96 protein-coding genes and 1 pseudogene (1 of these 97 running past the window's edge) are annotated in these 114386 nt (G+C 65.2%); 52 read left to right on the forward strand and 45 right to left on the reverse strand.

Going from position 1 to position 114386, the window contains the following annotated elements:
• The 5 genes and pseudogenes from ASG75_RS11670 to tpx all read left to right on the forward strand — a co-directional run.
• A pseudogene (locus ASG75_RS11670) lies at positions 1–221 on the forward strand (cytochrome c); the annotation flags it as partial.
• A gap of 1 nt (position 222) precedes the next feature.
• Positions 223–987: a formylglycine-generating enzyme family protein gene (locus ASG75_RS11675; protein WP_056389407.1), complete on the forward strand. Its 765-nt coding sequence runs from the start codon at positions 223–225 to the stop codon at positions 985–987.
• A gap of 10 nt (positions 988–997) precedes the next feature.
• Entirely contained in the window at positions 998–1570 is a 573-nt protein-coding gene (locus tag ASG75_RS11680; protein ID WP_056389410.1) for an SCO family protein, read from the forward strand.
• An 87-nt stretch (positions 1571–1657) separates the two neighbouring features.
• Positions 1658–2095: a hypothetical protein gene (locus tag ASG75_RS11685; protein ID WP_056389413.1), complete on the forward strand. Its 438-nt coding sequence runs from the start codon at positions 1658–1660 to the stop codon at positions 2093–2095.
• A gap of 26 nt (positions 2096–2121) precedes the next feature.
• Positions 2122–2622 carry a thiol peroxidase gene (gene tpx / locus ASG75_RS11690; RefSeq protein WP_056389416.1) on the forward strand — a complete coding sequence of 167 codons (501 nt, stop codon included), beginning with the start codon at positions 2122–2124 and terminating at the stop codon, positions 2620–2622.
• A gap of 58 nt (positions 2623–2680) precedes the next feature.
• Here the strand turns inward: tpx and ASG75_RS11695 are convergent, their stop codons facing one another.
• Complete coding sequence (locus tag ASG75_RS11695) at positions 2681–3088, reverse strand: group III truncated hemoglobin (protein ID WP_056389421.1); 408 nt, start codon at positions 3086–3088, stop codon at positions 2681–2683.
• 102 nt (positions 3089–3190) lie between these two features.
• Positions 3191–3637, reverse strand: coding sequence for an azurin (gene azu, locus ASG75_RS11700; RefSeq protein ID WP_056390614.1), 447 nt, complete (start codon positions 3635–3637; stop codon positions 3191–3193).
• A gap of 147 nt (positions 3638–3784) precedes the next feature.
• Here azu and fdxA point away from each other — a divergent pair, with 147 nt between their 5' ends.
• Positions 3785–4108: a ferredoxin FdxA gene (fdxA, locus tag ASG75_RS11705; RefSeq protein ID WP_056389424.1), complete on the forward strand. Its 324-nt coding sequence runs from the start codon at positions 3785–3787 to the stop codon at positions 4106–4108.
• A 52-nt stretch (positions 4109–4160) separates the two neighbouring features.
• On the opposite strand, the gene gap is transcribed toward fdxA, so the two are convergent.
• Entirely contained in the window at positions 4161–5162 is a 1002-nt protein-coding gene (gene gap, locus ASG75_RS11710; RefSeq protein WP_056389427.1) for a type I glyceraldehyde-3-phosphate dehydrogenase, read from the reverse strand.
• 165 nt (positions 5163–5327) lie between these two features.
• On the opposite strand from gap, the gene ASG75_RS11715 reads away from it, so the two are divergent.
• From ASG75_RS11715 to ASG75_RS11730, 4 genes are all read left to right on the forward strand, one after another.
• The gene (locus tag ASG75_RS11715) at positions 5328–6146 is read left to right on the forward strand and encodes a S1/P1 nuclease (protein ID WP_056390615.1); all 819 of its coding nucleotides are present in this window, start codon (positions 5328–5330) and stop codon (positions 6144–6146) included.
• Positions 6147–6241: 95 nt separating this feature from the next.
• Positions 6242–7711: a pyruvate kinase gene (gene pyk, locus ASG75_RS11720; RefSeq protein ID WP_056389430.1), complete on the forward strand. Its 1470-nt coding sequence runs from the start codon at positions 6242–6244 to the stop codon at positions 7709–7711.
• Positions 7712–7809: 98 nt separating this feature from the next.
• On the forward strand, positions 7810–8250 hold the full coding sequence (locus ASG75_RS11725) for an energy transducer TonB (RefSeq protein WP_056389431.1): 441 nt from the start codon (positions 7810–7812) through the stop codon (positions 8248–8250).
• Positions 8251–8387: 137 nt separating this feature from the next.
• Complete coding sequence (locus ASG75_RS11730) at positions 8388–9392, forward strand: class I fructose-bisphosphate aldolase (RefSeq protein ID WP_056389434.1); 1005 nt, start codon at positions 8388–8390, stop codon at positions 9390–9392.
• Between the two features lie 116 nt (positions 9393–9508).
• Here the strand turns inward: ASG75_RS11730 and ASG75_RS11735 are convergent, their stop codons facing one another.
• Positions 9509–10108, reverse strand: a complete 600-nt coding sequence (locus ASG75_RS11735) for a porin family protein (RefSeq protein WP_056389437.1) — start codon at positions 10106–10108, stop codon at positions 9509–9511.
• 205 nt (positions 10109–10313) lie between these two features.
• Complete coding sequence (locus tag ASG75_RS11740) at positions 10314–10967, reverse strand: outer membrane beta-barrel protein (protein WP_056389440.1); 654 nt, start codon at positions 10965–10967, stop codon at positions 10314–10316.
• 227 nt (positions 10968–11194) lie between these two features.
• Here ASG75_RS11740 and tkt point away from each other — a divergent pair, with 227 nt between their 5' ends.
• The gene (gene tkt / locus ASG75_RS11745; protein ID WP_056389443.1) at positions 11195–13204 is read left to right on the forward strand and encodes a transketolase; all 2010 of its coding nucleotides are present in this window, start codon (positions 11195–11197) and stop codon (positions 13202–13204) included.
• Between the two features lie 65 nt (positions 13205–13269).
• Here tkt and ASG75_RS11750 read toward each other — a convergent pair whose 3' ends face one another.
• Together ASG75_RS11750 and ASG75_RS11755 are read right to left on the reverse strand one after the other, a co-directional pair.
• On the reverse strand, positions 13270–13908 hold the full coding sequence (locus ASG75_RS11750) for an HAD hydrolase-like protein (protein WP_056389446.1): 639 nt from the start codon (positions 13906–13908) through the stop codon (positions 13270–13272).
• Positions 13908–15092, reverse strand: coding sequence for a phosphoglycerate kinase (locus ASG75_RS11755; RefSeq protein WP_056389449.1), 1185 nt, complete (start codon positions 15090–15092; stop codon positions 13908–13910). Before ASG75_RS11755 ends, ASG75_RS11750 begins: the two co-directional genes overlap by 1 nt.
• A gap of 171 nt (positions 15093–15263) precedes the next feature.
• Between ASG75_RS11755 and maiA the strand changes: the two genes are divergently transcribed.
• Positions 15264–15926 carry a maleylacetoacetate isomerase gene (maiA, locus tag ASG75_RS11760; RefSeq protein WP_056389452.1) on the forward strand — a complete coding sequence of 221 codons (663 nt, stop codon included), beginning with the start codon at positions 15264–15266 and terminating at the stop codon, positions 15924–15926.
• Positions 15927–16002: 76 nt separating this feature from the next.
• On the opposite strand, the gene ASG75_RS11765 is transcribed toward maiA, so the two are convergent.
• Positions 16003–17115, reverse strand: coding sequence for a PilT/PilU family type 4a pilus ATPase (locus ASG75_RS11765; protein ID WP_056389455.1), 1113 nt, complete (start codon positions 17113–17115; stop codon positions 16003–16005).
• A gap of 135 nt (positions 17116–17250) precedes the next feature.
• Here ASG75_RS11765 and ASG75_RS11770 point away from each other — a divergent pair, with 135 nt between their 5' ends.
• The 5 genes from ASG75_RS11770 to glmS all read left to right on the forward strand — a co-directional run bounded on the left by ASG75_RS11770 (position 17251) and on the right by glmS (position 22480).
• The gene (locus ASG75_RS11770) at positions 17251–17760 is read left to right on the forward strand and encodes a DUF4398 domain-containing protein (protein ID WP_235580218.1); all 510 of its coding nucleotides are present in this window, start codon (positions 17251–17253) and stop codon (positions 17758–17760) included.
• On the forward strand, positions 17757–18398 hold the full coding sequence (locus ASG75_RS11775) for a hypothetical protein (protein ID WP_056389461.1): 642 nt from the start codon (positions 17757–17759) through the stop codon (positions 18396–18398). The genes ASG75_RS11770 and ASG75_RS11775 overlap by 4 nt, the downstream gene beginning before the upstream one ends.
• Positions 18399–18762: 364 nt before the next feature.
• Positions 18763–18990, forward strand: a complete 228-nt coding sequence (locus ASG75_RS11780) for a YdcH family protein (RefSeq protein WP_027492953.1) — start codon at positions 18763–18765, stop codon at positions 18988–18990.
• Positions 18991–19151: 161 nt separating this feature from the next.
• Positions 19152–20522, forward strand: a complete 1371-nt coding sequence (locus tag ASG75_RS11785; protein ID WP_056389464.1) for a pyridoxal-phosphate dependent enzyme — start codon at positions 19152–19154, stop codon at positions 20520–20522.
• A gap of 128 nt (positions 20523–20650) precedes the next feature.
• Positions 20651–22480: a glutamine--fructose-6-phosphate transaminase (isomerizing) gene (glmS, locus tag ASG75_RS11790; protein ID WP_056389467.1), complete on the forward strand. Its 1830-nt coding sequence runs from the start codon at positions 20651–20653 to the stop codon at positions 22478–22480.
• Between the two features lie 86 nt (positions 22481–22566).
• On the opposite strand, the gene ASG75_RS11795 is transcribed toward glmS, so the two are convergent.
• Genes ASG75_RS11795 through rfbB form a run of 5 tightly spaced genes read right to left on the reverse strand, consistent with a single transcriptional unit; the run spans position 22567 to position 27446 of the window.
• Positions 22567–23979, reverse strand: a complete 1413-nt coding sequence (locus ASG75_RS11795) for a mannose-1-phosphate guanylyltransferase/mannose-6-phosphate isomerase (protein WP_056389469.1) — start codon at positions 23977–23979, stop codon at positions 22567–22569.
• Between the two features lie 14 nt (positions 23980–23993).
• Positions 23994–24929, reverse strand: coding sequence for a dTDP-4-dehydrorhamnose reductase (rfbD, locus tag ASG75_RS11800; protein ID WP_056389472.1), 936 nt, complete (start codon positions 24927–24929; stop codon positions 23994–23996).
• Positions 24926–25483 carry a dTDP-4-dehydrorhamnose 3,5-epimerase gene (rfbC, locus tag ASG75_RS11805; RefSeq protein ID WP_056389474.1) on the reverse strand — a complete coding sequence of 186 codons (558 nt, stop codon included), beginning with the start codon at positions 25481–25483 and terminating at the stop codon, positions 24926–24928. Before rfbC ends, rfbD begins: the two co-directional genes overlap by 4 nt.
• Positions 25480–26370 (reverse strand): glucose-1-phosphate thymidylyltransferase RfbA, encoded by an 891-nt coding sequence (gene rfbA, locus ASG75_RS11810; RefSeq protein WP_056389476.1) that lies wholly within the window; start codon positions 26368–26370, stop codon positions 25480–25482. Before rfbA ends, rfbC begins: the two co-directional genes overlap by 4 nt.
• A 26-nt stretch (positions 26371–26396) precedes the next feature.
• Positions 26397–27446: a dTDP-glucose 4,6-dehydratase gene (rfbB, locus tag ASG75_RS11815; protein ID WP_056389479.1), complete on the reverse strand. Its 1050-nt coding sequence runs from the start codon at positions 27444–27446 to the stop codon at positions 26397–26399.
• A gap of 245 nt (positions 27447–27691) precedes the next feature.
• Between rfbB and ASG75_RS11820 the strand changes: the two genes are divergently transcribed.
• The 5 genes from ASG75_RS11820 to ASG75_RS11840 all read left to right on the forward strand — a co-directional run bounded on the left by ASG75_RS11820 (position 27692) and on the right by ASG75_RS11840 (position 35454).
• Positions 27692–29044 (forward strand): glycosyltransferase family 4 protein, encoded by a 1353-nt coding sequence (locus ASG75_RS11820; RefSeq protein WP_082547589.1) that lies wholly within the window; start codon positions 27692–27694, stop codon positions 29042–29044.
• 53 nt (positions 29045–29097) lie between these two features.
• Complete coding sequence (locus ASG75_RS11825) at positions 29098–29628, forward strand: hypothetical protein (protein ID WP_157616962.1); 531 nt, start codon at positions 29098–29100, stop codon at positions 29626–29628.
• A gap of 55 nt (positions 29629–29683) precedes the next feature.
• A complete protein-coding gene (locus ASG75_RS11830) occupies positions 29684–33409 on the forward strand; it encodes a glycosyltransferase (protein WP_056389491.1) in 3726 nt (1241 codons plus the stop codon).
• 100 nt (positions 33410–33509) lie between these two features.
• On the forward strand, positions 33510–34544 hold the full coding sequence (gene gmd, locus ASG75_RS11835; RefSeq protein WP_056389493.1) for a GDP-mannose 4,6-dehydratase: 1035 nt from the start codon (positions 33510–33512) through the stop codon (positions 34542–34544).
• Complete coding sequence (locus ASG75_RS11840; protein WP_056389496.1) at positions 34528–35454, forward strand: NAD-dependent epimerase/dehydratase family protein; 927 nt, start codon at positions 34528–34530, stop codon at positions 35452–35454. The genes gmd and ASG75_RS11840 overlap by 17 nt, the downstream gene beginning before the upstream one ends.
• Here the strand turns inward: ASG75_RS11840 and ASG75_RS11845 are convergent.
• The 6 genes from ASG75_RS11845 to ASG75_RS11870 all read right to left on the reverse strand — a co-directional run bounded on the left by ASG75_RS11845 (position 35402) and on the right by ASG75_RS11870 (position 42476).
• Positions 35402–36664 (reverse strand): ABC transporter ATP-binding protein, encoded by a 1263-nt coding sequence (locus ASG75_RS11845; RefSeq protein ID WP_056389501.1) that lies wholly within the window; start codon positions 36662–36664, stop codon positions 35402–35404. The genes ASG75_RS11840 and ASG75_RS11845 overlap by 53 nt on opposite strands.
• The gene (locus ASG75_RS11850) at positions 36664–37461 is read right to left on the reverse strand and encodes an ABC transporter permease (protein ID WP_056389504.1); all 798 of its coding nucleotides are present in this window, start codon (positions 37459–37461) and stop codon (positions 36664–36666) included. The genes ASG75_RS11845 and ASG75_RS11850 overlap by 1 nt, the downstream gene beginning before the upstream one ends.
• 64 nt (positions 37462–37525) lie before the next feature.
• Complete coding sequence (locus ASG75_RS11855) at positions 37526–38395, reverse strand: class I SAM-dependent methyltransferase (RefSeq protein WP_082547591.1); 870 nt, start codon at positions 38393–38395, stop codon at positions 37526–37528.
• 91 nt (positions 38396–38486) lie between these two features.
• Positions 38487–39710, reverse strand: coding sequence for an acyltransferase (locus ASG75_RS11860; protein WP_056389507.1), 1224 nt, complete (start codon positions 39708–39710; stop codon positions 38487–38489).
• A complete protein-coding gene (locus ASG75_RS11865) occupies positions 39694–41004 on the reverse strand; it encodes a glycosyltransferase (RefSeq protein WP_056389509.1) in 1311 nt (436 codons plus the stop codon). The genes ASG75_RS11860 and ASG75_RS11865 overlap by 17 nt, the downstream gene beginning before the upstream one ends.
• Complete coding sequence (locus ASG75_RS11870) at positions 41001–42476, reverse strand: glycosyltransferase (RefSeq protein ID WP_157616963.1); 1476 nt, start codon at positions 42474–42476, stop codon at positions 41001–41003. Before ASG75_RS11870 ends, ASG75_RS11865 begins: the two co-directional genes overlap by 4 nt.
• Before the next feature lie 228 nt (positions 42477–42704).
• Here ASG75_RS11870 and ASG75_RS11875 point away from each other — a divergent pair, with 228 nt between their 5' ends.
• The 12 genes from ASG75_RS11875 (at position 42705) to ASG75_RS11930 (ending at position 56648) form a co-directional block, all read left to right on the forward strand.
• On the forward strand, positions 42705–43871 hold the full coding sequence (locus ASG75_RS11875) for a PLP-dependent aspartate aminotransferase family protein (RefSeq protein ID WP_056389515.1): 1167 nt from the start codon (positions 42705–42707) through the stop codon (positions 43869–43871).
• 127 nt (positions 43872–43998) lie between these two features.
• Positions 43999–44823, forward strand: coding sequence for an ABC transporter permease (locus ASG75_RS11880; protein ID WP_056389518.1), 825 nt, complete (start codon positions 43999–44001; stop codon positions 44821–44823).
• Entirely contained in the window at positions 44813–46222 is a 1410-nt protein-coding gene (locus ASG75_RS11885) for an ABC transporter ATP-binding protein (RefSeq protein ID WP_056389520.1), read from the forward strand. The genes ASG75_RS11880 and ASG75_RS11885 overlap by 11 nt, the downstream gene beginning before the upstream one ends.
• 3 nt (positions 46223–46225) lie before the next feature.
• The gene (locus ASG75_RS16025; protein ID WP_082547593.1) at positions 46226–50155 is read left to right on the forward strand and encodes a glycosyltransferase; all 3930 of its coding nucleotides are present in this window, start codon (positions 46226–46228) and stop codon (positions 50153–50155) included.
• On the forward strand, positions 50152–51180 hold the full coding sequence (locus tag ASG75_RS11895; protein WP_056389523.1) for a dehydrogenase: 1029 nt from the start codon (positions 50152–50154) through the stop codon (positions 51178–51180). Before ASG75_RS16025 ends, ASG75_RS11895 begins: the two co-directional genes overlap by 4 nt.
• On the forward strand, positions 51165–51764 hold the full coding sequence (locus tag ASG75_RS11900) for a D-sedoheptulose 7-phosphate isomerase (RefSeq protein ID WP_056389526.1): 600 nt from the start codon (positions 51165–51167) through the stop codon (positions 51762–51764). The genes ASG75_RS11895 and ASG75_RS11900 overlap by 16 nt, the downstream gene beginning before the upstream one ends.
• Positions 51751–52464 carry a nucleotidyltransferase family protein gene (locus ASG75_RS11905; protein WP_056389529.1) on the forward strand — a complete coding sequence of 238 codons (714 nt, stop codon included), beginning with the start codon at positions 51751–51753 and terminating at the stop codon, positions 52462–52464. Before ASG75_RS11900 ends, ASG75_RS11905 begins: the two co-directional genes overlap by 14 nt.
• Positions 52464–53066, forward strand: coding sequence for an HAD family hydrolase (locus ASG75_RS11910; RefSeq protein ID WP_082547594.1), 603 nt, complete (start codon positions 52464–52466; stop codon positions 53064–53066). Before ASG75_RS11905 ends, ASG75_RS11910 begins: the two co-directional genes overlap by 1 nt.
• Positions 53067–53070: 4 nt before the next feature.
• Entirely contained in the window at positions 53071–53520 is a 450-nt protein-coding gene (locus tag ASG75_RS16355; RefSeq protein ID WP_157616964.1) for a hypothetical protein, read from the forward strand.
• A gap of 447 nt (positions 53521–53967) precedes the next feature.
• Positions 53968–54399: a hypothetical protein gene (locus tag ASG75_RS11920; protein ID WP_157616965.1), complete on the forward strand. Its 432-nt coding sequence runs from the start codon at positions 53968–53970 to the stop codon at positions 54397–54399.
• A 68-nt stretch (positions 54400–54467) separates the two neighbouring features.
• On the forward strand, positions 54468–55556 hold the full coding sequence (locus ASG75_RS11925) for an acyltransferase (RefSeq protein ID WP_162253108.1): 1089 nt from the start codon (positions 54468–54470) through the stop codon (positions 55554–55556).
• Positions 55557–55778: 222 nt separating this feature from the next.
• Positions 55779–56648 carry a methyltransferase domain-containing protein gene (locus ASG75_RS11930; RefSeq protein WP_157616966.1) on the forward strand — a complete coding sequence of 290 codons (870 nt, stop codon included), beginning with the start codon at positions 55779–55781 and terminating at the stop codon, positions 56646–56648.
• A gap of 109 nt (positions 56649–56757) precedes the next feature.
• Here the strand turns inward: ASG75_RS11930 and ASG75_RS11935 are convergent, their stop codons facing one another.
• From ASG75_RS11935 to ASG75_RS11985, 11 genes are all read right to left on the reverse strand, one after another.
• Positions 56758–58827: a hypothetical protein gene (locus tag ASG75_RS11935; RefSeq protein ID WP_157616967.1), complete on the reverse strand. Its 2070-nt coding sequence runs from the start codon at positions 58825–58827 to the stop codon at positions 56758–56760.
• Positions 58760–59734 (reverse strand): glycosyltransferase family 2 protein, encoded by a 975-nt coding sequence (locus tag ASG75_RS11940; RefSeq protein ID WP_056389546.1) that lies wholly within the window; start codon positions 59732–59734, stop codon positions 58760–58762. Before ASG75_RS11940 ends, ASG75_RS11935 begins: the two co-directional genes overlap by 68 nt.
• Positions 59735–59940: 206 nt before the next feature.
• The gene (locus ASG75_RS11945; protein ID WP_056389548.1) at positions 59941–60894 is read right to left on the reverse strand and encodes a lysylphosphatidylglycerol synthase domain-containing protein; all 954 of its coding nucleotides are present in this window, start codon (positions 60892–60894) and stop codon (positions 59941–59943) included.
• A 240-nt stretch (positions 60895–61134) separates the two neighbouring features.
• Complete coding sequence (locus tag ASG75_RS11950; RefSeq protein ID WP_056389551.1) at positions 61135–62061, reverse strand: NAD-dependent epimerase/dehydratase family protein; 927 nt, start codon at positions 62059–62061, stop codon at positions 61135–61137.
• The gene (locus tag ASG75_RS11955) at positions 62054–63175 is read right to left on the reverse strand and encodes a glycosyltransferase family 4 protein (RefSeq protein WP_056389555.1); all 1122 of its coding nucleotides are present in this window, start codon (positions 63173–63175) and stop codon (positions 62054–62056) included. The genes ASG75_RS11950 and ASG75_RS11955 overlap by 8 nt, the downstream gene beginning before the upstream one ends.
• A 224-nt stretch (positions 63176–63399) precedes the next feature.
• A complete protein-coding gene (locus ASG75_RS11960; protein ID WP_082547596.1) occupies positions 63400–64269 on the reverse strand; it encodes a class I SAM-dependent methyltransferase in 870 nt (289 codons plus the stop codon).
• Positions 64270–64413: 144 nt separating this feature from the next.
• Entirely contained in the window at positions 64414–65358 is a 945-nt protein-coding gene (locus tag ASG75_RS11965; protein WP_056389560.1) for an FAD-binding protein, read from the reverse strand.
• A gap of 160 nt (positions 65359–65518) precedes the next feature.
• On the reverse strand, positions 65519–66265 hold the full coding sequence (locus tag ASG75_RS11970) for an electron transfer flavoprotein subunit beta/FixA family protein (protein WP_056389563.1): 747 nt from the start codon (positions 66263–66265) through the stop codon (positions 65519–65521).
• Between the two features lie 108 nt (positions 66266–66373).
• Positions 66374–68434 carry a glycoside hydrolase family 99-like domain-containing protein gene (locus ASG75_RS11975; protein ID WP_056389567.1) on the reverse strand — a complete coding sequence of 687 codons (2061 nt, stop codon included), beginning with the start codon at positions 68432–68434 and terminating at the stop codon, positions 66374–66376.
• 50 nt (positions 68435–68484) lie between these two features.
• Positions 68485–70464: a glycosyltransferase gene (locus ASG75_RS11980; RefSeq protein ID WP_056389570.1), complete on the reverse strand. Its 1980-nt coding sequence runs from the start codon at positions 70462–70464 to the stop codon at positions 68485–68487.
• 121 nt (positions 70465–70585) lie between these two features.
• Entirely contained in the window at positions 70586–72184 is a 1599-nt protein-coding gene (locus ASG75_RS11985; RefSeq protein ID WP_056389573.1) for an electron transfer flavoprotein-ubiquinone oxidoreductase, read from the reverse strand.
• A 368-nt stretch (positions 72185–72552) separates the two neighbouring features.
• Here ASG75_RS11985 and ASG75_RS11990 point away from each other — a divergent pair, with 368 nt between their 5' ends.
• The 8 genes from ASG75_RS11990 (at position 72553) to gcvH (ending at position 82321) form a co-directional block, all read left to right on the forward strand.
• Positions 72553–74739, forward strand: coding sequence for a hypothetical protein (locus tag ASG75_RS11990; RefSeq protein ID WP_157616968.1), 2187 nt, complete (start codon positions 72553–72555; stop codon positions 74737–74739).
• On the forward strand, positions 74736–75119 hold the full coding sequence (locus ASG75_RS11995; RefSeq protein WP_056389579.1) for a GtrA family protein: 384 nt from the start codon (positions 74736–74738) through the stop codon (positions 75117–75119). The genes ASG75_RS11990 and ASG75_RS11995 overlap by 4 nt, the downstream gene beginning before the upstream one ends.
• Positions 75120–76103 (forward strand): glycosyltransferase family 2 protein, encoded by a 984-nt coding sequence (locus ASG75_RS12000; RefSeq protein ID WP_056389582.1) that lies wholly within the window; start codon positions 75120–75122, stop codon positions 76101–76103.
• Positions 76104–76386: 283 nt separating this feature from the next.
• Entirely contained in the window at positions 76387–77775 is a 1389-nt protein-coding gene (locus tag ASG75_RS12005; RefSeq protein ID WP_056389584.1) for an amidase, read from the forward strand.
• Positions 77776–77847: 72 nt separating this feature from the next.
• Positions 77848–78765, forward strand: coding sequence for a sulfate adenylyltransferase subunit CysD (gene cysD, locus ASG75_RS12010; protein WP_056389588.1), 918 nt, complete (start codon positions 77848–77850; stop codon positions 78763–78765).
• A complete protein-coding gene (cysC, locus tag ASG75_RS12015) occupies positions 78765–80630 on the forward strand; it encodes an adenylyl-sulfate kinase (protein WP_056389591.1) in 1866 nt (621 codons plus the stop codon). Before cysD ends, cysC begins: the two co-directional genes overlap by 1 nt.
• Positions 80631–80718: 88 nt before the next feature.
• Positions 80719–81819, forward strand: a complete 1101-nt coding sequence (gene gcvT / locus ASG75_RS12020) for a glycine cleavage system aminomethyltransferase GcvT (RefSeq protein WP_056389593.1) — start codon at positions 80719–80721, stop codon at positions 81817–81819.
• Between the two features lie 106 nt (positions 81820–81925).
• Entirely contained in the window at positions 81926–82321 is a 396-nt protein-coding gene (gene gcvH / locus ASG75_RS12025; protein WP_056389596.1) for a glycine cleavage system protein GcvH, read from the forward strand.
• Between the two features lies 1 nt (position 82322).
• Here the strand turns inward: gcvH and ASG75_RS16475 are convergent, their stop codons facing one another.
• Positions 82323–82598, reverse strand: coding sequence for a hypothetical protein (locus ASG75_RS16475; RefSeq protein ID WP_162253109.1), 276 nt, complete (start codon positions 82596–82598; stop codon positions 82323–82325).
• Positions 82599–83024: 426 nt separating this feature from the next.
• Between ASG75_RS16475 and metJ the strand changes: the two genes are divergently transcribed.
• Together metJ and ASG75_RS12035 are read left to right on the forward strand one after the other, a co-directional pair.
• Positions 83025–83561: a met regulon transcriptional regulator MetJ gene (gene metJ / locus ASG75_RS16740; protein WP_082547597.1), complete on the forward strand. Its 537-nt coding sequence runs from the start codon at positions 83025–83027 to the stop codon at positions 83559–83561.
• A 405-nt stretch (positions 83562–83966) separates the two neighbouring features.
• Complete coding sequence (locus ASG75_RS12035) at positions 83967–85004, forward strand: energy transducer TonB (protein ID WP_056389601.1); 1038 nt, start codon at positions 83967–83969, stop codon at positions 85002–85004.
• Between the two features lie 93 nt (positions 85005–85097).
• Here the strand turns inward: ASG75_RS12035 and ASG75_RS12040 are convergent, their stop codons facing one another.
• The gene (locus tag ASG75_RS12040) at positions 85098–86408 is read right to left on the reverse strand and encodes a serine hydrolase domain-containing protein (RefSeq protein ID WP_056389603.1); all 1311 of its coding nucleotides are present in this window, start codon (positions 86406–86408) and stop codon (positions 85098–85100) included.
• Positions 86409–86463: 55 nt separating this feature from the next.
• Between ASG75_RS12040 and ASG75_RS12045 the strand changes: the two genes are divergently transcribed.
• Together ASG75_RS12045 and ASG75_RS12050 are read left to right on the forward strand one after the other, a co-directional pair.
• On the forward strand, positions 86464–87051 hold the full coding sequence (locus tag ASG75_RS12045; RefSeq protein WP_056389608.1) for a LemA family protein: 588 nt from the start codon (positions 86464–86466) through the stop codon (positions 87049–87051).
• Positions 87052–87098: 47 nt separating this feature from the next.
• Positions 87099–89000 carry a M48 family metallopeptidase gene (locus ASG75_RS12050; RefSeq protein ID WP_056389613.1) on the forward strand — a complete coding sequence of 634 codons (1902 nt, stop codon included), beginning with the start codon at positions 87099–87101 and terminating at the stop codon, positions 88998–89000.
• 36 nt (positions 89001–89036) lie between these two features.
• Here the strand turns inward: ASG75_RS12050 and ASG75_RS12055 are convergent, their stop codons facing one another.
• Positions 89037–90656, reverse strand: a complete 1620-nt coding sequence (locus tag ASG75_RS12055) for a choline dehydrogenase (protein ID WP_056389615.1) — start codon at positions 90654–90656, stop codon at positions 89037–89039.
• An 87-nt stretch (positions 90657–90743) separates the two neighbouring features.
• On the opposite strand from ASG75_RS12055, the gene ASG75_RS12060 reads away from it, so the two are divergent.
• Positions 90744–92006, forward strand: coding sequence for an MFS transporter (locus ASG75_RS12060; RefSeq protein WP_056390620.1), 1263 nt, complete (start codon positions 90744–90746; stop codon positions 92004–92006).
• Positions 92007–92038: 32 nt separating this feature from the next.
• Here the strand turns inward: ASG75_RS12060 and ASG75_RS12065 are convergent, their stop codons facing one another.
• Positions 92039–92467 carry a CBS domain-containing protein gene (locus ASG75_RS12065; protein ID WP_056389618.1) on the reverse strand — a complete coding sequence of 143 codons (429 nt, stop codon included), beginning with the start codon at positions 92465–92467 and terminating at the stop codon, positions 92039–92041.
• Positions 92468–92564: 97 nt separating this feature from the next.
• The gene (mtgA, locus tag ASG75_RS12070) at positions 92565–93305 is read right to left on the reverse strand and encodes a monofunctional biosynthetic peptidoglycan transglycosylase (protein WP_056389623.1); all 741 of its coding nucleotides are present in this window, start codon (positions 93303–93305) and stop codon (positions 92565–92567) included.
• A 98-nt stretch (positions 93306–93403) separates the two neighbouring features.
• Between mtgA and ASG75_RS12075 the strand changes: the two genes are divergently transcribed.
• On the forward strand, positions 93404–94303 hold the full coding sequence (locus tag ASG75_RS12075; RefSeq protein WP_056389626.1) for an Hsp33 family molecular chaperone HslO: 900 nt from the start codon (positions 93404–93406) through the stop codon (positions 94301–94303).
• Positions 94304–94318: 15 nt separating this feature from the next.
• Here ASG75_RS12075 and ASG75_RS12080 read toward each other — a convergent pair whose 3' ends face one another.
• On the reverse strand, positions 94319–97219 hold the full coding sequence (locus ASG75_RS12080) for an EAL domain-containing protein (RefSeq protein ID WP_056389629.1): 2901 nt from the start codon (positions 97217–97219) through the stop codon (positions 94319–94321).
• Positions 97220–97460: 241 nt separating this feature from the next.
• On the opposite strand from ASG75_RS12080, the gene ASG75_RS12085 reads away from it, so the two are divergent.
• Positions 97461–98369, forward strand: coding sequence for a hypothetical protein (locus tag ASG75_RS12085; protein ID WP_056389634.1), 909 nt, complete (start codon positions 97461–97463; stop codon positions 98367–98369).
• Positions 98370–98454: 85 nt separating this feature from the next.
• On the opposite strand, the gene ASG75_RS12090 is transcribed toward ASG75_RS12085, so the two are convergent.
• From ASG75_RS12090 to ASG75_RS12110, 5 genes are all read right to left on the reverse strand, one after another.
• Positions 98455–99357, reverse strand: coding sequence for a DUF4097 family beta strand repeat-containing protein (locus ASG75_RS12090; RefSeq protein WP_056389637.1), 903 nt, complete (start codon positions 99355–99357; stop codon positions 98455–98457).
• Between the two features lie 17 nt (positions 99358–99374).
• The gene (locus tag ASG75_RS12095; protein ID WP_056389640.1) at positions 99375–99830 is read right to left on the reverse strand and encodes a hypothetical protein; all 456 of its coding nucleotides are present in this window, start codon (positions 99828–99830) and stop codon (positions 99375–99377) included.
• A complete protein-coding gene (locus ASG75_RS12100) occupies positions 99827–100372 on the reverse strand; it encodes a sigma-70 family RNA polymerase sigma factor (protein ID WP_056389643.1) in 546 nt (181 codons plus the stop codon). The genes ASG75_RS12095 and ASG75_RS12100 overlap by 4 nt, the downstream gene beginning before the upstream one ends.
• A 139-nt stretch (positions 100373–100511) precedes the next feature.
• On the reverse strand, positions 100512–102296 hold the full coding sequence (locus ASG75_RS12105) for a phosphoenolpyruvate carboxykinase (GTP) (RefSeq protein ID WP_056389646.1): 1785 nt from the start codon (positions 102294–102296) through the stop codon (positions 100512–100514).
• A gap of 126 nt (positions 102297–102422) precedes the next feature.
• Positions 102423–103001, reverse strand: coding sequence for a TetR/AcrR family transcriptional regulator (locus tag ASG75_RS12110; protein ID WP_056389649.1), 579 nt, complete (start codon positions 102999–103001; stop codon positions 102423–102425).
• Between the two features lie 139 nt (positions 103002–103140).
• On the opposite strand from ASG75_RS12110, the gene ASG75_RS12115 reads away from it, so the two are divergent.
• The 3 genes from ASG75_RS12115 to ASG75_RS12125 are packed head-to-tail and all read left to right on the forward strand — an operon-like array spanning position 103141 to position 107048.
• Positions 103141–104061 (forward strand): alpha/beta hydrolase, encoded by a 921-nt coding sequence (locus ASG75_RS12115; protein WP_056389651.1) that lies wholly within the window; start codon positions 103141–103143, stop codon positions 104059–104061.
• A 9-nt stretch (positions 104062–104070) separates the two neighbouring features.
• Positions 104071–106521, forward strand: a complete 2451-nt coding sequence (locus ASG75_RS12120; RefSeq protein ID WP_056389653.1) for an acyl-CoA dehydrogenase — start codon at positions 104071–104073, stop codon at positions 106519–106521.
• A 53-nt stretch (positions 106522–106574) separates the two neighbouring features.
• Positions 106575–107048: a hotdog fold domain-containing protein gene (locus tag ASG75_RS12125; RefSeq protein WP_056389656.1), complete on the forward strand. Its 474-nt coding sequence runs from the start codon at positions 106575–106577 to the stop codon at positions 107046–107048.
• A gap of 19 nt (positions 107049–107067) precedes the next feature.
• On the opposite strand, the gene ASG75_RS12130 is transcribed toward ASG75_RS12125, so the two are convergent.
• The 4 genes from ASG75_RS12130 to ASG75_RS12145 form a co-directional block, all read right to left on the reverse strand.
• Entirely contained in the window at positions 107068–108060 is a 993-nt protein-coding gene (locus ASG75_RS12130; protein WP_056390623.1) for a diguanylate cyclase, read from the reverse strand.
• Positions 108061–108304: 244 nt separating this feature from the next.
• The gene (locus tag ASG75_RS12135) at positions 108305–111943 is read right to left on the reverse strand and encodes a response regulator (RefSeq protein WP_056389660.1); all 3639 of its coding nucleotides are present in this window, start codon (positions 111941–111943) and stop codon (positions 108305–108307) included.
• Positions 111944–112056: 113 nt separating this feature from the next.
• Positions 112057–112983, reverse strand: coding sequence for a type II CAAX endopeptidase family protein (locus tag ASG75_RS12140; protein WP_056389663.1), 927 nt, complete (start codon positions 112981–112983; stop codon positions 112057–112059).
• Between the two features lie 51 nt (positions 112984–113034).
• Positions 113035–114386: the 3' portion of a peptide chain release factor 3 gene (locus tag ASG75_RS12145; RefSeq protein ID WP_056389665.1), read on the reverse strand. 250 nt of this gene lie beyond the right edge of the window; only the last 1352 of its 1602 coding nucleotides appear in the window; its start codon lies off the right edge, out of view; the stop codon is at positions 113035–113037.

Consider the following 114386-nt stretch of genomic DNA (forward strand, 5'->3'; position numbering starts at 1 on the left):
CGATGACCATCGTGACGCACGGGCTGACCGGCAAGATCACGGTGAACGGCCACGAGTACGACTCGGTGATGCCGCCGATGGCGCAGCTGACCGACGACGAGGTGGCCAACATCCTGACCTACGTGCTGAACAGCTGGGACAACCCGGGCGGGCAGATCAGCAAGGAAGAAGTGGCCAAGGCTCGTGCCGAAGCGGCGCCGGCCCCGGCAGCGGAGCACTGAGATGCGTACGCGACTGGCATGGGTCTGGCTCGGCCTGATGCTGGCACTACCGGCAGCGGCGGCGGATTACGTCGCCCTGCCGGGCGGGACCTTCACCAGCGTGTTGCCGGCCGATGGCAAGGTGGCCGCGGCGCAGGTCGCGCCATTCCGCCTGCGCACCGAGCCGGTCACCAATGCCGAGTTCCAGGCGTTCGTGAAGACCCATCCGCAATGGCGGCGCGACCAGGTCGCGAAGATCCTTGCCGACGAACGCTACCTCAGCCACTGGGCCGACGCAGGGACACTGGGCGATGCAGCGTTGCCCGAGCAGCCGGTCACACGGATCAGCTGGTTCGCCGCGCAGGCGTACTGCGAGAGCGAGCAGGCGCGCCTGCCGAGCTGGTACGAGTGGGAATACGCGGCCGCGGCCGATGCCACCCGCCGCGATGCGCGTGCCGATCCGGCCTGGCGCGAAAGCATCCTGGGCTGGTACTCGCGCCCGTCCAGCAAGGCGCTGCCGGACATCGGCGGCGCGCCGAACGCCTACGGCGTGCGTGACCTCAACAACCTGGTGTGGGAATGGGTCGACGACTTCAATGCGCTGATGGTCGCCAGCGACAGCCGCGAGCAGGGCGATCCGGACCTGCTGAAGTTCTGCGGCGCCGGCGCGATCAGCCTGCAGGAAAAGGAAAACTACGCGGTGCTGATGCGTATCGCGATGCTGTCCGCGCTGAAGGCCGCCGACACCACCAACAACATGGGCTTCCGCTGCGCGAAGCCCGAATGAGGAATGCGTCATGAAACGCCTGTTGTTCCTGTTTGCGATGTTCCTGCTGCTCGGCAGCGCGCGGGCGGCCACGCCGCTGCCCGGCGACTCGGTGTACAACCTGCCGCTGCAACTGACCGACCAGGACGGCCGCCAGCAGACGCTGGCCGAGCGGCGCGGCCGCCCGCAACTGGTGACCATGTTCTACACCTCGTGCCAGATGGTCTGCCCGATGATCATCGACAGCCTGCGACTGACCCGCAACGCGCTGGATCCGGCCACGCGCGCGCAGATCGACCTGCTCGCGGTGAGCTTCGACCCGGCGAAGGACGACGTGGCCACGCTGAAGAGCTACGCGCAGAAGCGCAAGCTGGACCCGCGCATCTGGACCCTGGCACGGGCCGAGCCGACGCAGGTACGCCAGCTGTCCGGCGTGCTGGGCCTGCAGTACCGGCAACTGCCCGACGGCGAGTTCAATCACAGCAGCGAACTGATCCTGCTCGATGCCGACGGCCGCATCGCCGCCCGCACCACGAGGATCGGCAAACTCGACCCCGAGTTCGTGGAAGCGATCCGCAAGGTGGTCGCGCAGCCGCGCGGCTGAGGCGACCGCCTCCCGCGGCTTGATCCATATCAGCGCGGCAAGCGCCGGCCGCGCGCAGACTTCCGGAAAGGCTTCGGGAGAATCTGCATGGGTGCCTGGTATCCGTGGATCGTGCTGGTGCACCTGGCGTGCGCCATCGTGTTCGTGGGCGCGGTGACGTTCGAGGTGCTGGTGGTCGAGTCGCTGCACAAGCATTTCGACGCAGCCACCCTGCAGCGCATCGAGCAGGCGATCATGGCGCGGGTGCGCCGGTTCATGCCGGTGGTGGTGATCCTGCTGTTCGTCAGCGGCGGCGTGTTGTTCGATATCCGCTGCGACGGCATCAGCTGCGTCGGTTCGCGCTTCGGCAACCTGCTGCTGCTGAAGGTGCTGCTGGCGTTCGGCGTGCTCGGCGTGTTCGTCAACGCGATGTGGGCGATGCGCAGCGGAAAGATGGACGTCTGCCGGTTCCGGCATACCCATCGCGTCGTGCTGGGCCTGATGGTGGGCATCGTCTTCCTGGCCAAGACCATGTTCTACTTGTAGCCATCCATCCACACACGAGGTGCACGATGTCCCATGTCACGTTCAAAGGCCAGCCGATCAGCGTCGACGGCCAGTTTCCCGCGCTGGGTTCGACCGCGCCGGCATTCAGCCTGGTCGGCGGCGACCTGTCCGACGTGGCGCTGTCCGGCTACGCCGGCAAGCGCAAGGTGCTGAACATCTTCCCCAGCGTCGACACCGGCGTATGTGCCGCCTCGGTGCGCCGCTTCAACGAACTGGCCGGCAAGCTCGACAACACCGTGGTGCTGTGCATCTCGGCCGACTTGCCGTTCGCGCAGGCGCGCTTCTGCGGCGCCGAGGGGCTGGACCGGGTGACCAACCTGTCGCTGATGCGCGGCCACCAGTTCCTCAACGACTATGGTGTGGCGATCGCCAGCGGCCCGCTGGCCGGTCTGGCTGCACGCGCGGTGCTGGTGCTGGACGGGCACGACAAGGTGATCCACGCCGAGCTGGTCAGCGAGATCGGTCACGAGCCGAACTACGACGCGGCGTTGAAGGCGCTGGGCTGATTGCCCTCGCCCTGATTCCGTGGGGCGGGCACTGCCCACCCTACGGCGTATGTCCACTTCAGCGATTGATACCGACGATCGGCACGCCGAACGGCTGCGCCTGCGGGTGCAGGCCGAGGCCCAGCTTGAGGCTGCGGCCGATGCGTTCGGCGTATTCCAGCATCAGTGTGGCGCCGGCTTCGTCCAGTTCTTCGGCACAGGTTTCGCGCCACAGTGCGAGCCAGCGGTCGAAGTGTTCGGCGCGGATCGGATGCGGCCGGTGCGCGCCCATCGGGTTGCCGCGATAACTGCCTGCACGCAACGCCACCGAGGCCCAGAACGAGGTCAGCAGGCGCTTGTGTTCGTCCCAGTCGTGCACGGCCGCGTTGAAGATCGGGCCGATCTGCGGCTCGCGCCGCACCTTTTCGTAGAAATGATCGACCAGCCTGGCGATGGCCGGTTCGTCCAGGGGCGACGGTGGGTTCATGCGGGACATTGTGGATCCGTGCGCGGAACGATGTGCAAGTTTACTGGCAACAAAAAACGCATCCGGCCGCGAGCAGCCGGATGCGTCGCTGGTCCGGGAGGCTTACTTGCCCAGGCTCAGCGTACCCTTCATCAGCGCGGCATGGCCCGGGAAGGTGCAGAAGTAGGCGTACTGTTCGCCGGCCTTGAGCTTGGCCACGTCGATCGTGGCGGTGTCGGATTCGCCGCCGCCGATCAGCTTGGTGTGCGCGATGATGCGGGCGTCGCCCGGCTTCTCGTAGCTGTTGGCGGCGCCGGCCTTCATGCCGTCGGCGATCACGCCGGACTCGTCGGCGCTGTGCGACAGCACCCAGTTGTGGCCCATCGCGGTGACCGGCAGCTTGCCGGTGTGCTTCAGGGTGACCTTGAAGGTCTTGCAGGTCTTCGGCACGGTGATGGTTTTCTGGTTGAACTGCATGGCGTCGCTGCCCTCGATGGTGGTCGCGCATTCGGCGGCCATCAGCGGGGTGGAGAGCAGGCCGAGCAGGGCAATGGCAATCAGTTTGCGCATCATGATGTGTTGCTCCTTGGGGAAGTGGTGGGGCTCAGGTAAATTCTGCGGTGGCGGCGCGCGGCGGGCACTGATCTGGATCATGGCCGCGGCACCGGCTGTCATTGACACTGTAGCCATCGCCGACGAGTGTCGGAAGGAGGCACGATGACGCACGTCGTCACCGAAAACTGCATCAACTGCAAGCACACCGATTGCGTCGAGGTGTGTCCGGTGGACTGCTTCCACGAAGGTCCCAACTTCCTGGTGATCGACCCGGATGAATGCATCGACTGCACGCTGTGCGTGGAGGAGTGCCCGGTCGGCGCGATCTTTCCCGAGCTCGACGTGCCGGCGGGGCAGGAAATCTTTCTTTCGATCAATGCCGAGCTGGCGCGCGAGTGGCCGGTGCTGACCAGCAAGATCCCGTCGATGGACGATGCCGCGAAGTGGGACGGCGTGCCGGACAAGCTGCCGTTGCTGAAACGGTAGGCACAAAAAAGCCCGCAGACGCGGGCTTTTTTATTTCATGCGGTTCGGCAGCTTACTTCGCCACCACCCGCACCATCTCCAGGCACTTGTTCGAGTAGCCCCACTCGTTGTCGTACCAACTGACCAGCTTGATGAAGGTACCGTCCAGCGCGATGCCGGCGTCGGCGTCGAAGATCGAGGTGCGCGCGTCGCCGCGGAAGTCGGTGGCCACCACCTTCTCCTCGGTGTAGCCGAGGATGCCCTTCAGCGCGCCTTCGCTCTGCGCCTTCATCTCCGCGCAGATTTCCGCGTAGGTGGCGTTCTTTTCCAGCTCGACGGTGAGGTCGACCACGGACACGTCCGAGGTCGGCACGCGGAAGCTCATGCCGGTGAGCTTCTTGTTGAGCTCGGGGATCACCACGCCGACGGCCTTGGCGGCGCCGGTGGACGAGGGAATGATGTTCTCCAGGATGCCGCGGCCGCCGCGCCAGTCCTTGTTGCTCGGGCCGTCGACGGTCTTCTGCGTCGCGGTGGCGGCGTGCACGGTGGTCATCAGGCCGCGCTTGATGCCCCACTTGTCGTTGAGCACCTTGGCCACCGGCGCCAGGCAGTTGGTGGTGCAGCTGGCATTGGAGACGATCGCCTCGCCCTTGTAGGTCTTGTCGTTGACGCCGTAGACGAACATCGGCGTGTCGTCCTTCGACGGCGCCGACAGGATCACCTTCTTCGCGCCCGCATCCAGGTGCTTCTGCGCGGTTTCCTTGGTCAGAAACAGGCCGGTGGATTCGATCACCACGTCGGCGTTCACCTCGTTCCACTTCAGGTTGGCCGGGTCGCGTTCCTGGGTCAGGCGGATGCGCTTGCCGTTGACCACCAGGTGGCCGCCGTCGACCTGCACGTCGCCCTCGAAGCGGCCGTGCACGGAGTCGTGCTTCAGCATATAGGCAAGGTAGTCCGGCTCCAGCAGGTCGTTGATCGCCACGATCTCGATGTCGTTGCTGAAATTCTGCACGGCTGCACGCAGCACGTTGCGACCGATGCGGCCAAAGCCGTTGATGCCGACCTTGATGGTCATGAGGGAACGTCCTCCTGAGGGCGATTGGGAATGTTGCGATGATGGATGGCAGTCGCGGGCTGCGGTGCCGGTGTTTCAATCGTGAAATCTTACAATGAAAGCACCCGGATGGCCCGCGCCCGATTGTCGCTGTGGCAGACTGCGGGTTTTGCGTTGGCAGCCGCCATGTCCATTTCAAGCCGCTCATTTGCCTTCGCGGCCGTCATGCTCGCGCTCGCGCCATCGGCCCAGGCCTGGGGGCCGCTCGGCCACAGCGTGGTCGCCGAGCTGGCGCAACGGCACCTGGATCCGGCTGCCGAGGCCGAGCTGGAGCGCCTGCTGGCGCCGGAGCACACGCAGCGGCTGGCCGACGTGGCCAACTGGCCCGACCAGATCCAGAACGATCCGGCGCGCGCGGCATTGTGGAAACAGACGCGCGGCCGGCACTACGTCAATTTCCGCGGCGGCAGCGCTTGCGACTACGTGCCGCCGCGCGACTGCCGCGACGGGCGTTGCGTGGTGGCCGGCCTGCAGTATTACGTCGGCGTGCTCGGCGATCGCGGCAAGCCGGACAGCGCACGCCGCGAGGCGCTGAAGTTCGTGGTGCATTTCGTCGGCGACATCCACCAGCCGCTGCATGCCGGCTACCGCGACGACAAGGGCGGCAATACGTACCAGGTGCAGTTCGACGGCAGGGGCAGCAACCTGCACAAGGTGTGGGATTCGGGGCTGCTGTCCAGCCGCGGGCTCGACTGGCAGGCCTATGCGCAGGCGCTGGATTCGGCGGTGCCGGTGAACCTGCCGGCGCCGGTCGCGCCGCTGGACAACCCTTACGCGCAATGGGCGGAGGAGTCCTGCCGGATCACCGCCGAACCCGGCTTCTATCCGGCCGGCCACGAGATCGACCCGGCCTACGTCAGGGCCGAGCTGCCGCTGGCCGAGCTGCGCCTGCGCCAGGCCGGCCGGCGCTTGGCCGCGGTGCTCAACCTCGCGCTGGCGCGATAGCGCCGGAGGCGCTGTCTGCGCGCCAGCGCACATCGACAGCATGCATACGAATGCAGGGTGGTGGCGCGCCGCGCGGCATCTGTTAGCCTCGACACATGAACGAGAATCCTCTGCGCCGCACCAAGATCGTCGCCACCCTGGGCCCCGCCACCGACGTGCCGGGCATGCTCGAACGGATCATCGCCGAAGGCGTCAACGTGGTCCGCCTGAACCTCTCGCACGGTCTGCCGGATGATCACCGCGCGCGCGCCAATGCGGTGCGCGCGGCGTCGGCAGCCGCTGGGTGTGAAGTCGGCATCCTGGCCGACCTGCAGGGGCCGAAGATCCGCATCGAGACCTTCGCGAACGGGCCGGTGGAACTGGTCGACGGCGCGTCGTTCGTGCTCGATTGTCGCCCCGACGTGCCGCCCGGCGATGCCACTCGTGTTGGCGTCAGCTATTACGGCTTGCCGGGCGACGTGCACGCCGGCGACGTGCTGCTGCTGGACGACGGACTGGTCGCGCTGAGCGTGCAGGAAGTGGCTGGTACCGAGGTGCGTTGCCAGGTGCTGATCGGCGGCAAGCTGTCCAATCGCAAGGGACTCAACCGGCAGGGCGGCGGGCTTTCGGTGACGGCGCTGTCGGACAAGGACAAGGCCGACATCAAACTGGCCGCCGAGATCGGCGCCGACTTCCTCGCGGTGTCGTTCGTGCGCTCGGCCGAGGACATGCACCAGGCGCGCCGGCTGCTGCACGAAGCCGGCGGCAACGCGGCGCTGGTGGCGAAGATCGAGCGCGCCGACGCGATTCCGGTGCTGGGCGAAATCATCGACGCCTCCGACGTGGTGATGGTGGCGCGCGGCGACCTCGGGGTGGAGATCGGCGACGCCGAGCTGCCCGGCCTGCAGAAGAAGATCATCCGCGAATCGGTGCAGCGCAACCGCGCGGTGATCACCGCCACGCAGATGCTGCAGTCGATGGTGCGCTCGCCGATCCCGACCCGGGCCGAAGTGCTCGACGTGGCGAACGCCGTGATCGACGGCACCGACGCGGTGATGCTGTCGGAGGAAACCGCGGCCGGCGCGCACCCGGACAAGGCGGTAGCGGCAATGCGCCGGATCTGCCTCGGCGCCGAGCGCCAGTTCGAGCCGAAGGAAGACCTGACCGCCGGTGGCCACATGCTCGATCGCACCGATCAGGCGATCGCCCTGGCGGCCATGATGCTGGCCGGCCAGCTCAACGTGCGCGCGATCGTGGCATTGACCGAATCCGGCGCCACCGCGCAGTGGTTGTCGCGCTACGGCAGTGCCGTGCCCATCTTTGCGCTGTCGCCCATGGCCGATGCGCGCCGGCGCATGCTGCTGTTGCGTGACGTGCAGCCGGTAGCGTTTTCCCACGAGGGGCTGACCTCGGTGGCTACCGCGCGCTCCGCCGTGCAGCAACTGTTCGCCCAGGGCCACCTGCAGGAAGGCGACCGCGTGGTACTTACCCAGGGCGACCACGTCGGCCAGGGCGGCGGCACCAACACCTTGAAGCTGCTCTCGGTCGGCACCGACGGCATGGTCGAAAGCCTGCGCGACCTGTGAGGCTGACGCGTGGCTGTCTGGTCGGCTGCGCGTTGACTAGCGCTGAACGACGGCGCGGCTACACTTCGTCTCAGCCACATCCGGCACAGGAGAACGCCATGAAATCCATGTTCCGCCCGCTGCGTCAGGGTCTGCTGCTGGCACTGGCGCTGGGCTTCGTCACGCCGGTGCTGGCGCAGGTGCGCAAGATCGACCAGCAGGACCTGTACCGCTACTGGATCCTGCTCAATACGCGGGTGCAGATGGATGTGCCCAACAGCGGGCTGAACCTGGACAAGCCCGGCTGCGCGGCGGTGACCTATACGGTGGGCTCCGACGGCGTGCCGATGAACGTGCAGGTGGTCAAGGTGGCGCCGAAGAGCGACCTGGGCCCGGTGGCGCGCAGCGCGGTCTCCAATTTCCGCTACGGCCCGTCGTTGACCAACCGCATCGGCGAGCCGGTTGCCACCTATTACGTGGTGCCGTTCAATGCGCCCAAGGATCCGGTCCAGCGCCAGCAACTGCTGGACCAGTGCAAGCTGCCCGGCTACGCCCCCTGAAATCGGCCGGCCGGCCGCGGACTGGCACGTGCGACCGCCAATCTGGCCTATAATTGACGTTTTGAACCGTGCCGCTTCGGCCCCGAGGCGGCTTCAACCATGTGCTGGCGGGCAAGCCCCTGCACCACGGAGTCGTCATGAGTATTGAAGATCTCGAAAGCATCGCCCTGGCGATGGTCGCGCCCGGCAAAGGCATCATCGCCATCGACGAATCGACCAACACCATCAAGAAGCGCTTCGAGGCGGTCGGCATCGAGAACACCGAGGAAAACCGCCGCGCCTACCGTGAGCTGCTGCTGACCACGCCGGGCCTGAACGAGCACATCTCCGGCGCGATCCTGTACGACGAGACGATCCGCCAGTCGACCCGGGACGGCGTGCCGTTCACCACGCTCATGAAGAAGGCCGGCATCATCCCCGGTATCAAGGTCGACAAGGGGCCGCAGCCGCTGGCCGGCTTCCCCGGCGACGTGGTCACCGAAGGCCTCGACGGCCTGCGCGAGCGCCTGCAGGAATACGCGAAGCTGGGCGCCCAGTTCGCCAAGTGGCGCGCGGTGATCAACATCTCCGAAGAGAACCCCAGCTCCACCGCGATCGAGGCGAACTGCCATGTGCTGGCCCGCTACGCCGCGCTGTGCCAGGAAGCCGGCCTGGTGCCGATGGTCGAGCCCGAAGTGATCATGGACGGCGACCACAGCATCGAAGTCAGCTACGAAGTGCACGAAGCCGTGCTGCGCAGCCTGTTCAACGCGCTGTACGAGCAGAACGTGATGCTGGAAGGCACCATCCTGAAGATCAGCATGGTCATCCCGGGCAAGGATTCGGACGAGCAGGTCGACGTCGAGGAAGTCGCCGAAGCCACCGTGCGCGTGCTGAAGTCCACCGTGCCGGCTTCGCTGCCGGGCATCGTGTTCCTCTCCGGCGGGCAGACCGACGAGCAGTCCACCGCCCACCTCAATGCGATGAACCGCATGGGTCCGCACCCGTGGCCGCTGTCGTTCTCCTACGGTCGCGCCATGCAGCAGGCGGCGTTGAAGCTGTGGTCGAAGGACATGAAGGCGAACTACGCCGATGCGCAGAAGACCGTGCACGCCCGCGCGCGCGACAATGGCCTGGCCGCGCTGGGGCAGTGGAACGGCTGAGGGTTGAGTTCCAGCGATCATCCATGATCGCGAGAATCAAACGGGCAGCCATCCATGGCTGCACTCCTCAAAAAAACGGGCACCGTGAGGTGCCCGTTTCGTTTGCATAACGTGAATCAGAAGCGGTATTCCGCGCTGACCGAGACCATGTCGGTGCTCAGGTTCACCCGATCCTTCTTCGCGTCGTAGTAGTCGTAGTTCAGGCCGACGCTGACGTTGTTGCTGAAGTCGTAGCCCACACCGGCGCCGGCGTACCAGCTGGTGTCATCCAGGCCCTTGCGGACCGGGTTGGCGTCGTTGCTGAGGCCGTGGCCCTTCCAGCCGTAGACGCCGGTGCGTGCGCTGACGTACCAGTTCGGGCTGACGTTGAAGTGGCCGTTCACGCCGGCGGTCCAGCCGTGCAGCTGCGACTTGCCGTCTTCAACGACCGGCTGGCTGTTGAAGATGTTCTTCGCGTGGATATTGCCCAGGTCGTTGTAGCCCACCTCGGCGCCCAGCGCGACGGCCGGGCTCAGCGCCCAGCGGTAGCCGCCGTTGATGCCGTAGCCGGTGTCGTTGTCGTTGTACGCGCCATGGTTGATCGAAGTCCGGCCGACATTGCCATTGATGAACCAACCGTCGTTGTGGGTCGGCGCGCTCTGCGCGAACACGGCGGGAACGGCCAGCAGGCCGGCGGAAGCGAGGGCGAGGGCGAGCAAGGTGTTTTTCATTTTCATGGAAGTTTCTCCGGTTGTTGTCATGGCAGTCGGCCCAGTGGGGGAGTGGCCGCTGCTGGCGGTGCGCCTTTCAAGTCGATTGGCGACACCCGAGCCTTAGATGGGTTGTGGTCCGAAAGATTCAATACCAATCAGTTCAGTATTAAGCCAGCGTTAATCCGGACGAGACGGCGAGGAAACCCGCGCCATCTCGCCGCATCCGGGGTCAGAAGCGGTATTCGGCCGTCAGCGACGCCGTATCGGTGGACAGGCTGATGCCGTCCCTCTTGGCGTGGTAGTAGTCGTACGCCAGGCCCACGCCGAAGTGGCTGTTGATGTCGTAGCCCACGCCGGCACCGGCGTAGTAGTCGACCTTGTCCAGATCGTGCCGGTTGATGTCCTGGTTGGCGTAGCCGTGGCCCTTCCAGCCATACACGCCGGTGCGCCCGCTGACATACAGGCCTTGCCAGACATTGATCTTGCCGTTCACGCCGGCGGTCCAGCCGCGCAGCGCGTTGCGCTGATCCTTCAGGTTGACCGGGTTGTCGTTGAACGCATTCTTCAGCTTGAAGTTGCCGAGGTCGTTGTAGCCGACATCCACGCCGAGCCCGAGATCCTCACCGACCTTCCAGCGGTAGCCGCCGGTGATGGCGTAGGTCGTCGGATGGTCGTTGTACGGGCCCTTGTTCACATGGGCCTGACCCACGCTGCCGTCGATGAACCAGTTGCCGCTGCCGATGGCCTGGCCCGGCTGGTAATTGCCGGTGGTCGGGGCGGTGCTGTCGCTGATCGCCGGAGCGGACGTGCTGTCCTGCGCCAGGGCGGGCAGGGTGCACAAGGCGGCGGATGCGATGGCGAGGGCAATGAGCGTCTTTTTCATGGGGAACTCCTCTTCTATTGAACCGGGCCGCGGATCGTGGGGACGACGCGCGCGGTCGGGCAGCACCTGGGGATGGCTCTGCGGGGCGTATTACTAGCGGGACGATGCTGAAGCTCGCTGAACCGGATGGGCTGGTGTTAAGCGGTTATTAATCCCGGCGCCGCGAGCGACAGCGAGTGGGCATATCGGCGACAATGGGCGCTTTTGCACCCTCCGGAGACTGCCCGATGACCACCCGCCGCGAACTCGCCAATGCCGTGCGAGCCCTTGCCATGGACGCCGTGGAAGCGGCCAAATCCGGTCATCCGGGCATGCCGATGGGCATGGCCGACATCGCCGAGGTGCTGTGGAACGACTTCCTGCACTTCAATCCCGCCAACCCGAAGTGGTTCAACCGTGACCGCTTCGTGCTGTCCAACGGCCACGGTTCGATGCTGCAGTACGCGCTGCTGCACCTGACCGGCTTCGACCTGCCGATGGACCAGCTGAAGCGCTTCCGCCAGTTGCATTCGAAGACCGCCGGCCACCCGGAAGCCAGCGAAACGCCGGGAGTGGAGACCACTACCGGTCCGCTTGGCCAGGGCCTGGCGAATGCGGTCGGCTTCGCGCTGGCGGAGAAGGTACTGGCGGCGCATTTCAACCGTCCGGGTCACGACGTGGTCGATCACCGCACCTACGTCTTCCTCGGCGACGGCTGCCTGATGGAGGGCATCTCGCACGAAGTCGCCTCGCTGGCCGGCACCTGGCAGCTGGGCAAGCTGGTCGCGATCTACGACGACAACGGCATCTCGATCGACGGCGAAGTGCACGGCTGGTTCACCGACGACACGCCGGCGCGCTTCGAGGCATACGGCTGGAACGTGATCCGCGGTGTGGACGGGCATGACGCCGAGGCCGTGAAGAAGGCGATCGCCGCGGCCACCGCGCAGAACGACAAGCCCACCCTGATCTGCGCCAAGACCATCATCGGCTTTGGCGCGCCGAACAAGCAGGGCAAGGAAGAAAGCCACGGTGCGGCGCTGGGCAAGGACGAGATTGCCGCCGCACGCGAACAACTCGGTTGGCACCACGCGCCGTTCGAGATTCCCGCCGACATCTACGCCGGCTGGGATCACAAGAAAGCCGGCAGTGCCGCCGAGCAAGCCTGGAACGGCGCGTTCGCGAAGTACGCCGCCGCGCATCCGGAACTGGCCTCCGAATTCAAGCGCCGTCTCGCTGGCGAGCTGCCCGCCGACTGGGCCGCGAAGTCGCATGCGTACATCGCCAAGCTGCAGGCCGAAGGCCCGGAAGTGGCCTCGCGCAAGGCCTCGCAGATGACGCTGGACGCGTTCGGCCCGCTGCTGCCGGAGCTGATCGGCGGTTCGGCCGATCTGGCCGGCTCCAATCTCACCAAGTGGAAGGGCAGCCTCGACGCCGCCACCGGCAACAGCGCGGACGGCAAGGGCAACTACGTCTACTACGGCGTGCGCGAGTTCGGCATGACCGCGATCGCGAATGGTCTCGCGCTGCACGGCGGCTTCATCCCGTACGACGCCACCTTCCTGGTGTTCTCCGACTACGCGCGCAACGCGGTGCGCATGAGCGCGCTGATCCCGGCGCACGCGATCCACGTCTACACGCACGACTCGATCGGCCTGGGCGAGGATGGCCCGACTCATCAGCCGGTCGAGCACATGGCTTCCTTGCGCTACATCCCGAACAACCACCTGTGGCGCCCGTGCGATGCGGTGGAATCGGCGGCGTCGTGGAAGGCGGCGATCGAGCGCAAGGGCGCGCCGTCCTGCCTGATCTTCTCGCGGCAGAATCTCAAGCACCAGCAGCGCAGCGCGCAGCAGGTGGCCGATATCCTGCGCGGCGGCTACGTGCTGTCCGATCCGCTGGACACGAAGTTCCAGGCGATCCTGATCGCCACCGGCTCGGAAGTGGAGCTGGCGATGGAAGCCGCGCGCGCGCTGGCCCAGCAAGGCATCGCGGTGCGCGTGGTGTCGATGCCGTGCACCGAGGTGTTCGACGCGCAGCCGCTGGAATACCGCGAAGGCGTGCTGCCCGGTTGGTGCCGTGCCCGCGTGGCGGTGGAAGCGGCGACCGCCGACTTCTGGTGCAAGTACGTGGGTCTGGACGGCGAAGTGGTCGGCATGACCACGTTCGGTGCGTCCGCGCCGGCACCGCAGCTGTTCGAGCACTTTGGCTTCACTGTCGCCCATGTGATCGATGCGGTGAAGCGCGTCGTGCGCTGAGCGCGGGTTGCTTCAGCCACAAAAAAAGCCGCGGTACGCCGCGGCTTTTTTGTGCACCGGCAAGCTCAGGCGAGCAGCAGCCGGGCCAGGTCGTCCGGCGTCGCCGCGATCGCGCTGGCGCCGGCCTGCTCCAGTTCCTCGCGGCCGCCGAAACCCCACAGCACGCCGAAGCCGCGCACCCGGTTGGCGACCGCGCCGTCGATGTCGAAGTGGCGGTCGCCGATCATCACCGTGTTGGCCGGGTCGGCACCGAAGTCCGTCAGCGCCTCGGCAATCATCGTGGCCTTCTCGCTATGCGCGCTGTCCGGGTGCGGGCCATACAGGCGCAGGAACGCGTCACCGAACGGCAGGTGGGCGATGATCGGCGCGGCGTGGCGGTGCGGCTTGCTGGTGACCACGGCGAGCTGATGGCCGGCGCCGCGCAGCCGCTCGATCAACAACTCGATGCCCGGATAGATCTCGTGCTCGCGCCAGCCGAGCGTGTTGAAGCGCTCGTGGTAGTACGCCACCGCCGCCTCGATGCGTTCGGCGTCGTTGTCCAGCAGCGGCGCGAAGCTGTGCCGCAGCGGCGGTCCGATCCAGCGGCGCAGTTCCGCATGCGCCGGCGCCGGCACGTCCAGCCGCGCCAGCGCATGCTTCACGCAGGCGGTGATGCCGTGCTCGGAATCGATCAGGGTACCGTCGAGGTCAAACAGGCAGAGCATTACTTGGCGGCTCGCGCCTTCAACGCGGTGACCGCCGGCAGTTCCTTGCCTTCGAGGAATTCGAGGAAGGCGCCGCCGCCGGTGGAGATGTACGACACCTGGTCGGCGATGCCGTACTTGTCGACCGCGGCCAGGGTGTCGCCGCCGCCGGCGATCGAGAACGCATTCGACGCGGCGATCGCCCGCGCCAGCGTCTCGGTGCCCTTGCCGAACGCGTCGAACTCGAACACGCCGACCGGGCCGTTCCACACCACGGTGCCGGCCTTGGCGATCAGCGCGGCGTACATTTCCGCGGTTTGTGGGCCGATGTCGAGGATCATCTCGTCCTCACCGACCTGGTCGACCGGCTTCACCGTGGCCGGGGCCTGCGCCGAGAACGCCGGCGCCACCACCACGTCGACCGGCATCGGCACCTCGGCACCGCGGCGCCTGGCGTCGGCCAGCACCTTTTTCGCGGCGTCGATCAGGTCCGGTTCGACCAGCGAGTTGCCCACCGGATGGCCCATCGCGGCGATGAAGGTGTTGGCGATACCGCCACCCACGATCAGCTGGTCGACCTTGCCGATCAGGTTGTCCAGCAGGGTCAGTTTGGTCGACACCTTGGAGCCGGCCACGATCGCCAGCAGCGGATGTGCCGGGTGCTCCAGCGCCTTGCCCAGTGCGTCGAGTTCGGCGCTCAGCAGCGGGCCGGCTGCGGCGATCGGGGCGTACTTGATCACGCCATGGGTGGAGGCCTGGGCGCGGTGCGCGGTGCCGAACGCGTCCATCACGAAGATGTCGCACAGCGCGGCGTATTTTTTCGCCAGCGTGTCGTCGTCCTTGCCTTCGCCGACGTTCATGCGGCAGTTTTCCAGCAATACCACTTCGCCTGCGGCCACCTCCACGCCGTTGACCAGATAGTCGGCCACCAGCCGCACCGGCTGGTCCAGCTTGCTGCTCAGCCACAGCGCCACCGGCGCCAGCGAGGATTCGGCGTCGAACTGGCCTTCCTTCGGCCGGCCCAGGTGCGACATCACCATCACTTTCGCGCCGGCGTCGCGGGCGGCCCGGATCGTGGGCAGGGCGGCGTCGAGGCGCTGGGTCGAGGTGATCCGGCCGCGGTCGTCGATCGGCACGTTCAGGTCTTCGCGGATCAGCACGCGCTGGTCGCGCAAATCGAGGTCGTTCATGCGGATGACTGACACGGCGGGACTCCGGTAGTAGGTCGGGAACGGCCCGGGTGGGCGATAACCGCCTATTGTCCGATCCGCCGGGTGCCGATGCAAACGCTATGGGCCGGGGGTGCGCGTTGCGGCGCGCCATGTGCCTGGCTCACACTGTGGCAAACTGCGGTTATCCGTCAGGGGGGATGGCTCATGGCTAACGGGTTGGTGCTCTACGGCTACTGGCGTTCCAGTGCCGCGTATCGCGTACGCATCGCGCTGAATCTGAAGGGGCTCGAGTACGAGACGCGGCCGGTGCACCTGGTGCGTGACGGCGGCGAGCAGCATGCGCCGGACTATCGCGTGCTCAATCCGCAGGAACTGGTGCCGTGCCTGTGCGACGGCGACCGGGTGATCACCCAGTCGCTGGCGATCATGGAATACCTCGACGAGATGCACCCGGAACTGGAGATGGCCCTGCTGCCGGTCGATGCGCGCGGGCGCGCCCAGGTGCGCGCGCTGGCGATGGCGGTGACTTGCGATATTCATCCGCTGGGCAACCTGCGCGTCCTGCAGCAGCTCGAGGCGCAGTTCGGCGCCAGCGAAGAACAGCGCGCGGAGTGGTCGCGGCACTGGATCGGCGCCGGCTTCAAGGCGATCGAGGTGATGCTGGGAGACAACGTGGCGACTGGCCGTTATTGCCACGGCGAAACGCCGGGCATGGCCGATGCCTGCCTGATACCGCAGGTCTACAACGCGCTGCGCTGCAAACTGCCGATGGACGATTACCCGACCATCTCGCGTATCTACCGGTCCTGCAACGAGCTGGAAGCGTTCCAGCGTGCGGCGCCGGAAGCGCAGCCGGATGCGCCTTGAGCGGGGAATAGGGAATCGGAAATGGGCAGAAGCGACGAGCGCGCTCTGGCTCTAGACGATTCCCTGTCCCCGGCTCTCAAAACCCCATGCCGTACGGGTCGTTGCCGACCAGTTCCTCGTCGTTGGAGCCGCCTTCGGCGAGGCGGATCTTCAGCGCCAGGCCGTCGCGCGAGTCGGACTTGTTGAGCACTTCTTCCAGCTCCACGCGGCCGTCCTTGTACAGCCGGTACAACGATTGGTCGAAGGTCTGCATGCCTTCCTGCAGGCTGCGGTCCATCGCTTCCTTGATCTCGTGGACCTGGCCGCGGCGGATCATGTCGCGGATCAGCGGGGTGTTCAGTAGCACCTCGGCGGCCGGGATGCGGCGACCGTCCTTGCCCATTACCAGGCGCTGGCTGATCACCGCGCGCAGGTTCAGCGCCAGGTTCATCAGCACGTTCTTGTGCGCCGATTCGGGGAAGAAGTTGAGGATGCGCTCCAGCGTCTGGTCGGCGTTGTTCGAATGCAGCGTGGCCAGGCACAGGTGGCCGGTCTCGGAGAACGAGATCGCCGCCTCCATGGTGTCGGTGTCGCGGATCTCGCCGATCATGATCACGTCCGGCGCCTCGCGCATCGCGTTCTTCAGCGCCTCGTGGTAGCTGTGCGTGTCCAGCCCCACCTCGCGCTGGTTGACGATGGATTTCTTGTGCCGGTGCAGGTACTCGATCGGGTCCTCGATGGTGAGGATGTGCCCGGGCGAATTGGTGTTGCGCTGGTCGAGCATCGCCGCCAGCGTGGTCGACTTGCCCGAACCGGTGGCGCCGACCACCAGGATCAGACCGCGCGGCTCCATGATCAGGTCGCGGAAGATGCCGGGCAGCTGCAGCTGGTCGATGCTGGGGATCTCGCTCTTGATCGCGCGGATCACCATGCCCACTTCGCCGCGCTGCTTGAACACGTTGATGCGGAAACGGCCGGCTTCCTTCACCGCCAGCGCCATGTTCAGCTCCAGGTCGCGTTCGAACTGCGGTACCTGGCCCTCGTCCATCAGCGAATAGGCGATCTTCTTGACCATGCCGCTGGGCAGGCCGGTATTGCCCAGTGGATACAGCTTGCCCTCGACCTTGATATTCACCGGGGCGCCGGTGGACAGGAACATGTCCGACGCGCCCTTGTCTACCATAAGCTTGAGGAAGTAACCGATGTCCACGAATGACCCCTGTTTGCGAAATGCGCGTTGCAATGATGGATTATGCCCGCCCACAATACGCTGCGACACACCATGAGGAATGTGATGTACATCTTTTCCCCGCCGGCCGGGTCCCCGCGCCGTATCCGCACCGCCATGGCCGTCCTGGTACTGACCCTGGCACTGGCCGGTTGCGCCTCGGTGCCGCCGCCGAATGACTCGATGAATCAGGCGCAGAACCGGCTGCAGATGGCCCGCGATGCAGGCGCGGCGGATTACGCGCCGGTCGACCTGGGCTTTGCGCAGGACAAGTTCCAGCTGGCGCAGGCGGCCATGGCCGAGCGCAAGTACGCCGACGCGGCGAACCTGGCCGAGGAATCGCGGGCCGACGCCGAGCTGGCCCAGGCCAAGGCCCGGTTGGGCGCGGCGCGGGCGCAGATCCAGAGCAAGGTGCAGGAAAACACCCGCCTGCGCCAGCAGGGCGAACAGGCTGCAGGCGCCGGGCAGACGCAAGACGCGGCTCCGGCTCCGGCCAGCGCACCGCCGACCGGGGACATGCCGGCGCCGTCGTCGTCGACCCTGTCCGCGCCGCCGGCCGATGGCTTCCAGACCGTACCCGACGCCGTCCAGCAACCCGCTGCGAATTCCCAGGGAGGCCAGCCATGAAGCGCTCCACTGCCACTCTTGCCGCGATCATGCTGGCGCTGGCCAGCCTCGGTTCGGCGCACGCCCGGCAGGATGACATCGACATCAGCCGGCTGACCGGCAGCCTCAACCAGCTTGCCGACGACCCCGGCATGGGCAATTACGCGCAGGCCGAACAGGCGCGCGCCCGCGACGCGATCAACCGGCTGGCCCAGGCCAGCTCGCGCGAGCGGCCGCACGTGCTGTACCTGGCCGAGCGCCGGGTCGACCTGGCCAAGACCGCCGCGCAACTGCAGGACGCCCAGATCAAGCTGACCCAGCTCGACCGCGAGCACGATCAGATCCTGCTCGACAACAGCCGGCGCGATGCGGAACTCGCGCGGCGCGAGCTGGAACGCCAGCGCCTGCAGTACCAGCTGGCGCAGGAAGAGTCCGCCCGGCTGCAGGCGCAGGGGTTGGAATATTCGCAGGCCGCCGACCAGGCGCGTGCCGAAGCCGAGCGCGCGAAAAAACTGGCGGCAGCGCAGAGCAAGGTAGCCAGGGCCGCCCGGCGCCAGGCCGAGCTGGCCGCGCAGGCGGCCAAGGCAATGCGTTCGCAGATGGAAGACACCGACAAGCCTGCCGAGGCGGCCCCGGACACCTCGAAAAAGCACCCTTGACGCAACCCCCGGCGGGGCGCTGCGGCGCCCCGTCGACGCCCGCGTCCTGTGCCTGAAGGCGGCTCGCCCGGGTTTCGGTTAGGTAAGTGTAAAAGACTGTTTTGACAGCTATTTCGCGGAAGCCTCCAGGTTTCGCGGAGGGGCCTCGCAAGGCTTGCAGCCCCCTGACCGGGGGAGTAGGGTCGAAGTCCCACGAGGCATCCAGGCCGCGTGGGCTACTGACCCGAATCATGCGCTTATCCCACGTTTCCATGCGTCACCCGCTTCCCGGTATGCCGGCGCGGGTCGTGGGTGCGTGCATGCATTCAACGTCTGCGGATGCTTCCTGTCGCATCCGTACGTCAACTAGCGAGGAGGTCGGATCATGTTTGAAAACCAGCAGCGTGATGATGTCGAGGCATTGATGAAGGCCGACGCCGAATTCCGGCGGCTCTACCAGCACCATCGGGAACTCGACAGCAAGGTGCACGACGCCGACATCGGCGTGCTGCCCATCGACGATGTCACTCTTGCCAGCATGAAAAAGGAAAAACTGCTGGCCAAGGCGCGACTCGAACGCATGTGGACGGATCGGGCGCACCTCATCCACTGACACTGCGGTTTCACGCAAGCGCGGCCCCGGGCCCTTCCCAGCGTATCGGGAAGGATGCCGGGGCCGCCGCGTCTGCGGCGTGCGGCCAGGCCACTCGGTTATCATGGCGATCCTGCAGCGGCGGCGTCGCCCGAAGCTGCTTTCCCAGTGACGGAGTCCCCATGACGGTCCACCAGAGTGTCCTTGAGCTGATCGGACGTACCCCGATGGTGCGCGCGCAGCGCCTCGACACCGGGCCGTGCGGGCTGTTCCTCAAGCTGGAGAGCGCCAACCCCGGCGGCTCGATCAAGGACCGCATCGGCCTGTCGATGATCGAGGGCGCCGAGAAGGACGGTCGCATCCGCCCGGGCGACATTCTGGTCGAGGGCACCGCCGGCAACACCGGCCTGGGCCTGGCCCTGGTCGCGCAGCAGAAAGGCTACCGCCTGATCCTGGTGGTGCCGGACAAGATGAGCCGCGAGAAGATCTTCAACCTCAAGGCGATGGGCGCGGAAGTGGTGCTGACCCGCTCCGACGTGGCCAAGGGCCACCCCGAGTACTACCAGGACATGGCCGAGCGGATCGCCCGCGAAACCCCCGGCGCCTACTTCATCAACCAGTTCGGCAACCCCGACAACCCGGCCGCGCACATCGCCAGCACCGGGCCGGAAATCCTCGAACAGATGGACGGCCAGGTCGACGCGATCGTGGTCGGCTGCGGCTCGTCCGGCACGCTCAGCGGCCTGTCGAAGTTCTTCGCCGAGCACTCGCCGCAGACCGAACTCGTCCTGGCCGACCCGGTCGGTTCCATCCTGGCGCAGTACATCAACGAAGGTACGCTCTCGACCAAGTCCGCCAGCTGGATGGTCGAAGGCATCGGCGAGGATTTCCTGCCCAGCATCAGCGACTTCACCCGGGTGAAGAAGGCCTATGCGATTCCCGACAAGGAGAGCTTCCTCACCGCGCGCGAACTGCTGGCGAAGGAAGGCATCCTGGGCGGCTCGTCCACCGGCACCCTGGTCGCCGCGGCGCTGCGCTACTGCCGCGAGCAGACCACGCCGAAGCGCGTGGTGACCCTGGTCTGCGACACCGGCAACAAGTACCTGTCCAAGCTGTACAACGACTACTGGATGCTCGACAACGGCTTCATCGAGCGCGAGCAGCACGGCGACCTGCGCGACCTGCTGCTGCGCCCGTTCGCCCAGCGCGACACCGTGGTGGTCGGCCCGAACGAACTGCTGATCACCGCCTACAACCGCATGAAGCTGTACGACGTGTCGCAGCTGCCGGTGATGGATGGCCGCAAGCTGGTCGGCATCGTCGACGAGTCCGACGTGCTGATCCACGTGCACGCCGACGGCGCGCGCTTCCGCGACCCGGTGTCGACCGCGATGATGACCAACCTGCAGATGCTCGACGTGCGCTCGCCGGTCGAATCGCTGCTGCCGGTGTTCGAGCGCGGCCACGTGGCGATCGTGGTCGACGGCGACGATTTCCTCGGTCTGATCACCCGCATCGATCTGCTGAACTGGTTGCGCCGCAAGGTGGATTGAACGATCCGGTGCCGTGCGTGTCGATGTGGCGGCCGGCCCGCGAAAGCTTGTGTCAATGAAGTCCGGCCAGAATCGCTTGCCCGCGGCGGAGCCCGAGGCTCCGCCACCCATCAAAGGAAGCTGCCCCGATGTGCGGAATTGTTGCTGCCGTTGCCCAGCGTGATGTCGCTCCGCTGCTGATTGCCGGCCTGAAGGCTCTCGAATACCGGGGCTACGACTCGTCCGGTGTGGCCGTGCTCGACCGCGGCGCGATTCGCCGCGTGCGCGCCAAGGGCAAGGTGCGCGAGATGGAGGCGCTGTACCTGGCCGCGCCGCTGCCCGGTGGCACCGGCATCGCGCATACTCGCTGGGCCACCCACGGCGTGCCGAACGAGGCGAATGCGCATCCGCACATCGCCGGCCGGGTCTCGATCGTGCACAACGGCATCATCGAGAACTACGTCAGCCTGCGCGCCGAACTGCAGGCAGGCGGCCATGTGTTCACCTCGGAAACCGACACCGAGGTGATGGCCGCGCTGATCGACCGACGCATCGATCAAGGCCTGAACCTGCGCGAGGCGGTGCTGGCCACCGTGCGCGAACTGGAGGGCGCCTATGCGATCGCGGTGCTCAGCAGCGACGAGCCCGACCGCGTGGTCGGTGCGCGCCGCGGTGCGCCGCTGCTGGTCGGCGTGGGCATCGGCGAGAACTTCCTCGGCTCCGACGCGCAGGCGCTGATCCAGGTCACCAACAAGATGGTCTATCTCGACGAGGACGACGTGGTCGAGATCACCCGCGACAGCGTGCGGGTGTTCGGCCTCGACGGCACGCCGGTCGAGCGCGCCGTGCACGAGAGCGAGCTGTCCACCGACGCGGTCGAGCGCGGCGAGTACCGCCATTACATGCAGAAGGAAATCTTCGAGCAGCCGCGCGCGGTGGCCGACACGCTGGAGGCACGCATCGGCCCGCACGGCGTGCTGCCGAACATCTTCGGCATCGACAGCGACGCGCTGCTGCGCGCCACCCGCGGCCTGCACATCATCGCCTGCGGCACCAGCTATCACGCCGGTCTGGTCGCGAAATACTGGATCGAGGAATATGCGCGGCTGCCGGTCAGCGTGGAAGTGGCCAGCGAGTATCGCTACCGCGAGACGGTGGTGCCGGCCGACACTCTGTTCGTGGCGATCTCGCAGTCCGGCGAAACCGCAGACACCCTGGCTGCACTGCGCGAGTCGCGCCGCCGCGGCTACCTGGGCACGCTGGTCATCTGCAATTCGCCCGAGTCCTCGCTGGTACGCGAGGCGGACCTGAAGTTGATGACTCGCGCCGGCCCCGAGATCGGCGTGGCTTCGACCAAGGCCTTCACCACCCAGCTGGCCGGCCTGGCCCTGCTGGCGCTGGAACTGGCTCGCCGCAACGGGCTCGATGACGACCGTTACGCCGCGCTATGCGCCGAGCTGCAGCGCCTGCCGCGCGCGATCGAGGGCGCGCTGCAGCTGGAACCGGCGATCATCGAACTGGCCGGCGAGTTCATCCAGCGCCAGCATGCGCTGTTCCTCGGCCGCGGCGCGCAGTATCCGGTGGCGCTGGAAGGCGCGCTGAAGCTCAAGGAAATTTCCTACATCCACGCCGAGGCGTACCCGGCCGGCGAACTCAAGCACGGCCCGCTGGCCCTGGTCGACGAGAGCATGCCGGTGGTCGCGGTGGCGCCGAACGGCCCGCTGCTGGACAAGCTGAAGTCCAACCTGCAGGAAGTGCGTGCCCGCGGCGGCCGCCTGATCGTGTTCGCCGACGGCGCCGCCGGCATGGGCGACATGGCCAGCCACGGCGTCATGTTGCGGGTGGAATCCGGCGGCAACTTCATCGCCCCCGCCGTGTTCACCGTGCCGCTGCAACTGCTCGCCTACCACGTCGCCGTGCTGCGCGGCACCGACGTCGACCAGCCGCGCAACCTGGCAAAATCCGTGACGGTGGAGTAGCGCGAAAAACGAGGGAAGAGGAATGAGAGACGGGTGGAAGCTTCGCTGCCTTTCTCTCGTTTCTCACTAATTCACTCGCTCCTTTCTCAGGCTCTTCCGTAGACGTCGTCGTAGCGCACGATGTCGTCTTCGCCGAGGTAGCTGCCGGACTGCACTTCGATCAGTTCCAGCGGCAGCTTGCCGGGGTTGCGCAGGCGGTGCTTGCTGCCGAGCGGAATGTAGGTGCTCTGGTTTTCGCCGAGCAGGAACACCTTGTCGTCGCAGGTGACCTCGGCGGTGCCGGAGACCACGATCCAGTGCTCGGCGCGGTGGTGGTGCTTCTGCAGGCTCAAGGATGCGCCGGGCTTGACCACGATGCGCTTGACCTGGAACCGTTCGCCTTCCTCCAGCGAGTCGTAGCTGCCCCACGGCCGGTACACTACGCGGTGCAGCGAGTGCTCGCTGCGGCCGGCGGCCTTCAGCTGCTCGACGATCTTCTTCACGTCCTGCGCGGCGTCGCGGTGCGCCACCAGGGTGGCGTCCGGCGTGGTCACCACGATCAGGTCGTCGACGCCGACGGTGGCGAGCAGGTGGCGCTCGTGCGAGCGCAGCAGCGAGTTGCGCGTGTCCACCGCCAGGGTATCGCCCTCGCGCAGGTTGCCGTCGGCGTCCTTGTCGCCGGTCAGCCACAGCGCCGACCACGAGCCGATGTCGCTCCATGCGCAGCTGACCGGGATCACCGCGGCGCGCTGGGTCTTCTCCATCACCGCGTAGTCGATCGACTTGTCCGGCACCAGCGCGAATGCGTCGTGGTCGATGCGCACGAAGTCGAGATCGGTCGAGGCCTTCGCGTGCGCTTCGCGCACGGCGGCGAGCATCGCCGGCGCGTGTGCGGCCAGTTCCTCCAGGTAGCGTGAAGCCTTGAACAGGAACATGCCGGAGTTCCAGTCGTAGCCGCCGTCAGCGAGGTACGCCTCGGCGGTGGCCAGGTCGGGCTTCTCGACGAACTGCTCCACGCGGAAACCGTGACCGTCGATCGCCCCGGCGCGGCGGATGTAACCGAAGCCGGTCTCCGGGCGATCCGGGCGGATGCCGAACGTCACCAGCCAGCCCTGCGCGGCCAGCGGCAGCGCCTGCTGCGCTGCTGCGACAAAGGCGGCGGTGTCGCCGATCAGGTGATCGGCCGGCAGCACCAGCAGCACGGCGTCGGCATCGCGCTGCAGCGCCTGCAGTGCGCCCAGCGCGATCGCCGGCGCGGTATTGCGCGCCAGCGGCTCCAGCACGATGGTGGCGTCTTCGATGCCTGCTTCCAGCAACTGGTCGGCGGCGAGGAAACGATGGTCTTCGCTGGCCACCACGATCGGCGCGGCGACGCGCGGCAGCTGCCGGGTGCGCGCAATGGTCTGCTGGAACAGCGTGCCCTTGCCGGCCAGCGCGAGGAACTGCTTGGGCAGGTTCTTGCGCGATACCGGCCACAGCCGGGTGCCGCTGCCGCCGCTGAGGATGAGGGGAATCAACATGGCCAGGTCCTTGTTCAGTGCTCGGATGCGGCAAGCCGGCGTATCACGTCGTGCAGGCCGTGCTGCCAGTCGGGCGGCGGGAAATCGAAATGCTGCCGGAAACCGCCATTGTCCAGCAACGACCAGGCCGGGCGCATGGCCGGCGTGGGGAATTCGGCACTGCTGATCGGGACTACCCGCGGCGGGCGGGCAAGCATGCCAAGTGCCGCGGCTTCATCGAAGATCGCGCTGGCGAAGCCGTGCCAGGTGGTGGCCCCGCCGGCGACCAGGTGATGCGTGCCGATCAGTGCACGACGCTGCGCGCTGCCGGACTGCAGCCAGCGGTCGAGGGCGGCGAGGGTGCCGTCCACGATCAACCCGGTGTCGGTGGGTGCGCCGTGCTGGTCGACCACCACGCGCAGCTCGTCGCGCTCGGCGCCCAGGCGCAGCATGGTGCGCAGGAAGTTGTGGCCGTGCGCGGCGTAGACCCACGCGGTACGCAACGTCAGCTGATCGGCGCCGCTGTCGCGCAGCGCCTGTTCGCCGGCCAGCTTGCTGCGGCCGTAGGCGCCGAGCGGGCCAGTCGGCGCGTCGACGGCGTACGGCTGCGACTGCTTGCCATCGAACACGTAGTCGGTGGAGTAGTGGATCACCAGCGCGCCGTGCGCCGCCGCCCAGCGGCCGAGCGCGCCGACCGCTTCGCCGTTGACGCGGGTGGCCAGCGCCTCTTCCTGTTCGGCACGGTCGACTGCGGTGTACGCGGCGGCATTGACGATCACGTCCGGTTGCACGCGGTCGAGCAGGGCGGGCAGCGATTCGGGGATCGACAGGTCGGCGACCTCGCCATGGCCGCCGTGCGTCAGCGCGCCGTCGCGAGTGGCGACGGTCAGTTCACCGCGGGCAGCCAGGCCTCCGTGCTCAAGAAACGTGCGGCCGAGCTGGCCGTTGGTGCCGAGCAGCAGGGCTCTCACGGTGCGTGGACCGGCAGCCGCTCGGGCGGAACGTCCTCAAGCAGCGGCGTCTTGCCGTCCTTGTCCGACAGCAGCGGCTCGCTCAGCGGCCAGTCGATGCCGAGCGCGGCGTCGTTCCAGCGGATGCCGGCGTCGGCCTTCGGGTCGTACAGCGCGGTGCACTGGTAGGTGAAGGTGGCGAACTCCGACAGCACGCAAAAACCGTGCGCGAAACCTTCCGGTATCCAGAAGTGGCGATGGTTGTCGGCGGTCAGCATCACGCCGACCGACTGCCCGAACGTGGGCGAGCCGCGACGGATATCCACCGCCACATCGTAGACCTCGCCTTCGAGCACGCTGACCAGCTTGCCCTGCGGGTTGGGCCACTGGTAGTGCAGGCCGCGCAGCACGCCGCGCGCCGAGCGCGAGACGTTGGATTGCACGAAGCGATGGTCGACGCCGGCTGCGCGGTACTTCGCCTCGTTGTAGCTTTCGTAGAAGAAGCCACGGGCGTCGCCGAACACCTGCGGTTCCAGGATCAGCGCGCCGGGCAGCGCGGTTTCGATCACTTTCATCGCACGTGGCCTTGCCGGGTCAGCTGCTGCAGATACTGGCCGTAGCCGGTCTTGGCCAGCGGCGCGGCCAGCGCCAACAACTGTTCGGTGTCGATCCAGCCGTTGACGTAGGCGATTTCTTCCGGGCAGCACACCTTGAGGCCCTGCCGGTTCTCGATCGTCTCGATGTAGTTGCCCGCTTCCATCAGCGACTCGTGGGTGCCGGTGTCGAGCCAGGCGAAGCCGCGGCCAAGCTGCTCCAGGTGCAGCGAGTTGTCGTCGAGGTAGCAGCGGTTGAGGTCGGTGATCTCCAGCTCGCCGCGCGGCGAGGGCTTCAGCGAAGCGGCGTAGTCGCACACGCGGCCGTCGTAGAAGTACAGGCCGGTGACCGCGTAGTTCGACTTCGGCTGGGCCGGCTTTTCCTCCAGTCCGATCACGCGGCCGGCGTCATCGAATTCGGCCACGCCGTAACGTTCGGGGTCCCTTACCCAATAACCGAACACGGTGGCGCCGCGTTCGCGCGAAGCGGCACGCTTGAGCCGCTCGGTCAGGCCCACGCCGTAGAAGATGTTGTCGCCCAGCACCAGGCAACTGGGCTGGCCGTCGACGAAGTCGCGACCGATGGTGAACGCCTGCGCCAACCCGTCGGGCGAGGGCTGCACCGCGTAGCGGATGTCGATGCCCCACTGCGAGCCGTCGCCGAGCAGGCGCTGGAACATCGCCTGCTCGTGCGGGGTGTTGATCACCAGCACCTCGCGGATGCCGGCCAGCATCAGCGTGGCCAGCGGGTAATAGATCATCGGCTTGTCGTACACCGGCAGCAGCTGCTTGCTGACCGCGCGGGTGATCGGATGCAGCCGGGTGCCGGAGCCGCCGGCGAGGATGATGCCTTTCTGCGTGTTGCTCATGAACCCGTCCTTTCTGTTCTCGGCTTTCATGAGCCGAGGCGCTCCATGCGGTAGCTGCCGTCGAGCACGCGCTGCACCCACGGCTGCTGGGCCATATACCAGTCCACCGTCTGCGCGATGCCGGTTTCGAAGGTCTGCGACGGCTGCCAGCCCAGTTCGGTCTGCAGCTTGCTGGCGTCGATCGCGTAGCGGCGATCGTGGCCGGGGCGGTCCTTGACGTAGGTGATCAGCGACTCGCGCGCACGACCGTCGGCCAGCGGCCGGCGTGCGTCGAGCAGGGCGCAGATGGTCTTCACCACGGCGATGTTCTCGCGTTCGGCATTGCCGCCCACGTTATAGGTCTCGCCCACCCGGCCGGCATCCAGCACGCGGCGGATCGCGCTGCAGTGGTCGCCGACGAACAGCCAGTCGCGGATGTTTTTCCCGTCGCCGTAGACCGGCAGCGACTCTCCGACCAGCGCTTTCTGGATCACCAGCGGGATGAGTTTTTCCGGAAATTGGTACGGCCCGTAGTTGTTCGAGCAGTTGGTGGTCAGTACCGGCAGGCCGTAGGTGTGGTGAAACGCACGCACCAGGTGATCGGAGGCGGCCTTCGAGGCGGAGTACGGCGAGTTCGGCGCGTACGGCGTGGACTCGGTGAACTTGCCGTCGGTGCCGAGCGAGCCGTACACCTCGTCGGTGGACACATGCAGGAAGCGGAACGCGCCGCGGGCGGCGCCTTCCAGTCCGCGCCAGTAATCGCGGGTGCATTCGAGCAGGCCCAGCGTGCCGACCACGTTGGTCTGCACGAACTCGGCCGGACCGTCGATCGAGCGGTCCACGTGCGATTCGGCGGCGAAATTGACGACGGCATCAGGCCGGTGTTCGGCCAGCAGCTGGGCCACCAGTGTGCGGTCGCCGATGTCGCCGTGCACGAACACGTGCCGCTCGTTGCCCTGCAACGAGGCCAGCGTGTCCGGGTTGCCGGCATAGGTGAGCTTGTCCAGATTGACGACGCGCAGGCCATCGGCGATGGCCTGCAGCACGAAATTGGCGCCAATGAAGCCGGCTCCGCCGGTGATCAGCAGTGTCTTCATGTATCACTCCAGATTGAACCAAAGTATTCTGTCATAACAGGGAGGGGATGGTGTGCGGGGCGCTTTGCAGTCTTGCAGCGCGGATTCATGTGTGGCGGGGTCGACGGCGCGTTTCAGGTGCTGGTTCTTGTGCAGGTTGAAAGTGCCGGGATGCCGGACATCGGCTCCAGTCCATCGCCATGAAGGCATCGTGAGCGAATACCTGGTTTGCGGATGTATCTGAGGTGGATGTGTCGGTTCCTTCCATGAAAATGATCCATCCGACGCTGAGCAGCTTCCTCATCCGGGCGTTGTCGAGTCCGCACTTGTCCATGCTCCGCAATCAGCTTCCCGTGCCCATGCGGCAATGGGTTCGCAGGGTGCTTGAAAAACCCGTACGGCAGGGCCTCGGATTCCGTCGCACACCGGAATGGCGACAGGCCACGGCAGTGGCGGCCGGCACGCCACCGGCCCGTCAGTCGACGCATGGTGCCACGCCCCTCCAGGGGATCAACCTCTACGGCTATCTTTCCCGTTGGCTCGGCTTGGGCGAGTGTGCGCGGTTGTATGCCAACGCGATGCTTGCATCGGGCTATCCGGTATCGCTGCACGATGTGGACATCGACATTCCGCATGCGCGACATGACCGGACGCTGGCCCCGTTCATGGACTCGGCAGCATCGTTCAGCCGGGACCTGATCTTCGTCAATCCGGATCACTGGGAAGACACCTTGCTCAGCATCGGGGGGCCTTGCGGACACAATCGCCATGTGATCGGTTACTGGTTCTGGGAACTGGAAAACTTTCCCGAGGATTGGCGGCAGGCACTCGACCGGGTCGACGAGATCATGGTTTCGTCCGCCTTCGTCGAGCAGGCGGTGCGCCGGGTCTGCAGCAAACCGGTAACGCGCGTGCCGATGCCCCTGGCGCTGGGGGAGGACAGTGGCCTGCAGCGCAGGCATTTCGACTTGCGCGAAGACGACTATGTCTTTTTCTGCTCGTTCGACTTCAACTCGGCGGTCGCAAGGAAGAATCCGCATGCCGTCATCAAGGCATTCCGCCACGCGTTTCCGCGCGGTGACGAAAAGGTCGCCCTGCTGATCAAGTCGAGCAATGGCGACCGCAATGCGGCCTTGCTGATGCAACTGCTTGGGGCTGCCGCGCGCGATCCCCGCATCATGGTGCGCGACGACCTGCTCGAACGGCATGACTTGCAGGCGCTGCATCGCTGCATCGACGTGTATGTGTCATTGCACCGCTGCGAGGGCTTCGGGCTGGGTATGGCCGAGGCGATGTGCATGGGCAAGCCGGTGGTGGCCACGGCCTATTCGGGCAACATGGAGTTCATGACCACGGCCAACAGCTGCCTGGTGAACTACCAGATGGTCGCCGTGCGTCCCGGTGAATATCCCTACGCGGATGGCCAGCAGTGGGCCGACCCGGATCCGCAGCACGCCGCGCGCCATTTCCATGCGCTGTATCGGGACCGCACCTTGGGACGTTCCCTGGGCGCGCAGGCCGCACAGGACATGGCGCACAATTTCTCGGTCGAGGCCTGCATGAACGTATTGAAAAAACGGTTGAGTCTGGTTGACCCTCGATTGGATGGAGCCGCGTGATGGGCCTGCTGCCGGCCGATACTTGCGCTGACCACGCAGATGGACGTGATTGAATGATGAACGAACCTCATGACGCGCCGTCCGGAAGCGCCAGTGGAATCCCTGCTGCACCGCTTGTCCCGGCGAGTCTCGATTGGCGCAAGCTGGCGGATCAACGCCTGGCTCGTCTGGTCGAGCTCGAACATGACCACGCCGTCATGCGCGATCGGCTTGCGCTGCTGCAGGTCGATTATCGCCAGATGCTGGTGGCCAACGAGGAGCAATTGCAGCGCATCGTCGAACTGGACCGGGAGCGCCTGAAGATGGAGCGCAGGCTGGCCGAGCTGGCGCGGGAGTGCGCCGACGTACGAGCAGTGTTCGTGAACAGCCGCTCATGGCGCCTGACGCGGCCGCTGCGAGTGATTTCCAGATGGTGGCTAGCCGACCGGCATAGCGTCGGAGGGCTGGTACGCATGATGCTGCGAGTCCCTCTGCTGCGACGGGGCGCCAGGTTCGTGGTGCGGCGAGTGCCGGGCTTGCATGGTCGCCTGCGAACCAGGCTGTATCCGCAGGCCGGAAAGGTCGGGCGCGGGAGCCTCCATTGAAAATGCCGGGCCTGGGCCCGGAGTGCGCCGGCCGGAAGACACCCGGGGAGCCTTGATGAAAATCGTGCTGGATCTCCAGGGCGCGCAATCGCACAGCCGTCACCGGGGCATCGGTCGTTATTCCCTGTCGATGGCAAAGGCCTTCGCCGCGGAGGCCGGGCACCACGAGTTGTGGCTGGCATTGAATGGACGCCAGGATGAAAGCTCGATCGACCTGATCGAACAATTCGCGGGGCTGATCCCGCGCGAACGCGTCGTGATCAACGAGCTGCCGGCCGATATTGCCGGCTGCCTTCCCGGAAATCTCTGGCGCGCCCGGATGGCTGCCGCGGCGCAAGCCGGCTTTCTTGCCGGCCTGCAGGCGGACTGCATCTGGCACAGCAGCCTGTTCGAGGGGTGGGGCGACGACTCCACCGCAGCGCTGGGCAGCGGTGTCGACGATCGCCGCCACGTCGCCACGCTGTACGACCTGATTCCACTGCTGAACCCGGCGCGGCATCTGCACGATGCCGCGTATCGGCGGTGGTATTACCAGCGGCTGGGTTTGCTCAAGCGCTGCGGCTTGCTGCTGGCGATTTCGGAATCGTCGCGGCAGGAGGCGGTCGAGGGGCTGCAGATCCGCGCGGATGACGTGGTGGTGGTTTCCGGTGCCGCCGATCCGGTGTTCCGACCCATGCCGGCCGATGCTGCCGACTGGGCGCGCTGGCAGCGCGACTGGCGATTGCAGCCGGGTTTCGTGCTGTATGCCGGCGGCTACGACACGCACAAGAATGTCGATACGCTGGTCGCGGCCTTCGCCGAGTTGCCGCCCGCATTGCGGCAGCGGCATCCGCTGGTGCTGGCCGGCCGTTGCGACGAATTGGCGGTAACACACCTGCGCGGAGTTGCCCGCAGGCATCGCCTGGCCAGCGACAGCCTGATCTTCACCGGCACGCTGGAGGATGAGGAACTGGCGCGGCTGTATTCCAGTTGCACCCTGTTCGTGGCGCCATCGCTGCATGAGGGCCTGGGCCTGCCCCCGCTGGAGGCGATGGCCTGCGGCGCCGCCGTGATAGGTTCCAATACGGCCAGCCTGCCCGAGGTCATCGGCCGGCCGGATGCACTGTTCGATCCGCGCAGCCGCAGCTCGATCGCGGCCAGGTTGCAGGAGGCGTTGACGGACGCCGGCTTCCGCGAAAACCTGCGTGCGCATGCCGTGGTGCAGTCGCGACAGTTCACCTGGCCGGTCAGTGCGCGCAAGGCGTTGGCTGCGATCGAACGGCAGGTGCAGGGCCGTCGCACCGGCTTCCAGCCACCTCGGCCGCGCCTGATCCATGTCTCGCCGCTGCCACCGGTACGCTCGGGCATTGCCGATTACAGCGCGCGCCTGTTGCGCGAACTGGACAGGCATTACGACATCGAGGTGGTCGTCGATCAGCCGGAGATGACCGATCCATGGGTGCAGGCGAACTTCCCGGTCCGTTCGCTGCACTGGTTCCTGCAGCACGCCGATGCCTGCGAGCGGATCCTGTATCACTTCGGCAACTCGCCGTTCCACGCGCACATGTTCGGGATGCTGCGGCGGCACCCCGGCGTGGTGATGCTGCATGATTCGTGGCTGGGCGCGGCACGGAACTGGATGGCGCATGACGCCGGCGACCCGCAAAGTTTCCTGCGCCTGCTGTATGACAGTCATGGTTACGCCGGTCTGTTGCACGACCAGCGTCATGGGCGCGCGGCTACGCTCGATGCCTGGCCGGTCAACCGGGATGTCATCGACCAGGCATTGGGCGTGATCGTGCATTCGAATTACGCCGTCAACCAGGCGCGTCGGCACTACGGCGCGGTCGCTGCGGACAAGTTCACGGTCGTGCCGTTTCCGAAGGAGCGCACGCACGGCGATCGGCGATTGGCGCGCCGCCTGCTAGGCATCGAGCCAGGCGATTTCGTGGTGTGCAGTTTCGGCATGCTGGCGCCGACCAAGTTGAACCACCGGCTGCTGGCAGCCTGGCTGCAGTCGCCGCTGGCTGCAGATGCTTGCTGCCGGCTGATCTTTGTCGGCGAGAACCACGGTGGCGACTACGGTCGGGCGCTGAGCGCGACGATTGCTGCGGCCATGGGCGGGAAACGCATCCACATTACCGGCTTCGTCGGTGCCGACAGTTATGCCGACTATCTGGATGCTGCCGACGTGGCGGTGCAGCTGCGCACGGACTCGCGCGGCGAAACCTCGGCGGCGGTCTTCGACGTGCTGGCCCATGGCCTGCCGTTGATCGTCAATGCGCACGGCACGGCAACGGAGTTGCCGGAGGCGGCGGTGCTCAGGATCGTCGACCATTTCAGCGACACGGAGCTTGCTGCTGCCTTGCAGGTATTGAGGGACGACGCAGAACGGCGCGCCGCACTCGCCGTCGCCGCGGGCCGCCTGATCCGGCAAGAGCACCATCCGGCCGAAGTGGCGCTGCGCTACCACGACGCCATCGAGCATTTCGTGGGGCAGACGCCTGCAGCCGAGCAGCAGCGCCTGCTGGTGAACATGCAACGCGCGCAACCCGAACTGGCTGCGGATGGCCCGGCCCTGCGGGAGCTGCAGCTGGCGCTGGCGGCGAACCGGCCGCGGCTGGACCGGCCGCGCGTGTATGTCGACGTCACCGCCACGGCCAGCAGCGACCTGCATACCGGTATCGAGCGGGTGGTGCACGGCGTACTGTCGGCACTGCTGCAGCTTGAGCAGACACAGTACCGGATCGAGCCGGTGCGGCTGGAGGCGGGTCGCTATGTGCATGCCGCCCCTTGCACGCTGAAACTGCTCGGCCATCCGCCGCTGGCGCTGCCGGAGGACGAGGTGCAGCCGCGTGCCGGGGACATCCTGCTGGGGCTGGACTGGGTTGCCGATGCGCTGCCGCTCAATACGGCGCTGCTCGATGCATGGCGCGTACGCGGTGTGCGCATGCTGTTCGTGGTCTACGACCTGCTGCCGGTGCGTCGGCCAGAATGGTTTCCGGATGGCATCGCGCAGATGCATGCGCGCTGGCTGCAGTGTATCGGCCATCAGGCAGATGCCTTGCTGTGCATCTCGCGATTCGTTGCCGATGATGTGCGTCGCTGGTTCGACGAACACCCGCCGGTACGGCGTGGCGAGCTGTCGCTGGGCTATTTCTATCCGGGCAACGATCCGGCCGCCGCCCGGCCGAGCTCGGGCCTGCCGACCGATGCGGCCGATGTGCTGCAGCGGTTGCGGGCGTCGCCATCGTTCCTCGCGGTGGGCACGATCGAGCCGCGCAAGGGTCATGCGTTCGTGCTGGAGGCGTTCGAGCGGCTGTGGGCGGCTGGCGTCGAAGCGAACCTCGTGGTGGTCGGACGGCAGGGCTGGATGTCCGAGGCACTGGCCGAGCGCCTGCGCGCGCATGCCCGGGCGGGAAGCCGGTTGATCTGGCTGGAACGGGCCAGCGACGAGTACCTGGAACAGGTCTATGACAGTGCGCGTGCACTGGTGGCGGCCTCGGAGGCGGAGGGCTTCGGCCTGCCGCTGGTCGAGGCGGCACGGCGTGGCCTGCCGGTGATCGCGCGCGACATTCCGGTGTTCCGCGAGGTGTCCTCGGCGTTTGCCAGCTATTTCGATGGCGATGACATGGACAGTCTGGTCGAGGCATTGCGGCAAGCCATCGCGATGGACCGTCCTCGGCGATTGCCTGATGCCGATGCCGTGCTCAGCTGGCAGGACACCACCGGCCGGCTGTGGGAAATGTTGTCCGACGACGGGCATCCGCAGTGGCTGCCGCCGTGGCGGCCGCGTGGGTGAGCTCCGGAGCGATCGGGTTCACGCGGCCACAAACTACCGCTTTCACAGATCCCGGCTTGCCCGTAGCATGTCCGTACTTGACCGTACGCAGGGACCCTGAATGAAGGCAGCTTTGATCACCGGCATCACCGGACAGGACGGTGCCTATCTGGCAGAGCTTCTGCTGCACAAGGGATACCGCGTGGTGGGCGCGTATCGCCGTACCAGCTCGACCAACTTCTGGCGCATCGAGGAGCTGGGCATCCAGGAACATCCCCAGCTCGACCTGGTCGAGTTCGACCTTACCGACATGGGTGCGGCGATCCGCCTGCTGGAGAAATACCAGGTCAGCGAGGTGTACAACCTTGCGGCGCAGAGTTTCGTCGGCGTGTCGTTCGACCAGCCGGTGACGACGACGCAGATCACCGGGGTGGGTGCGCTGCACCTGCTCGAGGCGATCCGCGTGGTCGACCCCTCGATCCGCTTCTACCAGGCCTCGACCTCCGAAATGTTCGGCAAGGTAAAGGCGGTGCCGCAATGCGAGGAGACGCCGTTCCATCCACGCAGTCCCTATGGCGTGGCCAAGTTGTATGCGCACTGGATCACGGTGAACTATCGCGAGTCGTATGGCCTGTTTGGCGCCAGTGGCATCCTGTTCAACCATGAATCGCCCTTGCGTGGGCGCGAGTTCGTGACCCGCAAGATCACCGATGCGGTGGCCAAGATCCGGCTCGGCAAGCTCGACATGCTGGAACTGGGCAACCTCGACGCGCAGCGCGACTGGGGTTACGCGAAAGAGTACGTCGACGGCATGTGGCGCATGTTGCAGTTTGAGACGCCTGACACCTTCGTGCTGGCCACCCAGCGCACCGAGACGGTGCGGAATTTTGCCCGGATGGCGTTTGCCGCGGCCGGTATCGAGCTGGCCTGGCACGGTACGGAAGCCGATGAGCGGGGTGTGGATACGCGGACCGGCAAGACGCTGGTGCGCATCAACCCGCGCTTCTACCGGCCGGCGGAAGTCGAGCTGCTGATCGGCGACGCCAGCAAGGCGAAGGCCGCGCTCGGCTGGTCGCCGGAGACATCGCTGGAGTCGCTGTGCCGGATGATGGTCGAGGCCGACCTGCGCAGGAACGAACATGGCTTCTCCTTCTGAACCGGCGCCGCGCCGGGTGCTGGTCACCGGCCTGGGCGGATTCACCGGCCGTTACGTGGCGGCTGAACTCGAGCGGGCGGGGTATGCCGTATCCGGCTTGTCGCCGGCGTCGCACGATGCGGCCGCCGGGCATGTCGATCTGCTCGATGCCGCGGCGGTGCACGCGGCGGTAGCGGGGATCCGGCCACAGGCAGTGATCCACCTGGCGGCGATCGCGTTCGTCGCGCATGGTGACGTCGACGCGGTTTATCGCACCAATATCCTGGGCACGCGGCACCTGCTCGCCGCGCTGGCCGATCTGCCGGTGCCGCCGTCGATCGTGGTGCTGGCCAGCAGCGCCAACGTCTACGGCAATGCCGAAGGCCACGCCGGTCTCCTGGGCGAGGACACGCCGGCGGCCCCGGCCAACGACTATGCCGTCAGCAAGCTGGCGATGGAGTACATGGCGAAGACCTGGTCAGCGCAACTGCCGCTGGTGTTCACCCGCCCGTTCAACTACACCGGGGTGGGCCAGGACGAGCGCTTCCTGATCCCGAAGATCGTCGACCATTTCCGCCGCGGTGAACGGCGCATCGAGTTGGGCAACCTGGATGTCTGGCGCGAGTTCATGGACGTGCGCGCAGTGGCCTGGGCCTACCGCCGGCTGCTTGAAACCGAGGGTGGCGGCGATACCTTCAACATCTGTTCGGGCGTCGGTTATTCGCTGCGCGAAGTGCTGGCGATGATGACGGAAATTGCCGGTTATGCGATCGAGGTCAGCGTGAACCCGGCCCTCGTGCGCGACAACGAAGTGCAGCGCCTTGAAGGTGATCCGGCCCGGTTGCGGGCACGTATCGGCTCGCTCCCGCACCATGGGCTCATGGAGACGTTGCGCTGGATGTATCGGGGCGTTCCTGCGCGTGGCGGGTGATCTGCACTTCGGCGCCGAGCCAGCTGCTGCCCACGAAATCCTCCTGGCGGGTGTTGAACACATGGAAGATCAGGGCGTTGTCGCGCCACTCGAAATTCTTGTCCAGGTGGGAGTCCTCGCGTGACAGCGACAGCGAGACCGAGTAGCTGCCCTTGCCCAGCCGGGCGGGGAAGCTGAAGCAGTACGTGACTTCCTCGCCTGCCGTCAGCTGTTCGAGCGGCTGTTCGAGACGATGCGTGTTGATGCCGTAGATGGCCTGGCCGAGCCGGTCCTTCAGCAGGAAGCCGAGCACCAGCCGCGACAGCGCCACGTTGGCGCGGATGCGAACCTGCAGGCGCAGCGGCTCACCCACTTCCACCGTGTCGGCCGGGAGGTCGTGCTGGTTGAGCAGGCGTGCATCGATGATGCTGGCTTCGCCGGTTCCCGAGATCGTGGTGACCCGGCCGTCGGCCAGGGCCTGCTGCCTGATCATCTGGTGATTGTGCTCGGCCATCATCGCGTTGTAGTAGTCGAGTACGTCGACTGGCGGCCCCTGCATGCGGATACGGCCGGAATCCATCAGGATGGCCCGGTCGCAGACGGTCTGGATGGCGTAGCGGTCGTGCGACACGATCAGCAGGGTGGTGCCTTCGCGGCGAAACGTACGGATGCGCTCGAAGCTCTTGTGTTGGAAGTACGAGTCGCCCACCGACAGCGCTTCGTCGACGATCAGGATGTCGGGCCGCTGCGCAGTGGCCACGCTGAAGGCCAGGCGCATCTGCATGCCGCTGGAGTAGGTGCGCACCGGCTGGTCGATGTACTCGCCGATCTCGGCGAACGCTTCGATCGCCGGCATCAGGCGGGCGATCTCTTCGAGCGATAGCCCCAACAGCTGGCCGCCCATCACCGCGTTCTGCCGGCCGGTGAAATCGGGGTGGAAGCCCATTCCCAGTTCCAGCATCGCGGCCACTCGCCCGCCCGCCACGATCTCGCCGCAGGTGGGCCGCACCGTGCCGGCGATCAGCTTCAGCAAGGTGCTCTTGCCGGCGCCGTTGGCACCGACGATGCCCACCGCCTCACCGGCATGCAGGTGGAAGTCGATGTCTTTCAGCACCCAGCGTTCCACATGGCGTGGCTTGCCGACCGGCATGAGCCACTCGGCCAGGCGCGACCATTGCCCGGGGTATTGCTTGTAGGCCTTGCCCAGCCCGCTGACGCGAATGTCACCCATCAGAGTTCGTCCACCATCTCGCCGGCACGGCGGCGGAACAACACCAGCGCAGCCACGCACAAGACGGCGGCGAGCACGGCTACCGGCCAGATCGTCCGCCAGTCCGGGGCCTGTCCGTACAGGAAAATACCCTGGTAGGCCTGTGCCAGCGGAGTCATCGGATTGAGGGCCATCCATGGCCGGATCGCCGCCGGCAACGTGGCGGTGGAATAGATGATCGGGGTGAACCAGAACCAGAACTGCAGCAGGATGTTCACGAACTGGCCGACGTCGCGGAAGAACACGTTGAGCACCCCGGCGATGATGCCAAGGCCGGTGGCGAAGGCGATCTGTACCAGCAGCACCGGCACCGCGTACAGTGCGATCCAGCCCGGGAAGCTGTGGGTCAACGCGAGGAAGATCAGGAAGATCGAGAAGGTGATGGCGAAGTTCACCAGCGCATTGATCACCGTGATGGCGGGCAGGCAGATGCGTGGAAAATTGAGTTTCTTGATCATGTTCCCGTTGTCGAGGAATACCGTCTGCCCGCGCTGCAGGATCTCGCCGAACAGGCCCCAGGTCAGCAGGCCGGCACACAGGAAAACGCTGTACGCGTAGGGGCTGTTCATGCCCGGCAGGCGGGTGCGCATCAGCTCGGAGAACACCACTGTGTACACGGTGATCATCGCTACCGGTTGCAGCACGGTCCACGCCGCGCCGAGCAGCGAATTGCGGTAGCGCGCCTGGAATTCGCGTTTGACGCTGCCGAGGATGAAGCCCCGGTAGTGCCACAGGGCGCGGGTAAGGGTGAGGCTCATGCGGGTTCGACTCCGGTCAGTCGATTGCGTCGTGGCTGTCCTGCGTCGGCGAGGCCTGCTTGCGTCATGGTTTGCGTGCCACGATGATCTGGCTCTTCGGCATGAACTGGTCCAGCTGCTGCTTGAGCTGGGTCCCCTGCGGCAGGGCCAGGATGGCGCGCCATGCCTCGGTCCAGTGATTCAGCGCCGGATGATCGGGCTTGTCCAAGTCTACTTTGCAGGCCCAGAACAAGGCCCACCAGATCGACCAGAAGAATCCGTACTGGGTGTGCTCCTCGATGACCAGGCCGGCGCGGGTAACCATCCGTGCAAACTGTTCGCGTTCGATGATGCGGACATGGTTGGGTTTCTGGAAGTAGCTGGGTGGCGCCACGTGCTTTTGCAGGTTCTCCTGCAGCGCATCCGGCACGCTCAGCAGGTAGCGGGCGCCCGGCTTGCCGATGCGCACCAGTTCGGCGAGCAACTGGTCGGGATCGTCGACGTGTTCGAGTACCTCGGTGCACAGCACGCGGCTCGCCACGGCGTCCGCCAATGGCAATGGGTTGGCGTCGCTGACATGGGTGGCGTAGGCGTGCGGGATGATTTCCGCCAGCTTTCCCCCGATCGCGGCGATCACCTGCGGGTCGATGTCGACGACGGTGACATGCGCACCGCGGCGGGCGCAGAACAGGCTGGCGCCACCGTCGCCGCAACCCACGTCGACCACCGTGTCGTCCGGCCCGATCGGGATGCCGCGAAACACCTCGTCGGTGGCGTTCTGGAACCACCCGCTCAGCACGGCGTCGTGCAGGCCGACACCGGTGGCGCCGGACAGGTCGACGGTTTCAGGTGTCGGGGCGGGTGCGCCTGGCTCGCCGCGGGCGTCGGATGACACCGACCCGGCGCCTTCCGCGGAAGGCGGCAATCCAAGCAGCTTCTTGGTGAGGTCGGACATGGTCAGTTTCCGGGAGCGTGGAGGTGCCGATGCGGATGATGGCAGCAGGCGAATGGGGTGCGCACGGTCGTGGCGAAAAATGCACCGGGAATCATGGGCGGGGTTCGGTCGCGCCGACGGATACCGGTGTGGCCACGGTTATCGCCGCAGTACGGGTTGGGCGCGTGCAGCGGTACCGGAAGCCTTCCGCAATATGCCTGCCGCGTTGCCGCAGCGGTTGTTCAAGGTAGCGGTAGTTCAGGTCGGCCAGCAAGGCAATCATGCCGGCTGCGAGCAGAAACAGCAGCCACGCCGGAAGGTGCAGGGGCGCGTCGCCGGAGCTGCCGAGGCGGAAGCCGAGTTCGCGCAGCAGGAAATATACCGGCACGTGAATCAGGTAGATCGCGTAGGAACGGGCGCCGATCCATACCAGCACGCGCTTGCACCAGCCGTCCGGCAGCAGGTAATGCCGATCGTACGAGGCGAGCCACACCAGCACGGCGGAAAGTGCCGCGATCGCACTGATGCGGTAACGCCAGTCCTGCAGGTCGGCCGAGGTGAGTGCGGCGAGGGCTGCCAGCAACAGGCAGGGCAGCAGCACGCGCAGCCATCGCATGCGCAACAGGAAGCCCGGGTTCAGCGCCGCATACGTCTTGCCGGATGCGGCCATGGCCAGCAAGACACCCAGCGCCAGTGCGTCGGTACGCACCGACATCAGCAGCGGCGTGCGGAAGACGCATAGCTGGACCACGACCAGCAAGATCATCAGCAGGTCGATGCGCCGGCGCAGCATGGCCACGAGCAAGGGCAGCAGCAGGTAGAACTGCTCCTCCAGCGACAGGCTCCAGTAAACGAAACTGGCGCCGTACTCGTAGCGGAAGAAGGCGTCGGCAAAACGGAAATTGGCCACATTCAGCATGCCGGCCACGCTGGCCATCAGGTTGGCATGGATGCTGCCGAAAGCACCGCTGCGATTGAACGCGACCGCAGCCAGCAGGATCAGCCCCAGCCACAGCCAAGCCGAGGGCAGCAGGCGCCAGAAGCGGCGGATCCAGAACGCCCCGATCGTGCCTGCCTGCGCGCGCAGGTTCGTTCCGGCAGCTGCCATCTGGGGCAGCAGGCTGCGCGCGATGACGAAGCCGGAAATGGCCAGGAACAGGTCCACCCCGAACCAGAAATCCGCGTGCTGGAACAGTCGGCCGATCCACGGCAGGCCGGGGTGGAACAGGTTGCCCTGCATGTGATGAAAGGCCACGCCGATGACGGCAACCGCGCGCAGGCATTCGATATCGCGGTTGCGCGTTTCGTGTGGCGCCTGCTCAGGTCGGGTCGACATGCACGGGATCCATCGAGCGGGTTGTGCTGGCAGCCAGTCGGTCGAGGATGAACCGCTGCAATCGTGGCCGCACCACCTCGGCGGAACAGTAACGTTGCAGCGACGCGGCAGCGGCGTTGCCCATCGCCGCATACACTTCCGGTTCGTTCCTGGCTACGTGATAGCTGCGCCGGTAAGCGTCGACCAGCGACTGGTAGTGGATGCGCTGGCGCAGGGTGCGATAAGCCTGGCGCTGATCGTGCGGCCAGGTGCTGGGCTCCACGCTGGAGTCGATGACGAAGGCCCCCTCGGGGGTGACGTAATCCAGCATGGACGTGTGCCGTGGTGCCACCGCCGGCTTGCCGGCCGACATGTATTCCATCAGCGGCAGGCACTGACCCTCGCCGTGCGAGGTGTTGACCGCGTAGGTCGTGGCGCGCAGCAGGGTGTTGTATTCCGGCTTTTGCAGGTAGGCATGTACCAGCACGACGCGGCAGGACAGCCGCCCCATCTTGTAGACCGCTTCCAGCAAGCTCGGGATGATGTCGGCGGGGTCGTGATGGGTCAGCTTGATCAACAAGGTGGCGTCCGCCTTGTCGCGCAGCGCATCGCAGAAGCCGGTAATCATCTCCAGCCAGTTCTTGCGCGCGTCGTGGGGATTGAAGATGGCGGTGTACAGCACGCCGTCCAGGACAAGTTCGCCCTGGTAGTCATGCCGGTTTTCCGGCAGCGGCAGCGGGTCGGGCTGTGCGGCCAGCAGCAGGCTCTTGCGGTACGCCGAAAGATCCGTGCGGCGGGTGTCGATCACCAGCCCGTTGACGGGCAAGGTGACCGGTCCGCCCAGGGGTTCGCGCAAGGACTGCACGCGATCCCACAATGGGGCCGGCACGCTGGCGATGGGAAAGTCCGCACCCAGGGCGGCACGGGTCCGCTCCACCGTGAAGCTGGAGTGGGTCAGTGCGGCACCGAGCTTCGCCAGCACGCGGGTCCAGTCGTTGCGCGGCTTGCCGCCGAATGCCTCGCTGGGCAGGGCCTCGTACTCCCAGGCAAACACCGGGATGGTCGGGCAGGCCAGTCCGATCGGCGTCTTGTTCGGTGGCATGAAGCACAGAAACACGCAGGGCTCGCCATGGCGACGGCAGCTGGCGTGGATCGCGTCGACCTGGCGCTCGGGGTCATCCACCTCGATGACGATACCCAGTTCGTCAAGCAACGGGCGGAACTCCTCCACCACGAAGCGGTAGCTGTATTCGGGGCGCCCCAGTTGCTGCTGGATCTGCCTTGCCGCCGTGCTGGTATGGATCAGCAGGATCATGATGCGACCGGCAGCGGCTGCGATGACGAGCCGGATGCGGGCGATGCAGGTGGCTTGCCCGACAGGGGCAGGTCCGGGCACAGGAACGCATGCAGGTGCGACTTCACGACCTCGTGGCCGCAGTAAGCCTGGATGGCCTCGTGCGCCCGGCGCGACATCTGCCGGTAGCGGTGCGGGTCGTGTTGCGCAACTTCAAAACTGCGCCGGTATGCATCGACCAGCGACTGCCAGTCGAGCTGGTGGTACGAGGTCCGGTTGACCTCGTTGTCGCCATGCGGCCATACCGTGGGCACGTCGGGGTAGCTCGCCACCACGAAGGCAAGGCTGTCGTCGACGTAATCGGCCATGGCGGTGTTGTCCGGAGCGATGGCCGGCACGCCCTCGCCGAGAAACTCGACCAGCGGCAGGCACAGGCCCTCGCACAGCGAGGTGTTCACGTAATAGGTGGTCGCGGCGACCAGGGCGGCATAGTCCTCATCGGGCAGATAGCCGTTGATGGCAATCACCCGGCATTTGAAGGGGGCCAGCTTGGTCAGCAGCATCAACAACTGGATATGCGGATGGGCAAGGTGGGTGCCGGTCAGCTTCAGGACCAGGGTTGCATCTGCGGTATCGCGGAAGGTCCAGCAGAATGCGGTGATCAGATCCTCCCAGTTCTTTCGACCGGCCGCGGGTGCCAGCACGGCGGTGTAGACCACCCCGTGCAGGCGGGTGCGGATGGGTTTGGCCGGCGGCAGCTCCCAGCCGCAGATCAGCGGCGCCGATTCGTCTGCGTCGGTAAACGCGTCGGGCAGGTCGGGTACCTGGACGTCCGCCATGCTCGACCGTGCACGCGTTGGTTCGGGCAGGTCATCGAGGTCGCCCGGAAGAAAAGCGGTCTCGTCCTCCTCGTCAAGGTAGATCAGGCCATCCACGTCGAGGCCCATGCATCGACTGTCAGCCACGCTGGCATTCACCTTGAGCAGCACACCCTGCGCCGCGGGAGGCACGTGGCCATGTTCGCTGCCGTGGGCGATCGGCTTGATCGGCGAGGGAATCGCCACGATCGGGAAGCTTGGCCCCATGCCGCGCCGTACCGCCGCCACGGTGTGGCTGGACAGGGTGATGGCGCGGCCGGTACGCGACAGCACGTAGCGCCAGTCGTGCCGTGGGTCGTCCAGCCAGCATTCTTCCTCGATCTGCTGGGGAATATCCGGGTATTCCCATGCAAACACCGGGATGGTCGGGCAGGCGAGGCCCAGTGGGGTCTTGTGTGGTGGCGCGAACGACAGCAGGACGCAACGCTCGCCGACGGCGAGGCACTGCGCGTGGATGGCGTCGGCTTCCGCCGGGTTTTCCAGCTGGACGACTTCGCCCAGCTCCGCAAGCACCTCGGAAAACGCACGCAACAGGAAGAAATAGCTGTATTCCGGCGCGCCAAGATGCGCTCCGATGCTGCGCTGGTCGATTTGGGCGTGTAGAAGAAATTTCATGCTGTTCCGATCGACCACCACGGAGCCGCCGGGCGGCGGGGATGCCAGATGCTGCATGGTGCCGCAGTATGGGCGTATCGGAAACCTTGGATGGTGCGAGGCGACACACGGGCGCCGGGGTTCGATGGAAAATGAACGGCTTGCTCGCCGTCATTTTGGCGGGTACAGGGCGAACGGGTAAGATGGCTCCCTTATGGCTTGCCCTGATCAGGCCCGGACCCTCGCAGCATGAAAAACCCGAACAAGAGCCCATCACTCGGCCTTGGCACCCGTGCCATCCACGCTGGCCAGCACCCCGATCCCAGCACCGGCGCCATCATGACGCCGATCTACGCCACCTCGACCTACGTGCAGGAGAGCCCGGGCAAGCACAAGGGCTACGAGTACTCGCGCACGCAGAATCCGACCCGGATGGCCTACGAGCGCTGCGTGGCGGACCTGGAAGGCGGCGTGGCCGGCTTCGCGTTCGCCTCCGGCCTGGCGGCGGCGGCGACTGTGCTGGATCTGCTGGATTCGGGCAGCCACGTGATCGCGATGGATGACCTCTACGGCGGCACCTACCGCCTGTTCGAGAAGGTGCGCCGGCGCTCGGCCGGGCTGGACTTCAGCTTCATCGACCTGAACGACACGGCGGCGTTGAAGGCGGCGCTGAAGCCGAACACGCGGATGATCTGGGCGGAGACGCCGACCAACCCGATGCTGAAGCTGGTCGACCTGGCCAAGGTCGCCGCGTTCGCGAAGAAGCACGGCCTGATCCTGGTCGTGGACAATACGTTCTGCTCGCCGATGATCCAGCGCCCGCTGGAATACGGTGCGGACCTGGTGCTGCATTCGGCCACCAAATACATCAACGGGCATTCCGACATGGTCGGCGGCATCGTGGTCGCCGGCAATCGGGAACTGGCCGGGCAGATGGGTTTCCTGCAGAACTCGGTGGGCGCGGTAGCCGGTCCGTTCGATGCCTTCCTCGCCATGCGCGGCCTGAAGACCCTGCATCTGCGCATGAAGGCACATTGCGCCAGCGCGCTGGAACTGGCGGCGTGGCTGCAGAAGCATCCGGCGGTCGAGCGGGTGATCTACCCGGGCCTGAAGAGCCATCCACAGCACGCGCTGGCGAAGCGCCAGATGAACGGCTTCGGCGGCATCGTCACGATCGAGGTGCAGGGCGGCCTGAAGAAGGCTCGCCGCATGCTGGAGCGCTGCGAGCTGTTCGCGCTGGCCGAGTCGCTCGGCGGCGTCGAGAGCCTGATCGAGCATCCCGCGATCATGACCCACGCCTCGGTGCCCGCAGCCAACCGCAAGCGGCTGGGGATCAGCGACGGGCTGGTGCGGTTGTCGGTCGGGGTGGAGGACATAAGGGACCTGCGTGATGAACTGGAGCGTGCGTTGGGTTGAACGGTCCGATCGCCGGTAAATTCGCGTTCTCATCACTGCGCATGCGAAAAATTGATACATACAGCTGTGTGCCGTTCATCCCCGGGATTGTCGATAGCACAGTCGCGAACAAGGTTTATCCGAAGTCATGATTTCAGCCTATCGTCTCATCGACCCGCTCTCTCCATACCGAGCGCTGTGTCGTCACTTCGCGCTGGTTGTGCAGATGGCTCGACGTGATGTTGTAGGCCGTTATCGCGGATCGTTCATTGGATTGCTCTGGTCGTTTTTCAATCCGTTGCTGATGTTGATGATCTACACGTTCGTGTTCGGGATCATCTTCAATTCGCGCTGGAACGCCCAGGTGACGGGCCACTTCGAGTTCGCGATCATCCTGTTCGCGGGATTGAACATCAACTCCATGTTCGCGGAATGCGCCAATCGGGCTCCGACGTTGATTGTGGAAAACACGAATTTCGTCAAGAAGGTCGTGTTTCCGCTGGAAATACTGTCGTGGAGCGCGCTGGGCTCAGCACTGTTCCACCTGCTGATCTCGACGGTTGTCCTGCTGATCATCTTGTTGTTCGTGAAGGGCTCCCTGCCGTGGACGATCGTCCTGTTCCCGATAGTCGTCGCATGCTTTTTGCCCTTTGTGGCCGGTACCATCTGGCTGCTGGCGTCCCTCGGCGTTTTTCTGCGTGACCTCAAACAGGCCACTGGCATCATCACCACGGCGCTCATGTTCCTTGCACCGATCCTGTATCCCAAGGAATTCATTCCCGAGCCATATCGTGACTGGATGTATCTGAATCCGTTGACGGTGATCGTGGAGGCCTCCCAGGACGTCCTCATCTGGGGAAGGCCGCCGTCATGGATTCACCTTGGCCTCTATGCCGTATTGGCGTGCCTGTTTGCATGGCTTGCCTTTGCATGGTTCGAGCGAAGCAGGAAAGGGTTCGCTGATGTCCTCTGACAATTTCAGCATTCGTGTCGACGGGCTCGGGAAACGCTACGAGATCTATGCGCAACCGGCCGATCGGCTCAAGCAGATGATCCTGCCGCGCTTTGGGCGGGCGGTAGGCAAGGATGGACTTGCCTATTTCAAGGAGTTCTGGGCACTGCGCGGCGTGTCGTTCGATGTGCGGCGCGGTGAAACCGTGGGCATCATTGGACGCAACGGTTCAGGCAAGTCGACCCTGCTGCAGATGGTGTGCGGGACGCTCCATCCGACCGAGGGCGTTGTGGAGGTGCCTGGGCGGATTGCCGCCCTGCTTGAGTTGGGAGCCGGATTCAATCCGGAATTCACCGGCAAGGAAAACGTCTATCTGAGCGGACTGCTTTACGGCATCCCGGAAGGCGAATTGCGCAAGCGTTACCAGTCGATCGTGGAGTTTGCCGATATCGGGGACTTCATCAACCAGCCGGTCAAGACGTATTCGAGCGGCATGTACGTGCGGCTCGCGTTCGCGATTGCGGCCCATGTCGATGCCGATACCCTGGTGATCGACGAGGCGTTGAGCGTCGGCGATGTGCGTTTCACGCAGAAGTGCATGCGCTACCTGCGTGAATTCCAGAAGCGCGGCACGCTGCTGTTCGTCAGCCATGACACTGGGGCAGTCACCAGTCTGTGCAGCCGGGCTATCTGGCTGGATTCGGGACGAATGGTAATGGACGGCTCCGCACGCGATGTCGTGGAGAGGTACTTGGCTGAGCAACATGCGGCCGATCGTGCATCGCTTGGCGAGTCAGTAATAGTGCGGGTTCCCATTTCGGCGACTAGTGCGATTACCGACGGAGTGAACGCGGGGCCTGCCACCATGCCGGCAGACGTGGTCGATCCGCGCAAGGCCATGCTGAATGGCGAGGCGACACGCAATCTTGTCGAGATATTCGAGTTCGACCCGACGCAGATCGACAACGAATTCGGTACGGGTGCCGCGCGTATCATCGATGTGCAGTTGTTGAACGGCAATGGCGAGGTACATCGGCTGACGGCAGGCGGCGAAGTTGCCGACCTGATGATCGAGGCCGAGGTGTCCGAATCTCTGGATGCACCGATCTTCGGGTTCTACGTCAAGGATCGGCTGGGGCAGCGGTTGTTCGGTGACAACACTTACCTCAGCTACCGGGAGCAGCCCTTCTGTGCGCGAGTCGGTACCCGACTACGTGCGCATTTCCGCTTTCGTATGCCGGTGTTGCCCAGTGGCGATTATTCGGTGGACGTGGCACTGGCCAATGGAACCCAGGAGAACCATACCCAGCAGCACTGGATCCATGATGCCCTCACCTTCAAGGCGAGCGAGAGCACCATGCGGCATGGGTTGGTTGGTATCCCGATGCACGCCATCGAGATCGAGCTGACGGGAGGGTAATCGATGGAGTTTACGGGCGAGCGCTACGTGCCGACCGAGGCGGGAGAGATCCGGCACGAACACTTGCATCGTTACGCATGGTGCGCGCACCTTGTCGAAGGCAAGGATGTTCTCGACATTGCCTGCGGCGAGGGCTATGGCAGCGCGATGCTTGCGCGAAGTGCCCGTTCAGTAGTTGGAGTGGATATCGCCGACAATGCAGTCGAGCATGCGCGTACGACGTACCATGACATTCCCGACCTTGAGTTCGTGCAGGGCAATGCCGCACAGATACCGCTGAATGATAATAGCGTCGATGTGGTGGTCTCATTCGAAACCATCGAGCATCACGATCGCCATCGGGAAATGCTCAGCGAGATTCGTCGCGTGCTGCGGCCTGATGGGTTGCTGGTCATTTCCTCGCCGAACCGAACGGTCTATTCGGAACTGGCCGGGCATCACAACGAATTCCATGTCAAGGAGCTGGATTTTGCCGAGTTCGATGCGGTGCTCCGGGAGCAGTTTGGCGATATCTACTACTTCGGTCAGAGGCTCGCGGTCGGCTCGTCCATCTTTACGTTGCAGGGTGACGGAGCCACCGTACAGACGATTGACGCACTGACGGACACGGGATCCGAGGTCGTCGAACGTGCCGCGTCACTGGCCGACCCGGTCTATTTCATTGCGATTGCTGGTGTGCTGGACACAGTGTTTCCAGAAAAATTGCGCCCCTCTGTTCTGTTTTCCGAGGCCGAGGATCTTTATACCCATCATCGCAGGGTCGCTGCGTGGGCAGCTGGACTCGACGTCGAGCTGAATGAGTTGCGTGAGGCGTATGGGAACATGGTGCGGGAGCATGAGTCCACGGTGGCTTGGGCCAAGTCGCTAGATACGGAGCTGAATGCCCTGCACGAGTCGTATGGACAGACCCAGGCAGACCATGAAAAGGTAGCCACTTGGGCCAAGTCGCTGAGCGTGAAGTTGACGCAGGAACATGCACACAGCGCCAAACTTGCAGCAGAGCAAGAAGCAGCAATTGCCTGGGCGCAATCCCTGGATAGGGAACTGGATACCCTACGAGAGTCGTACGGGCAGACCCAGATAGATCATGAGAAGGCGGTCACTTGGGCGAAGTCGCTGAGCGTGGAGTTGACGCAAGAGCGTACACGCGGCACTAGACTTGCCGCAGAACACGAAGATGCAATTGCCTGGGCACAATCCTTGAGTGCCGAACTGGATGCTTTGCGCAAGTCGTATGGGCAGACCCAGATAGATCATGAGAAAGCGGTCACTTGGGCAAAGTCGTTAAGTACGGAATTGACACAAGAACGTGAGCGTGGCGCTAGACTCGCCACGGAACACGAAGAGGCGGTCGTCGAAGCAACACGTCTGCATGAGGAACTTGCAGCACTGCAGAGGGAAAAGCGCGAAATGGAAGAATGGGGGCGCGCTGTCGAGCAGCAGTTGGCTGCAATGGGACAGCATATCAAGGGCTTCTCCGGCCAGCACCAGCGTGCCGCGATGGTCGGTGAGAAGATAGTCGAAGCTTTTACGCGAGTCAGCGGCGAACTGAGCGAGCTTCAGTCCCGTTACGCCGCATTGTGTGTCGAGCACGAGAAAGTGGCTCAATGGGCACATGCGTTGGACGGCGAACTGGCCGATCGCAATACCTTTGTCGCTTCGTTGCAGGATGAACACGGTCGATTGAGAGCCCGCGCGGAGTTGCTGAACGGCGAGCTGGCGACATTGGGCAATCAGTACGAACGAGTGTTGCAATCGCGCTCCTGGGCTCTGACCCGGCCGTTGCGTGCGATCGGCATGTTGCTGCGTCGAGATTGGCAGGGCCTGCAGGTGATTTTTGCAGAACGGCGCATGCTTGGAGCCCGTAAGGCGAAGGGGGTGATGGAGGCGCTGGCCGACTCCCTTCCCGTGGCCCAAACCGACGCACTGCAGTCGCGGGACGAGTCGTCCGGGCAACACGTGAGCGAGTTGGCGTTTCCGTTCTACAACGAACCCGAAGTCACCATCATCATTCCGACCTATGGCAACCTGGCCATCACGGCGGCATGCCTGCGCTCGATTGCTGCGCACCCACCGCAGGTGCCGTACGAGGTTCTGGTAGCCGAGGATGCCTCCGGAGATGTCGACATGGGTGCGTTGACCGGGGTGTCTGGTCTTCGTTACGAAGTCAACCCAGAGAATCTGGGTTTCCTGCGCTCGTGCAACCGTGCCGCCGGGTTGGCGCGCGGCCGTTATCTCTATTTCCTCAATAACGATACCGAGGTTACGGACGGGTGGCTGGACAGCATGCTGGACGTGTTCAGGCGATTCCCGGATTGCGGCATGGTCGGTTCCAAGCTGATTTACCCGGATGGTCGACTGCAGGAAGCCGGCGGGATCATCTGGGCCGACGCCAGTGCCTGGAATTACGGGCGCCTGGATGACCCCGCGCGCAGTATCTACAACTATGTGCGTGAGACGGATTACTGCTCGGGCGCGTCATTGCTGATCCCTGCCGAATTATTCGAGCGACTGGGTCGTTTCGATGAGCGTTATGTACCCGCGTATTGTGAGGATTCGGATCTCGCTTTCAAGGTGCGCGAAGTTGGATTAAAGCTCTACTACCAGCCGCGCTCGGTGGTTGTGCATCACGAAGGCGTATCACACGGCACCGATGTCAGCTCCGGCATCAAGGCTTATCAGGTCGAGAACCAGCGGCGCTTCTACGAACGTTGGCATGAAGTACTCAAGCGTGAGCATTTTCCCAATGGTGAAAACGTCTTTCGTGCGCGTGGGCGTACGGGTGCGATGCGGACCATTCTCATCGTGGATCACTATATCCCCCAGCCGGACCGGGATGCGGGCTCACGCACCATGTGGCAGTTCATCCGCATGTTCGTACGGAAGGGCTTCTCGGTGAAGTTCTGGCCGGAGAATCTGCACAACGATCCGGCCTACGCGCCGCTGATGCAACAGCACGGTGTCGAAGTTATCTACGGTGCCGAATATCACCAGGGTTTTGAGCAGTGGATGCACCAGCATGCAGCAGATATCGACGTCGTGCTGCTGAGCCGCCCGCATATTGCGGTCAACTTCATCGAGGCGGTGCGCAAGAACAGTAGTGTGCCCCTGCTTTATTACGGCCACGATGTGCATTACCTGCGTATCGAGGACCGGTTGCGTATACAACCGGCAGACAAGCTGCTGCGGGCGGAGTGCGACAGGGCAAGAAAGCTGGAACACGAAGTCTGGAAGCTGGTGGACGCCGTCTACTATCCTTCTGTCAGCGAGACGCAGCACGTGCGCGCGTGGTTGGATGAGCATGCACCGGAGGTGCATTCCCATACGATAGCCGCATATGCGTTCGATGATTTTCCCGAGCATCCCGATGCGAACCTGGCCAATCGGCACGATCTGGTCTTCGTCGCGGGCTTTGCCCACCCACCGAATGTGGATGCCGCGGAGTGGTTTGTCCGTGAGGTGCTGCCTCTTGTCCGTAGGCACCGCCCGCAGATTCACCTCGATCTGGTCGGTTCCAACCCGTCCGATGAGGTCAAGGCATTGCATGGCGATGGCGTTACGGTTACGGGTTTCGTCACCGATGAAGAGCTTGCGGCACGCTATGCGAACGCGCGCGTTGTCGTTGCGCCACTGCGCTTCGGCGGAGGCATGAAAGGCAAAGTGATCGAAGCCATGCGCTTTGGCGTGCCGTGCGTGACTACGTCGGCCGGGGTGCAGGGTCTCGAACAGACAGTCGGGTTTCTTGCTGCTGCGGATACCGCTGAGGATTTTGCAGAGCGGGTTCTGCACCTGCTCGATGATGATGCCGCCTGGCGTCGAAACTCCGCTGCGGGGCAGGCTTTCGTGCGTGCCAATTTCACGGAAGAAGCGCAATGGAGCGAGTTCGCGCAAGAGCTTTCATGGCGCGTAGCTGCCGAGGAGCGTACGCCATGATCGTACGTGCGCGTGCACCGCTGCGGCTGGGTCTCGCCGGCGGTGGCACCGATGTATCACCTTACTGCGATGTCTACAGCGGTCGCGTGATGAACGTCACCATCGACCGCTATGCGTATGCGATCTTGACGGCAGGCAACGGACGAGAGACCTGTTTTCATGCACTCGATGTACGCCACGAAGAGACGCATTCCTGTGACGAGAGTGTTGCGGGCGGCGGGCCACTGCAATTGCTCAAAGGCGTGTACGCGCGGGTGTCGCGCGATTTTCTTCACGGCGAACAACCGTCGCTGACGGTGAAGACGTTCTCGGATGCTCCGCCAGGTTCCGGGTTGGGCTCGTCCTCGACCATGGTGGTGGCGCTGTTGCAGGCGTTCGTCGAATATTTCTCGCTGCCTCTGGGTGAGTACGAAGTGGCGCAGCTCGCCTATGACATCGAGCGCAAGGATCTGGGCCTGGCGGGCGGCAAGCAGGATCAATATGCAGCCACCTTTGGCGGCTTCAACTTCATGGAGTTCTACGCGGACGATCGGGTCATCGTCAATCCGTTGCGCATAAAAGATTGGGTCTGGGCTGAACTCGAGAGTTCACTGGTGCTGTACTTCACCGGTGTTTCGCGCGCTTCCGCCGACATTATCGATCAGCAATCGCGCAATGTGGGCAACAAGAATCAGGCTTCTATCGATGCCATGCATCAGCTGAAGGACGAAGCCATTCAGATGAAGGAATGCATCCTCAAGGGCGACCTTCGTCGGCTGGAGTCCACGCTTCAAGCGGGTTGGGTGGCGAAGAAGAAAACCGCCACCAGCATCAGCAATCCACTGATCGAAAAGGTCGAGAAAGTTGCTTTCGCCAACGGCGCGCGCGCCGCCAAGGTGTCCGGTGCCGGCGGCGGCGGCTTCATGATGTTCCTGTGCAGCCCCGAGCAGCGCATCGGCCTGACTCGTGCGTTATTGGAGCAAGGTGGCAGCATCATGGATTTTCATTTCACGCATCAAGGAGCCACCTCATGGCGGATCATCTGAACGGACACATCGACGGCGAGTTCGACAAGTCAATCAAGCTGCTGCACGCCATGTCCATGGACACGGTACTGCGAGAGTCGATACCGCGTGCGGTAGCGCTGTCGGTGGAGGCGCTCAAGGGTGGCAACAAGCTGATGTTTGCGGGTAACGGCGGTAGTGCCGCGGATGCACAGCATTGGGCGGGTGAACTGGTCAGCCGCTTCTATTTCGATCGCCCGGGTCTTCCGGCTATCGCCTTGACGACGGACACCAGCATCCTCACGGCCATTGGCAACGACTATGGCTATGACTATGTCTTCGCCCGGCAGGTAGAGGCGCTTGGCCGCAAGGGTGATGTGTTTTTTGCCATTTCTACATCAGGCAATTCGAAGAACATCCTGCGGGCGATCGAGGCGGCTCGGACCATCGGCATCAAGGTGATCGGGTTTACCGGGCAGGGCGGCGGAAAGATGGCTGAACTGTGTGACCTGTGCTTCCGCATGCCGTCGTCGGAGACACCGAAGATCCAGGAAGGGCACGAGTTCATTGGTCATCTCCTGTGCGGCCTGATCGAGCACGAGATATTCGGCCATGGCGCGCACTGACGAGGCGGTAATTCTTGCCGGTGGTTTCGGTACCCGTTTACAGAGCGTCGTCAGCGATGTGCCCAAGCCGCTCGCGCCGATCCAGGGCAAGCCGTTTCTTGCTTTTCTGCTCGATCGGTTGGCCGTGCAGGGGTTCCGGCGGGTAGTGCTGGCGACCGGCTACATGGGCGACAAGGTTCGCCAGGTAATGGGCGATCGCTGGCACGGCATGTCACTGATTTATTCGCAGGAACAGCAACCGTTGGGTACCGGCGGAGCGATCGCCCAAGCGTTTCCGCGAATCCATGGTGATGCGTTGTTCGTGCTCAATGGTGACACCTATCTCGAGCTTGATTATGGTGCCTTCGACGAACAAGCAGATGCGTCTGGCGCGAAGCTCGGTATGGCACTCGCCCAGGTGCCGGATGTAGCCCGCTATGGTGCCGTCCAAGTCCAGGGGCATCGGGTGATCGGTTTTTCCGAAAAGGGGTTGCGCGGTCCGGGTTACATCAATGCGGGTGTGTACCGGCTGGCACGCGAGGTTGCAGGTGCTTTCCCTGCGCTTGCCAGTTTCTCTTTCGAGAACGCGGTACTGGTTCCGGCAGTACAGGATGGGCAGGTGCAAGCCTTTACTCAAACTGCGGCGTTTATCGATATCGGTGTACCGGAGGATTACTCCCGCGCGCAGCTTGAGCTCGGTGGAAGCGAGAGCGGCGCCTGATGGGACTGCAACCGGCGCTTTTTCTCGATCGGGATGGCGTGATCAACGTTGATCACGGCTATGTCTGCACGCCAGACCGCACGGAGTTCGTCGACGGGATATTTGATCTCGTGCGGCTGGCCAATCGACGAAACCATCGGGTGGTAGTCGTCACCAACCAGGCGGGTATTGCCCGGGGCTACTACTCCGAGGATGAGTTCCGGCGCTATATGGAATGGATGTCCAGCGTGTTCGAGGAACATCAGGCCAGACTGGATGCGGTCTACTACTGTCCGCACCATCCCGCCACTGGGCAAACGGGATACTTGCGCGCTTGTACCTGCCGCAAGCCCGCCCCAGGCATGATCCTGGCAGCACAGCGGGACTTGGCTCTGGATCTGGCGGCATCCGTTCTCGTCGGCGACAAGCCATCCGATATTGCTGCTGGCCAAGCAGCGGGGGTCGGGCTATGTGTACTGGTCGGCACAAATGGCGCGACGGGGCATGGCATCACAGAGGACTTGAGGGCGATGGTTGATGTGCTTGCGGTGCGCCAGGCAGGAGACCATCAATCAGTCCTTATCGGGTCAGATATCATCATCAACACAGCATCCACGAGGTGAGCACGTGAGTATTTCGTTTTTCAGTGCAGCAGCCAGAGCAACCCTTATTGTCGCGTTGACGTGGGGCGTGGCTGCTTGCTCACCCGGGGAGTCCTATACCGGTTCCTCAGCACCGGCGGCCCCGGCGAAAGCTGCAAGCACTGCAACAGGCTCCGCCTTGATGGCGGCAGGTGTGAAGCTCCAATCCGAGCCAGCTGTTCTCGAACAGTGCGGTGCCTTGCGTGGGAAGCGTGCTGCGGTCAAGGTGAGCTGGGATGCCACGACGGCACGCGTCAACACAGTGAAGATCTGGGTGCAGGATCCCAGCAAGGAGCCCAAGCTTTGGGCCGCCACCGGCGCTGCGGGAAGCAAAGTGAGCGGGGCCTGGATGACCGATGGCAGTGCTTTCATCCTGACCGATGCCGGTGGCAGGCAACTCGCCAGATTGGTCATGCGCGCCGCGTCGTGTGGTTGAATTGAATGGCGCCGCTGGTCGGTCTGTAGTCGAACACCGTCATCAGGGATTACATGCGAAAGTGCCTTGCGAGATGTGTCTGCGCAGATCGCGATTGTGCAAAATCTTGCGCTCGATCCGTACAAGACGTAATGGGTCTGCAACGAACGATGCTGATGCTCTTACTTGTCCAAGCGAGCACTATGAGCCTCAGATAAATTCGGTAATGTGACTCGGGAATTCGGCCATCCGATTGCGGCAACATACGATGGTCTGTGCGCCCACGGTTGGCGGCTTGCACTGTGTCGCCAGGGTATATGGTGTGTTCCGGCGCTTGAGAGCTGTGGCTGTGGCGAGTTCAATGCCTTGCCGATGAACGACGCGCTTTGAAGTGATATGGGTGCGGAAGTTAATCTTGATGATTCCACGATTTTGGAGTGTGCACAGATGGCTACGAAGATGACATACGTGAAAACCGCACTGCTTGCCTTGGCACTTTGCTCGGCGTTGGCATTGCAGGGCTGCAGTGAAGAGAGTGATACGAATTCGCAGGCCTCTGCCCCACAGGCCGCGGCAGCCGAGGCGACTTCCACGAATGTTTCATCCAGCCTGCGGATATCCGGATTCGGCCCGACCCCGGTCAAGGCGGGTGAGCCGTTCAACGTGCAGCCGAATCAGCAGGCAGCGCTTTGGGTACGTGTTGACCAGCCACTGGATGGCACCGACGCAGCGGTTTATCTCGATGGCGTGAAGCTGCAAAGCTATATTTCCGGCAATCTCATCACCGCTGCCGTGCCCGCCAGTCTTTATGCGAAGGCGGGCCAGTACGCGCTGCATGTCGCCGGGAGCAAGGGCAAACAGTCCTATCAAAGCGGTGACGTGCAGTTCATCGTTCAGTAAGTGATGAACTGCGCTCTCCGCACATGCAGGGAGCAGGCCGTGTCGCTTCACTAATCCAAGGTGTATGCATGCCATCCGGAAGAACCGTCGCGGAAGGGTTGGCAACCAGGAAAGACAATTTCCTGTTGCTGCGGGTCATCGCTGCCCTGATGGTCATTTATGGGCACAGCTTTGCGCTGTCTCCGATCCCCGGTGCGCGCGATATCTTCCTGCGCCTCAACTGGGACACGTACAGCGGAGATATCGCCGTCGATATCTTCTTTGTGCTCAGCGGGTTTATGGTGAGCGGAAGCTATCTTCGGCGCTCGGATCCGGTCGATTACCTCAAGGCACGCCTGCTGCGCATTGTCCCCGCATTGCTTGCCTGCCTGATCGTCACCGCGTTTGTGATCGGCCCGATACTTACCAGTCTGTCACTGACGGATTACCTGCGATCGCACGGTGTAACCCATTACGTCGTGCAGAATCTCAAGTTCTCCTCCGACGTGTCATATACGCTGCCTGGCGTGTTTCAATCCAACCCGTTCGGGCCATCCGTCAATGGCAGTCTCTGGACGCTGCCGGCCGAATTCCACATGTATCTCTTCGTGGCCATCATCGGCGCGGTAGGCCTGCTTCGCAGTCGAAAACTTACACTTCTCGTCCTCGCAGGACTGGCACTTGCGGGTGTTTTCCGTCCGGAGCTTTTGCCACTGCACTGGATGTGGGTGCGCCTGGCCGGTTACTTCCTGCTCGGCATAGCCGTGCAGCTGTACAAGGACAAGATCGAGATAAGCCATGTCGGTATGCTTGCACTGTTATTTGCAACCTATCTGTGTCGACGTGCGGAAATCTACCCGTGGGTGTTTGCGCTGGCGCTCACCTACTTCTGTTTCTGGTTTGGCTACTGCGTGCGGCTGCCATCCATTGAGAAGTATGGCGACCCTTCCTACGGAGCCTATCTGTGGGGCTGGCCGCTGCAGCAGGTTTATGCAGCGATGTTTCCGCACGCCGCACCTTCGCTTTCGTTCCTTGTCTGTGGGTGCGCGGCCCTCGCGCTCGGCTACCTTTCCTGGCACACGGTTGAACGACAGGCACTGCGTTTGAAATCCGTACGCCTTTGGCCGCTCACTGCGCCAGCGACGACGCAGGACGGGCTGGACCGCCGCGGCACATAAACCCGTAATAACGGGCCGTGCGACAGTCCTGCTAAGCTCCATGACGATGCCGGGTGTGCACCATCTGCCGCTCCCGGTCGTCCATTGCCCATCGGGGGAACAGTGGCAGGGAGAGGTCGATCCGGTCAATGGCCATAGGACCAGCGGTGGGCTGACTGAGTCGCCTACGGGAGAAGGTGCGGCATGGAGACTACGTGTCCGGTGTGCGAGGCAGGAAAGTCGGTGTTCTACGCGAATATCGATGGGTACGACTACGCGCGGTGCGTCTCTTGCGGGTCACTGCATATTGCCAACGATGTGCTGGTTGATATCGACAACGGGAATAGCACGCGTCTGTACGATGAAGCCTATTGGAACGAGGAGTTATGCTCGGCGCGTACGCGCGCCAGAGGGGAATCGTTGACCCGGGCTGGCGAGGCATTGCTTTATTGCCAGCGACCGGTAACGCGCTTTCTCGATGTGGGTACCGGCCCCGGCTATCTGCTTGACGAACTGGCTAAGCAATATCCAAAGCGACCGGACTTGTTCCATGGCGTCGAACTGTTTCCTCCGGTGGAACGAACATCCCACCCGAAGTACGTGGAAGGCGACGTGGGCATGCTGGAGGAAACCTATGATGTGGGAGTGTGCATCGAAGTCATTGAGCACCTCACACCGCGGATGTTGGGCAAATTGGCGGACGGGCTGGCCAAGGTCAGCCTGCCTGACAGTCTATGGTTGTTCAATACAGGCATGCCTGACTATGTGATCAATGAGGACCGCGGGTACTTGGATCCGTTACATCGCGGACACATCGTCTCGTACTCCTTGCGCGGAGCCGCACATATTTTTGAGCCGCGCGGATTCCGCATTATGGCGCTGCCTGGAAAGAGTTTCGCTTTCGTCGCTGAATTCCAGCCTGCCGCGGATGCGCTTGATTTCGAGTACCGTATCTATCACCCGTTGCCGCACAACGACGCTCTGCTACGCGAGTCTGGGCTCATGCGCCAAGCCGCCTTCGAGTCGGCCCGGGCGTACTTTTACTATTCGGAATTCATGGCGCGAACGGAGTGGGCGTTGAGTCTTCAGCGAGAGCTTGGCCACAAAAAATGATCGAGCACCGGCTTCTGATGCCGTGTGCCGCGAGAGCTGCAGAATGGCGTTATGAGCGCCGTCCTGCGGTTTGGATATCACGTCGTTTTCGGTATCGGCGAGATCGACCTCAAGGCTGCGACCCCACGAATCCAATCTCCTTTCCAAGAGCGGCGAGTGGGCGCGCGTCGCGCGTCGTGGCTACATCAAGAAGATTATCGACTTCGATGCGGACGTTGACGGGTTGACCAGGCGTGATGCCGCAGCTGTCCGGAATCGGAAAGTTCAGCTTCGAAACGCCTCCGGGTTTACTGTCCTGAGTCGGCGTAGCGCAGCCATTGAAGCTGACCATAACCTTCGGAGCGCTGTTGTACAGGTATGAGGCCTGCGAAGGCGTATAGACAATTAGTTCGAAGTGATCGCCAGCCTTGGGTGTTAGGAGAATGAGGTTGTCGTCGCTGAGCCAACGACCATTACTTCCCTCGGAGGCGTTGAATCCACGCATATAGCTATAGTTGTCGGCAGCATGAATGTGGCGTTGGACTTCGTCGTGCTGAGGGGTAAGCGGTGAAGGCGTCAACGAGATGGCCGCCAGCAGAGCATAGCCATCCCGTGGTGCATCGGACAGCTGGTAGTTCGAGCGAACACGCCCAAGGTAGTCCGAAGAATCACTCGGAGCCTGCACGAAATAGACCGGCCGTCCGGTTTCCAGGCGCGATACGGGAATGTCATTGAAATCCAGAATGAGCCGCTCCGCGAGAAGGGAGATGGTTGGGGCGGAATACCAGCCGACACCGAAGATGTAGGCGTTCTTCGGAAGCGCTCGTACCTCTTCGACCACGTGTAGGAGCGCGCGATTGTCATCAAGATTTGTGCTGGCGTAGACAAGCGCTCGGGAGCCCTTTACCAGCCATACCAGTGGTAGGCTAAGAATTAGGCATGTGATCAATATGGCCGAAATCCTGGCCAGTCTGCCGTACGCACGATTGCGCCAATCACTGGACCAGGTTGCGACAAACATGATCATCCCGACATTGGCGCAGATCATGCCGTCGATGATACGCCGGTGCCACGCTTTGGCTGTGGGCGTTACTAGCAGCCACCACGCCATGTAGACGATGGCGATAACTAGGATAGTCAGTGTGCTCCACTTGCCTACTTGCTTGGGTGAACGCAAAAGCGTTGCTACCCCGGCGAAGCAGAGGAGTACAAGCCATAGGGCGGTGGCCCACATGGCAAATCGATAATCATGACTCAGATGATGCAGATGCAAACTCAGTTTTCCGAGCAGGCCCGTCGTTGTATCCGCAAGTCCAGTGTGGACACCCGCTTGCCGGAAGATTCCCGACGTTTCCTCTGTCCACCAGTTCGTCCAGGCATCGACGCCGCCCAACGCCACTGCTCTCCATAACTCCATTGCAATCATGGTGAGTATGCCGCCGGCTGCCAGTGCACCCATCCTCTTCATATGCGGCGCCCGCTGGCCATCTGCAGGACAGGCCAGCTCCAGGATGACGCAAAGGCAGAGAGCGCCTGCCCCGATGAGCATCACCGTCTTGGTAATCACGGCCAGCGCGAGAAGCACACCCACCACGAATGCCGTGACTAGTGGTCGCTTGCTTCGCTCGCTGTAGAAGATAGTAGTAGCAGCAAAAACTAAAGAAATAGCCGGTATTTCGCCATAGCCACCGAAACCGAATTCCAGTATGCCAGGCACAACGGCAGCGGTGCAGGCTGCGAAGAGTGCAAGCGTCCGGCTCCCTCTCTGCCTCACCAAAAGGAAGGTGGTTGCCAGCAGTAGGGCGAAGTAGGCGATATTCACTACTTGCGCTTGCGGAATGGCTATGCCCCAAATCTTGAAGACAGCGGCGGCTGGAAGGATGTATGGAGCGCCTGTTTGTATCTCATGGGGGAAAACGTCGCGCTGCGCGTAGGAGCGGCGATAGCCTTCGTCCTTGGCGATGGAGCTGGCGACTTCCAGATTCATGCCACCATCGAACGATGGCGCCGAATGAATCGCTACCTTGGCTGTCCCGATAAAAAGCAGGGACAGCAACAGCCCAAAAAAAATGGAAGAAATGAGAGAAAGCGCTTTCGCCGAGCGCCCTGAGTCGGAGCTCATATTCATGCCATTAACCATTTTTAATATTTGCATGATTACGATCGCTGCTTCCGAATTCCAGGTGCCGGAGACGAACATCGATTCGTTCCAGTAGTTTGCGGTTGGTCGCGATCAAGTCACCGATCAGTCCCATCATGCTGAACAGCATGCCGAGCGTGAGGCACAAGGAGGCGAAAATGACCGACTGAACATGGCCCTCTCCGCCATTGTCGAAATAGAAGTAGAGGAACCGGACACCGGCGACCGCCCCGGCGAGAAGAAAGACCGATCCCGCATAGAAGAACAGAGCCAGCGGGCGATATATCACGAAGACGCGCAGGATCGTGACCAGCGAACGCTGGACGTAGCTGGAGATGCTCTTCACCAGGCGCGACGGCCGCAGATCGCCATTGGTACGGATCGGCACAGAGATGATACGCAGGTTGCTCTGGCCCGCCTGGATGATGGTTTCCAGCGTATAGGTGTAGGCGTTGAATACGTTCAGGCGCATGGCTGCTTCGCGCGACATCGCGCGGAAACCACTGGGAGCGTCCGCAACATCGGTCTTGCTGGCCACACGCACCGCCCAGCTGCCAAGACGTTGAAGCTTCTTCTTGACCCAGGAGAAGTGTTCGGTTTGTTCGATTGGTCGCGCGCCAATGACGATGTCGGCTTGTTGAGCAAGAATTGGCGCCGTCAGTTTGGGAATGTCGGCACCGCAGTACTGATTGTCCGCATCGGTGTTGACGATGACATCCGCGCCGAGCTTCAGGCAGGCGTCGAGACCGGACATGAAACCCACCGCAAGGCCGCGGTTTACCGGGTGGCGCACCACGTGGTGGACACCGTTCTGGCGGGCTACTTCTGCCGTATCGTCAGTTGAGCCGTCGTCGATGATCAGCCATTCAACTGAGTCAAAGCCCTCGACCTCACGTGGCAACTCTGCCAGGGCGATTGCCAAGGTTTCGGATTCATTGAGGCACGGAATCTGGATAATGAGTTTCATGGGTCGTCCTGGAGTGTGGTTCGCGTACGCGTCGGGGTTCGGTTCGCGTCTCAGATTGTTGGAGCGCTGTGGCACGATAACATCGGGGTTGCTTGATCCTGGATATCGCAGGCGCGTACCGCACGGCCAAAGGCGTCGTCTCTTCAGGGTCGATCAGGGGCGCTCTCCAACTGGCCATACACGCCAAGCGAGCGAGCCTTTCCGTATTAGCCATCACGCCGGCGAAACATGACCACACTCCCCCAGATAAAGTTGATCAGGTCACCCAGGGTGGTGGCTATGCGCAGTGCGACAACAAGCAGGACCACTTCCACGGGAGGCAGCACCCCGCTAAGCCAGGCGCTCAACATGGCTTCGCGGATACCTAGACCGGCTGGCGCGCCAGGGGCAACAAAGCCCAGGATCCAGCTGCTGGCGAATGCGCCGATGAGGAATATCGGGCCAGGTATCGATACGCCTGCGGGTGCCAGCGAGCCAGCAACCAGCCAGAGGCCGTAGCCGATCATGACGAAACTGGTCGCATACAGTGCATAGCAGATACCGACCGTTACTGGATCAAGATGCAATCTAGCGGGCGCGGCTAATAGCTCTTCGCGTGCCGGGTTTCGCAAACGGGTCAACCATATGGCAACACGCGGCGCCAGCAGCAATGCGACCAGCGCACCTACAGTCACCCCAATCAGTAGCGGTACCCGGTACTGGGTTATTTGCCATTGCAGCAACGCAGATGGAGGTGCCCACAGCAGGGTGAGTGCGCCGATATGTGCGCTCACAACCAGTGCCAGCAGGAGTTCATAGGCTATGGAGAGCAGCGCCGGAGACATCTGCACGCCAATGCCACGCGTCAACGCGATGCGCCCGATGTGCTGGGCCACATTGCCCGGGAGGTATTTGCCAAACTGAGTGGTGGCCACGATGGATAGCAGGCGCGAAAATTTGGCAGGCTGGCGCATGGCATGCAACAGCCTCGTCCAAGCAAGGGCCGTTGTCAGGATGGACAGTGTATAGAGCAGGGTAAGGCAGGCCATAGCGGCAAGTACCCTACTGTCGAGCAATGCCGACAAGTCCTTGCCGGCCAAGGCGCGGTGCGCGTAGACCACGAAATAGCCGCCAGCGACGAGTGCGAGCAGGATGCCTAGGCCTTTCAGTGTTCGCTTCATGATCGGCGCGTGCCCACTGCAGATTTCTTATGCTGTGCCGATGAAGACGAATCCGCACCACTGGGCATTGCCGCAAGCGTGGCTGGTTTGCTGCGGGCGGCGTGTGGCTGCTTGCCCCATTTCCAGCATAGGCATTGCAAGAATGGTGACTCTCTACCCGAGCGACGGCACGGATGGCGCAGGAGGCCATTTCTGTGTGAGGCGCTCACGGGAAAGTACTTGTTCCCGATGTGGGCCACGTCAGTGCGTGGCACGGTCGATCCACTCCCATGTTCGTGTTAGGCCTTCTTTCAGGGAAGTTTGATGGCGCCAGCCGTAGGCCTTTGCCGCATGCGTGGCGGCCATAGCGATGCACGAGGCGTCTACAGCCCTGCCGGCGTCGTAGCTGCGGTGCAATGGCTTACCCGTAGCCGCTTCCATGACGTCGAAGAGTTCGTTGAGGCTGATGCTGGCGCCACTGCAGACATTGAAGATTCTCGTGCCTTTGAGCATGGGGGTATCGAGAATCATGGTGCAGAGTCGGACCAAGTCGTCGATGTAGACATAGTCGCGACGGACAGATCCGTCGCCCCATACGTGGAGTGTCTCGTTGCGTAGAATTTTGCCGAAGGCGGCCGGAATAACGCCGAAACCGGGGCGTTCGGGCTGGCCTGGGCCATAGATGTTCGAAGGACGCAGAATAGTGGCCTTGCCGTCGAACTGGTCGCACCAGGCTGAGACGAGATGTTCCGAAGCGAGCTTGGCTGCGCCGTGATACGAGCGGGGGTGGACACGCGCGCTTTCGTCGGATGGCAAGCCGGAGGCATCTGCGTAGAGCGAGCCTCCGGAGGACATGTATAAAAGCTCCACGTCAGGGTGATCCTGGAGCGCCTGCAGCAAGGAAGCGGTGATGTAAAGATTGGTGTTCACCTCCTGCAACGGCCGCGCTGCCGATGTGCCAGGTGTTGATGTCGAAGCAAGATGCACGACGGTATGGCTACGCGTGAGCAAAGAGGTGAAAGCTTCTGGTTCCCGGAATTCGCCGACTATCGATTCAACCAGTGGATGCTTGAATCCCGGCGTGCTGCGGTTGACGGTGATGACCGGCGTGCCCTTCAGGGCCAAGGTTCGTGTCAGGCTGCGCCCGACAAAACCGCCTCCGCCGAGAATGAGTACCGCCTCAGTCATCTTTCCTTCCTCCAAGCAGCCGCGTATAGATGCGCCAATAACGATTTGCGCAGTCGTCCCATGTACCGAGGTCCTTGGCCACACGGCGGCGCGCGGCTTCCCCGAAACGATGATTGGTGGCCCCGTCCTCCAGCATGTCCAGTGCGTTGCTGTAGGTTTCCTTGGAGTCGCACAGCAGGCCCGTCTCGCCGTCGACGACGACGGTGGCATGCGCCGGCATACGGGAGGCAATGATCGGCAGGCCGGCAGCCATGGCTTCCAGCATTACCTGTGGCCGTCCTTCGGCGTGGCGACTCAACGTTACCAGTCCGCAGGCGTGAGGAAACCACTCTTTGGCCAATTGCGCCGGCGCGGCGGGGCCGTGGTAGTGCACCCAATCGGGTACATCGATGTCCTGCTCCATGGGCCCGAACAAGTGTAATTCACGCGAACCATCCTTGAAGAGCGGGTATGACCAGTCGAATAGCGGCCCGAGCTTGTCCATGGTAAGACGCGCAACCACGATCCAGCGCTTGGGATGATTGGCGACCTGTGTACGATCTATGGCGTACCAGACCGGGTCGATGCCGAATGAAACAGGACAGATCTCGGCGACATCGCCGAATGCATGTTGCAGGGGATCGCGCATCCACTCGGCGTTCGGGCAGATGGCCACCTTGCGCCCGTGCATCATCCTGCGAAGCAGGGGGCGCATGAATGGCAACCTGAGCAGCCTCAAATCATTGCCCAACACGGTTATGAGGGCGGGCTTGCCGTCGCGAGGCAGTGGCAGCGCGGACTGCAGCCAGTTGATGTGGTAGATGTCCGTATCCGGATGCCTTCGATAGGCTGCGGCGAGTAGGAGTAGCAGCTTGACGGGCGCAAGCAGTGCCCGGATGCCGCCGCTCCGCATCATGTGCGAGATGCCGCCAAGGTCGACGAGCTTTCCAAGCCACTGAGCTTCCGCTGGTGTGGAGGCATTGATGACCCCCTCGGGAAGTTCACCGGGTGGTGCCCACACGGTCAACTCGTTGGAAGGTGTGCGCGCCAGCGCGTAAACCATGTTTCTGATGAACACACCACGCCAACCGGCGGCATCGCGTGGATACATGGTGCTGACCAGAAATACGCGCATTATTTCAGCCCGCTGCCGATTTGAGCGTCAGCGGAGCGAGGAAATCGATTGAGCATGAGTGACATCTGATTTGTATCCAATGCGGAATCCATATGACTCAAGTTACGTGTGGTGTGGGGTATGCGGCATTCGGGTTTGACAGGCTGACAGGGCGGCATTGTGTCGGCCACTGCATGGTTTTTCGAAGGACCATCGGGTTGCGGCAGCAAGCTGTCGCAGTTGGACTATGTCCGGTCCGGGGTGACGGCCGGTTCACACGGCTTGCGCACTTCCAGATGGTGCCCGGTGCATATGTTGTCCCAGTTAGGCCAAGCCAATGACAGGAGCCAGGTAGTCACATTGGTGGTAAAAATCGCGATCAGGGCCACCGGCAGCAGAATCAACTTCAGGGCTCCTCGCCTCGTATCTACCCCACCGGCGATTGCCAGGCACATAACCAGGCCGGCTGCACGTATCGCATGGCCGGATCGATGCAGATCCGTGACTTCCAGTTTGGCGCGCGCCATGTCCCTGCGCAGACCGAATTCGGTATAGCGCTGGAAGTCGAAGGGTTCGTTGTGCACGGGGTAGAGGAATGGCATGGAAATCCAGGCACGACCGCCCGGCTTCAGTACGCGTGCTATCTCCTTGACCGCCAGAGCAGGATCCGGAACGTGCTCAATCACCTCGAGACAGACGACACCATCGATGCAAGCATCGGCGACAGGGAGATGGCAGGCATCGGCGAAAATATCCGGTCTCGCGTTGTAAAATTCATTGCCGGTTGCCGGATAGTCCAGCGCGACGTAACTCGCTGTTTCGGGCAGATGGGCGGCGATCCATCGGTCGGCTGCACCGACGTCGAGAATCACGCCGGTTGCGTTTTTGAGGCCTCCGGGGGTTTGGCGTCGACCCAACAGCCACTGCGGATGTATGGGTGTGCGCCGGAGCAGTCGGGCACAATTGCGTATTACGCCCATTGCCGTGTTGCCTCCGGGCGGATTTGCTCGACATCTGCTCTGCGCAGATCCGACGCAATTTGCGTCAACCCCGATTTCCGCAATATGAGCCCTTCTGGTTTCATTGAATTTCCCATCCCTATGCGAACTGGTCATCCATGGTAAACGAACCGCCCGGGTCGAGGGGTTTCCTCGCCGGTTCGGATAAGACCGCAATGCGAGCCGTGTAATGCAGAAAGCCCAGGCGGCGTGGCCGTGAGCCCCGATCCCGAGCACTTGGGAAGGAGTTCATGGAACCGCTCAGTTCAGTGCCGCCTCAAGCTCCGGAATGATCTTGAACAGATCCCCCACCAGGCCGAAGTCGGCCACTTCGAAGATCGGCGCTTCACCATCCTTGTTGATCGCCACGATGGTGCCGGCGTCCTTGATGCCGGTGAGGTGCTGGATGGCGCCGGAGATGCCGATGGCCATGTACAGCTCGGGGGCGATGATCTTGCCGGTCTGGCCGACCTGTAGGTCGCTGGGGACGTAGCCGGCGTCGACGGCGGCGCGCGAGGCGCCGACGCCGGCGCCGATCTTGTCCGCGAACTTGAAGATGATGTCGAAGTTTTCCTTCGAGCCCACGCCACGGCCGCCGGAGACGACCTTGCTGGCGCTCTGCAGGTCGGGGCGGTCGCTGCTGCCCTGCTTCAGCTCGACGAAACGGGTATGCGTGGGGAGCGCAGCGTCGACGGTCAGCGCTTCGACCGGCGCGCTGTTGACACCAGTCGTGGCGGCTGGCCACGAGGCCGAGCGGATCGTGGCGACGACAGTGTGGGTGGCGTCGGCTTCGACCGTGATGATCGCGTTGCCGGCGTAGATCGGGCGCTTGAACGTGTGCGCGGCCTCGACGCTCATCACGTCGCTGACCTGGGCCACGCCAAGCAGGGCGGCGACGCGCGGGGCGACGTCTTTGCCGAACGTGGTGGACGGCACGAACACGTGGCTGTAGCCGGCGGCGGCCTTGGCGATCTGCGGCGCCAGCACGGCGGCCAGCGGGTGGGCGTTCTCGGCTCGGGCGACGGTGAGCACGCGACTCACGCCGTCGATCTTCGCCGCCTCGGCGGCGATCGCGTCGGCGCTGTCGGCCAGTACCAGCACGTCGATCGCTTCGCCCTTCACCGCAATGGCGGCACTCACGGCGCGCGCGGTGGAGGAGTTGAGTTTGCCGCCGAGGTGTTCGGCGATGACCAGGATCTTGCTCATGATGTATACCTTTGGCAGTACGTCGAACGTGCCTTCGTGCCGTCATTCCCGCGAAAGCGGGAATCCATTTTTCGCACGCCTGAAAGACACTGGATTCCCGCTTTCGCGGGAATGACGGCATGGGGTGAAAGCGCGATATTCATAGGCGGGGATGGGCAGATCAGAGCAGCCCTTTCTGCCTCAGCGCAGCAACCAGCTCGGCCGCGTCCTTCACCATCACGCCCTTGCTGCGCTTGGCCGGCGCGGCGTAGTGCGTGGTCTTCAGCTGGTCGTTTGCCTCGACGCCGAGCGAGCCGAGCTCGATCGTGTCGATCGGCTTGGACTTCGCCTTCATGATGTCGGGCAGCTTGATGAAGCGCGGCTCGTTGAGGCGCAGGTCGGTGGTGATCACCGCCGGCAGCTCGGCTTCGATCACTTCGAGGCCGGCATCCACTTCGCGGGTCACCGTAGCTTTGCCGTCAGCGATCTCGACCTTGCTGGCGAACGTGGCCTGCGGGCGGTCCCACAGCGCGGCGAGCATCTGGCCGGTCTGGTTGGCGTCGTCGTCGATCGCCTGCTTGCCCAGGATCACCAGTCCCGGCTGTTCTTTCTCGATCAGCTTGAGGAACACGCGGGCGGCAGTCAGCGGTTGCACGGCGTCGCCGGTGACCACGTGGATGGCGCGGTTCGCGCCCATGGCCAGGCCGTTGCGCAGGTGCGCGGTGAGGTCGGCCGGGCCGATGCCGACCACGATCACTTCTTCGGCGACACCTTTCTCGCGCAGGCGCAGCGCCTCTTCCAGCGCGATGTCGTCGAACGGGTTGGCCGACAGCTTGACGCCGTCAGTGACCACGCCGCTGCCGTCGGGCTTGACCTGGATGCGCACGTTGTAGTCCACGACGCGCTTGTAGCCGACCAGAATTTTCATCTGCGATTCCTGTCTCGTTGGCCGCCCCAGCAGGGGTGCGAAACCGCCATTCTACCCGGCATCGAACAATCGTACGAAATGAACGGTTCGGCGACGCAGCGAGGGTGATCAGCCGCTGCGCCGCGCGTACGGATACGTCCCGGGCGCCGCTTCGGCGAGGCCGAGCAGGCCGGCCGCGCTGAGCGTGCTGAAGCCGCCGGCGCTGGCGCTCAGGCTGAACACGCGTTCGATGGCGTGGGCCAGGGTGCCGTCGAGCTGGCCTGCTTCGGCCTCGAACTCCGCCACTTCCAGATGGGCGTCCAGCAGCAGGCGCAGTGCCGCCGGGCGCAGCCAGAACATGCTGCCGGCGATGAAGTTGTCGTGTTCCACCTGTGGCGCCGCGATGCCTAGACGACAGGTGAGATAATCGACGTTGGCCTGGTTGGCACCCCAGTAGTAGTCCAGCGGCTGCAGGTGGCCTTCGGCGTGCACCAGGCCGAGCGTGGCGTCGTCGCGGAAGGCAGCCGCGATGCGCGCGGCGCGCTCGGGCGCGAGCAGCTTGTCGAGCAGTTCGCGGCGCCAGGTCTCGCCGTCCTGGCGATGGGTGGAGCGCTTGCCGTGCAGTTTCAGCACGGTCGTCACGCCTTCGTCGAGCAGGCGGTTGGCCACGTGCAGGAACGGCAGGATGTCGCGGCCGCGATTCTCGAACACGTCGATCTCGGCGTCGAGGCCGAGCTGCGCCATCCGTTCGCGCACCGACTGTTCGCGCTCGTGAGCGGTGGTGATCACGATGCGCCAGTCGATGCCGCTGGCGCGCAGCGCCGTCACCAGTTCGTCCATCAGCTCGGGATACCAGACGTGGATCACCGCGCAAGGGCGCGTGTCGACGGCTGGCATCGGCTGCAGCGCGGTGCGGGTGGCTTCCAGCCAGGCGTGGCCGAGCCGGCTGTCCGGCTCCAGCACGGCGCCTTCGGCCCATTCATTCCACGCGTTGACGAACACCAACGGTTGCGCCGGAAAACGCCGCTGCGCAACACCGACGGCATACCGCAGCCAGTCGCGATAGCCGCGCGGCGAGGCATGCGCGAACACGCGGCCGCCGCCGCTGCGTCGCGGCTCGTTGTCCCAGCCCGGATTGACGCCGGGATAGCGCGGATAGGCGGGTTCGGGCTGCGCCATCGACTGCCGCGCCAGCTCGCACCAGTCGTGCACGTCGCCGCGGTAGTCCGGGTTGAGCAAGTGCTGCCGCGCGGTGATCGGCGCGGACGTGGTGTTGTTCGGCGGGAACTCCACGGCGGTGTCGAAGCCGATCGTGCGCGGATCGACCCGGTCGAAACTCTGCACGTAGGCAAGCTGGATCTCGCCGACGCCGTTGGCGCGGCACCACTCGCGCCAGCGTGCGGCGGTCGCCTTCGGGTCCGGCAGCAGGCCAGGGCGGTAGACCAGCAGCAGCGGCTTGCCGTCGACGCGCAGGTAGCGTGGATCGGCGAGGTAGCGGGAAACGTGTTCGATGAAGGCGAGGTCGTCGGCGGGGCTGTGCTGTTGGCCGATCAGGATGTCGTCGGCGCGGCCGTCCCAGCGTCGCGACCAGTTCTCGTTGGCCCAGCACAGGCACAGCGGCAGGTCCAGCGCGGGGTCGGCCAGCCATTGCTGCAGCGGTGTCTCCAGCAAGGTCTTGCCGGCGAACCAGTAGAAGTAGCTGCAGAACGCACCGATGCCGTATTCGTGCGCCAGCTGCATCTGCCGGCGCATCGTGTCCGCCAGGCGCAGGTCGTAGAAGCCCAGCTCGCCGGGCAGGCGCGGCTGGACATGCCCTTCGAACTGCGGCAGCGCGCGCGTCACGTTGTGCCACTCGGTGAAGCCTTCGCCCCACCACGCGTCGTTCTCCGGAATCGGGTGGAACTGCGGCAGGTAGAACGCCACCACGGTGGCGGGCAGCGGCGTCGGCAGTGTGCCGCTGCGCCGGGGGACGAAACCGATCGCGCGGCCGGCGGCCTGGCTGCGCGGCCGATGCTCGGCTTGCGACACCTCGACCGACTGGCCGCGCGGCCCTTGCGGCAGCAGGTCTGCGTGCCGATCCAGGAAGCGCTGGCGCAACCGGTCGCGCGTGGTGCCCGGCATCGGGGTCAGCCGGAAGCCGGTGCGCAGCACGGTGAACAGATAGCGTTTGGCGAAGTCGCGAGCGGACATGGCGGCCTATCGGTGGCGATGCCGAAGCATCGGCGCTGGCGCGCGCGTGGTCAATCCAGCACGCGATGCAGGGCGGCAGCGGCGGCGGCGGCGGAGAAATGCTGCTGCACGTTGTCGAGGCCGCGCGCGGAGAGCTGCTGCCAGAGCGTTTCGTCGCGCTGCAGCCGCAGCACCGCCGCGACGAAGGCGGCCGCGTCGTCGGCCACCAGCACGTTCACGTCGTCGGCGAGCTGCATGCCCTCCACCGCGATGGTGGTGGCGATCACCGGCACGCCGTGACTCATCGACATATTGATCTTGCCCTTCACGCCGGCACCGAAACGCAGCGGCGCCAGGGTGGCGAGGCAGCGGTCCAGCCATAGCGCCAACTCGGCCACGCGGCCGTGGAATTCGAGGCCCGGCGTGGCCAGCGCGCGCCGCGCCGCATCGGGCATGTCGCCGAGCACGTGCACGCGGATGCCGGGTATCGCTTCGCGCAGTCGCGGCAGGATCTCGTCGGCGATCCAGTGGACCGCGTCGCTGTTCGGCGGGTGGCCGTAGCCGCCGATGAAGACCAGGTCGCGGCGCCCCGCGTAAGGTTGCCGGCAGCCGTGCACGTCGTGGATGTTGGACAGCAGTTCCACCCGCGCCTGCGGCAGCAGTCGCGCCAGCAAGGCCCGCTCGTGCGGGCTGACCACGAAGCTGACGTCGGCTTGTTCGATCAGGGCCAGCTCGCTGCGGCGTGCAGCTTCGGCCTGGCGGGCCATGATGCTGCTGCCGCCGAGTTCGGCGGCGCGCCGCTCACGCAGGAAGTGCAGGTCCACCGTGTCGAACAGCAGCTTCGCCTGCGGCGCGTATCGACGCACCAGCCCGGCGTACTGGCCGGCGACGGTGTGCCGGCACAGGATCACCGCGTGCAGTTCGCTGCCGTGCTCGCGCAACCAGCGCGGCAGGTCCGCCACCCACGGCCTGCTCAGCACTTCGCAGCCCAGCGCGCCGAGCGCGTCGAGTTCCGCCGGACTGGCGCGGCCATCGTCGGGCAGGAAGGCGGTGCTCCAACCTTGCTCGTCGAGCAGGCGCAGGATCGCGCACAGGCGCAGCGAGCCGGAGTCGCGCGCAGGCTCCGGCGTCATCGCGTCCACCACCAGCACGCGGCCGCGCCGGCGCCAGTGGATCGCACGTTCGAGTGGCGTGCCGGTGGGCGGCTGGGCGGCGAGTTCGGCCGTCCATTTGTCGACGAACTTCGCCTGGTTGGGCCGCTGGTGGCGCTTCATGCCACGGTCGAGGTCGGTGCCGGCGCTGATGCCCTCGCAGTGGATCGCGGTGCTGGCCGGCTCGTAGTACACGCGCAGGCCGAGTCGGCGCACCGCGAATGCCAGGTCGGCATCCTCGAAGTAGGCCGGTGCGTAGCGTGCGTCGAAACCGCCGACGCGGCGGAACACTTCGCGGCGGATCAGCAGCGAGGCGCCGGAGACGTAGTCGACCTCGCGGCGGCAGCGGAACAGCGGCACGTCGCGCGGTTCGAAGCGGCCGGTGGTCCAGCAGCTGCCGTCGGCGAACACCAGTCCGCCCGCTTCCTGCAGGCGCCCGTCCGGATAGACCAGCCGGCTGCCGGCGATGCCGCAGTCGGCACGCTCGGCGAAGCAGCGCAGCAGCGCGTCCAGCCAGCCGGGCGTGACCTGGGTGTCGTTGTTGAGGAACAGCAGGAATTCGCCGCGTGCCGCAGTGGCGCCGGCGTTGCAGCTGCCGATGAAGCCCAAGTTGGCGGCGTTGCGCAGCAACTGCAGGCCGCCGACCTGCGCCAGCGTGGCGGCGCTGGCGTCCGGCGAGGCGTCGTCCACCACGATCACCTCGAACGGCACCTGCGCACGGTGCCGCGCCAGCGAGCGCAGGCAAGCGAGGGTGTAGGCGAGCTTGCCGTGAACCGGAATGATCACCGACACCTGCGGCTGCTCGCTGACCGGCAGCGCGAATGGCGCGAACGGTTCGTCCAGCGGCAGCAGCGCCAGTGCCTCATCCAGCTCGGGACGTGACTGGAACTCCTGCCGCATGCGCGCCAGCGTGCCGCGCCAGCCGCGCAGCGCGATGCTTCCGCGCGTGCGCTGCCACAGGTAGCCGAGGCGCTTGAGTCGCCAGTGCAGATTGCCGATCAGCGGATTGCCCTCGGCCGCATCAGAGGTTCTGATAATTCGGCCCGGAGCCGCCTTCCGGCGTGACCCAGGTGATGATCTCGTACGGATCCTTGATGTCGCAGGTCTTGCAGTGCACGCAGTTGGCTGCGTTGACTTGCAGGCGGCGGCCTCCTTCATCCTCGACCATCTCGTAGACGTTGGCCGGGCAGAAGCGGGTGCACGGGTTGCCGTATTCGGTGGTGCACTGGTCGATGCAGATGTTCGTGTCGGCCACGTGCAGGTGGATCGGCTGGTCCTCGTCGTGCTCGGTGGCGGCGAAGTAGACGCCGGCCAGGCGGTCGCGCGGGGGCAGCGTGCGTTGCACGTAGTCGCGCTTCGGCTGTTCCTGCGCGCCCAGCTTGTGCAGGCTGGACCAGTCGGCCTTGTTCTTCAGCGTCCACGGCGACAGGCCGGCGGTGGCGGTTTCCCAGGCGGCATTGAAGATGCCGAACCACAGACCTTTCTTGAAGCCGGGTTTCACGTTGCGCACTTTCTTCAGCTCGGCCATCACTTCCGAACCACGGAGCCTGGCGTCGAAGCCGCGGGCGTCGAGCTTTTCGGCCAGGTGTTCGGCGGCCAGCATGCCGCTCTTGATCGCCTGGTGGGTGCCCTTGATCTTCGGCACGTTGAGCAGGCCGGCGGTGTCGCCGATCAGCAGCGCACCGGGCATTTCCACTTTCGGCAGCGACTGGTAGCCGCCGGTGGCCATCGCGCGCGCGCCGGCGGAAAGAATGCTGCCGTCTTCCAGCAACGGCTTGATCAGCGGGTGATGCTTCCACTGCTGGAATGCTTCCCACGGCTGATAGTTGGGGTCGCTGTAGTCGAGCCCGCTGACATAGCCGAGCGCGATGCGGTCGCCGTCGAGGTGGTAGAGGAAGCCGCCGCCGTAGGTGCGGGTGTCGGCCGGCCAGCCGAAGCTGTGCACGATCTTGCCGGGGGTCACGCGGCCGGCCGGCACCTGCCACAGCTCCTTGATGCCTATCGAGTAGCCCTGCGGGTCGCTGTGCTGATCCAGCTTGAAGCGCTTGACCAGCTGCTTGGTGAGGCTGCCGCGTGCGCCTTCGGCCAGCACGGTGACCTTCGCCTTGATGTCGATGCCTTCGGTGTAGCCCGGCTTGTGCGTGCCATCCTTCGCCACGCCCATGTCGCCGATGCGCACGCCGGCGACCGAACCGTCTTCGTTGTAGATGTTGTCGGCGGCGGCGAAACCGGGGAACACGTCCACGCCCAGCGCCTCGGCCTGCGGTGCCAGCCACGCGCACATCGCACCCAGCGAGACGATGAAGTTGCCGTGGTTGTGCATGCCCGGCGGCAAGGGCAGCTTGCGCGCCCCGCTCTTGCTGAACAGGTAGAACTCATCCGGGCCAGCCGGCACGCAGATCGGCGGCGGGTTGTCGCGCCAGCCTGGCAGCAGGGCGTCCAGCGGCTGCGGCTCGATCACCGCGCCGGAGAGAATCTGCGCGCCGATGGTCGAGGCTTTCTCGATCACGCACACGCTCACTTCCGGCTTCAACTGCTTCAGGCGAATCGCGAACGACAGGCCGGCCGGGCCGGCGCCGACGACGACGACGTCGTATTCCATGGTTTCGCGTTCGCTCATGGCGGACTCCGTGCAGGCAAGGTGAGGATGTTCGTGTATCAGCTTCGAGGTGGGGCAGGATACTTTGCCGTATTGTCCCGGTTCGCGCGGGTCGCGGCAAACGATGGGGCGGCGTATCTGCCGGGATGGCGAACTTGAATTAGTGCCATTCGGGCACGACGCACAAGTCCGGATCGGTTTTCGCCGAAATGACAGGCAATGGCTTGTTCGGGAGCTTCCTGAGGAAGAGTGGGGGGCTTTTCGTGAAGAAGGCGGCAACCATTACGATGCCAAACCGGATGGAAATCGGCCGATGTGGTGTTGGGGTGGATCGCTTTATGCCGAGGCTACCGTTTCACGCTCTCCGCAAGAGCATCACAGGGTATGGAATGAATCGCTCACATTGGCCTGTCATCCTGTTTTGGGCTGGTTTCGCGCTATTTGTCACGGGTTTCATTTCCAGCGCGTTGTGGCGCGGGATCGCTGCCCAGCCCGTGGCGGGCTTCATCTGCCTGGTATTGATCTCGCTGGCGCTGGCGGCAGGCGTTCGCCGTGTCTTTCACTGCGCACGTGCCACGGCGACGCTGGTCGTCTGGTCATGTGCCGCGGTCTATTTTTCGGGTTTTGCATCCGTGTTGGGCGTTGCCCTGATCGCCGCGGCGGCCGTGGCCATCGGCAGCATCCTGATTCCGGCAGGTCGGGATGGTTCGAGTGCGCTGGGCATGCTCGTTGGCCTGGCGCTGTTTTGTGGAACAGTGGGCTGGCTTTTGCCCTTTCCGGTGCATTCGCGCCTGGTGTACGTGGTCGTGCTGGCCAGTGCGGTCGCGCTGCGTTGGCGGGCTGTCGTCTCGGCAGGCCGCTCCATCGGTGCCTCGTGGTCAACGGCGGTGGCGATGGCACCGCGGGCCTCATTTCTCACGATCATGTGCATCGGCCTTGCGTCGACCTGTGCCTGGCTGCCGACGCTGTCTTACGATGCGCTGGTTTATCACCTGGCGCTGCCTTCGCAACTGGCCCAGCTCGGTTATTACCAGATGAATGCCGGGTCCAATGTATGGGCGCTGGCACCGTGGGCGGCCGACGTGCTCCAGGGAATGGCGTGGGTGCTGGCTGGCGCGGAGTCGACGGGGGCAGTGAGCATCCTGTGGTTTGGCTTGACCCTGATCTTGCTGTGGCGGCTTGCCAGGGAGCTCGATCTCGCGCCATGGTTGTGCTGGATGGCGGTGGCCTTGTATGGCTCGCTGCCACTCGTTGCAGGGTTGCTTGTTTCCATGCAGACGGAAGGGCCGACAGCGGCGGTGCTGGTCGGCGTGGCTCTCGTGATCCAGAGCGTGAAGGCGCCGGAGCGCCGGCATCTGGTGGCGGTGGGCGTGCTGTTCGGCTTGCTGCTCGCGCTGAAGGTAAGCAACCTCATGTTTGCGGCCCCTTTGGGGCTGTGGCTGCTGTGGCGATGGCGCGGCCGCATGCCGTGGCGTGCCTTGCCGTTGACGCTATTGCTCGCGTGCGTCGTCGCGGGGTCGAGTTATGTGTACGCCTATGCGTTGACCGGCAACCCGGTGCTGCCCTTGTTCAACGGCTATTTCCATTCGCCGTTCTATCCGTGGGTCGACTTCCATGATCAGCGTTGGAATACCGGCCTGCCCTGGAATCTCCCCTGGTTGCTGGTGTTCGAGTCGTCGATCTACGACGAGGCGGGCAATGGCCTTGGGCCGTTTGTCCTGATCGCGCTGGGCGGCAACCTGCTTGCCGCCTTGTGCCGCAAGCGCAGCGTCGGGCTGGCGCTGGTTGCCTTGGCAGCGTTTGTTTTGCCGCTTACCCAGATCCAGTACCTTCGCTACGCCATGCCGGTTCTGGTATTGATGATCCCGGCCATGCTTTGCGGGATACGCTACGAATCCATCGATCCACGGCACCTGAAAGGTGTGGCGTTTGCGCTGTGCTCGGTGGTAATCGTCAGCCTCATGTTTGTTTCCAGTGCCACGTGGCAACTGAAAGGCGGCGCGTTGCTGAAGCTGCTGGGTGGCGGGCATGAGCGAGTCACTCGGCGTTATGCGGTGGAGCGTGATTTTTCCGATGCGATAAGGCATCGCTATGGCCAGCGTGCGCGGACGCTTCTGACCGATCCCGCACGGCCTTTTGCAGCCGATTTTGCCGGCCAGGGTTTTGTCACTGCCTGGTACGATCCGCAGTTGTCCGGGCTCGCCGCCAATGCAAGAGCCGTGGATACGGTCGCCGCGTGGAGCCGGTTGTTTGATCGCAGTGGTGCAAACCTCCTGCTCGTGTCCAGGGATGGTCTTTCTCCGGGAATGAAATCGGCTATCGACGCCTACCATGGCAAGTGCGTCCTCACTATGGAGGGTTCCCATTTGTGGGAGCTGCGTCGGCAATCGGAAGGAGGCATGGAGACAGCGTCCGCGGCCGGGTTGAACGCCGAAGCCGATAGGTGGAGCGGGCCTCTCCCCGCTGGTGCCACTGCGCAAGTGGACCTGGCCGCCCAGCGAGATCTGTCACGTCAGGCAAGGGATACGCTCGCTTTCTGGAGAAAGTGGGATCACGCGCGGGCCCCCGGCTCATGACGCTTGTCCGCCAGGGCTTGAGCTTCGTCGCCATCGGCGGGTGTCTGATCCTCGTTGACTGGCTTGTGTTCGTGGCACTTACGGCACTTGGCGTGGGGCCGATAGCCGCGAATCTCGCAGGTCGCATGGCGGGCGCAATCCTGGGCTTCCTGGCGAATGGGCGGATAACCTTCGGGGACGCTGGCGGTCCCCGTATCGGGTACCGTCGTTTCGTGCGTTATGTGTTGTTGTGGTTGTCACTCACCCTCGTCAGCACGAGCCTGATTGTCGTATGCGCCGAGTACCTGGGTTTGCAGCTCGCATGGTTGGCCAAGCCCATGGTCGAAGTTGCCCTCGCATTGGTGAGCTTTTCCGTTTCCCGCCACTGGGTGTACCGCTAGATGACCACGCAAGCCTCCCCGCGCATTGCCGTCGTGATTCCTTGTTATCGCGTAGCTGGGCAGGTGCTTGGCGTCATTGAGCGTATCGGCCCCGAGGTGGGCTGGATCATCGCCGTGGACGATGCCTGTCCGCAGAAGAGCGGTGACGTCATCGAGCAACACTGCCGCGATCCGCGGGTGACCGTGTTGCGGCATGCGGAAAACCTCGGTGTAGGTGGCGCGATGATCACGGGGTACAGGGCGTTGCGCACGCTCCCTGCCGATGTTGTCGTCAAGCTGGACGGCGATGGCCAGATGGACCCCGCGCTGATTCCGACGCTGGCGGAGCCGGTGCTTCGGGGGCGTGCGGACTATGTCAAGGGCAACCGGTTCTACCGTCTGTCCGGGGTTTCGGGTATGCCGCCCGTGCGCATGCTTGGCAACGCGGCACTGTCTTTCCTGACCAAGCTGTCATCGGGCTATTGGCAACTGTTCGATCCAACCAATGGGTTTACTGCGATACATCGGTTGCTGCTGTCCGAGATCGACTTCGACCGCATGGCGACGGGATATTTCTTCGAATCGGACTTTCTTCACCACCTCAATCAATTGCGCGCTGTGGTCGTGGAGATGCCGATGCGCTCGAGCTACGAGGGCGAACCATCCAGCCTTCGACCGATGAAGGTCATTGGGCCTTTTTTGCGTGGCAATCTGCGCAACACCCTTAGGAGGATCCTCTACAGTTACTTTCTGCGTGGCTTTTCGGCAGCCTCGCTCGAACTCCTGCTGGGCCTGCCGCTGTTCTTGTTTGGCCTCGTGTTCGGTATCTGGCACTGGTGCAACTCGGTCGCCGATAGCGTGCCGTCCACGGCGGGGACAGTCATGTTGGCGGCGCTTCCGTTGATTCTGGGTGCCCAGTTGATGCTCTCCTGGCTGAATTTTGATGTGGCGGCCGAGCCGCGCCATCCCGTTCACCCCCTTCTGTACGACAAGAACCGGAAATGAACGGTGCATCGAGCGCCGCCGTTTGCCACCTTCGTTTCATGCGCCCGCCAGCGGCCGGAGGTGTTCTCGATTCCTGCAGTTGTACAGCGCGAACTGTTCGCCGTTATTCTGCGTCGGCGTCCGATGCGTTCCGGCAGTCCGTGCGAACAACCTCGTTTCGAGTGGTTTGTTGCTTGTCCCGTTGCGGTTGCGTACGGACCAGTGCGGCTGCGCATCGCAGTGCGCATGCCGGGCATCGAGCGACTCGAGTGGTAGACGACAACGCGACATCAAGGGAGATTTCATGAATCCGATCACCGACCTCGACCTGCGCCGCGCCTCGCTGTGCCAGTTGTTGCACTGGCTGGCAGTGGGCCGCGTACAGCCGCAGGCGCTGGCCGACGCCTACCAGCAGGCGATCGAGCGGATCGACCCCGCGCTGCATGCCTATGTCGACCAGCGCTCGGGCCTGCTGCAGGACCAGGCACAACTGGCCGACCGGCGCCGCCGCGACGGCGTGATCGGGCGGCTGGATGGCATTCCGTTGGCACTGAAGGACAACTTCGACATCGCCGGCTGGCCGACCCGGGTCGGCTTGCCGGGTCGCGGCAAGCCGGTGCAGGAGGACGCGCACGTGGTGGCGCGGCTGCGTGCGTCCGGCGCGATCCTGCTGGGCAAGACCAACATGGACGAGGGTGCGCTGGGTGCCGTCACCGACAACCCGCACTTCGGCGCCACCCACAATCCGCACCGGCACGGCTACACCGCCGGCGGTTCCTCCGGCGGTGCGGCGGCCGCGGTGGCCGCGGGCCTGGCGGTGGCCGCGGTGGGTTCGGACAGCCTCGGCTCGATCCGCATCCCGGCCAGCTATTGCGGTGTGTATGCGCTGAAGCCCACGCACGGCGAGATTTCCGCGCGCGGCCTGGTGCCGGCGGCGCGCCGGCTCGACGCGGTCGGCCTGCTGGCGCGCAGCGCGGACGACCTCACCGTGCTGCTGCAGGTGCTGGCCGGTTACGACGCCGACGATGCGCGCTCGCGCCGGCGCCGGGTCGCGTTTGCGTTGCCGGACTGGGAGCCGGGCAACCTGCGCGCAGGCTTGCTGCCGGACCTGGCTGCGGTCGGCGTGCAGCCGGAAGTCATCGAGGTATTCGAGGCGGCCATGGCGAAGTTGCCGCACGCGCTGGGCGATCGCCGCACGGTCGACTTCGCCGACTGGGATTTCACGCGCACCCGCCGTGCCGGCCTGTTGCTGATGGAGGCGGAGATGCTTGGCACCTTTGCCGCGGACCTGGCGAGTGCCGAACATCCGGTATCGGAGCGCTTCCGCCGCATGCTCGGCTACGCCGCCGGCAAAGGCGCGGCCGACTACGCGGTGGCCGACCGCGTGCTCGATGCGGCCACGCTGAAGATGCGTCGGCTGTTCTCCCAGGTCGACGTGCTGGTGTTGCCGACCACGCCGCAGGGCGCGTTCCCGCTGGATGGCCCGGTGCCCGACTCGCAGGCCGACCTCACCAGCTTCGCCAGCCTGGCCGGTTGCCCGGCAGTGAGCCTGCCGATGGGCACGCTGCCGAACGGCCTGCCGGTGGGCCTGCAACTGGTGGGCGCACGCGGCTCGGACCTGCGCCTGCTGGAGCTGGCTTCGGTGTGTGCGGCCACGCTCGATGTCGAGCCGACGTATCCGGTGATCGCCTGAGGATCGCGTAACATGTCGGGCTGAACGCGGCGTTGGCTTGTCGCGACAAACTTTTTTCAAGTCTCCGATGGCATGACGACCGCATTCCCGCAATCGCGAACGCACCTCGACGAACTCGAGGCCGAAAGCATCCACATCTTCCGCGAGGTGCTGGCCGGCTTTCAGCGGCCGGTGATGCTGTATTCGATCGGCAAGGATTCCTCGGTGCTGTTGCACCTGCTGCGCAAGGCGTTTTTCCCGGCGCGTCCGCCGATGCCGTTGCTGCACGTCGACACGACCTGGAAATTCCGCGAGATGATCGCGTTCCGCGACCGGGTGGCGGCAGCCGGCGACGTGGAAGTGCTGGTGCACATCAACCAGGACGGCGTGCGCCAGGGCATTTCGCCGCTGACCCACGGCGCGACCGTGCACACCGACGTGATGAAGACCCAGGCGCTGAAGCAGGCGCTGGACCAGTACGGCTTCGATGCGGCGATCGGCGGCGCGCGGCGCGACGAGGAGAAGTCGCGCGCGAAGGAGCGCATCTTCTCCTTCCGCAACGCGCAGCATCGCTGGGACCCGCGCAACCAGCGGCCGGAGTTCTGGCACACCTTCAACACGCACATCCGCAAGGGCGAGAGCGTGCGGGTGTTCCCGCTGTCCAACTGGACCGAGATGGACGTGTGGTTGTACATCCAGCGCGAAGGCATCGAAGTGGTGCCGCTGTATTTCGCGAAGCCGCGCCCGGTGGTCGAGCGCGACGGCACGCTGATCATGGTCGACGACGAACGTTTCGTGCTGCGTGAGGGCGAGAGCGTGCAGATGCGCGGGGTGCGCTTCCGCACCCTGGGCTGCTACCCGCTGACCGGCGCGGTGGAATCCTCGGCCGACACGCTGGCGAAGGTGATCGAGGAGATGGCCAGCTCGCGCAGTTCGGAGCGGCAGGGCCGGGTGATCGATCAGGACCCGACCGCGTCGATGGAGCGCAAGAAGCAGGAGGGTTACTTCTGATGGCCGCGTCGACGGCACCGGGGCTGCTGCGCTTCATCACCTGCGGCAGCGTGGACGACGGCAAGAGCAGCCTGCTCGGGCGCCTGCTGTACGACGCCGGCATGCTGCCGGACGACCAGCTGGCCGCGCTGGCCCGCGACAGCCGCCGCCAGCATGGCGCCGGCAGCGACGTGCTCGACTTCGCCCTGCTCACCGACGGCCTGGACGCGGAGCGCCAGCAGGGCATCACCATCGACGTCGCCTACCGCTACTTCCACACCGCGCGGCGCAGCTTCATCGTGGCCGACTGCCCGGGGCACGAGCAGTACACCCGCAACATGGCCACCGGCGCCTCCAACGCCGAACTGGCGGTGGTGCTGGTCGACGCGCGCAAGGGCGTGCTGGCGCAGACGCGCCGGCATACCTATATATGTGCGCTGCTTGGGATTCGCCAGGTGGTGCTGGCGGTGAACAAGATGGACCTGGTCGATTGCGACCAGGCGATCTTCGAGGCGATCGCTGCGGAATACCGCGAGCTGGCGCAGAGCCTCGGCATCGGCGAAGTGCAGTGCCTGCCGGTGGTGGCACTGAGCGGCGATAACGTGGGCTCGCGTTCGCCGCGGATGCCCTGGTACACCGGCGCCAGCCTGCTCGAACTGCTGGAGGCGGCCGACGTCACGCCGTTCCGCGCCAGCGACTTCCGCATGCCGGTGCAGTGGGTGAACCGGCCGGACCAGGCGTTCCGCGGCTACGCCGGCACGGTCTGCGGCGGCCGCGTGGCCTGCGGCGACGAGATCGTGGTGCAGCCGGGCGGGCAGCGCGCGCGCGTCGGGCGCATCGTCAGCGCCGACGGCGACCTGCCTCAGGCGGTGGACGGCCAGGCGGTGACGCTGTGCCTGGACCGCGAGATCGACGTGAGCCGCGGCGACGTGATCGCCGACGCGCTGCGCCCGGCGCCGGTGGCCGACCAGTTCGCCTGTCATCTGTTGTGGGTGGGCGACGCGGCGCTGCTGCCGAACCGCACCTACTGGCTGAAGCTCGGCACGCGCACGGTCAACGCGCGGGTGATGTCGATCAAGTACAAGGTGGACGTCAACAGCCAGGCGAAGCTCGCCGCGCGCCAGCTCGCGCTGAATGAAGTGGGCTATTGCACGCTGGGTCTGGACGACGAGGTCGCGTTCGAGGCCTATGCGGACAACCGCACGCTCGGCGGCTTCATCCTGATCGATCGCCTGAGCAATGCCACGGTGGCGTGCGGCATGCTGGATTTCGCGCTGGGCCGCTCGGCCAACGTGCACTGGCAGCACGTCGACATCGACAAGGGCGTGCGCGCCGCCAGCAAGGGGCAACAGCCGCTGTGCCTGTGGTTCACCGGCCTGTCCGGCGCCGGCAAGTCCACCATCGCGAACCTGGTCGAACGCCGCCTGCACGCGCTGGGCTGCCACACCTACCTGCTCGATGGCGACAACGTGCGCCACGGCATCAACAAGGATCTCGGTTTCACTCCGGAGGATCGCGTCGAGAACATCCGCCGCATCGCCGAGGTGGCGCACCTGATGGTGGACGCGGGCCTGATCGTGCTGGTCAGCGCGATCTCGCCGTACCGCAGCGAGCGGCAATCGGCGCGCGAGTTGTTCGCGGCGGCGGAATTCATGGAAGTGTTCGTGGACACCTCGCTGGAGGAATGCGAGCGGCGCGATCCCAAGGGCCTTTATCGCAAGGCGCGCGCCGGCACGATCCGCAACTTCACCGGCATCGACGCACCGTACGAGCGGCCCGCGGCACCGGACCTCCACCTGCTGAGTACCGGGCAGCGCGCCGAGCAGCTGGCCGAACAGGTCGTGGCGCGGGTGCTGGCCGCGATCGACGGCCGCGCCGACGGCTGATGCCGCGGCGGCGTCGCCCGCGCACGGCTTGGATTGCCCGCTGCCGGCGGCGATAATGCGGAACTTTCCCCCGCAAGGCGCCGCCGCGATGACCGAGAAGACCATACTCAACGCCACCCACCGTGCGCTCGGCGCGCGCATGGTCGACTTCGGCGGCTGGGACATGCCGATCAACTACGGCTCGCAGATCGAGGAACACCACGCGGTGCGCCGCGACGCTGGCATGTTCGACGTCTCGCACATGACCGTGGTCGACCTGCACGGCGCGCGCACGCGGGAGTTCCTGCGCCACCTGCTGGCCAACAACATCGACAAGCTGAAGGTGCACGGCAAGGCGCTGTACTCGTGCATGCTGGACGAGCGCGGCGGGGTGATCGACGACCTGATCGTGTACTACCTCGGCGAGGAGTTCTTCCGGCTGGTCGTCAATGCCGGCACCCGCGCCAAGGACCTGGCCTGGATCGAGCGCCGGGCGAAGGCGTTCGACGTGCAGGTGAAGGAGCGCCCCGAGTTCGCCATGATCGCGGTGCAGGGCCCGAATGCGCGCGCCAAGGTGCTTGGCCTGCTGCATGAGGTCGACCGTCCGCGCATCGAGAAGCTCGGCAAGTTCAGTGCCGCCGCCGCGCAGGGTCCGCACGGCATGCCGCTGTTCGTGGCGCGCACCGGCTACACCGGCGAGGACGGTTTCGAGATCATCGTGCCGGCCGAACATGCCATCGCGCTGTGGGAGGCGCTGGCCGCCGCGGGCGTGGCGCCGGCCGGCCTCGGCGCGCGCGACACGCTGCGCCTGGAGGCGGGCATGAACCTGTACGGCCAGGACATGAACGAGAGCGTCACGCCGTGGGAGGCGAACCTGGGCTGGACCGTCGCGCTGGACGAGGGCCGCGACTTCATCGGTCGCGCCGCGCTGGAGCAGCAGAAGGCGGCCGGCGTGCCGCGCACGATGGTCGGCCTGGTGCTGGACGACAAGGGCGTGCTGCGCCACGGCCAGAAGGTGCTGACCGCGAACGGCGAGGGCGAGATCCTCTCCGGCAGTTTTGCGCCGACGCTGAACAAGGCGGTGGCGTTCGCGCGCATTCCGGTCGGCGAGCCGGGCGACGTGCGTGTCGACATCCGTGGTCGCGAGGTGCCGGTGCGTCTGGTGAAATATCCGTTCGTGCGCGACGGCAAGCCCTGCGAAGGGATCTGAGCCGCCGTCACGCCCGCGTACCGTCCGCGGTACATTCTTCCCGATGGCGGATGTAGCTAGAATCACCGCCTGTAACCCGACCCAACCAAACGACTGGACCCCGATCATGAGCGAGATTCCCGGCGATCTGAAATTCCTCAAGTCCCACGAGTGGGCCCGCGTCGAAGACGATGGCCTGGTCCGGGTGGGCATCTCCGACCACGCGCAGGATCAGCTCGGCGACCTGGTCTACGTGGAACTGCCGGAAGTCGGCTCCGCCGTGAAGGCGGGCACCGGTGCGGCCGTGGTGGAGTCGGTGAAGGCCGCTTCCGACATCTACTCGCCGGTTTCCGGCGAAGTCGTCGAGGTCAACGAGCTGCTCAACGACAAGCCCGAGACCATCAACGAGGATGCCTTCGGCGAAGGCTGGATCTTCCTGGTGCGCCCCAGCGACCGGGCCGAGCTCGACGAACTGCTCGACGCGAACGACTACGAAGAGCTGGTCGAGAACGAAGACCACTGAGTCATGCGCGACCATGCCTGACCTTGCCGGCCGCCCAGTGCGGCCGGCAGCGTTTTCGGGGATTGGAATACGTCGTCGCGTCGTGCATGCGGTCGCTCTTTTTTTCTGCACGCGTCATCGAGCGGAACCGGTTGTTCGGGGGAGAGCGTCGCGCAGTTCCTCCGATGAAATCGCGTCGATGTTCGTGCGGCGCATGCATGTCGCTGTCGGTGCAATCGCGCCCGAAGCGACGTCGCGTCATCGCCATCGACGGGGAGTGTCCGGTGGCGTCGCGCACCCCGCTCGCGCCGTCGCCGGGGTGCGAACGGGGCGGGCGGCAGATATTTTTCGCTTCCGCCGGAATGCGGGTTTGACCGGTTTCAGTCGTGTTCCGTTCATCTACTGGAAGCCCTTCGACGGCCTGGAATATGCCTCGCGCGAGCGATGCCTTGCGTGCTGATGTCTATTGCATTGCCGTGATGCGATTGCCTCGAAAGCGTTGTGCCGCAAGGGTTTTGGCGTGTAGTGTCGTTTTTTGTCGAAATAATATTTGGCCGTATGGACGTCCAATTGATAATGATAGCAATTGCCCCGAAAGCCTTGTCGTGGCGGGTCTGCGGCCGGTTTGGGGCGGGTTGGGGCGGGTTGATTTCATGACTGAAATCAATTGACAGCAGAAATCTTCGGGGATAGCTTTCGCAACAGATCACGGGGAATGCGTTTTATGGCAACAACGAAATTCATCAAGCCCTATGTCGAGCACGGTGAAAAGGCCAATGCAGTACGCAAGATCACCGTCTCGATTCCGCTGCATGTCCTGCGGCGGCTTTCTGATTTGCGCACCCACCGTCAAGTGAACAATCTTCGGCACGCTACCAACAGTGACGTGTTGGTCGAAGCGTTCCTGCACGCTTTTACTGGGCAACCACTGCCAACTGATGAGGAGCTGAGACGAACCATGGCCACTGCCAAGAAATCCGCTGCAAAGAAACCGGCCGCCAAGAAGGCCGCCGCCAAGAAACCCGCCGTGAAGAAGGCCGCCGCCAAGAAGCCGGTTGCCAAGAAGCCGGCCGCCAAGAAGGCTGCTGCCAGGAAGCCGGCCGCCAAGAAAGCTGCCGCCAAGAGGCCGGCAGCTGCCAAGAAAGCCGCTGTGAAGAAGGTCGCGAAGAAGGCTGCGCCGAAGAAGGCCGCCGCCAAGAAAGCTGCACCGGCCAAGGTGGTGAAGGCCACCAAGACCGCGAAAGCCAAAGCGAAGAAGTAAGGCGACAAGCAACACGACAAGCAACATTCCACAATAAGACAAGCAAGCCATCGACTTCTCTCCCCGCGGTGCCCAGCGCGGGGAGAGCACTTCGAGAAGATTCGTCCCGGCCTGGCCGGGACGCTTCGTTTCAGGGGTTGGAAAATCATCCCGCGGCCGCGCCTGGCGCGTACCCCTTCGAAGCCGGCCTTGTCCGCAATGTTTCCGGCGATCTCCACCGCTGCCCGGTGCCGCATCCCTGGACCAGATTCCGGCCCGCTACCGTGATTCCGCGCATGATTTGCCGTGCTGTGTCATTGGAGTTACCTTCTGCACATCCGCGCCGCGGTGAATCCGGGGGATTCACCGCTCCTGGATGGACAGGGGGAAAAAGCGCGGGTATCTGTCGACACTCAGTGAGAGACCATGGATACCCGATACATACTTGATACGCGCCGGCATGTGCGCGGGGCCGTTCAGCCCCTGATCATTGCCATCATCGCCATCTTCGTCCTGCTCGCCGTGGGCGCGTGGTTCCTGATCATCAAGCCGCACCAGGAGTTGGTCATGACCGACTCGGGCGGCCATCCGTCCACTCCGGTTTCCACCGCGACGCGGACGGCGCCGCCGCCGGCCAACGTGGCGGCGATGGATCTCAACCAGCTGCTGGCCGAGGCGCGCACCGCCATGAACGAGCAGCGTTACCTGGCGCCGACCGGCAACAATGCATTCGAGTTCTACCTGCGCGTGCTGGAAAAGGAGCCCGGCAACAAGGTGGCTTCCGATGCGTTGCGCGAGACGTTCCCGTTCGCGGCCACTTCGGCCGAGCAGGCGATCAACTCGCGCGACTTCAATGAAGCGCAACGCCAGATCGATCTGCTGGCGAAGGCCGATCCGGCCAACTTCACCTTGACCATCCTGCGTTCCAAGCTGGATGCCCAGCGCAAGACACTGGACAAGCAGCAGCAGCTGGCGCTGGAGCAGGAGAAGGCCACCCAGCTGGCGGCCACCCAGAAGGCTGCGGCGGACAAGTTGGTCGCGGATCAGCTGGCCGAGCAGCAGAAGGCCCAGCTGGCCGAGCAGCAGAAGGCGGAGCAGGCGCGCACGGCGCAACAGCCGCGTCAGCAGGCCTCGGCGAATCCGTCGGCGGCCGGTGGCGACAGTGCGGCGAATGCGGACAGTGGCAGCGCGGCCGGCACGACCACGGCGGTGCTGGTAAAGGGTGCCCCGGCGCGTTATCCCACGGCCGCCATGCGGGCACGCCAGGAAGGCTGGGTGCTGGTGTCGTTCACGGTCGACCCCGACGGAAAGACCAGCGGCGTGAAGGTGGTCGAATCGCAGCCGCGTCACGTCTTCGACCGTGCCGCCATCGACGCGGTGGAGCGCTACCGCTTCAACCCGGCGATGAAGGACGGCACGGCCGTTTCCAGCACCAAGCAGCAGCGGATCGAGTTCAAGCTCTGATCGTGGCGTGACTGCAGCAACCGGGCGGCGCATGTTTCGCATGCGCCGCCTTTCTTTTGGGCGGTTGCAGCCTGGAGATCGTGAACAGGCTCTTCAGCGGTGGCGCGGCGCGCGGCGTTGCACGCGCGGCTTGTGCTTCGGTTTCGGCTTCGCTGCCGTCGACCTGACGGCACCTTCGATGTCGGCCCAGTCCACGTGCTGCAGGCCCAGCAGGTCGTCGAACACCATCGGCATCAGTCCGCCGGGGATGGGGCCGGTGGAGTTCCACAGGGTGACCACGCCGGCGCGGTATTTCGGGAAGAAGCCGATCATGGTGCGATAGCCGGCCACCGCGCCGGCGTGATAGATCAGGGTTTCGCCGCCGTATTCATAGACCCGCCAGCCCAGCGCGTAGTACGCATCGGTCAGACGTCCGCGGCGCCAGGCGGTGGCATGCAGTTCGCTGGGCGTGGCGACGCCGGGAGCGTGCAGCATGTCCAGCAACGAGGTGGGCAGCACGTCCTGGCGGCCGCCCATCTGTGCGATCAGCCATTTCTCCATGTCACGCAGGCTGGCGTTGACGCCGGCTGCCGGCGCGACCCGGTAGTAGGTCTCGTTCGGCTCGAACGGTACCCAGCCGCGACTGGTGGCGCGGTGCGGACGCGCCCAGCTCTTGCTGGATTCCAGCGCGGCGCGGCCGTAGCTGGCGGTGGTCATGCCCAGCGGATAGAAGATGCGCTTGTCGACCTGGTGATAGAAGAAGTCGCCGGTACGCGCCAGGACCACGTCGCCGATCATGCTGAAGGCGACGTTCTGGTAGCCGTAGCACTGGCCGACGCCGCAGACCATGTCGACCTCGTCCAGCTTGCGCACCAGCTCTTCGTACGAAGTGTCGCCCTCGAGCATGTTGTCGTAGGTATTGCGCGGCAGGCCCAGCCGTTGCCCCAGGATGTCGCTGACCGTGGCCTGCGAGGCGGCCTGCATGTCCTTCAGCTTGAAGTACGGCAGCACGTCGACCAGCTTCGTATCCCAGCCCAGCTTGCCGTCGTCGATCAGCAGACCGGTGATGGCGGTGGCGAACGCCTTCGACAGCGAGGCGAGGCGGAACACGGTGTTCGGCGTGATCGGTTGTTTGGTGGAGGCATCGGCATAGCCGACGGTGCCCTCGTAGACCACCTTGCCGTCGATCACCACCGCGGTAGCCAGGCCGGCGACGGCGTCACGCTGGGCGATGCGGTTCAGCCAGCGCTGGTAGTCCGCGAGGGTCTGCTTGACGCGCATCGGCGGCAGTTCCTGCGGCACGTTGCCGACGCTGGCGGACAGCAGGGTTGGAGCCGGGGAAGCGGGTGGCGCGGCGGCGCAGAGCGGCGTGCAGGCCAGCCCCAGTACGCCCGTGATAAGCAAGAAGATCTTTTGAAACTGCATGGTATTCTGACGTGGTTCCGGCGTGGGGATGCGCCTCAGGGTGGAGAGTTTGACGATGGGCCTGATCATTTTTCTGATTGTCGTCGTTCTGATTGTCTTGTACTTCGTGGCGATCTACAACGGACTGGTCACCTCGCGCAACGGTTACAAGAACGCGTTTGCGCAGATCGACGTTCAGCTCACCCGGCGCCACGACCTGATTCCGAACCTGGTCGAAACGGCCAAGGGCTACCTTGCGCACGAGCGGGAAACGCTTGAGGCGGTGGTGCAGGCGCGCAACGCGGCGGTCAGCGGGCTGGCCGGTGCGAAGGCCAACCCGGGCGATCCGGCCGCGATGCAACAGCTGGCCAGCAGTGAAAATGCTTTGACCCAGACTCTGGGTCATTTGTTCGCGCTGCAGGAAGCGTATCCCGACCTGAAGGCGAACCAGACCATGATGCAGCTCTCCGAAGAGCTGACCTCCACGGAAAACCGGGTGGCGTTCGCGCGCCAGGCGTACAACGACTCGGTGCTGACCTACAACAACAAGCGCGAGGTCTTTCCCGCCTCGTTCGTGGCGAACGGCTTCGGCTTCGCCGCGGCCGAGCCGCTACAGATCGAGGATCCGGCCGTACGCGACGTGCCGAAGGTTTCCTTCAGCTGATCGCCGTGGCGTCGCGGCGCATGCCGTGGCGCAACCCGGGAGCTTCCATGGATTTCTTTGCGCAACAGGCGCGCGTGCGCGGCAGCAGCCGGCGGCTGGTGGTGTTGTTCGTGCTCGCGGTGGTGGCGATCGTGGTGGCGATCGACGCGGTGGTGTGGCTCGCCCTGGGCCATCATGCGGCCGACGGCGAGCCGGCCGCGTCGAACCTGCCGTTGCTGTTCGCCAGCAGCGTCGTGGTCGTCGCCGGGATCGGGCTCTGTTCGCTGTTCCGCATCATGAGCCTGTCCGGCGGCGGCAAGACCGTCGCCGAAAGCGTCGGTGCGGTGGTGGTGCCGCCGGATACCCGCGATCCGCAATTGCGGCAGCTGCGCAACGTGATCGAGGAAATTGCCATCGCGGCGGGCGTGCCGGTGCCGGACATCTACCTGATGGCCGACGAACCTGGCATCAACGCGTTCGCCGCCGGCTACTCCGCCTCCGACGCGGCGGTGTGCGTAACCCGGGGCTGCCTCGACAAGCTCAGCCGCGACGAGTTGCAGGGCGTGATCGCGCACGAGTTCAGCCATGTGCTGAATGGCGACATGCGGCTCAACATCCGCCTGATGGGTTTGCTGTTCGGCATCCTGGTGCTGGCGATCGTGGGGCGCCGGGTGATCTGGTTCGGCGGCAGCGGCAACCGTCGGGGCGGCGGCCAGGTGTGGCTGATCGGGTTGGCGCTGATCGTGGTCGGCTACATCGGTTATTTCTTCGGACGGCTGATCCAGGCCGCGGTGGCGCGTTCGCGCGAATCGCTGGCGGACGCTTCGGCCGTGCAGTTCACCCGCCAGACCGACGGCATCGCCGGCGCGTTGAAGAAGATCGCGATCTTCGCCGAAGGCTCCACCCTGCAGGTGGCGAACAAGCAGGAAGTGGCGCACATGCTGTTCGGCGAAGCGGGCAAGTTCAGCGCGCTGTTCGCCACCCACCCGCCGCTGCTGCAACGCATCCGCGCGCTGCAGCCCGGTTTTCGCGAAGAGGAACTGGCCTCGCTGGCCGCTACGCTGCAGCGCCCGACGGCCGCAGCGCCGGCCACCCCGGTCGCCGGCAAGCCGGCGGCGCCGCAAGGCGTTGTGCCGGGCATGGCCATGCCGCCCGTGCTGTCCGCTGTGCTGTCCGGTGGTGCTGCCGTCGGCAGCAGGGCATCGGCGCCCCGCTTTCAACGTGCGGCCTCGGTGCGTCAGGCCATGCCGTCTGCGCTGACCGCGGCCGCGCAGCAGCCCGAGTCCGCGCTGGCCGTGGTGCTGGCGTTGGCCACGTCGACTGAAGCAACGCTGCAACCGGCGCAGCGACGGATCGTTGCCGATGCTTTCGGCGATGATGTGCTGCAAACCGTGCAGACGTTCAGTGGCGAAGTGGCGCGGCTTCCGCCGATCGCACGCCTGCCGCTGGCCTCGCTGGCGTTTCCCGCGTTGAAGCAGTTGTCGGAAGGACGTCGGCAGACCTTGCTGGTCGCGCTCGATGCGCTGGTCAAGGCCGATGGCAGGGTCGATCTGAATGAGTATTGCCTTGCGCGGCTGCTGCGTCTGCAGCTCAAGGAGGCCAGCCAGCCTCGGCGTGCGCCGGTCGATGGGCTGAAGAAACTCCCGGCCTGCCGCGACAGCCTGATCCTGGTTTGCGCCATCGTCGCGTCAGGCGGCTGTTCCGACGAGGCGAGCGCCCGCCGTGCCTGGCTCGTGGCAATGCAGCAGGCCTTCCCGGGGGAGGCGATCGCATGGACGCCACCGCCGGCGGCGTGGCAGGCGCCGTTCGAACGTGCGCTGGACGATCTGGATGGACTGCTACCGGTGGCCAAGGAACTGGTGATCCGGAGCCTGGTCGGCGCGATTCACGCCGACGGCGCGGTCAGCGTGGAAGAGGCGGAATTGCTGCGCGTGATCTGCGCCAGCCTGCATTGCCCGCTGCCGATGTAGCGACCACCTTGTGGACAAGGTGCGCTGCCGACCGGGTTACGCTTCGCCCAGGAGCAACGCGCTGGCGCGCTCGGCGAGCATGATCGTGGGTGCGTTAGTGTTGCCGGTAGGCAGACTGGGCATCACCGAGGCGTCGACCACGCGCAGGCCGTCCACGCCGCGCACGCGCAGCTCGCTGTCGACCACCGCGCGGTCGTCGCGGCCCATGCGGCAGGTGCCGACCGGGTGATAGATGGTTTCCGCCTTGCGCCGGATGAAGTCGGCGTACTCGGCATCGGTGCCGATCCGGCGTTCGGGAAATACCGGCGCGCCGCGGAACGGCGCGAACGCGGCCTGGTCGAGGATCTCGCGCGACAGCCGCGCGGCCTCGATCATCATCTTCATGTCGTGGCCTTCCGGGTCGCTCAGGTAATCGGCGTGGATCGCGATCGGCTGCGTCGGGTCGGCCGAGTGCAGGCGCAGCCGGCCGCGGCTGCGCGGATGCAGGTAGCACGCATGCAGCGTGTAGCCGTATCCGGGCAGGCGATGGCGGCCGTGGTCGTCGAGCAGCGCGGGCACGAAGTGGAACTGCAGGTCGCAGCGCGCGTCGGCGGCGAAGCGGCTGCGCACGAAACCGCCGGCCTCGGCCACGTTGGAACTGCCCGGTCCGTCGCGGTGACGCAGCCAGCGCAGGCCGGCGGACAGTTCGTTGAGGTGGTCGTAGCTGACCTTGCCCGGGTTGGCGTCGAGCGTGCAGATGTCCAGGTGGTCCTGCAGATTGGCGCCAACGTCGGGCGCGTCGGCAGTCACCGCGATGCCGTGTTCGCGCAGATGGTCGGCGGAGCCGAGTCCGGACAGCATCAGCAGTTGCGGCGTGTTGATCGCGCCAGCCGCGAGGATCACCTCGCCGGCCTCGATCCGCTCGGCGTCGTGCCGGCCGCGGCGCAACTGCACGCCGACGGCGCGGCCTTGCTCGATCAGCACGCGCTCGACCAGCGCATGCGTGCGTATATGCAGGTTTTCGCGCGGACGCGCGGGCTTCAGGAACGCCGTTGCGCTGGAACAGCGCGCGCCGTTGCGCTGGGTTACCTGGTACAGCCCGAAGCCGGCCTGCTGCTCGCCGTTGAAGTCGTCGTTGCGCGGGAAGCCGGCGCTGTCGGCCGCGTCGATCAGGGCTTCCGACAGCACGTTGTGATGGCGCAGGTCGGAGACGCCGAGCGGGCCGCCCGTGCCGTGCAGCGCGCTGGCGCCGCGGCTGTTGTCCTCGCTGCGCAGGAACCACGGCAGCACCTCGCGCCATGACCAGCGCGGATCGCCGCTGGCCTCGGCCCAGCGGTCGTAATCGGCCGCCACGCCGCGGATGTAGCACATCGCGTTGATCGCGCTGGAGCCGCCCAGGGTGCGCCCGCGCGGCCACCACAGGCGGCGCTGGTCGAGCGCGGGTTCCGCTTCGGTGCGGTAGTTCCAGTTGAGCGTACGGTTGGTGGCCAGCCGGGCGATGCCGGCGGGCATGTGGATCAGCGGGTTCCAGTCCGCGGGACCGGCTTCGAGCATCAGCACCCGATTGGCGGGATTGGCACTGAGCCGGTTGGCCAGCACGCAGCCGGCCGAGCCGGCGCCGACGATGACGTAGTCGTAGTGGTTCAAGGCTTCCCCCGAGCTTCGCTGGATGGACATGGCCGCATGCTAGGCTTGCCGCGCCCCACGCTGGATGTGCCCGTGAGTTTGCCCCGCCAAGCCGTTGTGGAACAAGCCGCCGCGCCGATGCTGTCCGCGTTGGCGTTCTTCTTCGTGATGACCTCGTACTACATCATCCGGCCGGTCGGGAATCAGCTGAGCGGTGCGGTGGGCTCGCAGTCGCTGCCGCTGTTCTACGGTGCGGTGTTCGTGGTGATGCTGCTGCTGACGCCGGTGTTCGGCCTGCTGGTGGCGCGCTTTCCGCGCCGGCAGTTGCTCGGCTGGAGCTACAGCTTCTTCATCCTGTGCCTGCTCGCGTTCGTGCCCGCGTTCATGGCGCAGGAGCGCATCGGCGCGCGCGAACTGGGCGTGGTGTTCTTCGTCTGGATCAGCGTGTTCAACCTGTTCGTGGTGTCGCTGTTCTGGAGCTTCATGGCCGACATCTTCAACAGCGGCAACGCGCGCCAGGTATTTTCGCTGATCGCGCTGGGCGGCATGGGCGGCGCGATCTTCGGCCCGCTGGTGACCAAGCTGCTGGTGCAGCTGATCGGCGTGGCGCCTTTGCTGCTGGTCTCCGCGCTGGCGTTGTCGCTGTCGCTGGCGTTGCTGCTGCGGCTCTCCGCGCAGCATGACCGGCAGCCGGGCAGTCATGGCGAGGAGGCCATCGGCGGCTCGCTGTGGGCCGGCATCAGGGAGCTGTGGTCGCGCCCGTTCCTGCGCTACATGGCCTTGCTGATGCTGTTCGGCGACGGCATCGGCACGCTGGCCTATGCGCTGGTGGCTGACTACGCGAAGGCGCATTTCACCGATACCGTGGCGCGTACGGCGTTCTACAACGACCTCGACCTGGCCACCAACCTGCTCGGCGCGCTGCTGCAGCTGAGCCTGACCCGCTGGCTGCTGATCCGCCATGGCGCCGGTTGGGGTTTGCTGTTGCCCGCGCTGGTGAACGTGGTGCTGCTGGCAGGCGTGGCCTTGATCGGCGGCGGCAATCTGCTGCTGCTTGGTTACAGCGTGCCGCTGCTGGCGCTGATGAGCGTGATCACGCGTGGTTTCGCCTACGGCATGACCAAGCCGGCGGTGGATGCGCTGTATACGCGGGTGCCGCGCGAGACGCGCTACAAGGGCAAGAATTTCGTCGAGACGGCGGTGTGGCGCTTCGGTGACGTGGTGGTGACCAGCGCGGTGAGCGGCTTGCGCGGGCTGGGCTGGGGCATCGGCGGCCTGGCCCTGGCCGGTGTCGGCGTCGCCACGCTGGCGGCGATGGTGGCCCGGCGTGCCGGCTGGTCGCCGGACCTGGCGCCGGACGAACACGCACCCGTCGTCGGGGATGCGAAAGCCCCGGTTTGAGTCGATGGCTTTTCCGAATCCCGAATCCCGGCCTAGCTGGTGATGTAGCGCTGCAGGTGCTCGATCTGCTCGGCCTGCGCGTCGATCACCGCCTTGACCAGGTCGCCGATCGAGATCACCCCGACCACCTTGCCGTCCTGTACCACCGGCAGGTGGCGGATGCGGCTGTCGGTGCACAGGCGCATGCAGTCGAACACGTCGGTATCCGGGCCGACGGTCAGCGGGTTGCTGCTCATGATGTCGGACACGGCAGTCTGCGACGAGGAACGGCCCTGCAGGATCACCTTGCGCGCGTAGTCGCGTTCGGACATGACGCCGACCAGCTGCTCGCCGTGCATCACCAGCAGCGCGCCGATCCGATGCTCGGCCATGTGCTTGATCGCCTCGAGTACGGGCGCATCCGGTGCAATGCTGTAGATCGCGTTGCCCTTGCCTTGCAGCAGATGTTTGACCTGGCTCATGCTTGGGTCCCCCACCGGCCCGGGCGGGCCGTCTGGGCTTGAGTCTAGCGCCGCCGTCGCGCCGGCGTGTAGTGAAGTTGTGAATCCGCGCAGCGGGTCAGTGCGGGGCGCGCGGCGGCACGCGGCCCTCGATATAGGCGGGCCCGCCGAGCTGGTACATCTGTCGCTGAATCCAGTTCGCGCGGCGTTGCACGTAGGCGCTGGGCCGGTCCGCATGCAGGCGCCGCGGGCTCGGCAGCACCGCGGCCAGGCGGGCGGCCTGGGCCGGTCCGAGCCGCGCCGGCGTGGTGTGGAAGTACGCCTCGCTGGCTGCGCCCACGCCATAGATGCCGTTGCCCAGCTCGGCGATGTTCATGTACACCTCGAGGATGCGCTGCTTCGGCCAAGTCAGTTCGATCAGCACGGTGAAGTACGCCTCCAGCCCCTTGCGCACGAAGCTGCGGCCGTTCCACAGGAACAGGTTCTTGGCGGTCTGCTGGCTGATCGTGCTGGCGCCGCGCAGGCGCCTGCCGTCGTCGGCCGCGTCGAGTGCGTCCTGGATGGAGTCGAGGTCGAAGCCGTGGTGATAGGGAAACTTCTGGTCTTCGCCGGCCACCATCGCCAGCGGCACCCAGGCCGACACCTGCGTCCACGGCACCCAGTGCTGGCGCAGCCGGAAGTCCTTCTCGCCGTGGATCCACGCGCCGAGCTGGCGCTGCATCATCACCGCCGACGTCCACGGCGGCACGAAGCGCAGCACCAGCACCACCAGCCAGCTCAGCGCCAGCCAGGCGAGCAGCAGGATCGCCAGCGCACGCAACAGACGAACCAGCGGGACGCGGCGGAACGGAGAGGGCATGGCGGTACGCGTGGGAAGATGCGGGCAGTATAAGGGGCGTTGTCCGGATGCCGTCGCGCCCCCATCTGTCGCACTTGCCCTCAACGAGACCATCCGCCGTGGAAAACCTGCCTGTCGAAGACGTACTGCATCGCTTCCTGCTGGAACGCGCAGGCGTGCGCGGTGCCCTGGTGCGGCTGGGGCCGGCCTGGCGCGAAGTGGCTGGTCGCGCCGATTATCCGCCGGCGCTGCACGCCCTGCTGGGCGAGGCGCTGGCCGCCAGCGCGCTGCTGACCGGCAGCATCAAGCTGGACGGCACGCTGTCGATCGAGCTGAAGAGTTCGGACGCGTTGCGCCTGCTGTTTGCCGAGTGCAGCGACCAGGGCCGCCTGCGCGGGCTGGCGCGCTGGAACGAACCGCTATCCGAACCGCTGGCGCTGGATGCACTGGCCGACGCGATCATGGCGATCACCATCGGCAACGTGGATCGCGGCCAGCGTTACCAGGGCCTGGTCGACCTGCAGCACGCCGACCTGGCCGGTTCGCTGGAAGACTATTTCGTGCAGTCCGAACAATTGCCGGCGCGGATCCTGCTGGCCGCCGACGGCGAACATGCGGTTGGCCTGATGCTGCAGAAGATGCCGGGCGAAGGCGGCCGCGATGCCGTGCGGGACGACGACGCGTGGAATCGCGTGGTGCACCTGACCGCCACGCTGGGCGCGCAGGAACTGCTGGCCATCGCGCCGGAGCAGTTGCTGTATCGGCTCTACCACGAGGAGTCGGTGCGCCTGTTCGAACCGCGCCCGCTGGCGTTCGGCTGCAGCTGCAGCCGCGAGCGGGTCACGTCGATGCTGCGCTCGCTCGGGCGCGACGAGGTGGAGGCGGCGCTGGTCGCCCGCGGCGACGAGATCGAGGTGGTCTGCGAGTTCTGCGCACAGCGCTATCACTTCGACCGCATCGATGCCGAGCACCTGCTCAGCGAGAGCGCGGCACCCGGTGCGCCGGGCACGCCGCAGTGAGACGAGGACGTTCGGTCAGGCCAGCAACAGTGGCCGGTCTGCGCTGAGCCAGGTGCCGGCGGGCTGCGGTTCGGCGAACAGGAAGCCCTGGCCGTAGCGGCAGCCGACGCGCAGCAGCGCCTGCCGCTGCGACTCTTCCTCGATGCCTTCGGCGATCACCTTCATCCGCAGCGAGTCGGCCAGTACCTGGATCGCGCGCACCAGCGCCAGGCCTTGCGTCTCGGCGTCGTCGGGCGGCAGTTCGGTGATGAACGAGCGGTCGATCTTCAGCGTCTCGAACGGGTACTGGTGCAGGTAGCTGAGCGAGGAATAGCCGGTGCCGAAGTCGTCCAGCGCGATGCCGACGCCGTGGCTGCGCAGGTTCTGCAGCATCTGCTTGACCTGGGTCGGGTTCTCCAGCAACGCGTGCTCGGTGACCTCGATGCGGATGCAGCGCGTCGGCACGGCGTACTGGTCGAACAGTGCCAGCAGCCGCTGGTCGAGGTCGGCCGAGCGGAAGTGCCGGCCGGACACGTTGATGCTGATGAAGCCCTCGGTGCCGATCAGCCGCACCGCCTGGGTGCACACCTGTTCGAAGATCTGCCAGTCGATTGCCTCGGCACAGCCGCACTCCTCGGCGATCAGCAGGAAGTCGTTCGGCGCCAGCAGGCCGCGCTCCGGGTGGTGCCAGCGCAGCAACGCCTCGTAGCCGGTGACGCGGCCGTCGGCCAGTTCCACGATCGGCTGGTAGAACGGCTCGAACTCGTTGCGACTGAGCGCGTGGCGCAGGTCGCTCTCCATGTCCAGCAGCGACAGCGCCTCGCGGCGCAGGCGGTCGTCGAACATCGCCGCGCGATGGCGGCCGCCGTCCTTCGCGTTGTACATCGCCGCGTCGGCGTCGCGCAGCAATTCCTCGGGCTGGCGGTAATGCGGGCTGGACAGGGCGATGCCGATCGAGGCGGAGGTGAAGATCTCCTTGGTGCCGAGCCGGAACGGCGTCTGCAGTTCGCTGATGATGCGCTCGGCGATCAGGGTTGCCTTGTTGGTCTCGACGATGCCTTCCAGCAGCACCGCGAATTCGTCGCCGCCCAGGCGCGCGACCACGTCGCGCGTCTTCAGGCAGGCGCGGATGCGGCCGCCGACCTGGAACAGCAGGTCGTCGCCGACCAGGTGACCGACCGAGTCGTTGATCACCTTGAACCGGTCCAGGTCGATGAACAGCACGGCGAACTGTTCGTTCGGGTTCGCGACATAGCGCTGCATCGCCTGTTCCAGCCTTTGCAGCAGCAGGGTGCGGTTCGGCAGGCCGGTTAGCGAGTCGTGCAGGGTCTCGTATTTCAGCCGGCGCTCGACGCGCTCGCGCTCGGCGATCTGTTCGCGCAGGTCGCGATTGGCCAGCGCCAGCGCGCGGGTGCGCTCGGTGACGCGGCGCTCCAGCCCGGCGTAGGCGTGTTTCAGCGACGCCGCGGCCTGCTTGCGCTGCAGCGCGTTGGCGATGTGGTAGCTGACGAAGGTCAGCAGCTCCTGGTCGCGCTCGTTGTAGGTGTGCTCGGGCGAGTAGCTTTGCAGCGCCAGCACGCCCATCGCCTTGCCGCCCCAGATCAGCGGCACGCCGAGCCAGCACACCGAGCGTGCGCCGAAGTGGCTGATCTCGCCCAGCGCGCTGAGCCGGTCGATTTCCACCGGCGTGGCCAGCAGCGGCATGGCGTGGCGCAGCACGTACTCGGTGGCACCGCGGCCATGCGCGCGCGGCGGGCGCACGCTGTCCACATCGTCCACCGAATAGGGGAAGGTGAGGTGGCCGTTCTCTTCGTCGACCAGCGCGATGTAGAAGTTGCGCGCGTACAGCAGGCCGCTGATCACCTGGTGCATGGCGGCGTAGAACTTGTCCAGGCTGTCCGAGGTGTTGGCCAGCTCGGCGATGCGGAACAGCGCCGCCTGCAGGCGCTCGCCGCGTTGGCGCTGCAGCACCTGCTGGCGCAGCACGCGGTTCGCCTCGCGTAGCGCGGCGGTGCGGTCGGTTACCCGGCGTCCCAGCTCGATGTGCGCCTCGCGCCGCTCCAGCGCGGTCTGCACGTGCTGGGCCACGTAGTTCAGCAGTTCCAGGTCGTGCCGCGAGTAGTGGGTGTCGGCGCGGTAGCTCTGCATCACGATGCCGCCGACGACGCGGCCGGCACGCAGCAGCGGCGCACCCAGCCAGTGCTCGCAACTGGGGCCGATCGGCACGAAGCGGTCGCCGAACTGCTGCCGCAGTTCCTCGAACGAGCCCATCAGCGGGCGGCCTTCCTGCAGCAGGTTCCAGGTCAGGCTGTGCAGCATGTCGTGCAGCGGCAGGCTCTGGTCCGGCGGCGGCGGGTCGGTATCGGCGATGTCGACGTAATAGGGAAAGCGGACGGTATCGGTGGCCGCGTCGTACAGCACGATGTAGAAGTTTTCCGCGTACATCAGGCTGCCGACGATGGCGTGCAGCGAGCGCATCATCTCGGGCATGTCGTGCTCGGCGCCGGCCTGCTCGGCGATCGCGTAGAGCGCGCGTTGCAGCCGTTCGGCCAGGGCCAGGCGCGAGATCGCCTCGTACAGGCGGCTGGTCTCGGCCAGCTGACGCAGGCGGATGTCGGCCAGCCGGCCCAGCCAGTCCAGTCGGTCGCGCGCGACCTCGGACAGCGGCAGGTCGGCCCATTCGAGCATCAGGGTGCGCGGGCCTTGCGGATCTTCCGCCAGGTCCAGTTGCCCGGCCAGGTGGGCGGGTTGTTCGTCCATGCGTCGCCAGCGCAACCGGCCATGGATGTCGAAGTTGCCCAGCATGAGTTCGCAGACTTCCATCACGCCGGCGGCGTCGGGCGCCTCGAACAGCCGTTCCACCGCCGCGTGCAGGGCCGCAAGATCCCGAGCCACCGGTGGTGGTTGGGATGAACGGGTCGTCGGCGTGGCGCTCATTGGGCTGGGACTGTTTCCGGGGCAACCTGACTGGATCGATGTGGCATGCCTTTATATCGTGTAAGTCTGTTTCCTCGCCAGTTTCCGGGGATGGGAACCCGCGGATGAGGGTGGGGTCAAAATGGGGATCGAACCCTGCCGTTTTGTGCGTTGGGGCGGGTTTTCAGGGTGTTAGTAAAACGTAAAACGAGGTATAGTGAGGCCCAAGTATCCTCCATTGAGTGAGTCTCGGTTCATACCCATGCGTCGCCTGCCCGCCCTGCTGCTGATCTTGCTGTTGCCGCTCACCGCGGCCGGGCAGTCTGTGGGCGGCGACAGTGACATGGCGCAGCGTCTGCTGGCGCAGCCACCGGACCAGATGACCGAGGTCGAGCCCGGCGTCATGGTGCCGTTGTGGCGCGGTGCCGATGGCCGCCTGCTGGCGCTCAAGGCGGAACGCAGCACCGGTGCCGAAGCCCTGCGCAAGAATGCGCCGCTGGCGCTGCGGGTGGTGGACGCCTCCACGGTGATGACGACCGGCGTGGAATACGGGCTGGGGCCGCGGCTGCAGGCGCATGCGGAGGTCAGCGAACATTCGTGGGCGAATCCGGGTCTGCGCGTGCTCGGCAGCGAAGTGGGCGCCACTTATGACGCCGGCCGCTACAGCGTGGGTGTCAGCGTCGGCAGCAACACCACGCCGAACAAGAACGTATTGCCGCGCGTACTGCCGGGTGCCGCGCCGGGCGTGGACGGTCTGTCCAGTTTCGACAGCAGCTCCCAGCTCAACGCACACGGCCGGCTGGCCCTGGGCAACAAGAGCGGCATCGACCTGGGTGCCAGCGTGGGCCGCATCCACCTGCTGCCGGGCAACCTGCTCGGCGTCGACACGCTGGACCAGAAGGCATTGAGTTTCGGTGTCGACCACGGCCCGCTGAGCGGCGTGCTGATCGGCCGCACGATGCAGCCGCAGGCCGGCATCCCGGGCGGTCTCAACGCGGATCGTCGCTGGAACAGCATCGACCTGGGCGTGACCTGGCGCCTGCCGTGGCGCGGCTCGCTGAGCGTCGGTGCGCAGAACCTGTGGTCGTCCGGTGCCCCGGCGAATACGCCGGCGGGTCCGGAGCCGGACCAGTCGCGCACGCCGTACGTGCAGTATCACCAGGATCTCTGAGCGGTCGGGTCGTGTTTTCCGATGCATCATGAAAACGCCGTCGCCATGCGACGGCGTTTTTCGTTTCGGGGAGAGTGGGCCGCGCTCAGTCCTGCTTGCGCACGCGCAGGTCGCCGCTGAAGGTCTCGATGTTGATCTTGCCGGTACTAGTGCCGAGGCGGACATCCAGCGAGCTGCCGGGGCCGTGTTCGGGCTCCTTTGGTGTGCCGAAATCGCTGCGCAGGTCGCCGCTGAAACTGCTGGCGTGCAGGCTGGCGGAGGTGTTCGCGGGCAGTTGAAGCTGCACGTCGCCGCTCATGCTGTCGATGCCGATGCTGCCGCCGGCTGCCAGGGCGCCGGTGATCTGCACATCGCCGGATACCGTGCTGAGAGTGAGCTTCTGCCACGGCCCGCCGTTGGCCTGGATACGGCCGGAGATGGTCTGCAGCTCGACGTTGCCGCCCAGCGCCGGGGCCAGGATCTCGCCGCTGACGGTCTGCAGTTCGGCCTGCTCGGCATGCCCTGCCTGCTCGATGCCGCCGCTGACGCTGTCCACCTTCAGTGAGGGCGTGCGTGCATTGATGCGCGCCTTGCCGCTGACCGTATTGACCTGGATGCCGCCGCCGTCCATGCCGTCGATGACCAGCGGCGCACTGATCACGTCGACGTCGAGCGAGGCCGCCGTGGGTACGTGCAGTTCCAGCGTGGTCGGCGCCATCCTGCTGTCGCCGCCCCAGTTGAACCAGCCGGAGCCGCCTTGCGGCTCGACCTTGATTTCCAGGTTGCCGTTGCTGCCGGTGATTGCCAGCGGCTTGGCGCCGTCGCCGAGCCGGCCACTGACCTGCACCTCGTTACGGTCCCACGCGATCACGTTCACCGTGCCGGCGATGTTGCTGATGCTGACGTGGGCAGTCGGGGTGGCGTCGTGGCGCAACTGGATCGGCGTGTCGGCCAGGGCCTGGCCGATGCAGAAGCACAGCAGCAGGGGAAGGTAGCGGGCGGTTTTCATGGTCGTTCCTGGTGGTATCAGCCGGCCTGGTTGGCCAGTTGGCGCAGTTGCGTCTGTTGCTGTTTGGTGCGGCCGAGCAGGCGTTGCAGTGACGGTGAATCCGGCGCCTGCTGGATCGCCAGCTGCAGTTCCATCCGCGCGGCGTCCAGTTCGACCGCGGCGCCGGCGAGGCGCGGGTCCGATGGTTTCCAGCTTGCCGGAGCCTTCGCGTTGCCGGCGATCGGCGCGGCTGTCGGTACCTGCAGCGTGCGCCAGCCGATGCCGCCGGCCAGCAGCAGCGAGGCAGCGAGGCTGGCGGCGGCCAGCCAGCGCCGGCGATGCGTCGACCGGGGCTCGCGCAAGGCCAGGTTCGCGGGCACTTGCGTGCGCTCGGCGTTGTCCAGTGCGGCGTCGATCGAGGCCCACAGGTCGCGCTGCGGCGTGAGCGGCTGGCGCAGGTCGCGCATCTGACGGCGCCATTCGAATTCGTTCATGAGCTTTCTCCCAATACTTTGCGCAGCAGGCCGCGGGCGCGATGCAGTTGCGCTTTCGAGGTGCCGACCGCCATGCCCAGTTCGTTGCCGATGTCCTCGTGCCGCCAGCCCTCGATATCGTGCAGTACCAGCACGGCGCGGGCGCGTGGCGGCAGCTGGCCGATCGCGCGTTCCAGTTCCTCGCGTTCGGCGGCGCAGAACGGTGTTTCGCCGGTGTCCGGCAGATGCTCGTCGTCGAGCATGCTGACCGGGTCGGCGCCGCGGGCGCGGATGTCCATCAGCGCCACGTTCACCGCGAGCCGGTACAGCCAGGTGCCGAACGCGCTTTCATGGCGGAAGCCGGGCAGTTTCTGCCAGGCGCGGATGAACGCATCCTGGGTGAGGTCCTCGGCGCGCGCGTGGTCGTAGCCGGCGAGCCGGTACACCGCGCCGTGTACGCGGCCGACGTGCAGCTGGTACAGCCGCTGGAATGCGTGGCGATCGCCGGAGGCCGCGGCGCGCACGTCATTGCTGTCGTTCGCTCCCGCTGAGGCAGGCGACATGGAGCTTCCAAGGGCAGGGCAGGCGACGATCATCTTGCCAGCTTGGATGCGGCGTTGCGCAAAAGGGTTTGAACAGCCGCCGCAGTGGCGGGCCTGCAAACATCACGGGCAGGTCGTGGCGACCTGCCCGTGAACAGGCTCAGGAGGCGACGGCTCCGCGGCGCGACTGGCCGGCTTCGTCGTCCAGCGCCTGGGCCACGCGCTGCTGTTCCTGGCGCAGGCGTTCGGGCAGGCGTGGGGTAAAGCTCTCGAGGTATTCGCCGATGGCGGCCAACTCGGCCTGCCAGCCTGCGGTGTCCACGTCGAGCAATGCATCGAGCCTGGCGTGGTCGAGCTGGAGCCCGTCCAGCTTCAGCTCGCCCTCACCGGGCAGGATGCCGATTGGCGTCTCGACGCCGCTCACGCGGCCTTCGGCGCGGTTGATCATCCACTCCAGCACGCGCAGGTTGTCGCCGAAGCCCGGCCACAGGAATTTGCCGTCGGCGCCCTTGCGGAACCAGTTGACGTGGAAGATCTTCGGCAGCTTCGCGCCGGGTTGGTCGAACGCCAGCCAGTGCGCGAAGTAGTCGCCGTAGTGGTAGCCGCAGAACGGCTTCATCGCCATCGAGTCGCGACGCAGCACGCCGACCGCGCCGGCGGCGGCGGCGGTGGTTTCCGAGCCCATCGCGGCGCCCATCAGCACGCCGTGGGTCCAGTCGCGTGCTTCCATCACCAGCGGCAGCAGCGACGGGCGACGGCCGCCGAACACGATCGCGCTGATCGGCACGCCTTGCGCGGCTTCGGCCATCTCGGACCAGGTCGGGCACTGCTTCGCGCTGACCGTGAAGCGCGAGTTCGGATGCGCGGCCGGGCCGTTGGCCGGGTCGTACGGACGTCCCTGCCAGTCGGTGACCGGGGTGCCGGGCAGGCCTTCCCACCATGGCTGGTTGTCGGCGGTGACGGCGACGTTGGTGAAGATGGTGTCGTGCGAGATGCTCTTCATGGCATTGTGGTTGGTGGCGTCGCTGGTGCCCGGTGCCACGCCGAAGAAGCCGGCCTCCGGGTTGATCGCGTACAGCCGTCCATCCGCGCCGGGGCGCATCCAGCAGATGTCGTCGCCGACCGTCCACACCTTCCAGCCATCGCGCAGGTAGCCTTCCGGCGGAATCAGCATCGACAGGTTGGTCTTGCCGCAGGCGGACGGGAAGGCGGCGGCGACGTAGTGCGTCTCGCCCTGCGGATTCTCGATGCCCACGATCAGCATGTGTTCGGCCAGCCAGCCTTCGCTGCGCGCCTGGTTGCTGGCGATGCGCAGCGCGTGGCACTTCTTGCCCAGCAGCGCGTTGCCGCCGTAGCCGGAGCCGTACGACTTGATCGACAGCTCGGCCGGGAAGTGCATGATCCAGCGGCGTGCGGGATCAAGTTCGCCGACCGAGTGCAGGCCCTTCACGAACGAACCTTCGCGCTCGATCCGCACCTGCGCGGCGGCGCCCATGCGGGTCATGATCTTCATGTTGGCGACCACGTAAGGGCTGTCGGTGATCTCGACGCCGCAGCGCGCCAGCGGCGAGTCGATCGGGCCCATGCAGTACGGGATCACGTACATGGTGCGGCCTTCCATGCAGCCGTCGAACAGCGCGTCGATCTTCGCGTGCGCGTCGGCCGGGGCCATCCAGTGATTGTTCGGGCCGGCGTCGTCCTTGTCCGGATGGCAGACCAGGGTCAGTTGCTCGACGCGGGCGACATCGGAGGGGTGCGAACGGTGCAGGTAGCAGCCCGGATGGGTCTGCTGGTTCAGCTCGATCAGGGTGCCGTCGGCCAGCATCTGTTGCACCAGGGTCCGGTATTCGGCGTCCGAGCCATCGCACCAGTGAATCTGCGCGGGGCGGGTCAGCGCCGCCGCCTGGTTGACCCACTGTTCGAGCGCTTCCAGCTTGCTGGCCATCGTGTCCCCTTGAGGTTTTCAGAAAAAGTGATCGGAAACGGTAGTTTGCGGGTACTGGTATTGCAAGGTCCGATGCAACAAAAACGGCGCCAGATGGCGCCGTTCGGGGCTTTTCGGCGGATCCGCTCAGGCCGGGATGAGGGTCGTGATCATGTGTTCGACGTAGGCATCGAACTCTTCATGGTTGAGCCGCGGCAGGCCCAGGGTGAAGTTCAGCTGCAGGAAACCGACGTAGGCGGCATAGGTCAGCCGCGCCCGGTTCAGCGCCTGCGGCGGGGCCAGCCCGGCTTCGCGATAGGCAGTGGTGAGGAATTCCATCCGCCGCTGCGATACGCGCGCCATCACCGGCACCACCTGCGGATGATCGAGCGCCTTCAGCAGCGCGGCGTATACGCGGTGCGGCTGCAGTTCGTGCGCAACCCGGCGGAACAGTTCGGGCAGGCGCTTGCGCGGGTCGCTGATCTGTTCGATCTGGCCCAGCACCTCGCGTTCGCCGTACTGCTCCCAGCGCTCCAGCGCGGCGTGCAGCAGGGCTTCGCGGGTGCGGAAATGCCAGTAGAAACTGCCCTTGGTCACGCCCAGTTGGCGCGCCAGCGCCTCCACGGCCAGCGCACCGACGCCGTGTTCGGCAATCAGCTGCAGGGCGGCAAGTTCCCAATCCTCCGCCGACAGGCGGGTGCGTTCTGGCTTGCTACTGACATTCATGTGCGTATGGTAGCCACACCCTGTGCATTTGTAATGTGTGGCATCCATCCGCCTGAATGTCATGGCAATTTGCTGCCCCGCCGGGGATGCGCCGCGGTGTGGTTGACGGCGCTTGCCGAGGCAATCCATACTCTTCCGTATGGTCAACGATGCCCACGCTTCCCATGCTGTCAGCCGCTTTCCCGTCGCCGACCTGAGTCTGGCGGTGGAGACGCGTTGCCCCGAAGGCAGCCCGGCGCTGCTGTTCGCGCATGGTTTCGGCCAGACCCGCGGCGCCTGGAACGGCGCAGCCGCGGCGCTGGCGCAGGCGGGTTGCCGCTGCGTCACGTTCGACACGCGCGGCCATGGCGAAAGCGATCGGGTGCCCGGCGGCGCGGATTCCAAACGTGGCTATCACATGGACCAGTTCGCCGACGACCTGCTGCGGCTGGCTGCGGCGCAACCGCAGCCGCCGATCCTGGTGGGCGCCTCGATGGGTGGCCTGCTCGGCATCGTGCTGGCCGGCGAGGTACGGCCATCGCTGTTCCGCGCCCTGGTGCTGGTCGACATCACGCCGCGCTGGGAAACCGCCGGCGTGGAACGCATCCTCGCCTTCATGCAGGCGCATCCGGACGGCTTCGCGAACTACGCCGACGCGGCCGAACAGATCGCCGCCTACCTGCCGCAGCGGCGCGAACGCAAGAGCGAGCAGCAGCTGCGCCCGCTGCTGCGCGAGTGTGCCGACGGCCGCTTGCGCTGGCACTGGGATCCAGCTCTGCTGGCCGGCGACCTGGTGCAGGAAAGCGAGCGCTACCAGCCGCGCCTGCAAGCCGCCGCGACGAAGATCTCCGTGCCCGTGCTGCTGCTCTCGGGTGCGCGCAGCGACGTGGTGTCGCGCGCCACCGTCGACGAATTCCTGCAGTTGGTACCGCATGCGCAGCATGTGGAACTGCCGCACGCCACCCACATGGTGGCCGGCGACGCGAATGATGCCTTCACGCGCGAGGTTGTGCGCTTCGTGCAGAGTCTTGATCCATTACCCGCCGGCCGGCGAGTCGCCGGCGCCGTTCAATCGCAATGAGGTGTTGAGATGTCCGTGATACTGACCCTGCTGGCGGCATTGATAGCCTCCGGCGCCTGCGCCTATCACCGCAGCAGCCTGCGCACCTGGGCGATCGTCACGATCGTCGCCACGCTGGTGGTGGGGCTGCTGGCTCGTGCACCGTGGGCCATGGCGATCCTACTGATCGTCGAGCTGGCGATCGCGCTGCCGCTGCTGCTGGTGGACTTTCGCCGCAAGCAGATCAGCCTGCCGCTGCTGAAGCTGTTCGCCAAGGTCACGCCGAAGCTGTCGGAGACCGAGCAGACCGCGCTGGAAGCCGGCACCGTCGGTTTCGAGGGCGAACTGTTTTCCGGCAAACCGGACTGGCACGAACTGCTGAAGCAGCCCAAGCCCGAACTGAGCGTGGAGGAGCAGGCCTTCATGGACGGCCCGGTGGAAGAGCTGTGCGGGATGATCGACGACTGGCAGATCACCCACGAACTGGCCGACCTGCCGCCGAACGTTTGGGACTTCATCAAGAAGAACCGCTTCTTCGGCATGATCATCCCGAAGCGGTACGGCGGCCTTGAGTTCTCCGCGCTGGCGCATTCGGCGGTGCTGCAGAAACTCAACAGCATGTCGGCCACGGTCGCCTCGACGGTGGCGGTGCCGAACTCGCTCGGGCCGGCCGAACTGCTGCTGCACTACGGCAGCGACGAGCAGAAAAACCACTATCTGCCGCGCCTGGCGGTGGGCGAGGAAATTCCCTGCTTCGCGCTGACCGGCCCGTACGCCGGTTCCGACGCCACCTCGATTCCCGATACCGGCATCGTCTGCAAGCAGCTGGTCGACGGCGTCGAGATGCTCGGCATCAGGCTCACTTTCGACAAGCGCTACATCACGCTGGCGCCGGTCGCCACCGTGGTCGGCCTGGCCTTCCGCATGTTCGATCCCGAGCACCTGCTCGGCGACAAGGACGACCTCGGCATCACCCTGGCGCTGCTGCCGCGTTCCACGCCCGGCCTTGAAATCGGGCGCCGCCACTTCCCGTTGAACGTCCCGTTCCAGAACGGCCCGATCCGCGGCAAGGACGTGTTCGCGCCGCTGTCGGTGCTGATCGGTGGCCCGCAGATGGCCGGCCACGGCTGGCGCATGCTGGTCGAGTGCCTGTCGGTGGGCCGCGCGATCTCGCTGCCGTCGAACGCCACTGGCGGCATGCGCGCCTCGGCGCTAGCCACCGGCGCGTACGCGCGCATGCGCAAGCAATTCGGCCTGGCGGTGGCCCGCTTCGAGGGTGTCGAGGAAGCGCTGGCGCGCATCGGCGGCCTGACCTACGCCACCGCCGCGCTGTCGCGCGCCACCGCGGCGGCGGTCGACCGCGGCGAGAAGCCGGCGGTACCGTCGGCCATCGCGAAGTACCACGCCACCGAATGGGCGCGGCAGATCGCCGCCGACACCATGGACGTGCACGGCGGCAAGGCGGTGCAGCTGGGCCCGAGCAACTACGCCGGTCGCGGCTGGTCGGCAGTGCCGATCGCGATCACGGTGGAAGGCGCCAACATCATGACGCGCAGCCTGATGATCTTCGGCCAGGGCGCGATCCGCTGCCATCCATATGTGCTGAAGGAAATGCAGGCGCTGTCGATCGCCGACCGCGGCGAGCAGCTGAAGACGTTCGACCGGCTGCTGTTCGGCCACATCGGCTTCGGCATCTCCAATGCGGTGCGCAGCTTCGCGATGGGCGTGAGCGGCGCACGCATCGGCGACACCGCCGGCGATGCCTATACCCGCCGCTACTACCGCAAGCTCGACCGTTATTCGGCCGCGCTGGCGCTGTGCGCCGACGTGTTTATGGGCGTGCTCGGCGGCAAGCTGAAGTTCAAGGAGAAGTTGTCGGCGCGCCTGGGCGACGTGCTCAGCTACCTGTACATCGCCAGCAGCATGCTCAAGCAGTATGAGGACAACGGCCGGCCGGAAGCCGATCGTCCGTTCCTGGCCTGGGGCTTCCACGAGTGCATGTGGCTGATCCAGAACGCGCTGGACGGCGCGATCCGCAACTTCCCGGTGCGCCCGGTGGCGTGGCTGCTGCGCGCCCTGGTGTTCCCGCTGGGTCGCCGCGAAGTCCCACCGTCCGATCGCCTCGGCCGCCGCGTCGCCGCGCTGCTCACCGCGCCGAACGAAGCGCTCGACCGTCTCACCGACTGGGTCTACACCACGCCCACGGCGAACAACACGATCGGCCGCATGAAGGCGCTGCTGCCGGACGTGATCGCCGCCGAGCCGGTCGATCGCAAGTTCGGCAAGGCGCTGAAGTCCGGCCAGTTCAAATCGCACGACTACCTGGGCCAGCTTGCCGAGGCGCAGCAGGCCGGGGTGGTTTCGGAAGCCGAGGCCGACCTGCTCAGGCGCGTGCGCGAAGGCGTGTTCGAGTTCATCTCGGTGGACGACTTCGATACCGACGAGATGCGCGCGTTCAAGACGCGGGCCGACGCCGCGTAAGTCGAACCGACCAGCCCGCTTTGCGGGCCGGTTCTTTTCCCGGAGGACGATCGATGAGCGCCTCGGTGTTGTCGCTGTACCGCCGCATCACCTGCTGGCCGGCGGGCCACTGGATATTCTCGCGCCTGGTCTGTTTCAAGGCGCCGTATTTCGCCACCATCGCACCGCGTTTCGTGGCGCTGGAACCGGGCCGCTGCGAAGTGCGCATCCGCGACCGGCGGCGCGTGCACAACCACATCGGCACCGTGCACGCGATCGCGCTGTGCAACCTGGCCGAACTCAGTGCCGGGGTAATGACCGATGCGACCATTCCGGCGGACATGCGCTGGATTCCCAAGGGCATGAGCGTCGAGTACCTGAAGAAGGCGGTGGGCACGCTGCACGGCACCGCCACGCCCGAGCTGGCCACGCCCGTCTCCGGTGATGGCCACGAGTGGCCGGTCAAGGTGGAGGTGGTGGACGACGCTGGCGAGACGGTGTTCCGGGCGCGCGTGCTGATGTGGGTGTCGCCGCGCAAGCGCGATTGAGCGTGTTGCCTGCGGGCGTTCAGTCCGCCAGCACGCAGCGGTTCTTGCCGCCGCGCTTGGCCTCGTACATGGCACGGTCGGCCGCCTGCATCAGCCGTTCGTCGGCGTCGGGGTATTCGGTCGGCCGGTAGGGCGCGATGCCGATGCTGGCGCCGACACGCACCTCGATCAAGTGGCCGTTGACGCTCAGCGCATAAGGCTCGCCCAGCGCCGCGCACAACTTTCCGCACAGCTGCAGCGCCAGCGACGGATCCTCGATTTCTTCGAGCACCAGGGCGAATTCGTCGCCGCCCAGCCGGGCCACCGTGTCGTTGCTGCGCAGGTGCGCCAACAGCCGTGCGGCGATCTCCTGCAGCAGGGCGTCGCCGGCGGCGTGGCCGTGGCTGTCGTTGACGTGCTTGAAACCGTCGATGTCGATGCAGGCCAGTGCGAACTGGCTGTGGTGGCGGTTCGCGCGCTGGATCGCGCCGTGCAGGCGGTCGTGGAACAGGATGCGGTTCGGCAGGCCGGTCAGGGCGTCGTGGTGGGCCTGATGGCGCACCATCGCCTCCATCAGCTCGCGCTCGGCGATCTCCTGGGTCAGTTGCCGGTTGCGTTCGGCCAGCTCGTCCAGCGCGTGCTGCAGCTTGGCGCGCGCCGCGTACAGCTCCAGGAACACGCGCACCTTCGACTGCAGGATCACGTCGTTGATCGGCTTGGCGATGTAATCCACCGCACCGGAGCGGTAGCCCTTGAGCCGGTTCATGTCGTCGGCGTAGGCGGCGGTGACGAAGATGATCGGGGTATCGCGCAGGTGCTCGGCGTCGCCCAACAGGGCGGCCACTTCGAAACCGTCCATGTCGGGCATGTTGACGTCGAGCAGGATCAGCGCGAACTCGTGGTCCAGACACAGCGCCAGCGCCTCGTTGCCGTTGCGTGCCTCGAACAGCTGCGCGCCGCTGTTGGCGAGGAGGCGACGCATGGCGACCAGGTTGGCGGCGGTGTCGTCGACGACCAGGATTTTCGGCAGCATCGTGTTCATGTCGGTGGCGGAGCGTTTCTCCATGGTCGACCATAACCGTTGACGGTCGCAGCCGGTGTGAACGGTGGCATCATCCCGTCGGGTTCGAGCGAGCTGGGTCGGTTGCCACGCCGGAGCAGCGCGGCCCGTGCGTACTGGCTGAAATCGCGGCCGTGACGCCGTGTCAACGCCGGCATGGCCTGTTCCAGTTCGATCTGTTCCAGTTCGCTGGCTGCGCTCGCTGCCGGCATCACGCTCAGCACTGCAGCCACACGCGCATCAGCGCCGCCAGCTTGTCGATGTCGATCGGTTTGGACAGGTAATCGCTGGCGCCCATCTCCAGGCACTTCTCGCGATCGCCGCGCATCGCCTTGGCGGTCAGCGCGATGATCGGCAGGCTGGCGAAATGCGGCTGTGCGCGGATCGTGCGGATGGTTTCGTAGCCGTCCATGCCCGGCATCATGATGTCCATCAGCACCAGTTCCGGCGCTTCGTCGTCGGCCAGCATCCTCAGCGCCTTGGGCCCGTCCTGCGCCAGGCTCACCTGCAAGCCCCAGCCGCGCAGCACCTTGGACAGCGCAAACAGGTTGCGCATGTCGTCGTCCACCAGCAGCACGCGGCGACCGGTCAGCTTGCCGGCAGTCGCCGATTCGGCGGCCGCGCGCGACGGCGCATGCTGGATGCTGTGCAGGAACAGGCTGACCTCGTCGAGCAGCCGCTCGGTGGAGCGCGCGCCCTTGACCACGATGGCGTCGGTGTACCGGCGCAACTTCAGGTTTTCCTCGCGGCTCAGTTCGCGACCGGAATACACCACCACCGGCGGCACGCCACTGGCGGTTTCCGCCAGCCGCTCCAGCAGTTCGAGCCCGGACATGCCAGGCAGGCCCAGGTCGAGCACGATGCAGTCGTAATCCGTATGGGCGATCTTCTCCAGCGCTTCCTCCGCGGAGCCGGCTTCGTCGATCTGCACGTTGTCGCTGCGCAGCATGATGTGCACGGCGGTGCGCGAGTCGGCGTCGTCGTCCACGATCAGCAGCTGCCGTTGCTGCCCGGCGGCGAAATGCAGCAGGCGCTCGAGCGCCTGGCCGATCGCTTCGCGGCTGACCGGCTTGGTCAGGAAGCCGACCGCGCCGCGTTCCTGCCCGCGCCTGCCGCCGTCGGTGACGGAGATGAAATGCACCGGGATCACCCGCGTGGCGTCGTCGGCCTTGAGCTGGTCGAGTACGCTCCAGCCGTCCATCGCGGGCAGTGCGACATCCAGCAGGATGCCGGTGGGGCGATGCTCGCGCGCCAGTTGCAGCCCCGATTCGCCATCGCCGGCGACCAGTGCGCGATAGCCCTTGCGGTGGATCATGTCGATCAGGATGCGCGCAAAGGCGGGGTCGTCCTCGATCACCAGGATCGTGGTCTGGCCCGGCAGCAGCGTGCCGCGATCATCGTCGATCGACTCCGGCAGCAGGTACGGCGAGGCGGCACGGCTGAGCCTGGTCGTGCTGGTGTGCGGCAGGTCTTCGGCGAACCCGGATACCGCAGGCGGCGTCTCCGGCAGCAGCACGGTGAAGCGACTGCCGTGGCCGCTTTCGCTGCGCAGCACGATGTCGCCGCCCAGCAGCTGCGCCATCCGCCGCGAGATCGCCAGGCCCAGCCCGGTACCGCCGAACTGGCGGCTGGTACCGGCATCCACCTGCTCGAACGCGTTGAAGACGCGCTGGAACTTGTCTTGCGGTATGCCGATGCCGGTATCGCTCACCGTCATCGCGATCAGCGGCTGGCCGCGCAGTGCCTCGGGGATGTCGACGTCGTTGCCGGGGCGGCCGATGCGCACGTTCACCGCGCCCTCGGCGGTGAACTTGAACGCGTTGCTGAGCAGGTTGTTGGCGATCTGCTCGAGCTTGCTGCCGTCGGTGCGCAGGATCGACGGCAGGCCGGGGTCGATGTCCAGCGCGAAGCCCAGCCGTTTTCCCTCGGCCACATGCGCGAACGTGCGCCGAAGCCGTTGCCCCAGTTCGACCAGCGCCAGGTTGTCGATCACCAGTTCCATCTTGCCGGCCTCGACCTTGGACAGGTCGAGGATGTCGTTGATCAGATGCAGCAGGTTGTTGCCGGCGTCGTGGATGATCCGCGCCGACTCGATCTGTTCCTCGTCGAGGTTGCCGGTGTCGTTGTCGGCCAGGCTGCGCGACAGGATCAGCAGGCTGTTCAGCGGCGTGCGCAGTTCATGCGACATGTTGGCCAGGAACTCGGACTTGTACTGGCTGGCGCGGGCCAGCTCGGCGGCCTTGTCGGCGGTTTCCTGCTGCAGGTCCTCCAGCACGTATTTCTGCCGGTTCAGGCTGTCGGTCTTCTCGCGCAATTCCTCGTTGGACGCCCGCAGTTCCTCCGCCTGCACGCGCAGCTCTTCCTCGGAGGCGATCAGCCGTTCGGACTGTTCCTCCAGTTCGGTCGTCTTCGCCTGCAGTGCCTCGTTGTTGTCGCGCAGCACTTCCTTCTGCTGGCGCATCACCAGTTCGGACACGCGCAGGTCGTCGGCCTGTTCCTGCGTCTGCAGCAGCAGGTCGTGCGTGCTGACCGCGCGGTTGAGGTTCTCCATGGTCAACGCCACGATCGGCAGCAGTTCGTCCAGCAGTTGCTTCTGCTGCGGGGTGAGCGGCACGAAGCAGGCCAGTTCGAGCACGCCGATCAGGGTGTCGCGGTAGAGCACCGGCAGAATCACGACGTGGCGCGGCAGCGCTTCGCCGCTGCCCGAGTCGATGTGCAGGTAATTCTCCGGTACTTCGTCGAGCACGATGGGTTTGCGTTCGATCGCGCACTGGCCCACCAGCCCTTCGCCGGGCAGGTAGTGATCCGCCGTACGGTTGCTCAGGCGCAGGCCGTAGCTGCCGAGCAGGTCGAGGCGATGGCGCGCGTCGTCGAAGGAATAGAACAGGCCCACGCCGGCCTCGCACAGCGGTACCAGTTCGCTGGCCAGCCATTGCGCGAAATCCTTGTGCGTGGTGGCCTGCAGCAGCACGTGCGAAATGTCCGATACGCGGGATCTGACCCAGGTCTGTGTCTCGGTATCCAGCGACATCTGCTTGAACACCTGCAGCGCGCGGGCAATTTCGCCGATCTCGTCGCGACGGTCGAGCCGGCGGATTTCGAAATCGTTATCGTGATTCGCCAGCCGCGTCATCAGGTCGGTAAGGCGACGCAGCGGCCGGGTCACCAGCTGCGAAGTCAGCCGGATCACGGTGATGCCGAGCAGGGCTCCGAGCAGGATCGCGGCGATGTTGATCCACCGGGTGGTGACCAGCGAGCTATCGAGTTGCAGGTTGCGCGCCGTCAGCAGGTGATTTTCCTGGACCACCATCTGGTCGATGACGGCGTACAGATCCTCGCTGCGAATCGTACGGCGTGCCAGATAGTTCGACTGGATATGCTGCATTTCCAGCGCCACCGTCGTCGTATCGACGCCCTTCAGCTGGGCGATCGCGTCGATCACGTTGACCTTCATCTCGCGCTGCCACTGTGCCGCCATCTTTTCCAGCGAATCGATGCGCAACTGCTGCAGATGATTGTCGGCGGTCATCTGGCGCAGACGGGCGATGCGCTCGTGCAGGTCGCCGGTGCCGCTGTCGAACATCGCCCGCTGGTCGGCGCGCTGCGTCAACGCGTAGCCGCGCGAGCCGATCTGGCTGGTCTGCAGGGCGCGCTGCGCATGGTCGAGTTCGAGTAGCACCTGGTAGGTATGCGTCGCCAGGTAACGGTTGTTTTCCTGCTGGCGCAGCGAGTGCAGGGTGATCACGCTGGTCAGCAGGAACAGGCCCAGCAGCAGGCCGATCGCCAGCATCATCTTGCGCTGCAGCGGCTGGTTGGCCAGCCAGGAATTTTTTTTCGGGCGGGTAGGTGGCTGCATGCGGGTCACGGCGGCTCGGTAGCGGTCTGTTCCGCGACCGCCGGGTCGGCGGTCGCGCCATCAACAGGGTAGCCCGTGCTGCCGCCGAACCATAGCCGGCCGTGCGCCGGGGCTCAGTGGCGGCCGAACCGCCGCCGCAATACCTGCCATGGCCGGCATGGCACGATCGAGCCGCGCCGCAGCGCGACGACCAGCAGGCTCAGTGTGCACAGCGAGCACAGGCCCAGCGCGATCACCGACGCCTCGGCGCCGAACACGCCGCCGCTGAGCCAGTCCGGGCCGCTGCGGGTGGAGACCAGCCAGCCGTCGGCCGGGGTGCCGGAAACCGGGATGCCGTAGATCGTGCCCTGGGCGAAGTTCCACGCCGCGTGCAGGCCCATGCAGATCGGCAGCGAGCGGGTCAGGTGGTAGATCATGCCGAACAGCAGGCCGGCCTCGATCGCGATCGCCGCCGAGCTCCACAGCGTGGCGCCGGGGTTGCCGACGTGCGCCGCGCCGAAGAACAGTGCCGAGACCAGCAGCGCCCACCAGCTGCCCAGGCCTTCCTCGACGATGCGGAACAGCACGCCGCGGCAGATGATCTCCTCGCCGATGCCGGCGCCCAGTCCGAACATCAGCAGGGCCGGCACCCATGGCGCATCCGGGTTGGTGCCGGTGACGTGGTAGCTGCCGAGCAGGTACAGCACGCCGACCACCGCGCTGAACAGCAGCAGGCCGGCGGCCGTGCCGATGGCGCCATCCGGCAGCAGCCGGCGTGGCGCCAGTTCGGTGAGCGGGCGACGTTCCACCAGCCGCACCAGCAGCAAGTAGGCGAGCAGCGCCGGCAGCGCGCGCATCAGGAGCTGTGCCAGGCCGTGGATGGTCGCCGAGGCGTCCTTGCCGCGCCAGCCCAGCACGTGCATCAGCGCGCCTGTGGCGAAGCTCAGCGCCAGAAACAGCAGCACGAAGATCACGATCCGCGCCAGCGGCGAGAACAGCAGCCAGCGCATCCAGCGTGGCGCCGCGGGCGGCGTGGTGAAGGCGATGGCCTGGTCGTGCATGCGTGATCCCCCGACAAAGATCCGCACGTTAGCAGCGGTGTCGCGCTGCCGCTACAGCTCCACCGCCACGGCATGCTCGCGCGTATTGGCGAAGCGCACCTGCGGCCAGCGCTCCTGCGCCAGCTGCAGGTTGACCCGCGTCGGCGCGATGTAGACCAGCTCGCCGGCGCCGTCGATGGCGAGGTGCATCGCGTTCTTCTCGCGGAACTCGGCCAGTTTCTTCTCGTCGTCGCAATGCACCCAGCGCGCGGTGGTCACCGTCACCGGCTCGAAGCTGGCGTCGACGTTGTACTCGTCCTTCAGGCGGTAGGCGACCACCTCGAACTGCAGCACGCCGACCGCGCCCAGGATCAGGTCGTTCGACATCAGCGGGCGGAAGAACTGGGTGGCGCCTTCCTCGCTCAATTGCGCCAGGCCCTTCTGCAGCGCCTTCATCTTCAGCGGGTCGCGCAATCGCGCGCGGCGAAAGAGTTCAGGCGCGAAGTTCGGGATGCCGGTGAAGGAAACCTGCTCGCCCTCGGTGAAGGTGTCGCCGATGGTGATGGTGCCGTGGTTGTGCAGGCCGATCACGTCGCCCGGATACGCCGTCTCGACGATCTCGCGGTCGCTGGCCATGAAGGTCAGCGCATTGGCGATGCGCACTTCCTTGTTGGTGCGCGTCTGGATCATCTTCATGCCGGCGTTGTAGGTGCCCGAGCACACGCGCATGAACGCCACGCGGTCGCGGTGCGCCGGGTCCATGTTCGCCTGGATCTTGAACACGAAGCCGGAGAGCTTCTCCTCTTCCGGCTGGATCTCGCGCGTGGTGGTGGCGCGCGGGCGCGGGCTGGGCGCGTGTTCGACGAAGAAATCCAGCAGCAGCTGCACGCCGAAATTGTTCACCGCCGAGCCGAAGAACACCGGCGTCTGCCGGCCAGCCAGGTATTCGTCGAGATCGAAGGAGGGCGCGGCGCCCTGCACCAGTTCCAGTTCCTCGCGCAGCTCGCGCATCGCCTCGGTGCCGATCTTCTCGGCCAGGCCGGGCGCATCGAGGCCCTTGAAGATGGTCGAGTCCTGCCGCGTGAAATTCTTGCCCGCCTCGAAGATGTGCACCTCGTCTAGCGCCAGGTGGTACACGCCCTTCAGCCGCTTGCCCATGCCGATCGGCCAGGTCAGCGGCGCGCAGGCGATGCCCAGCACCGACTCCACCTCGTCCAGCAGCTCGATCGGCGAGCGGCCCTCGCGGTCGAGCTTGTTGATGAAGGTCATGATCGGCGTATCGCGCAGCCGACACACTTCCATCAGCTTGATCGTGCGCTCTTCGACACCTTTGGCGCAGTCGATCACCATCAGCGCCGAATCCACTGCGGTCAGCACGCGGTAGGTGTCCTCGGAGAAGTCCGCGTGTCCCGGCGTGTCGAGCA

It is taken from the genome of Rhodanobacter sp. Soil772 (assembly GCF_001428385.1).
GTDB lineage: Bacteria > Pseudomonadota > Gammaproteobacteria > Xanthomonadales > Rhodanobacteraceae > Rhodanobacter.

Excerpts from the sequence above, each read along its gene's own strand:
- ASG75_RS11675 (WP_056389407.1), top strand. The coding sequence starts at position 223 with ATGCGTACGCGACTGGCATGGGTCTGGCTCGGCCTGATGCTGGCACTA.
- ASG75_RS11680 (WP_056389410.1), top strand. The coding sequence starts at position 998 with ATGAAACGCCTGTTGTTCCTGTTTGCGATGTTCCTGCTGCTCGGCAGC.
- ASG75_RS11685 (WP_056389413.1), top strand. The coding sequence starts at position 1,658 with ATGGGTGCCTGGTATCCGTGGATCGTGCTGGTGCACCTGGCGTGCGCC.
- tpx (WP_056389416.1), top strand. The coding sequence starts at position 2,122 with ATGTCCCATGTCACGTTCAAAGGCCAGCCGATCAGCGTCGACGGCCAG.
- ASG75_RS11695 (WP_056389421.1), bottom strand. The coding sequence starts at position 3,088 with ATGAACCCACCGTCGCCCCTGGACGAACCGGCCATCGCCAGGCTGGTC.
- azu (WP_056390614.1), bottom strand. The coding sequence starts at position 3,637 with ATGCGCAAACTGATTGCCATTGCCCTGCTCGGCCTGCTCTCCACCCCG.
- fdxA (WP_056389424.1), top strand. The coding sequence starts at position 3,785 with ATGACGCACGTCGTCACCGAAAACTGCATCAACTGCAAGCACACCGAT.
- gap (WP_056389427.1), bottom strand. The coding sequence starts at position 5,162 with ATGACCATCAAGGTCGGCATCAACGGCTTTGGCCGCATCGGTCGCAAC.
- ASG75_RS11715 (WP_056390615.1), top strand. The coding sequence starts at position 5,328 with ATGTCCATTTCAAGCCGCTCATTTGCCTTCGCGGCCGTCATGCTCGCG.
- pyk (WP_056389430.1), top strand. The coding sequence starts at position 6,242 with ATGAACGAGAATCCTCTGCGCCGCACCAAGATCGTCGCCACCCTGGGC.
- ASG75_RS11725 (WP_056389431.1), top strand. The coding sequence starts at position 7,810 with ATGAAATCCATGTTCCGCCCGCTGCGTCAGGGTCTGCTGCTGGCACTG.
- ASG75_RS11730 (WP_056389434.1), top strand. The coding sequence starts at position 8,388 with ATGAGTATTGAAGATCTCGAAAGCATCGCCCTGGCGATGGTCGCGCCC.
- ASG75_RS11735 (WP_056389437.1), bottom strand. The coding sequence starts at position 10,108 with ATGAAAATGAAAAACACCTTGCTCGCCCTCGCCCTCGCTTCCGCCGGC.
- ASG75_RS11740 (WP_056389440.1), bottom strand. The coding sequence starts at position 10,967 with ATGAAAAAGACGCTCATTGCCCTCGCCATCGCATCCGCCGCCTTGTGC.
- tkt (WP_056389443.1), top strand. The coding sequence starts at position 11,195 with ATGACCACCCGCCGCGAACTCGCCAATGCCGTGCGAGCCCTTGCCATG.
- ASG75_RS11750 (WP_056389446.1), bottom strand. The coding sequence starts at position 13,908 with ATGCTCTGCCTGTTTGACCTCGACGGTACCCTGATCGATTCCGAGCAC.
- maiA (WP_056389452.1), top strand. The coding sequence starts at position 15,264 with ATGGCTAACGGGTTGGTGCTCTACGGCTACTGGCGTTCCAGTGCCGCG.
- ASG75_RS11770 (WP_235580218.1), top strand. The coding sequence starts at position 17,251 with ATGGCCGTCCTGGTACTGACCCTGGCACTGGCCGGTTGCGCCTCGGTG.
- ASG75_RS11775 (WP_056389461.1), top strand. The coding sequence starts at position 17,757 with ATGAAGCGCTCCACTGCCACTCTTGCCGCGATCATGCTGGCGCTGGCC.
- ASG75_RS11780 (WP_027492953.1), top strand. The coding sequence starts at position 18,763 with ATGTTTGAAAACCAGCAGCGTGATGATGTCGAGGCATTGATGAAGGCC.
- ASG75_RS11785 (WP_056389464.1), top strand. The coding sequence starts at position 19,152 with ATGACGGTCCACCAGAGTGTCCTTGAGCTGATCGGACGTACCCCGATG.
- glmS (WP_056389467.1), top strand. The coding sequence starts at position 20,651 with ATGTGCGGAATTGTTGCTGCCGTTGCCCAGCGTGATGTCGCTCCGCTG.
- ASG75_RS11795 (WP_056389469.1), bottom strand. The coding sequence starts at position 23,979 with ATGTTGATTCCCCTCATCCTCAGCGGCGGCAGCGGCACCCGGCTGTGG.
- rfbC (WP_056389474.1), bottom strand. The coding sequence starts at position 25,483 with ATGAAAGTGATCGAAACCGCGCTGCCCGGCGCGCTGATCCTGGAACCG.
- rfbA (WP_056389476.1), bottom strand. The coding sequence starts at position 26,370 with ATGAGCAACACGCAGAAAGGCATCATCCTCGCCGGCGGCTCCGGCACC.
- rfbB (WP_056389479.1), bottom strand. The coding sequence starts at position 27,446 with ATGAAGACACTGCTGATCACCGGCGGAGCCGGCTTCATTGGCGCCAAT.
- ASG75_RS11820 (WP_082547589.1), top strand. The coding sequence starts at position 27,692 with ATGAAAATGATCCATCCGACGCTGAGCAGCTTCCTCATCCGGGCGTTG.
- ASG75_RS11825 (WP_157616962.1), top strand. The coding sequence starts at position 29,098 with ATGATGAACGAACCTCATGACGCGCCGTCCGGAAGCGCCAGTGGAATC.
- ASG75_RS11830 (WP_056389491.1), top strand. The coding sequence starts at position 29,684 with ATGAAAATCGTGCTGGATCTCCAGGGCGCGCAATCGCACAGCCGTCAC.
- gmd (WP_056389493.1), top strand. The coding sequence starts at position 33,510 with ATGAAGGCAGCTTTGATCACCGGCATCACCGGACAGGACGGTGCCTAT.
- ASG75_RS11840 (WP_056389496.1), top strand. The coding sequence starts at position 34,528 with ATGGCTTCTCCTTCTGAACCGGCGCCGCGCCGGGTGCTGGTCACCGGC.
- ASG75_RS11845 (WP_056389501.1), bottom strand. The coding sequence starts at position 36,664 with ATGGGTGACATTCGCGTCAGCGGGCTGGGCAAGGCCTACAAGCAATAC.
- ASG75_RS11850 (WP_056389504.1), bottom strand. The coding sequence starts at position 37,461 with ATGAGCCTCACCCTTACCCGCGCCCTGTGGCACTACCGGGGCTTCATC.
- ASG75_RS11855 (WP_082547591.1), bottom strand. The coding sequence starts at position 38,395 with ATGTCCGACCTCACCAAGAAGCTGCTTGGATTGCCGCCTTCCGCGGAA.
- ASG75_RS11860 (WP_056389507.1), bottom strand. The coding sequence starts at position 39,710 with ATGTCGACCCGACCTGAGCAGGCGCCACACGAAACGCGCAACCGCGAT.
- ASG75_RS11865 (WP_056389509.1), bottom strand. The coding sequence starts at position 41,004 with ATGATCCTGCTGATCCATACCAGCACGGCGGCAAGGCAGATCCAGCAG.
- ASG75_RS11870 (WP_157616963.1), bottom strand. The coding sequence starts at position 42,476 with ATGAAATTTCTTCTACACGCCCAAATCGACCAGCGCAGCATCGGAGCG.
- ASG75_RS11875 (WP_056389515.1), top strand. The coding sequence starts at position 42,705 with ATGAAAAACCCGAACAAGAGCCCATCACTCGGCCTTGGCACCCGTGCC.
- ASG75_RS11880 (WP_056389518.1), top strand. The coding sequence starts at position 43,999 with ATGATTTCAGCCTATCGTCTCATCGACCCGCTCTCTCCATACCGAGCG.
- ASG75_RS11885 (WP_056389520.1), top strand. The coding sequence starts at position 44,813 with ATGTCCTCTGACAATTTCAGCATTCGTGTCGACGGGCTCGGGAAACGC.
- ASG75_RS16025 (WP_082547593.1), top strand. The coding sequence starts at position 46,226 with ATGGAGTTTACGGGCGAGCGCTACGTGCCGACCGAGGCGGGAGAGATC.
- ASG75_RS11895 (WP_056389523.1), top strand. The coding sequence starts at position 50,152 with ATGATCGTACGTGCGCGTGCACCGCTGCGGCTGGGTCTCGCCGGCGGT.
- ASG75_RS11900 (WP_056389526.1), top strand. The coding sequence starts at position 51,165 with ATGGCGGATCATCTGAACGGACACATCGACGGCGAGTTCGACAAGTCA.
- ASG75_RS11905 (WP_056389529.1), top strand. The coding sequence starts at position 51,751 with ATGGCGCGCACTGACGAGGCGGTAATTCTTGCCGGTGGTTTCGGTACC.
- ASG75_RS11910 (WP_082547594.1), top strand. The coding sequence starts at position 52,464 with ATGGGACTGCAACCGGCGCTTTTTCTCGATCGGGATGGCGTGATCAAC.
- ASG75_RS11925 (WP_162253108.1), top strand. The coding sequence starts at position 54,468 with ATGCCATCCGGAAGAACCGTCGCGGAAGGGTTGGCAACCAGGAAAGAC.
- ASG75_RS11935 (WP_157616967.1), bottom strand. The coding sequence starts at position 58,827 with ATGTTCGTCTCCGGCACCTGGAATTCGGAAGCAGCGATCGTAATCATG.
- ASG75_RS11940 (WP_056389546.1), bottom strand. The coding sequence starts at position 59,734 with ATGAAACTCATTATCCAGATTCCGTGCCTCAATGAATCCGAAACCTTG.
- ASG75_RS11945 (WP_056389548.1), bottom strand. The coding sequence starts at position 60,894 with ATGAAGCGAACACTGAAAGGCCTAGGCATCCTGCTCGCACTCGTCGCT.
- ASG75_RS11950 (WP_056389551.1), bottom strand. The coding sequence starts at position 62,061 with ATGACTGAGGCGGTACTCATTCTCGGCGGAGGCGGTTTTGTCGGGCGC.
- ASG75_RS11955 (WP_056389555.1), bottom strand. The coding sequence starts at position 63,175 with ATGCGCGTATTTCTGGTCAGCACCATGTATCCACGCGATGCCGCCGGT.
- ASG75_RS11960 (WP_082547596.1), bottom strand. The coding sequence starts at position 64,269 with ATGACCAGTTCGCATAGGGATGGGAAATTCAATGAAACCAGAAGGGCT.
- ASG75_RS11965 (WP_056389560.1), bottom strand. The coding sequence starts at position 65,358 with ATGAGCAAGATCCTGGTCATCGCCGAACACCTCGGCGGCAAACTCAAC.
- ASG75_RS11970 (WP_056389563.1), bottom strand. The coding sequence starts at position 66,265 with ATGAAAATTCTGGTCGGCTACAAGCGCGTCGTGGACTACAACGTGCGC.
- ASG75_RS11975 (WP_056389567.1), bottom strand. The coding sequence starts at position 68,434 with ATGTCCGCTCGCGACTTCGCCAAACGCTATCTGTTCACCGTGCTGCGC.
- ASG75_RS11980 (WP_056389570.1), bottom strand. The coding sequence starts at position 70,464 with ATGCGGCAGGAGTTCCAGTCACGTCCCGAGCTGGATGAGGCACTGGCG.
- ASG75_RS11985 (WP_056389573.1), bottom strand. The coding sequence starts at position 72,184 with ATGAGCGAACGCGAAACCATGGAATACGACGTCGTCGTCGTCGGCGCC.
- ASG75_RS11990 (WP_157616968.1), top strand. The coding sequence starts at position 72,553 with ATGAATCGCTCACATTGGCCTGTCATCCTGTTTTGGGCTGGTTTCGCG.
- ASG75_RS11995 (WP_056389579.1), top strand. The coding sequence starts at position 74,736 with ATGACGCTTGTCCGCCAGGGCTTGAGCTTCGTCGCCATCGGCGGGTGT.
- ASG75_RS12000 (WP_056389582.1), top strand. The coding sequence starts at position 75,120 with ATGACCACGCAAGCCTCCCCGCGCATTGCCGTCGTGATTCCTTGTTAT.
- ASG75_RS12005 (WP_056389584.1), top strand. The coding sequence starts at position 76,387 with ATGAATCCGATCACCGACCTCGACCTGCGCCGCGCCTCGCTGTGCCAG.
- cysD (WP_056389588.1), top strand. The coding sequence starts at position 77,848 with ATGACGACCGCATTCCCGCAATCGCGAACGCACCTCGACGAACTCGAG.
- cysC (WP_056389591.1), top strand. The coding sequence starts at position 78,765 with ATGGCCGCGTCGACGGCACCGGGGCTGCTGCGCTTCATCACCTGCGGC.
- gcvT (WP_056389593.1), top strand. The coding sequence starts at position 80,719 with ATGACCGAGAAGACCATACTCAACGCCACCCACCGTGCGCTCGGCGCG.
- gcvH (WP_056389596.1), top strand. The coding sequence starts at position 81,926 with ATGAGCGAGATTCCCGGCGATCTGAAATTCCTCAAGTCCCACGAGTGG.
- metJ (WP_082547597.1), top strand. The coding sequence starts at position 83,025 with ATGGCAACAACGAAATTCATCAAGCCCTATGTCGAGCACGGTGAAAAG.
- ASG75_RS12035 (WP_056389601.1), top strand. The coding sequence starts at position 83,967 with ATGGATACCCGATACATACTTGATACGCGCCGGCATGTGCGCGGGGCC.
- ASG75_RS12040 (WP_056389603.1), bottom strand. The coding sequence starts at position 86,408 with ATGCAGTTTCAAAAGATCTTCTTGCTTATCACGGGCGTACTGGGGCTG.
- ASG75_RS12045 (WP_056389608.1), top strand. The coding sequence starts at position 86,464 with ATGGGCCTGATCATTTTTCTGATTGTCGTCGTTCTGATTGTCTTGTAC.
- ASG75_RS12050 (WP_056389613.1), top strand. The coding sequence starts at position 87,099 with ATGGATTTCTTTGCGCAACAGGCGCGCGTGCGCGGCAGCAGCCGGCGG.
- ASG75_RS12055 (WP_056389615.1), bottom strand. The coding sequence starts at position 90,656 with ATGTCCATCCAGCGAAGCTCGGGGGAAGCCTTGAACCACTACGACTAC.
- ASG75_RS12060 (WP_056390620.1), top strand. The coding sequence starts at position 90,744 with ATGCTGTCCGCGTTGGCGTTCTTCTTCGTGATGACCTCGTACTACATC.
- ASG75_RS12065 (WP_056389618.1), bottom strand. The coding sequence starts at position 92,467 with ATGAGCCAGGTCAAACATCTGCTGCAAGGCAAGGGCAACGCGATCTAC.
- mtgA (WP_056389623.1), bottom strand. The coding sequence starts at position 93,305 with ATGCCCTCTCCGTTCCGCCGCGTCCCGCTGGTTCGTCTGTTGCGTGCG.
- ASG75_RS12080 (WP_056389629.1), bottom strand. The coding sequence starts at position 97,219 with ATGAGCGCCACGCCGACGACCCGTTCATCCCAACCACCACCGGTGGCT.
- ASG75_RS12085 (WP_056389634.1), top strand. The coding sequence starts at position 97,461 with ATGCGTCGCCTGCCCGCCCTGCTGCTGATCTTGCTGTTGCCGCTCACC.
- ASG75_RS12090 (WP_056389637.1), bottom strand. The coding sequence starts at position 99,357 with ATGAAAACCGCCCGCTACCTTCCCCTGCTGCTGTGCTTCTGCATCGGC.
- ASG75_RS12095 (WP_056389640.1), bottom strand. The coding sequence starts at position 99,830 with ATGAACGAATTCGAATGGCGCCGTCAGATGCGCGACCTGCGCCAGCCG.
- ASG75_RS12100 (WP_056389643.1), bottom strand. The coding sequence starts at position 100,372 with ATGTCGCCTGCCTCAGCGGGAGCGAACGACAGCAATGACGTGCGCGCC.
- ASG75_RS12105 (WP_056389646.1), bottom strand. The coding sequence starts at position 102,296 with ATGGCCAGCAAGCTGGAAGCGCTCGAACAGTGGGTCAACCAGGCGGCG.
- ASG75_RS12110 (WP_056389649.1), bottom strand. The coding sequence starts at position 103,001 with ATGAATGTCAGTAGCAAGCCAGAACGCACCCGCCTGTCGGCGGAGGAT.
- ASG75_RS12115 (WP_056389651.1), top strand. The coding sequence starts at position 103,141 with ATGGTCAACGATGCCCACGCTTCCCATGCTGTCAGCCGCTTTCCCGTC.
- ASG75_RS12120 (WP_056389653.1), top strand. The coding sequence starts at position 104,071 with ATGTCCGTGATACTGACCCTGCTGGCGGCATTGATAGCCTCCGGCGCC.
- ASG75_RS12125 (WP_056389656.1), top strand. The coding sequence starts at position 106,575 with ATGAGCGCCTCGGTGTTGTCGCTGTACCGCCGCATCACCTGCTGGCCG.
- ASG75_RS12130 (WP_056390623.1), bottom strand. The coding sequence starts at position 108,060 with ATGCTGCCGAAAATCCTGGTCGTCGACGACACCGCCGCCAACCTGGTC.
- ASG75_RS12135 (WP_056389660.1), bottom strand. The coding sequence starts at position 111,943 with ATGCAGCCACCTACCCGCCCGAAAAAAAATTCCTGGCTGGCCAACCAG.
- ASG75_RS12140 (WP_056389663.1), bottom strand. The coding sequence starts at position 112,983 with ATGCACGACCAGGCCATCGCCTTCACCACGCCGCCCGCGGCGCCACGC.